The 105,721-nt window shown below is 58.4% G+C and carries 102 protein-coding genes, 10 tRNA genes and 4 pseudogenes; 40 read left to right on the top strand and 76 right to left on the bottom strand.

What is annotated here, in order from left to right; all coding sequences use genetic code 11:
- Positions 1 to 818, bottom strand: a pseudogene (locus AK821_RS08005) (copper oxidase); the annotation flags it as partial.
- 366 nt (positions 819 to 1,184) lie between these two features.
- A complete protein-coding gene (locus tag AK821_RS08000; protein WP_064389171.1) occupies positions 1,185 to 2,633 on the bottom strand; it encodes a sensor histidine kinase in 1,449 nt (482 codons plus the stop codon).
- A 673-nt stretch (positions 2,634 to 3,306) separates the two neighbouring features.
- Here AK821_RS08000 and AK821_RS07995 point away from each other — a divergent pair.
- The 4 genes from AK821_RS07995 (at position 3,307) to AK821_RS07980 (ending at position 8,934) form a co-directional block, all read left to right on the top strand.
- Positions 3,307 to 4,653: a hypothetical protein gene (locus tag AK821_RS07995; RefSeq protein WP_064389170.1), complete on the top strand. Its 1,347-nt coding sequence runs from the start codon at positions 3,307 to 3,309 to the stop codon at positions 4,651 to 4,653.
- 35 nt (positions 4,654 to 4,688) lie between these two features.
- The gene (locus tag AK821_RS07990) at positions 4,689 to 6,917 is read left to right on the top strand and encodes an Ig-like domain-containing protein (RefSeq protein ID WP_064389169.1); all 2,229 of its coding nucleotides are present in this window, start codon (positions 4,689 to 4,691) and stop codon (positions 6,915 to 6,917) included.
- Positions 6,918 to 6,989: 72 nt separating this feature from the next.
- Positions 6,990 to 7,454, top strand: coding sequence for a curlin (locus AK821_RS07985; protein ID WP_064389168.1), 465 nt, complete (start codon positions 6,990 to 6,992; stop codon positions 7,452 to 7,454).
- Between the two features lie 28 nt (positions 7,455 to 7,482).
- Complete coding sequence (locus tag AK821_RS07980; protein ID WP_064389167.1) at positions 7,483 to 8,934, top strand: curlin; 1,452 nt, start codon at positions 7,483 to 7,485, stop codon at positions 8,932 to 8,934.
- 341 nt (positions 8,935 to 9,275) lie between these two features.
- Here AK821_RS07980 and AK821_RS07975 read toward each other — a convergent pair whose 3' ends face one another.
- Complete coding sequence (locus AK821_RS07975) at positions 9,276 to 10,202, bottom strand: alpha/beta hydrolase (protein WP_064389166.1); 927 nt, start codon at positions 10,200 to 10,202, stop codon at positions 9,276 to 9,278.
- Between the two features lie 312 nt (positions 10,203 to 10,514).
- Between AK821_RS07975 and AK821_RS07970 the strand changes: the two genes are divergently transcribed.
- The gene (locus AK821_RS07970) at positions 10,515 to 10,784 is read left to right on the top strand and encodes a hypothetical protein (RefSeq protein WP_064389165.1); all 270 of its coding nucleotides are present in this window, start codon (positions 10,515 to 10,517) and stop codon (positions 10,782 to 10,784) included.
- Between the two features lie 52 nt (positions 10,785 to 10,836).
- Positions 10,837 to 11,235 (top strand): hypothetical protein, encoded by a 399-nt coding sequence (locus AK821_RS07965; RefSeq protein ID WP_152974148.1) that lies wholly within the window; start codon positions 10,837 to 10,839, stop codon positions 11,233 to 11,235.
- 65 nt (positions 11,236 to 11,300) lie between these two features.
- Here the strand turns inward: AK821_RS07965 and AK821_RS07960 are convergent, their stop codons facing one another.
- The 5 genes and pseudogenes from AK821_RS07960 to AK821_RS31370 all read right to left on the bottom strand — a co-directional run.
- The gene (locus tag AK821_RS07960; protein WP_064389163.1) at positions 11,301 to 12,095 is read right to left on the bottom strand and encodes a DUF6694 family lipoprotein; all 795 of its coding nucleotides are present in this window, start codon (positions 12,093 to 12,095) and stop codon (positions 11,301 to 11,303) included.
- 266 nt (positions 12,096 to 12,361) lie between these two features.
- Complete coding sequence (locus tag AK821_RS07950; RefSeq protein WP_064389174.1) at positions 12,362 to 12,691, bottom strand: hypothetical protein; 330 nt, start codon at positions 12,689 to 12,691, stop codon at positions 12,362 to 12,364.
- A 29-nt stretch (positions 12,692 to 12,720) separates the two neighbouring features.
- Complete coding sequence (locus AK821_RS07945) at positions 12,721 to 13,326, bottom strand: hypothetical protein (RefSeq protein ID WP_064389161.1); 606 nt, start codon at positions 13,324 to 13,326, stop codon at positions 12,721 to 12,723.
- A gap of 411 nt (positions 13,327 to 13,737) precedes the next feature.
- Positions 13,738 to 13,929 (bottom strand): YceK/YidQ family lipoprotein, encoded by a 192-nt coding sequence (locus AK821_RS07940; RefSeq protein ID WP_236708300.1) that lies wholly within the window; start codon positions 13,927 to 13,929, stop codon positions 13,738 to 13,740.
- Positions 13,930 to 14,003: 74 nt separating this feature from the next.
- Positions 14,004 to 14,216: pseudogene (locus tag AK821_RS31370) on the bottom strand (phage tail tip fiber protein); the annotation flags it as partial.
- Between the two features lie 160 nt (positions 14,217 to 14,376).
- On the opposite strand from AK821_RS31370, the gene AK821_RS07935 reads away from it, so the two are divergent.
- A complete protein-coding gene (locus AK821_RS07935) occupies positions 14,377 to 14,664 on the top strand; it encodes a hypothetical protein (protein WP_064389159.1) in 288 nt (95 codons plus the stop codon).
- Between the two features lie 452 nt (positions 14,665 to 15,116).
- Here AK821_RS07935 and AK821_RS31365 read toward each other — a convergent pair.
- Positions 15,117 to 15,296 (bottom strand): annotated as a pseudogene (locus AK821_RS31365) (hypothetical protein); the annotation flags it as partial.
- A gap of 96 nt (positions 15,297 to 15,392) precedes the next feature.
- Here AK821_RS31365 and AK821_RS07925 point away from each other — a divergent pair.
- Positions 15,393 to 15,794: a hypothetical protein gene (locus AK821_RS07925; RefSeq protein WP_064389158.1), complete on the top strand. Its 402-nt coding sequence runs from the start codon at positions 15,393 to 15,395 to the stop codon at positions 15,792 to 15,794.
- A gap of 28 nt (positions 15,795 to 15,822) precedes the next feature.
- A pseudogene (locus tag AK821_RS29365) lies at positions 15,823 to 16,032 on the top strand (tyrosine-type recombinase/integrase); the annotation flags it as partial.
- 79 nt (positions 16,033 to 16,111) lie between these two features.
- Here the strand turns inward: AK821_RS29365 and AK821_RS07920 are convergent.
- The 9 genes from AK821_RS07920 to thrS all read right to left on the bottom strand — a co-directional run bounded on the left by AK821_RS07920 (position 16,112) and on the right by thrS (position 23,565).
- Positions 16,112 to 16,188: transfer RNA gene (locus tag AK821_RS07920), tRNA-Pro, on the bottom strand.
- Positions 16,189 to 16,277: 89 nt separating this feature from the next.
- Positions 16,278 to 16,634 (bottom strand): MerR family transcriptional regulator, encoded by a 357-nt coding sequence (locus AK821_RS07915; protein ID WP_003179985.1) that lies wholly within the window; start codon positions 16,632 to 16,634, stop codon positions 16,278 to 16,280.
- Positions 16,615 to 16,917 carry an integration host factor subunit alpha gene (gene ihfA / locus AK821_RS07910; protein ID WP_002553164.1) on the bottom strand — a complete coding sequence of 101 codons (303 nt, stop codon included), beginning with the start codon at positions 16,915 to 16,917 and terminating at the stop codon, positions 16,615 to 16,617. Before ihfA ends, AK821_RS07915 begins: the two co-directional genes overlap by 20 nt.
- A 3-nt stretch (positions 16,918 to 16,920) precedes the next feature.
- Entirely contained in the window at positions 16,921 to 19,299 is a 2,379-nt protein-coding gene (gene pheT, locus AK821_RS07905; protein WP_064389157.1) for a phenylalanine--tRNA ligase subunit beta, read from the bottom strand.
- Positions 19,300 to 19,325: 26 nt separating this feature from the next.
- On the bottom strand, positions 19,326 to 20,342 hold the full coding sequence (pheS, locus tag AK821_RS07900; protein WP_064389156.1) for a phenylalanine--tRNA ligase subunit alpha: 1,017 nt from the start codon (positions 20,340 to 20,342) through the stop codon (positions 19,326 to 19,328).
- 109 nt (positions 20,343 to 20,451) lie between these two features.
- The gene (gene rplT, locus AK821_RS07895; protein WP_007913489.1) at positions 20,452 to 20,808 is read right to left on the bottom strand and encodes a 50S ribosomal protein L20; all 357 of its coding nucleotides are present in this window, start codon (positions 20,806 to 20,808) and stop codon (positions 20,452 to 20,454) included.
- Positions 20,809 to 20,836: 28 nt separating this feature from the next.
- Positions 20,837 to 21,031, bottom strand: coding sequence for a 50S ribosomal protein L35 (rpmI, locus tag AK821_RS07890; protein ID WP_002553160.1), 195 nt, complete (start codon positions 21,029 to 21,031; stop codon positions 20,837 to 20,839).
- A 60-nt stretch (positions 21,032 to 21,091) separates the two neighbouring features.
- Positions 21,092 to 21,643 (bottom strand): translation initiation factor IF-3, encoded by a 552-nt coding sequence (gene infC / locus AK821_RS07885; RefSeq protein ID WP_171057393.1) that lies wholly within the window; start codon positions 21,641 to 21,643, stop codon positions 21,092 to 21,094.
- Positions 21,643 to 23,565 (bottom strand): threonine--tRNA ligase, encoded by a 1,923-nt coding sequence (gene thrS / locus AK821_RS07880; protein ID WP_007913488.1) that lies wholly within the window; start codon positions 23,563 to 23,565, stop codon positions 21,643 to 21,645. Before thrS ends, infC begins: the two co-directional genes overlap by 1 nt.
- Positions 23,566 to 23,936: 371 nt before the next feature.
- On the opposite strand from thrS, the gene AK821_RS07875 reads away from it, so the two are divergent.
- Positions 23,937 to 24,239, top strand: a complete 303-nt coding sequence (locus AK821_RS07875) for a hypothetical protein (protein ID WP_064389155.1) — start codon at positions 23,937 to 23,939, stop codon at positions 24,237 to 24,239.
- A 288-nt stretch (positions 24,240 to 24,527) separates the two neighbouring features.
- A complete protein-coding gene (locus AK821_RS07870; RefSeq protein ID WP_003179963.1) occupies positions 24,528 to 24,740 on the top strand; it encodes a cold-shock protein in 213 nt (70 codons plus the stop codon).
- 72 nt (positions 24,741 to 24,812) lie between these two features.
- Here AK821_RS07870 and AK821_RS07865 read toward each other — a convergent pair whose 3' ends face one another.
- Together AK821_RS07865 and AK821_RS07860 are read right to left on the bottom strand one after the other, a co-directional pair.
- Positions 24,813 to 25,130: an I78 family peptidase inhibitor gene (locus tag AK821_RS07865; protein ID WP_064389154.1), complete on the bottom strand. Its 318-nt coding sequence runs from the start codon at positions 25,128 to 25,130 to the stop codon at positions 24,813 to 24,815.
- 169 nt (positions 25,131 to 25,299) lie between these two features.
- Positions 25,300 to 25,605, bottom strand: a complete 306-nt coding sequence (locus AK821_RS07860) for a hypothetical protein (RefSeq protein WP_064389153.1) — start codon at positions 25,603 to 25,605, stop codon at positions 25,300 to 25,302.
- Between the two features lie 132 nt (positions 25,606 to 25,737).
- Between AK821_RS07860 and AK821_RS07855 the strand changes: the two genes are divergently transcribed.
- A complete protein-coding gene (locus AK821_RS07855; RefSeq protein ID WP_064389152.1) occupies positions 25,738 to 25,950 on the top strand; it encodes a hypothetical protein in 213 nt (70 codons plus the stop codon).
- Positions 25,951 to 25,983: 33 nt separating this feature from the next.
- Here the strand turns inward: AK821_RS07855 and AK821_RS07850 are convergent, their stop codons facing one another.
- The 8 genes from AK821_RS07850 to AK821_RS07815 form a co-directional block, all read right to left on the bottom strand.
- Entirely contained in the window at positions 25,984 to 27,012 is a 1,029-nt protein-coding gene (locus tag AK821_RS07850) for a nucleoside hydrolase (RefSeq protein ID WP_064389151.1), read from the bottom strand.
- 32 nt (positions 27,013 to 27,044) lie between these two features.
- Positions 27,045 to 27,449 carry a D-ribose pyranase gene (gene rbsD / locus AK821_RS07845; RefSeq protein WP_064389150.1) on the bottom strand — a complete coding sequence of 135 codons (405 nt, stop codon included), beginning with the start codon at positions 27,447 to 27,449 and terminating at the stop codon, positions 27,045 to 27,047.
- Entirely contained in the window at positions 27,446 to 28,363 is a 918-nt protein-coding gene (rbsK, locus tag AK821_RS07840; RefSeq protein WP_064389149.1) for a ribokinase, read from the bottom strand. The genes rbsD and rbsK overlap by 4 nt, the downstream gene beginning before the upstream one ends.
- Before the next feature lie 24 nt (positions 28,364 to 28,387).
- Complete coding sequence (locus tag AK821_RS07835; protein WP_064389148.1) at positions 28,388 to 29,407, bottom strand: LacI family DNA-binding transcriptional regulator; 1,020 nt, start codon at positions 29,405 to 29,407, stop codon at positions 28,388 to 28,390.
- 9 nt (positions 29,408 to 29,416) lie between these two features.
- Positions 29,417 to 30,394 (bottom strand): ABC transporter permease, encoded by a 978-nt coding sequence (locus tag AK821_RS07830; RefSeq protein WP_064389147.1) that lies wholly within the window; start codon positions 30,392 to 30,394, stop codon positions 29,417 to 29,419.
- On the bottom strand, positions 30,391 to 31,944 hold the full coding sequence (locus AK821_RS07825; protein ID WP_064389146.1) for a sugar ABC transporter ATP-binding protein: 1,554 nt from the start codon (positions 31,942 to 31,944) through the stop codon (positions 30,391 to 30,393). The genes AK821_RS07830 and AK821_RS07825 overlap by 4 nt, the downstream gene beginning before the upstream one ends.
- 57 nt (positions 31,945 to 32,001) lie before the next feature.
- A complete protein-coding gene (locus AK821_RS07820; RefSeq protein WP_064389145.1) occupies positions 32,002 to 32,958 on the bottom strand; it encodes a sugar ABC transporter substrate-binding protein in 957 nt (318 codons plus the stop codon).
- Positions 32,959 to 33,159: 201 nt separating this feature from the next.
- On the bottom strand, positions 33,160 to 33,606 hold the full coding sequence (locus tag AK821_RS07815; RefSeq protein WP_064389144.1) for a hypothetical protein: 447 nt from the start codon (positions 33,604 to 33,606) through the stop codon (positions 33,160 to 33,162).
- A 349-nt stretch (positions 33,607 to 33,955) separates the two neighbouring features.
- Between AK821_RS07815 and AK821_RS07810 the strand changes: the two genes are divergently transcribed.
- From AK821_RS07810 to AK821_RS07800, 3 genes are all read left to right on the top strand, one after another.
- Positions 33,956 to 35,044, top strand: a complete 1,089-nt coding sequence (locus tag AK821_RS07810; protein ID WP_064389143.1) for an asparaginase — start codon at positions 33,956 to 33,958, stop codon at positions 35,042 to 35,044.
- Between the two features lie 198 nt (positions 35,045 to 35,242).
- Positions 35,243 to 35,512, top strand: a complete 270-nt coding sequence (locus tag AK821_RS07805; protein WP_064389142.1) for a DUF1654 domain-containing protein — start codon at positions 35,243 to 35,245, stop codon at positions 35,510 to 35,512.
- Positions 35,513 to 35,516: 4 nt separating this feature from the next.
- Positions 35,517 to 36,206 carry an endonuclease gene (locus tag AK821_RS07800; protein ID WP_064389141.1) on the top strand — a complete coding sequence of 230 codons (690 nt, stop codon included), beginning with the start codon at positions 35,517 to 35,519 and terminating at the stop codon, positions 36,204 to 36,206.
- Positions 36,207 to 36,261: 55 nt separating this feature from the next.
- On the opposite strand, the gene AK821_RS07795 is transcribed toward AK821_RS07800, so the two are convergent.
- Together AK821_RS07795 and AK821_RS07790 are read right to left on the bottom strand one after the other, a co-directional pair.
- Positions 36,262 to 37,173 carry a siderophore-interacting protein gene (locus tag AK821_RS07795; RefSeq protein ID WP_064389140.1) on the bottom strand — a complete coding sequence of 304 codons (912 nt, stop codon included), beginning with the start codon at positions 37,171 to 37,173 and terminating at the stop codon, positions 36,262 to 36,264.
- Positions 37,174 to 37,260: 87 nt separating this feature from the next.
- The gene (locus AK821_RS07790; protein WP_064389139.1) at positions 37,261 to 37,629 is read right to left on the bottom strand and encodes an SPOR domain-containing protein; all 369 of its coding nucleotides are present in this window, start codon (positions 37,627 to 37,629) and stop codon (positions 37,261 to 37,263) included.
- A gap of 250 nt (positions 37,630 to 37,879) precedes the next feature.
- On the opposite strand from AK821_RS07790, the gene csrA reads away from it, so the two are divergent.
- Complete coding sequence (gene csrA, locus AK821_RS07785) at positions 37,880 to 38,074, top strand: carbon storage regulator CsrA (protein WP_003179932.1); 195 nt, start codon at positions 37,880 to 37,882, stop codon at positions 38,072 to 38,074.
- A gap of 219 nt (positions 38,075 to 38,293) precedes the next feature.
- Here the strand turns inward: csrA and AK821_RS07780 are convergent, their stop codons facing one another.
- On the bottom strand, positions 38,294 to 38,749 hold the full coding sequence (locus tag AK821_RS07780) for a DUF2214 family protein (protein WP_064389138.1): 456 nt from the start codon (positions 38,747 to 38,749) through the stop codon (positions 38,294 to 38,296).
- A gap of 957 nt (positions 38,750 to 39,706) precedes the next feature.
- On the opposite strand from AK821_RS07780, the gene AK821_RS30850 reads away from it, so the two are divergent.
- Positions 39,707 to 39,901: a hypothetical protein gene (locus tag AK821_RS30850; RefSeq protein ID WP_082355419.1), complete on the top strand. Its 195-nt coding sequence runs from the start codon at positions 39,707 to 39,709 to the stop codon at positions 39,899 to 39,901.
- A 152-nt stretch (positions 39,902 to 40,053) separates the two neighbouring features.
- Here AK821_RS30850 and AK821_RS07775 read toward each other — a convergent pair.
- Positions 40,054 to 40,130, bottom strand: a tRNA-Val gene (locus tag AK821_RS07775).
- Between the two features lie 183 nt (positions 40,131 to 40,313).
- Between AK821_RS07775 and AK821_RS07770 the strand changes: the two genes are divergently transcribed.
- Positions 40,314 to 41,597, top strand: a complete 1,284-nt coding sequence (locus AK821_RS07770) for an NAD(P)/FAD-dependent oxidoreductase (RefSeq protein ID WP_064389137.1) — start codon at positions 40,314 to 40,316, stop codon at positions 41,595 to 41,597.
- Between the two features lie 47 nt (positions 41,598 to 41,644).
- Here AK821_RS07770 and AK821_RS07765 read toward each other — a convergent pair whose 3' ends face one another.
- From AK821_RS07765 to leuC, 23 genes are all read right to left on the bottom strand, one after another.
- On the bottom strand, positions 41,645 to 42,616 hold the full coding sequence (locus tag AK821_RS07765; RefSeq protein WP_064389136.1) for an XdhC family protein: 972 nt from the start codon (positions 42,614 to 42,616) through the stop codon (positions 41,645 to 41,647).
- A 1-nt stretch (position 42,617) separates the two neighbouring features.
- On the bottom strand, positions 42,618 to 43,853 hold the full coding sequence (locus AK821_RS07760; protein ID WP_064389135.1) for a c-type cytochrome: 1,236 nt from the start codon (positions 43,851 to 43,853) through the stop codon (positions 42,618 to 42,620).
- Between the two features lie 2 nt (positions 43,854 to 43,855).
- Entirely contained in the window at positions 43,856 to 44,395 is a 540-nt protein-coding gene (locus AK821_RS07755) for a (2Fe-2S)-binding protein (protein ID WP_064389134.1), read from the bottom strand.
- Positions 44,388 to 47,219, bottom strand: coding sequence for a xanthine dehydrogenase family protein molybdopterin-binding subunit (locus tag AK821_RS07750; protein WP_064389133.1), 2,832 nt, complete (start codon positions 47,217 to 47,219; stop codon positions 44,388 to 44,390). Before AK821_RS07750 ends, AK821_RS07755 begins: the two co-directional genes overlap by 8 nt.
- A gap of 485 nt (positions 47,220 to 47,704) precedes the next feature.
- Positions 47,705 to 47,781: transfer RNA gene (locus tag AK821_RS07745), tRNA-Asp, on the bottom strand.
- A 93-nt stretch (positions 47,782 to 47,874) separates the two neighbouring features.
- Positions 47,875 to 47,951 (bottom strand) — tRNA-Asp (locus tag AK821_RS07740).
- A gap of 56 nt (positions 47,952 to 48,007) precedes the next feature.
- Positions 48,008 to 48,083: transfer RNA gene (locus AK821_RS07735), tRNA-Val, on the bottom strand.
- A gap of 216 nt (positions 48,084 to 48,299) precedes the next feature.
- On the bottom strand, positions 48,300 to 49,076 hold the full coding sequence (locus AK821_RS07730) for an SDR family oxidoreductase (RefSeq protein ID WP_008083223.1): 777 nt from the start codon (positions 49,074 to 49,076) through the stop codon (positions 48,300 to 48,302).
- A complete protein-coding gene (locus tag AK821_RS07725) occupies positions 49,073 to 50,284 on the bottom strand; it encodes an O-succinylhomoserine sulfhydrylase (RefSeq protein WP_064389132.1) in 1,212 nt (403 codons plus the stop codon). Before AK821_RS07725 ends, AK821_RS07730 begins: the two co-directional genes overlap by 4 nt.
- Before the next feature lie 73 nt (positions 50,285 to 50,357).
- On the bottom strand, positions 50,358 to 51,863 hold the full coding sequence (purF, locus tag AK821_RS07720; protein WP_007913462.1) for an amidophosphoribosyltransferase: 1,506 nt from the start codon (positions 51,861 to 51,863) through the stop codon (positions 50,358 to 50,360).
- Positions 51,864 to 51,904: 41 nt separating this feature from the next.
- Positions 51,905 to 52,465 (bottom strand): CvpA family protein, encoded by a 561-nt coding sequence (locus AK821_RS07715; protein WP_039771589.1) that lies wholly within the window; start codon positions 52,463 to 52,465, stop codon positions 51,905 to 51,907.
- A 98-nt stretch (positions 52,466 to 52,563) separates the two neighbouring features.
- Positions 52,564 to 53,214: an SPOR domain-containing protein gene (locus tag AK821_RS07710; RefSeq protein WP_064389131.1), complete on the bottom strand. Its 651-nt coding sequence runs from the start codon at positions 53,212 to 53,214 to the stop codon at positions 52,564 to 52,566.
- A complete protein-coding gene (gene folC, locus AK821_RS07705; RefSeq protein WP_064389130.1) occupies positions 53,198 to 54,505 on the bottom strand; it encodes a bifunctional tetrahydrofolate synthase/dihydrofolate synthase in 1,308 nt (435 codons plus the stop codon). The genes AK821_RS07710 and folC overlap by 17 nt, the downstream gene beginning before the upstream one ends.
- Positions 54,502 to 55,422: an acetyl-CoA carboxylase, carboxyltransferase subunit beta gene (gene accD / locus AK821_RS07700; protein ID WP_064389129.1), complete on the bottom strand. Its 921-nt coding sequence runs from the start codon at positions 55,420 to 55,422 to the stop codon at positions 54,502 to 54,504. Before accD ends, folC begins: the two co-directional genes overlap by 4 nt.
- A gap of 204 nt (positions 55,423 to 55,626) precedes the next feature.
- Positions 55,627 to 56,253, bottom strand: coding sequence for a phosphoribosylanthranilate isomerase (locus AK821_RS07695; RefSeq protein ID WP_064389128.1), 627 nt, complete (start codon positions 56,251 to 56,253; stop codon positions 55,627 to 55,629).
- A gap of 65 nt (positions 56,254 to 56,318) precedes the next feature.
- A complete protein-coding gene (gene truA / locus AK821_RS07690) occupies positions 56,319 to 57,143 on the bottom strand; it encodes a tRNA pseudouridine(38-40) synthase TruA (RefSeq protein ID WP_034152768.1) in 825 nt (274 codons plus the stop codon).
- A 267-nt stretch (positions 57,144 to 57,410) separates the two neighbouring features.
- Positions 57,411 to 60,065: a FimV/HubP family polar landmark protein gene (locus AK821_RS07685; RefSeq protein WP_064389127.1), complete on the bottom strand. Its 2,655-nt coding sequence runs from the start codon at positions 60,063 to 60,065 to the stop codon at positions 57,411 to 57,413.
- Between the two features lie 208 nt (positions 60,066 to 60,273).
- A complete protein-coding gene (locus tag AK821_RS07680; RefSeq protein ID WP_064389126.1) occupies positions 60,274 to 61,284 on the bottom strand; it encodes an aspartate-semialdehyde dehydrogenase in 1,011 nt (336 codons plus the stop codon).
- 276 nt (positions 61,285 to 61,560) lie between these two features.
- The gene (asd, locus tag AK821_RS07675; protein WP_007913448.1) at positions 61,561 to 62,673 is read right to left on the bottom strand and encodes an aspartate-semialdehyde dehydrogenase; all 1,113 of its coding nucleotides are present in this window, start codon (positions 62,671 to 62,673) and stop codon (positions 61,561 to 61,563) included.
- 66 nt (positions 62,674 to 62,739) lie between these two features.
- Positions 62,740 to 63,822: a 3-isopropylmalate dehydrogenase gene (leuB, locus tag AK821_RS07670; protein WP_038363640.1), complete on the bottom strand. Its 1,083-nt coding sequence runs from the start codon at positions 63,820 to 63,822 to the stop codon at positions 62,740 to 62,742.
- Between the two features lie 54 nt (positions 63,823 to 63,876).
- Positions 63,877 to 64,644: a class I SAM-dependent methyltransferase gene (locus tag AK821_RS07665; protein ID WP_064389125.1), complete on the bottom strand. Its 768-nt coding sequence runs from the start codon at positions 64,642 to 64,644 to the stop codon at positions 63,877 to 63,879.
- A 137-nt stretch (positions 64,645 to 64,781) separates the two neighbouring features.
- The gene (gene leuD / locus AK821_RS07660) at positions 64,782 to 65,426 is read right to left on the bottom strand and encodes a 3-isopropylmalate dehydratase small subunit (protein WP_064389124.1); all 645 of its coding nucleotides are present in this window, start codon (positions 65,424 to 65,426) and stop codon (positions 64,782 to 64,784) included.
- An 11-nt stretch (positions 65,427 to 65,437) separates the two neighbouring features.
- Positions 65,438 to 66,856, bottom strand: coding sequence for a 3-isopropylmalate dehydratase large subunit (gene leuC / locus AK821_RS07655; protein WP_016984527.1), 1,419 nt, complete (start codon positions 66,854 to 66,856; stop codon positions 65,438 to 65,440).
- 140 nt (positions 66,857 to 66,996) lie between these two features.
- On the opposite strand from leuC, the gene AK821_RS07650 reads away from it, so the two are divergent.
- Together AK821_RS07650 and AK821_RS07645 are read left to right on the top strand one after the other, a co-directional pair.
- Positions 66,997 to 67,881 carry a LysR family transcriptional regulator gene (locus tag AK821_RS07650; protein ID WP_064389123.1) on the top strand — a complete coding sequence of 295 codons (885 nt, stop codon included), beginning with the start codon at positions 66,997 to 66,999 and terminating at the stop codon, positions 67,879 to 67,881.
- A gap of 74 nt (positions 67,882 to 67,955) precedes the next feature.
- The gene (locus tag AK821_RS07645; protein ID WP_064389122.1) at positions 67,956 to 71,234 is read left to right on the top strand and encodes a sensor domain-containing protein; all 3,279 of its coding nucleotides are present in this window, start codon (positions 67,956 to 67,958) and stop codon (positions 71,232 to 71,234) included.
- Positions 71,235 to 71,280: 46 nt separating this feature from the next.
- Here AK821_RS07645 and AK821_RS07640 read toward each other — a convergent pair whose 3' ends face one another.
- The 10 genes from AK821_RS07640 to gltX form a co-directional block, all read right to left on the bottom strand.
- Positions 71,281 to 71,724, bottom strand: a complete 444-nt coding sequence (locus tag AK821_RS07640; protein ID WP_064389121.1) for an Hsp20 family protein — start codon at positions 71,722 to 71,724, stop codon at positions 71,281 to 71,283.
- 122 nt (positions 71,725 to 71,846) lie between these two features.
- Positions 71,847 to 72,806, bottom strand: a complete 960-nt coding sequence (locus tag AK821_RS07635; protein ID WP_064389120.1) for a tRNA dihydrouridine synthase — start codon at positions 72,804 to 72,806, stop codon at positions 71,847 to 71,849.
- A gap of 166 nt (positions 72,807 to 72,972) precedes the next feature.
- Entirely contained in the window at positions 72,973 to 73,422 is a 450-nt protein-coding gene (locus AK821_RS07630; RefSeq protein WP_064389119.1) for an acyl-CoA thioesterase, read from the bottom strand.
- A 45-nt stretch (positions 73,423 to 73,467) separates the two neighbouring features.
- A complete protein-coding gene (locus AK821_RS07625) occupies positions 73,468 to 74,301 on the bottom strand; it encodes an alpha/beta fold hydrolase (RefSeq protein WP_064389118.1) in 834 nt (277 codons plus the stop codon).
- 30 nt (positions 74,302 to 74,331) lie between these two features.
- Positions 74,332 to 74,871: a TetR/AcrR family transcriptional regulator gene (locus tag AK821_RS07620; protein WP_064389117.1), complete on the bottom strand. Its 540-nt coding sequence runs from the start codon at positions 74,869 to 74,871 to the stop codon at positions 74,332 to 74,334.
- Positions 74,872 to 75,053: 182 nt separating this feature from the next.
- A tRNA-Glu gene (locus AK821_RS07615) sits at positions 75,054 to 75,129 on the bottom strand.
- Positions 75,130 to 75,209: 80 nt separating this feature from the next.
- Positions 75,210 to 75,285 (bottom strand) — tRNA-Ala (locus AK821_RS07610).
- Positions 75,286 to 75,338: 53 nt separating this feature from the next.
- A tRNA-Glu gene (locus AK821_RS07605) sits at positions 75,339 to 75,414 on the bottom strand.
- 79 nt (positions 75,415 to 75,493) lie between these two features.
- Positions 75,494 to 75,569, bottom strand: a tRNA-Ala gene (locus AK821_RS07600).
- Between the two features lie 256 nt (positions 75,570 to 75,825).
- Positions 75,826 to 77,307 carry a glutamate--tRNA ligase gene (gltX, locus tag AK821_RS07595; RefSeq protein WP_064389116.1) on the bottom strand — a complete coding sequence of 494 codons (1,482 nt, stop codon included), beginning with the start codon at positions 77,305 to 77,307 and terminating at the stop codon, positions 75,826 to 75,828.
- Positions 77,308 to 77,535: 228 nt separating this feature from the next.
- On the opposite strand from gltX, the gene AK821_RS07590 reads away from it, so the two are divergent.
- Together AK821_RS07590 and AK821_RS07585 are read left to right on the top strand one after the other, a co-directional pair.
- Positions 77,536 to 78,585 (top strand): HlyD family secretion protein, encoded by a 1,050-nt coding sequence (locus tag AK821_RS07590; RefSeq protein WP_064389115.1) that lies wholly within the window; start codon positions 77,536 to 77,538, stop codon positions 78,583 to 78,585.
- Positions 78,586 to 78,634: 49 nt separating this feature from the next.
- Positions 78,635 to 80,125 carry an MDR family MFS transporter gene (locus tag AK821_RS07585; protein WP_177330941.1) on the top strand — a complete coding sequence of 497 codons (1,491 nt, stop codon included), beginning with the start codon at positions 78,635 to 78,637 and terminating at the stop codon, positions 80,123 to 80,125.
- Positions 80,126 to 80,264: 139 nt separating this feature from the next.
- Here AK821_RS07585 and uvrB read toward each other — a convergent pair whose 3' ends face one another.
- A complete protein-coding gene (uvrB, locus tag AK821_RS07580; RefSeq protein ID WP_007913411.1) occupies positions 80,265 to 82,280 on the bottom strand; it encodes an excinuclease ABC subunit UvrB in 2,016 nt (671 codons plus the stop codon).
- A gap of 337 nt (positions 82,281 to 82,617) precedes the next feature.
- Between uvrB and AK821_RS07575 the strand changes: the two genes are divergently transcribed.
- Both AK821_RS07575 and AK821_RS07570 read left to right on the top strand, forming a co-directional pair.
- Positions 82,618 to 83,814: an amino acid aminotransferase gene (locus AK821_RS07575; RefSeq protein ID WP_064389113.1), complete on the top strand. Its 1,197-nt coding sequence runs from the start codon at positions 82,618 to 82,620 to the stop codon at positions 83,812 to 83,814.
- A gap of 225 nt (positions 83,815 to 84,039) precedes the next feature.
- Positions 84,040 to 84,240, top strand: coding sequence for a hypothetical protein (locus AK821_RS07570; RefSeq protein WP_016983541.1), 201 nt, complete (start codon positions 84,040 to 84,042; stop codon positions 84,238 to 84,240).
- On the opposite strand, the gene AK821_RS07565 is transcribed toward AK821_RS07570, so the two are convergent.
- The gene (locus AK821_RS07565; protein WP_064389112.1) at positions 84,237 to 84,467 is read right to left on the bottom strand and encodes a hypothetical protein; all 231 of its coding nucleotides are present in this window, start codon (positions 84,465 to 84,467) and stop codon (positions 84,237 to 84,239) included. The two genes, AK821_RS07570 and AK821_RS07565, sit on opposite strands and share 4 nt — an antisense overlap.
- A gap of 220 nt (positions 84,468 to 84,687) precedes the next feature.
- Between AK821_RS07565 and AK821_RS07560 the strand changes: the two genes are divergently transcribed.
- Positions 84,688 to 84,763 (top strand) — tRNA-Asn (locus AK821_RS07560).
- Positions 84,764 to 84,989: 226 nt separating this feature from the next.
- Here AK821_RS07560 and AK821_RS07555 read toward each other — a convergent pair.
- Positions 84,990 to 86,513 carry a nucleobase:cation symporter-2 family protein gene (locus tag AK821_RS07555; protein WP_064389111.1) on the bottom strand — a complete coding sequence of 508 codons (1,524 nt, stop codon included), beginning with the start codon at positions 86,511 to 86,513 and terminating at the stop codon, positions 84,990 to 84,992.
- Between the two features lie 255 nt (positions 86,514 to 86,768).
- Here AK821_RS07555 and AK821_RS07550 point away from each other — a divergent pair, with 255 nt between their 5' ends.
- Together AK821_RS07550 and AK821_RS07545 are read left to right on the top strand one after the other, a co-directional pair.
- On the top strand, positions 86,769 to 87,053 hold the full coding sequence (locus AK821_RS07550; protein WP_064389110.1) for a BrnT family toxin: 285 nt from the start codon (positions 86,769 to 86,771) through the stop codon (positions 87,051 to 87,053).
- A gap of 3 nt (positions 87,054 to 87,056) precedes the next feature.
- Positions 87,057 to 87,386 (top strand): BrnA antitoxin family protein, encoded by a 330-nt coding sequence (locus AK821_RS07545; RefSeq protein WP_064389109.1) that lies wholly within the window; start codon positions 87,057 to 87,059, stop codon positions 87,384 to 87,386.
- A gap of 3 nt (positions 87,387 to 87,389) precedes the next feature.
- Here AK821_RS07545 and AK821_RS07540 read toward each other — a convergent pair whose 3' ends face one another.
- Together AK821_RS07540 and AK821_RS07535 are read right to left on the bottom strand one after the other, a co-directional pair.
- Positions 87,390 to 88,217: an arylamine N-acetyltransferase family protein gene (locus AK821_RS07540; RefSeq protein WP_064389108.1), complete on the bottom strand. Its 828-nt coding sequence runs from the start codon at positions 88,215 to 88,217 to the stop codon at positions 87,390 to 87,392.
- A 101-nt stretch (positions 88,218 to 88,318) separates the two neighbouring features.
- Entirely contained in the window at positions 88,319 to 89,113 is a 795-nt protein-coding gene (locus AK821_RS07535) for an exodeoxyribonuclease III (RefSeq protein WP_064389107.1), read from the bottom strand.
- 122 nt (positions 89,114 to 89,235) lie between these two features.
- Between AK821_RS07535 and AK821_RS07530 the strand changes: the two genes are divergently transcribed.
- Positions 89,236 to 89,817, top strand: coding sequence for a GNAT family N-acetyltransferase (locus AK821_RS07530; RefSeq protein ID WP_064389106.1), 582 nt, complete (start codon positions 89,236 to 89,238; stop codon positions 89,815 to 89,817).
- A gap of 85 nt (positions 89,818 to 89,902) precedes the next feature.
- On the top strand, positions 89,903 to 90,214 hold the full coding sequence (locus tag AK821_RS07525) for a hypothetical protein (protein WP_064389105.1): 312 nt from the start codon (positions 89,903 to 89,905) through the stop codon (positions 90,212 to 90,214).
- Positions 90,215 to 90,267: 53 nt separating this feature from the next.
- Here the strand turns inward: AK821_RS07525 and AK821_RS07520 are convergent, their stop codons facing one another.
- The gene (locus tag AK821_RS07520; RefSeq protein ID WP_064389104.1) at positions 90,268 to 91,836 is read right to left on the bottom strand and encodes a sensor domain-containing diguanylate cyclase; all 1,569 of its coding nucleotides are present in this window, start codon (positions 91,834 to 91,836) and stop codon (positions 90,268 to 90,270) included.
- A 260-nt stretch (positions 91,837 to 92,096) separates the two neighbouring features.
- On the opposite strand from AK821_RS07520, the gene AK821_RS07515 reads away from it, so the two are divergent.
- On the top strand, positions 92,097 to 92,522 hold the full coding sequence (locus AK821_RS07515) for a hypothetical protein (protein WP_064389103.1): 426 nt from the start codon (positions 92,097 to 92,099) through the stop codon (positions 92,520 to 92,522).
- 240 nt (positions 92,523 to 92,762) lie between these two features.
- Complete coding sequence (locus AK821_RS30060; RefSeq protein WP_150648576.1) at positions 92,763 to 93,092, top strand: hypothetical protein; 330 nt, start codon at positions 92,763 to 92,765, stop codon at positions 93,090 to 93,092.
- A 70-nt stretch (positions 93,093 to 93,162) separates the two neighbouring features.
- Here the strand turns inward: AK821_RS30060 and AK821_RS07510 are convergent, their stop codons facing one another.
- A complete protein-coding gene (locus AK821_RS07510) occupies positions 93,163 to 93,828 on the bottom strand; it encodes a ribonuclease T2 (RefSeq protein ID WP_064389102.1) in 666 nt (221 codons plus the stop codon).
- A gap of 165 nt (positions 93,829 to 93,993) precedes the next feature.
- Here AK821_RS07510 and AK821_RS07505 point away from each other — a divergent pair, with 165 nt between their 5' ends.
- From AK821_RS07505 to AK821_RS07480, 6 genes are all read left to right on the top strand, one after another.
- Entirely contained in the window at positions 93,994 to 94,464 is a 471-nt protein-coding gene (locus AK821_RS07505; protein ID WP_016984581.1) for a hypothetical protein, read from the top strand.
- Positions 94,465 to 94,566: 102 nt separating this feature from the next.
- Entirely contained in the window at positions 94,567 to 96,264 is a 1,698-nt protein-coding gene (locus tag AK821_RS07500; RefSeq protein WP_064389101.1) for a copper resistance system multicopper oxidase, read from the top strand.
- 11 nt (positions 96,265 to 96,275) lie between these two features.
- Positions 96,276 to 97,145, top strand: a complete 870-nt coding sequence (locus AK821_RS07495) for a copper resistance protein B (RefSeq protein ID WP_064389173.1) — start codon at positions 96,276 to 96,278, stop codon at positions 97,143 to 97,145.
- Positions 97,146 to 97,176: 31 nt separating this feature from the next.
- The gene (gene copC, locus AK821_RS07490) at positions 97,177 to 97,551 is read left to right on the top strand and encodes a copper homeostasis periplasmic binding protein CopC (RefSeq protein WP_064389100.1); all 375 of its coding nucleotides are present in this window, start codon (positions 97,177 to 97,179) and stop codon (positions 97,549 to 97,551) included.
- 3 nt (positions 97,552 to 97,554) lie between these two features.
- Entirely contained in the window at positions 97,555 to 98,424 is an 870-nt protein-coding gene (copD, locus tag AK821_RS07485) for a copper homeostasis membrane protein CopD (protein ID WP_064389099.1), read from the top strand.
- A 58-nt stretch (positions 98,425 to 98,482) separates the two neighbouring features.
- Positions 98,483 to 99,274, top strand: coding sequence for a transporter substrate-binding domain-containing protein (locus tag AK821_RS07480; RefSeq protein WP_064389098.1), 792 nt, complete (start codon positions 98,483 to 98,485; stop codon positions 99,272 to 99,274).
- Between the two features lie 3 nt (positions 99,275 to 99,277).
- Here AK821_RS07480 and AK821_RS07475 read toward each other — a convergent pair whose 3' ends face one another.
- A complete protein-coding gene (locus AK821_RS07475; protein ID WP_064389097.1) occupies positions 99,278 to 99,490 on the bottom strand; it encodes a hypothetical protein in 213 nt (70 codons plus the stop codon).
- A gap of 135 nt (positions 99,491 to 99,625) precedes the next feature.
- Between AK821_RS07475 and pseH the strand changes: the two genes are divergently transcribed.
- Complete coding sequence (gene pseH / locus AK821_RS07470; RefSeq protein WP_064389096.1) at positions 99,626 to 100,192, top strand: UDP-4-amino-4,6-dideoxy-N-acetyl-beta-L-altrosamine N-acetyltransferase; 567 nt, start codon at positions 99,626 to 99,628, stop codon at positions 100,190 to 100,192.
- Between the two features lie 52 nt (positions 100,193 to 100,244).
- Complete coding sequence (locus tag AK821_RS07465; RefSeq protein WP_064389095.1) at positions 100,245 to 100,649, top strand: DUF7079 family protein; 405 nt, start codon at positions 100,245 to 100,247, stop codon at positions 100,647 to 100,649.
- Positions 100,650 to 100,787: 138 nt separating this feature from the next.
- Here AK821_RS07465 and lepB read toward each other — a convergent pair whose 3' ends face one another.
- The gene (gene lepB, locus AK821_RS07460; protein ID WP_064389094.1) at positions 100,788 to 101,576 is read right to left on the bottom strand and encodes a signal peptidase I; all 789 of its coding nucleotides are present in this window, start codon (positions 101,574 to 101,576) and stop codon (positions 100,788 to 100,790) included.
- A 181-nt stretch (positions 101,577 to 101,757) separates the two neighbouring features.
- Positions 101,758 to 102,120, bottom strand: coding sequence for a DUF6124 family protein (locus AK821_RS07455; RefSeq protein ID WP_064389093.1), 363 nt, complete (start codon positions 102,118 to 102,120; stop codon positions 101,758 to 101,760).
- Positions 102,121 to 102,853: 733 nt separating this feature from the next.
- On the opposite strand from AK821_RS07455, the gene AK821_RS07450 reads away from it, so the two are divergent.
- On the top strand, positions 102,854 to 104,719 hold the full coding sequence (locus AK821_RS07450; RefSeq protein ID WP_236708299.1) for a DUF7380 domain-containing protein: 1,866 nt from the start codon (positions 102,854 to 102,856) through the stop codon (positions 104,717 to 104,719).
- A gap of 112 nt (positions 104,720 to 104,831) precedes the next feature.
- Here the strand turns inward: AK821_RS07450 and AK821_RS07445 are convergent, their stop codons facing one another.
- The gene (locus AK821_RS07445) at positions 104,832 to 105,533 is read right to left on the bottom strand and encodes a hypothetical protein (RefSeq protein WP_224790852.1); all 702 of its coding nucleotides are present in this window, start codon (positions 105,531 to 105,533) and stop codon (positions 104,832 to 104,834) included.
- Positions 105,534 to 105,721: the final 188 nt, after the last annotated feature.

Here is a 105,721-nt window from a genome sequence, read left to right as displayed (position 1 = left end):
GTGGCGCGTGTGGGATGCGGGCGGCGGGCGCGCACCTCCCCGGGGGGATAGGGGGGCATTCCCCCATTGCCGCGCAGGCCACCATTGAGGCGCGCGCCGGTCTGCACGGTTTTGTAGGCGACTTGCGGGTAGAACTCGTTCCAGCGCTGGTGCGCCCAGCCTTTTCCTGGTGGCCGCCCTTCGGCGGACGAGCCGATATGGCGGTTGAGGTACACCTCGATCTGCGCCTGCCACGGATTGCGGTCGACGACGTTGGCGAACTGGCTGGGGAATGGCGTCAGACCGGGTTGCCGCAGGAACGCATCAAGCGCAGTGCCGGGCGGCGCGCTGCGGGCGATGTTGTTCGGATCTTGGGCCGGTGCCGGGCCGATCGCCGCTGGTGGAAACGGCAGCGGCGCGGCCGGGGTGGTCGGGTCGAGTTTTTCCGGGCCGAACTCTTCGAACAGGGTCAACTGCTGGGTGAACGGCTGCGCGCCATAGAGCGGGCTCGGCTTGCCGTTGGTGGGGTAGTTGAAACTGGTCTGCACGGAGGGTGGCAGGACGTTTTCGATACGCGTTTCAGCGCGATCGCCTTTGACCCCGTCAGGTAGATCGAAGGAGTCTTCGTTGGCCTCCGGCATGGTCAGAATGGCGTTTAGCGCGCCAGCGCGGTCGGCCGGTTCGTCGTAGTAAGCCGAGGGATCGGAGACTTCTGGCTGTCGCTCGTCATCAATGGGACTGGCGCGGACGCCGGCCATGGTGCCGAGGGTCAACATCAGAAAGACGCTCAACGGCGTCAGCAGGAAGGTGTTGCTTGGGTCACGCGTTGTTCTATCCATCACCAGCCGCCTCATCAAGGAAGGGGTGATGGTGTTTTGCAACTAGTGCGCCAAGAAATTATTTCCAGTTGTAACAGGGGCTTGGGGATGCTGTGGGTTTCCCCACTTCCCGGTGACCGGGGCTTGACACCCACTGGTGGGGGAAGTTCATAAGTTTTTGCGGCGTTTATAAACTTGTGTACCAACTGACGCAGGCTGCGATCTTTAAGAGTGATCGTTCCCCCGCTCTGCGTGGGAATGCAGCCCGGGACGCTCTGCGTCCCATTGGAACGCGGAGCGTCCCTTGAGGCATTCCCACGCAGAGCGTGGGAACGATCAAGATCAAAAGATCGCAGCCTTCGGCGGCTCCTACAGGGAATGTGGGGTTCAGGGGACGAGTTGAAAGGCCAGGCGCACGGTGGTGCCCTCGCCTTCGCGGCTGTCGAGGGTCACGCCGCCACCGAAGCGTTCCATGATGCGTTTGACCAGCACCAGGCCGACGCCCAGACCACCGGTTTTGGTGGTGAAAAACGGCCGGAAGGCCATGGTCCGTTGCTCTTCGTTCATGCCTTTACCGGTATCGCTGAGCACCACGCACACACCCCGGTCATCGCTTGGTTCAAGGCTGACGGTCAATGTGCCGCCCTTGTCCATCGCTTCGAGTGCATTGGCCAAAAGGCTGTTGAGGATCTGCGTCAGTTGCACCGGTTGGCTGAGCACCATCGGCGTGTGTTGCGGATGAAACACCACCCTCACCCCGGCCCTGGCGATCTGTTGTTCGAACGCCACCAGGCTTTCGTGCAACGCCGCCACCAGGTTCACCGGTTCCGGATCATCGTTGAGTGGTCGCAGCGATTGCAGCAGTTCGCGCACCCATTTCGACATGCGATCGACCTGACCAATGATGTCGTTGATGTTCTTTTCTGCCGGGCCGGCGTCGAATTCCAGCGCCAGTTCAGCGCTGGAACGAATCGTCGCCAACGGATTGCGCAAACTGTGCGCCACCGCTGAAGACATCTCGCCCAGGGCGACAAAGGTTTCATTGGCGATCAGTTGTTTTTGCTGGGCCGCGAGCAGAATCGCCGCACGCCGCACGATCCAGTACAGGCCCAAATAAATCAGCCCGCCGCCGAGCGCGGTGGCCAGCCAGATCAGCACCATCCCGCGCTCCATGCGCGCGATCAGATCCTTGGGTTCCTTGTAAATCTCGACCATTGCTGTGACGTTCTTGCCCTCGGCGTCGAACAGCGGGATGTAGTTCTCGATGAAGATGTAGTCCGGCGGCGTGATGAATTTCTGTTCTTCGCGGGCCTTGTCGACATCGTGGTAACTGGCAGAAACGGGGATTTTTTCGTTAAAGGCGCGATCGAGGTCTTCATCGGCATGAATGTTGGTGCCAATGAGCGCGGGGTTGGTTGACCAGATCACCTGGCGGTCGGGCGCATAAATATTGGCGAGAATCACGTCCGGCAAGTGTTCGATGTGATCGAGAAACTCGCCCCGAGCATCGGCCCGGGCTTGCGGACTGACCTCGGGAAAGTTCGTGTCCTGACGTGGGTCAAGCAATTCCCCCATGGTCCGCACGTTGGGAATCGACACATGGCGCACCTCGGCCGAGGCGATCGCCTGAATGAACTGTGCGGTGAGCAAGGCATCACGCTGCACGCTTTCATCAATGACAAAACGCGTCGACACCGCGCCAAGCGCAATGGCCACGGTACCAATCACCGCCATGCTGATCAGCGAAAACCAGCGCAGCAGGTTGAACGACTGCTTGCGCGAGCTCAAGCGCAGATTGCCCTCCTCGACCGGTAGCGATTTCGACTGCATGTTCATGGCGGCGACTTCTCTATACGTCCCTATAGGGTTATAGCCCACGGGTGGGGGTTTGCCCGGTTGCGGGGATATCGCCCCGATATACACCTCCCAAACCACCACAAGTCCCTGTAGGAGCTGTCGAGTGAAACGAGGCTGCGATCTTTTGATCCTGTCTTATTAAATCAAGATCAAAAGATCGCAGCCTGCGGCAGCTCCTACAGGGATCTCGGTCGCCCACATATTTTGTTTACACCGAAGAAGCTTGCTCGCGAAGGCGGCAGGTCAGTCGACATTTTCGTCACAGGAAGTCCGCATTCGCGAGCAGGCCCGCTCCCAAATTGGCCTGGTTCGCTCACCTGTTTTGTGTTCACCGAAGAACCCTGTAGGAGTGAGCCTGCTCGCGATCGCGGTGGGTCAGCTGAGATTTTTGGTACAGGGTGACCGCTATCGCGAGCAGGCTAACTCCTACAGGGGGGTTGTGTAAGGCGGACAATGATGGTCATCCCCACCGTCCCCGATTCTGGGGAATGACGCCCTTTCCCCGCGGGCCAAAAACCCCAGCTTCATTCCTGCAAACCCTTCTAATCCGGCCTTCTCCCGCCCATTCACCGCACCTTGGCATGGAAGGTGTACAGGCCCCTTCAACTGACCCATCCCCAAGGGGCAGGTACTTTGATAGAGGGATTAACTCATGCACCCTTTACTGTCCAAAACCGCGACCGTCCTGGTCGTGAGCGCCTTGGCCCAGGGCATTGCCCAGGCCGCTTTGTTTGCTGTTGATCCGGGCCCGTACGCGCCGGCCACCGGTGGTTTCGCCAGTTGGTATCAGGACACCCACGGTCGCACGCTGGATCTGTGCCTGTCCAAAGCACTCAGCTCGCGGGTGCCCAGCGCTCCCGGCGCGCCGTCGTACATGTGCTCGCTGCTGCCAACTCCCGGGGTGTTCGATGACGCCCAGCCGATCGTGTTCCCGAGCAACTTCCCCGATGAAGCGTTCTGGTTCACCGGCGAGACCACCCTTGTCGACGCCGCACGCGGCATTGACCTGACCTACGTCAGCGCCATCGAAGCCGCATTCGCTGCCGAGGAACCGGTCGAGGGCGATCAAGTCAGCTTCGCGCGAATCCGTATTCGCGTCGATGTGCCGACCGCCGGCACCTACGTCATCACCCACCCGTACGGCGTCGACGTGTTCAACATCGACACCCCCGGCCGCCGTGCAATCAACATGACCCGCGACATCGGCATCGGCACGCCGAAAACCTACGACGGCGCGCTCAAGGGTGACATCGGCCCGTTCCTGCGCAGCGTCAACGGCCCCTACACCGAGACCAACCCGCTGACCGGTGCCGCCGAACAATTCGTTGGCGACCCGAACCTCAGCGAGGCGGTCACTGGCAGCCCGTTCAACACCAACTACGTGCGCATCGAAGGCCCGAACGGTCTGGATCTGCGCGCCACCACCTTTGCCGTCTCCGGCAAGTTGTCGACCGTGGTTCGACCCACGCCGATGATCGCGCAGCGCAGCACCTACTCACGCAAGGCCGGCGACAGCGCACCGGTGGCGCAGCAAGACGTTTTCGTCCTTGCACCGCCAGCCCCGGGCACAGCGGCCATCACCAGCAGCACGCCCGTGCTGAACATGACCGAGGCCAACAGCACCGGTAGCTGGTACGCGCAAGCGTCGGCCAACCCGACCTTGCCGACCACGCTGCAGGTGACCGCCGACAACCACCTGGCCATCGCCAGCAGCACGCCGACCACCCTGCCCATGGCCCTGACCGACCTAGTGGTGATCCAGAGCGCTCAATACAGCCTGAGCTCCGGACAACTCACCGTCGTAGCCTCGACCAGCGGCGAACCCTCCCCGCCACTACCCACCGCCACCGCCGGCAGCGGCGCCGCAATCGGTGCACTCGGTGGCGCCAGCGCGGTGAAAACGCTGGCCACCGGGATCTCGCCGATTCCGCCGTCCCGGGTTCGCGTGACGTCGTCCAACGGCGGCAGCGACACCGAAGAAGTGGTCATCGTGCAATGAACGCTCACATGCCCAGATCCGCATCAGGAGGCATCATGAACAAGTGGCCACGCTTTGCGCTCAACGCGCTCGGGCTCGCTCTCTCGCTGACCGGCAGTGCCTATGCGCAACTCGCCGCCGTCGACCCCGGCCCCTACACCTTCGCCACCGGGAAATTCCCGATGTGGTATCAGGACGAAAATCAGCTGTCGATGGAGCTCTGTCAGTCGCGCGCGGCCAGCTCGCGCGTGGCGGCTACCACGCCGCCGGCCTACATGTGCATCCTGCTCGCCGAGCCGGGGATCTACGACGACGCCCAGCCGATGATTTTCCCTGACAACTGGCCGCCGGAAGCCTTCTGGTTCCTGGCCGAAACCGCAATTGCCGACAATCCTGCCGGCTATGGCGTGGATGCTTATGTCGCCGGGATAGAAGCAGCGTTCGCCTCGGAAAATCCTGTGGATGGTGATCAGCAAAGCTTCGCGCGGATTCGCATCCGGGTGAACGTGCCCGTTGCCGGCACCTACACCATCACTCACCCCTATGGCGTGGAAACGGTCAACGTCACCGCCCCCGGTCGGCGAGCGATCAACATCACTCGCGACATCGGCATTGGCGCGCCGGGTAATTTCTCCGGCGCTGTCGGTGGTGCCATCGGCCCGTTCCTGCGCAGCGTCAACGGCCCCTACACCGAAGTGAACCCGGACACCGGTGCCACGGAAACGTTTGTCGGCGACCCGAACCTCAACGAAGCGGTGACGGGCAGCCCGTTCAACACCAACTTCCTGCGGATCACCGGGCCTGCCGGAACCATCCAGTCCAACGTGTTCAGCCTGTCCGGCAAAGTGCTCGACAACCGCCAGCAAACCCAAGTGGAAATCGACCGCGCCACCTACCGCCGCACCGCTGCCGGCGTGCGTGCCGAAGTGTTCGCCAAAGCGGCTAACAGCTCAAGTCTGTGCTTCCGCGAAAGCGTGGCGCTGCTGCCCGGCCCACCGCCGACGCCGTGCCAGACCAGCCTGTTGGGTGACAACAACGGCCTGTTCTTCGGCCACCGATTGGGCACTGGCGCGGTACCTCCGGTAGTCGTCGTGACCGCGACCAACCCCACCGGTACCACGCGTCCGACCGCCGTATCGGCCAAGCTCACCGACGTCGTGAAAGTACAAACCGCGCGCTACAGCTGGGCCAACAAAAGCCTGTTGATCGAAGCGACATCGAGCGATGAAGTGGCGATTCCGGACATGGTTGCCCAAGGCTACGGACGTCTGTCGAAGACCGGCACCCTGCAGCGCATTACCGTTGCCGACCTGACTCAGCCACCGGCCACCGTGACGGTGAAATCCGCCGCCGGCGGCAGTGACACCGAGGCTGTCGTCGTGGTCGGCACTGCGCCGGACACTGGTGAAAACCAGGCGCCAATCAGCAACGCGGACACCGGCAGCACCAGCTTCGGCGTGCCGATCACCCTCAGCCTGTTGACCAACGACAGCGATCCCGATGGCGATAATCCGCTGGGCATCACCGCGTTGACCCAACCGGCAGCCGGCCAAGGCACCGTCGCCCTCAGCGGCACCGCTGCCGTGGTCTACACCCCGCCAGCGGTGGTGAACGCGCCACTGACCACGACCTTTACCTACAAGGCGCAGGACGCCAAAGGCCTGGCTTCGGCCAACCCGGCCACCGTGACGATTACCGTCGCACCGAACCAGGCACCGACCGCCGTCGCTGACGCCGTCGCCACGCTCGGTGTGGCGATCCCGATCAACGTGTTGGCCAACGACACCGACCCGGAAGGCAACGTGCCTCTGGCCGTCGCCAGCCTGACCCAACCCGCCGCTGGTCGCGGCACGGTCAGCAGCAACGGCACGGTGATCACCTACACCCCACCGGCCACCGTGACCACGGCGTTCACCACGACCTTCACCTACATCGCCCGGGACAACTTCGGTGCCCTGTCGACGCCGGCCACGGTCACGGTGCAAGTGTCGCCAAGACCAGCGGCGGAAACGTTCGCCGTCACCGCTTCTACGGTGCAGGCACGCTCCGGCGGGCGCTTCAACTGGGACTTCACCGGTACTTCGTCGGTGACCACCGGCAACACCATCACCGTGCAGGTCACCACCCCGACCGGGCTGGTCACCCTTGGCACCACCACGGTGCCGTTGACCGGACGCTGGCGGCTGACGCTGAACAACACGCTGGTAGTGCCATCGGCCAACCCGACCGCGACGATCCGTTCGTCCCAAGGCACGGTGCGCACAGTCTCGGTGACCACGCTGTAGGCCAGATCCCCAGCCGCTCTCGGGTGGCTGGGGCTAATTTGAAACCGGTTAACGCCTGACAGGATGTGAGCCATGAACACGCCGACCGCCGCCCTGCTTTGCCTGCTTCTGCTGTGCGGCAGTGCGGGTGTGCGCGGCGAAGACCTGATGGACAACGACGACCTGGCCCCGACCAGCAGCGACCTCGGCGAACTGCCCCCACCGGTGGGTCAGCAAGCCCTGATCGACCAGCTTGGCCAGGCCAACGTCGCCCTGCTGCAACAGAACGGTCAGTCGCTGCTCGGGCAGATCGTGCAGTCGGGCAGCAATCAGGAGGCGTACATCCTGCAACAGGGCAGCGACCTGATGGCCCTGATCAACCAGAACGGTTCCGGCAATTCCGCCGCGATCACGCAAAACGGCAGCCATAACCGCGCGCAGATTTCGCAAAACGGCAACAACAACGACGCCAGCATCGAGCAGGCCGGCGCGGGGCTGCAAAGCGCCGTGACCCAGTCGGGCAACGGCATGAGCGTTTCGGTCAAGCAATATCGCTAAGCACTGCAAATCATCGGAGAGTTCAATCATGTTCAAACTGACGCCCCTCACCGCCGCCCTGCTGGTCATGATCAGTGCCCAGGCCATGGCCGACGACAGCCTGTCCACTCAGAGCCAGGCCGGTACCGCCAACATTGCGGATGTGAAACAGACCCAGGCACCGTTCAGCAGCGCCACCCAGACCCAACTGGGCCAGGGCAACGACGCCGCCGCCGTGCAAGACCACGCCACCAGCGTGATCACCCAGGACGCCGTCGGCGACTACAACGCCGGTTACGCCGAACAGCTTTACGAAGACAACGCCACCATCACCCAGCAACAAGTCGGCGCCTTCAACACCGCCCATGCCAGCCAGTCGTTGGGCTTCGGCTCACCGAACAACGCGCTGCAACAGCAGCAAGGCACCGGCAACTTCTCGTTCGTCTATCAGGACTCGCAGAACGGCAGCGAAGGCAAAACCTTGCAGTTCGGCGACAGCAACGAAGCCAACATCGAGCAACTCTATGAAGGCAGCGGCAACAGCGCGGTGATCACCCAGTACGGCACCGCCAACTACGGCACCGCCGAACAAGTGCTGCACAACGGCGGCCAGATCGGCATCAACCAGGCCGGCGAAGGCAACTACGCCTACGGCGACCAACGCAACGGCACCGGCGGCAACATCACCATCAACCAGTTCGGCAACCTCAACGGCACTGAAATCTGGCAAGACTCGCAACTGGCAAGCCAGGCCACCGTCAACCAGTACGGTGACAGCAACGAAACCGTGGTCGACCAGAGCTTTGGCGAAAACAACAGCGCCGCCGTCACCCAGGTCGGCAACAGCAACGCGATCTACGCCGACCAGTTCGAGTCGGTCAACTCGACGCTGGCGCTGTACCAGGTGGGTAACGGCAACGTGCACTTCACCTACCAGAACGGCGACAGCCATGTGCTCAACGCCACTTCGGTAGGCAATGACAACAAGGTTTACGCCAGCAACTGGAAAGGCCCGCAGTCGGGTGGGCAGTTCGGCAGCGGCCAGCGTGCGACGGTTACTCAGGCGGGCAATGGCAACATCGCCAGCTTCACTCAGGATGGCGTCGGCCAAGTGATGACCACGCATCAGACTGGCACGGGCAACAAGACCACGGTCAGCCAGGCTGAGTCGTATAACGAGCTGTACTTTGATCAGAATGGCAGTGACAACATTCTGATCTCCGATCAGCGCGGGACCACCAACCTGGTGCAGGGCTCATCGAACGGCACGGGCAACAGCGCAGAGTTCGATCAGTCCGGTTCGGGCAACCAGGCGTATACCGCACAGTTGTATGGCAGCGACAACATGATCACGGTCAAACAGACCGACACCATGAACGTGGCGTACGTGACCCAGGGCGGTACCGGGAACATTGCCAACGTCGATCAGAGTGGCGTGACGCAAACGGCAAATATTCAGCAGTTCGGCTCGGCCAACCAGGCGACGGTTTTGCAGCAGTAGGGGTTGGGTGTTGGTAGGCCGCGATTCTCTGGTGAGGGGGTCGCGGTTTTTTGTGTCCGCAGGACCGATCAACGACACGTGTTCTTTAACGCTTCGGATCAGCCACGTCCTACAGAAAAAGGAATGTTTTCTGGCGGAACGAACGCTTTAGCGAGCGAGCTTTGCTCCTGCACGGATTCCTTTTTGCCAGTTTGAGTGCGGCAGATGACGCGCGCCGGGGGGCGTGGCGCGGGTCGCCGAGCAGTGCGCGGTGGGACGGGGGCCGCCGGCCTCGCTGATGGTGTAACCCGGCGCGATTTCGGCGGAAATGGCCGGGTCGACCGCAACCTGAATCGAGCGTGTCAGATGAGCGCCCGACGCAAATCGGCGGCGGCCTCGGACAGCACTTGCGCGGCGCGCTCGACCACCGGCGCCATGCTGATGAACCCATGAATCATGCCGTCGCAGCGCTGGTCACGGACGCTCACGCCAGCTTCTCGCAGGCGCCGGGCAAACGCCTCGCCCTGATCGCGCAGCGGATCGAATTCGGCAGTGATCAACGTAGTCGGTGGCATCTGCGCCAGACTTGCGGCGCGTAACGGCGAGGCCAGCGGATCATCGCCCTGCCCGGCCTTTGGCAGATATTGCTGCCAGAACCAGTCCATCATGTTCGCCGTGAGGAAAAACCCTTCGGCAAATTCCGCATAGGATGGACTGTCGTTACGTGCGTCGGTCACCGGATAGAACAAGCACTGGTAGCTGATCTTCGGCTTTTGGTGCTGTGCCGCCAATTGACTGACCGCGAGCGCCATGTTGCCGCCCGCGCTGTCCCCGGCCAAGGCGAGACGACTGCCATCGACACCCAACTCGGCCGCGTGCTTAACCAGCCAGCATGTCGCCTGATAGCAGTCCAGCGGTGCTGCCGGGAACGGATGCTCCGGTGCCAGGCGATAAGCCACCGACACCACCACTGCTTCGGTCTGGCGCGCCAGCGAGCGGCAAATATTGTCGTGGGTATCGAGGTTGCCAACGACGAAACCGCCACCGTGGAAATACACCAACAGCGGTAAATCGTGTTCTTCCGAGGGTCGATACAGTCGCGCATCGAGTTCACCGACCGCGCCGGCAACGCGCAGATTGCGCACCTCGCTCATCGGTTCACCGGGAATGACCGGCTGCATGTTGTCGAAAAACTGCCGGTATTGCGCGGCATCGAGCTGGCCGTAATCGGGTGCTGGCAGCTCGCTGAATTGCTGGAGTATCGGGGCGATCTGTTTATCGATTGGCATGGACGTCTTCCTTAACATCTGACATTTGAAACTGTGGGCTGGATTCTTCGAGGATGCTTTGTACACGAAGCTGCAGTGCCGCTTCAAAGCCCTTGTGCAGTAACCCCCAAAAAGCGCTTCGCGGCGATGGCCGCAGACAACTGCGCCGCCGACTCGGCGGGGGTCATGATTGGGTGAGGGCGGCGCCTTCTATTCGTCTGGCGGAGCGCGCCTGCATAGTCCGATAGGGGGATGCCGCCGGTCTGATGATTCGCACGATCAGCTCTTTGGTTCTTCCAATGCAGTACATGCCCTTGCTCGGAAAACAATCTCATGAACAATAAAATGGCTGTAATCGGGCTGGCTGGCCTGATTTCGATCTGCCCGCTGTTTGCACTTGCCGTGGAAAAAACCAGCGGTTCTTCGGTGCCGCCGACGGCAATTCCGGGAGTGAATCAGGGAGGGTCGGAGTCGAAAGAAGAAAAAGCGAACAAGAAAGGAGAAGAGGCTTCGGGCTCCAATTCCGGGGCTGAAGCGCACGAGACGCAGAAGGATGCCGAGGGTTCGAGTGATTCTGGAGATATGAAAAAATCCGGGCAATGAATTCTCTCTGGCCGTTAACTTGAGCAAACTCGGCAGATGGTGGCGCTGAGCCATGAATGGTAAAGTTCAGGCTCTAAATCAGGGATGGCGCGTCATGATCAAACGAATTTTTGTAGCAGCAACGCTAATGTTCACCAGCCTTGCGGCTAACAGCGCCAATCTGCCCAACGAGCTTTTGGAAGAGTGCAAACGAGTAGAAAACTCGGCCAGAGCAATCATGAATGCCAGACAAGAAGGCGTACCCCGTACAACCGTGCTGGAGATGGCCGACGCCGCCGGAAAAGAAAGTGAATACGTAGGCAGTTTGTACAAAAGTTTGATCGGAAAGGCCTATGAATTCCCGCAGCAACCCGACGCCAAGATGCGACAGGGCTTGGTCGATGAATTTCAGCAGACGTATTACTCGCTTTGCATTGATGCCGCGCAAAAGACCTCGGGCAAAACTACCTGAAGGGTTATGTGGATCAACAGACAGAAAAAACCCGCCGAGGCGGGTTTTTTTTGTGAGTCAGGCGATCAAGTCGGGCCATACTGATTTTGCAGGGCATCCAGTCGCGCCTGTTCGCTCTCACTTAGGCCGCCGGCATCAAAAAGCGCTTTGCCGTCCGGGCCATCCAGCCGGTAGACCTCGACGGTAAAAATGGCTCCAGCCGGCGCTTCAATCTTGCCCCACTTACCGAATTTGTTGGGCAAAAGTTGCCAGGTCGCACTTTCACCAGACTCCAGACCACCACTTATTTCATAATTGAAAGCGTCGACAAACCATGGAACCGCTCGTTCAGGGCTGGCAATGGTGCCCTTGAAGTATGCGCGCGAGACTGGATGCGAAGTGCCATTCTGCACAGTCAACTCAATAACCGGCTGAGCGATCTTGGAGTACTTGTCAGCTTGCTGCTCCAGAAGCCTGGACCTCGATACGGCAAACTTCGCCAGCTCGTTTTTCGCGATTTCGGCAGAAGCAGCCTTGGATTTCAGTTCCTTGATTTCCAATAACGCCTGCTGTTTTTTCTTCTGCTCGGTCGCTGCGCGAATGGTCGCTGCCATCGTATTTACGTCGGCAGCGGTCTTTCCATCCAGGCTTAAACTGTTGCTCTGCTGCACGCCGACCAGCGACGTATTGCCGAGACTCAGATTGCTCAAGGCAATCAGCATCAGGTCTGCCGAGAACTGTTTCTTCTCGTCTGGAGAGAGCTTTTCAGCAACCTTTTTAGAGGACTCCTGCAAGGATGCTTCAGTGGTTGCGTCCAGTTTTGGATCGCCACAACCGGTAAGTAATGCTGCGAACAGCCCGATCAACAACATCCGTTTCATTTGTTTTTCTCCTGATGGCAAAGCGAATTCGGGTAAAGAGCAAAGGTGCTAAAAAAGTCGCTGTTTCGATACTCTATCCATGCTGCTGAACAAGGTGATGATCCCGCATATAGCGGGATAAAGCAGATATTGACCGGGATAGACCATCATCCCGACAGCCCAGCCAACGAGCAGCGCAATACCGCCATTGCGTCGGTGGCGAGGCGTGAATCGTTGCTGAATGCGCGCCTGCAGTTGGCACGAGGATCCTGCTAAATTCAGCATGTTCATACCTTTTGAACAGTTGTGCTGAAGCTGAAGAAGTAGAACGAGATTTTTTCTTCTTCAACATCCCTCAGCTCATATCTGACTCTGTCGAGACCATCGTCGATTCGGCTCACGCTCAGATCCATGAATTGAGTTAGTCCACCGCCGAAGCCTTTCAGGTGCAGTGCGCTGACGTCATGGAATTTTACCGTGACAGCGGCTGTTTCTGGATCGTTGGAGGACGACATGGTTAACGACAGGTCGTACTTGAAATCCTGCATCTCGATGTTGATTGAGATGACACAGTTGTGCGAGAACAGGAGATCGTTCAGGTGGGGAATGCTGTTCATGGTTAGCGAACTCGAAGAGGGATTCATATTCACTTGTTTTCAGTCCGCCAATTACCCAAGCGGCTTTCCCCTACCGGGACACAGATGCCAGTTTTGACCACCTCATCGGGCTCCGGAGTTTCACGATCGCTCAACTCTTGAATGACCACTTGGCAGATACCGAGCGCTGCATGCTTTGTCTGAAACGCAAGATAGGCCTCGTAATCTTTTCCGGCTCGAGGAGTAAAGGATCGTGCAGGTGCATTACACATGACCCCTTGGAAGGAGATTATCGAGATTACCGTTGGCACGCCCGCTGGCAGGACAAGCTCCGAGTATTTCTCTCTATAAGACAAATGCGCGGAGTGCCACGAAGGGCGCATTCCGATGACTTCGTTTTCATACTGCCCGGGCGACATGCCTAGCAGATTCACCTGACCTTTTTTTCGGCTGACCTCTGCATCAGCGTTCGCTTTGTACTCTTCACAAGATTTACCTGGCGTGTAGGAAGCCCGGATATTGGGGTTTGAATAAACCCTGATTCGAGCAGTAGAGGCAGGATCATATTTTTGCTGTTCGGCTTCATTAACGACCGGAACAATCTGGGCGCAACCGGATGCAAAGAGGCATGCCGAAATGATCAGAGCGGCTTTCATCGAATCATCCTTAAACTTTCAAAAAAAGCATGAATCATTGCAGCTGATTTCTGCAGCGCATAATCCACCCACCCTGTACGAATCTGCCTGCGGGATCAACTGCAAAAGCCTTCCGCGAAGATTGTCGTTGACTGCGACGAGGACGATTTCAACTACGGCATTTACGACTGAGCAACGAGCGCCACAACAGCCTGTCGTTAACAGCCCGATCCTCTCTGTGAGAGCACATCGGGCTGTGATCTGAATCCCGCCGCCAAGCGGCGAGCTTCCAAGCAGCGAAGCCCGAGCAATAAACTGGGCTGATGTAGGGATTGGCACCTGCCAGGTCACACCCCGACGTGGACAAAACGGCGACCTATAGCGCCCGCCTGCAACGACTCAAGTGTCGAATCGATGTCTAGGGGACTGGCGTCAAAGCGCGCAAAACGGCAGCGAGATGGTGTCAGCTACGAAGGTAAATGGTAAGTCGATGAACACAAGCGGGCCGAGAAACATCCAAAGGTCGTATTCACCATCAACACCGTCATAGCAGTCATATGAGCTGTTCGGATTGGTAACCGCGCCAAGCCAGGCGCAGCCACTCAACTGTGAAATAGCCAACATCAAAATGAGCTTCCGTAGCACGTAACTTCCTTATCACTTTCCCATTGTGTGATCTGTAGACGTCATCGGGGAAAGTTGGTCACCTGCCCCGACACAACCCGCGCGAACTCTGAGTCGATGGTGACGCCGTTGCTATTGTTGGTGAACTGTAAACCGTGACCGCCCTGCACTGCGAACAGCACCGAGATTGCGCCGCCGGCAATGGTGTTGACGATTGCGAATCGATCGGCGCTGACCAGGAACTGGCTTTGCAGCCCGGCACCGGTGTTTTCGATACCGAGGCCGATAGCTCAGACACTACAAGGAGTGACGTGGGAGGCACGGGCCTGTGCATTGGAGTGCGTCCTGTGATCAGGCCACCCGAGCGCTAGAAACTACACGCAGTTGAGTGGCGGGCGTGATGCCAGAGTGCTTCAATCGAGCCTCACTTAAAAAAGGAGATGTGCAATGGAGTTTCTTAAACCCCTTAGTATCTTTTCGCTGGGTTTTTACTCGGCAATCGGCGTCGCTGCGCTGATTGCGCTGTACTTTCTGTTTTACGGAGCAAGATGCGCAGATTCGTGGATGAAACGTCAGTCGATGCCAACTGATCGCGTGTGGGCCTATGTCGTCATTGCGGCACTTTTGGGTCTGTGCATTGGAAGCTTCGCTCAGGGGTTAACCGAGATCCAAGCCGAATGCGCAGCCTATGGTCAACCTGTTGGTCAGTGCCTCTTCAAGCACCTCAGCCCGTAGGCAACTTACAGCGGCCCGACAGAGAGGGAGTCGATGCCTCCTAGTCGGGTTGCTTGGTTGTCATAAATTGTCTCTTGTATGCCCAAACGTACGGCTTGAAAAGATGTCACTTTGCCTCTATCTAACGGAAACCATAAATGAAAAGGCTTTAATTAAATGACTGAATCGACAAAAAAGCCTGCCGCCCCCGTCACAACCGAAGCAAAAAACTTCAGACAGCCTATCCATCAAAGAATGCATTTTTGAGTCTGCGGCTTACTACAAGACGAAGTCGGAAGGCAGAAGAGTCCTAGTTGTTTCTGCAGCTCTTGAGTTGATAGCCAGAAAAGCGGCCGGGCCGACGCCTACGAACCTCGAGGCTGAGCTGAAACTACTGTCAAAATACGCCGATTACATCCAGGCAGCGACGAAACTTAAGTGACTCATCGGTGCCGCACTTACCTGCGGCACACCTACTCTTCCCCGCCACCCAGCAGCACATCAATCAACTTCTGCTCACCAAGGCGCATTGCACCCAGACACTGCAGGTCGTCGCACTTGGGGCCAAGCCCGAACACCATCACTTCGCCCTCCGACCCAATGAGGGTCAGCGCACCTAAAGTGCATTCCGGATGCATACCGTTATAGAGATCATAATGGCCTGCCCATAGTCCCCTTTGGGCTTGAAATAATGGCTTGTTGCCGGTATTAAGTCCGCGTAAACAACGGTGCAGAACTAAAGGTAGGAAATGGAAAACCTGACAAAATTGCGAGTCGCGCTGACAATCGGAGCACTTGTCGGGTTTGTGCCAATCACCCTCCTCTTCGCAGCTGGCATCGTGGCTTTGTTCATTCCACTCTTTTTCGTCATCCCAGAGCCCCCTCTAGTTCTACTGGGAGGTATAGGCGCATTTATCATCTCGCTGCTTGGGATATGGTCAGCCTGGAAAATTTATGCTCTTGCGATGGCAGCCTCACCAAACGTGCGCAACCCTCGATCACTTGCATTGGCTGCTGTGGTAGCCATGATCTGGGGAATGTTTCTCGCCTACTACCTGCGCGGGCTTCCCGAACTCACGTGCATATTCCTAATGCCTGGAATAGTCTCGACAGCCATGCTCGCCGTTACGTTGAAAAGGCAAAGAGCCTGACGCAGGTGGCACACCGGCTAACGTCTTTCATTTGACGCGACACACGTTTGGCCGTCGCCTTCGAGCGGCGGGTGTGGCCGAAGAAGACCGAAAGGCACTTCTGGGCCACAAGAACGGCAGCATCACCAGTCACCATTCGGGCGCTGAGCTCGGGCATCTGATTGAGGCTGCGAACATGGTATCAGCAACCGATTCACGTGGGCCGGTGCTGACAATTTTGAAGAGGAAGCAAGCGTGAGAAATGGAGAAGTCACGCAAATGTCACGCGCATGAAAAAGGCCAATGCTGCGAACATTGGCCTAAGTCATTGAATTATATGGTCGGGACGGAGTGATTCGAACACTCGACCCCTAGCACCCCATGCTAGTGCGCTACCGGACTGCGCTACGCCCCGACTGATCTTGCAACTCGCTCTTCACCTCGAAGAGCGCTCAAGAATATAGCGCAAGCTTTTGAAAACTGGAAGTATTCAAAAGCAGCTTTTTATTTCTTGAGTACCACCAGCACGTCTTCCAACTCGGCAATCATCTGCCGGATCATCTGCTTGTATTGGGTGGTGTCATCTTTGGCTTCATCGCCGGACAGGCGCAAGCGTGCGCCGCCGATGGTAAAACCTTGATCGTAAAGGAGCGCGCGGATCTGCCGGATCATCAGCACGTCCTGGCGCTGATAATACCGGCGGTTTCCGCGGCGTTTGACGGGGTTGAGTTGAGGAAACTCCTGCTCCCAGTAGCGCAGCACGTGTGGCTTTACGGCACACAGCTCGCTGACTTCACCGATGGTGAAGTAGCGTTTGCCCGGGATAACGGGAAGTTCGTCGTTATGACTTGGTTCCAGCATAAGCCTCAACTCGGGCCTTCAACTTCTGCCCTGGACGAAAGGTGACCACACGGCGAGCCGTGATCGGGATTTCTTCCCCCGTTTTCGGGTTGCGGCCAGGCCGCTGGCGTTTGTCCCGAAGGTCGAAATTGCCGAAACCGGACAATTTGACCTGCTCGTTGTCTTCAAGAGCGTGCCTGATTTCCTCGAAAAACAGTTCTACCAATTCCTTGGCTTCCCGCTTGTTCAGGCCCAGCTCTTCATACAGACGTTCCGCCATCTCAGCTTTCGTCAAAGCCCCCATACGTCACTTCCTTAACGTGGCGTTCAACCTTTGTTCGAGCGAGGTGAGGATATTTTGCGTCGTCGAATTCACCTCATCGTCATTAAGAGTGCGCGATGGATGCTGCCAGGTCAAGCCAACTGCAAGGCTTTTTCTATCAGGATCAATGCCTTTACCCTGATATACGTCAAACAGCCTGAGATCTGTGAGCCATTCGCCTGCATTTTCACGGATTACGTCCAGTACAGCCGAGGCTGCAACGTCTTTGTGCGCGATCAGTGCAAGGTCACGACGCACTTCAGGAAAGCGCGACAACTCGTGGAATTTCGGCATTTTACCGAGCGCCACTTCAGCCAGAACCAGCTCGAAAACGAATACGGGACGATCCAGACCCAAAGCTTTCGACAATTCCGGGTGGATAGCACCGATGAAGCCGACTTCACGCCCTTCTCGCTCGATGCGCGCGGTTTGACCCGGATGCAGCGCTGGGTGTTTGCCCGGTGCGAAGGTGAATGAATCCAGTGCACCGGCAAAGCCCAGCACCGCTTCCACGTCAGCTTTGACGTCGAAGAAGTCGACGGTGTCGCGACCTTGCGCCCAGCCTTCCGGCAGACGGCTACCGCAAACCACACCGGACAGCATCGGCTCTTGCTTCAGGCCTTCGAGCTGACCGACGAAGCGCAGACCGCTTTCGAACAGACGCACGCGATCCTGCTGGCGATTGAGGTTGTGCTGCAGCGCTTTGACCAGACCCGGCCACAGCGACGAGCGCATGGCTGCCATGTCATTGGAGATCGGATTGGCCAGCAACAGCGGCTCAACACCCGGATTGAACAGCTCGAACTGACGTGGATCGATGAAGCTGTAAGTGATCGCTTCCTGATAACCACGCGCGACCAGCAGACGACGCAGTTCCGGCAGATCGCTACGCGCTTCAGCCTTGGCTTGCGGCGCCAGGCGCGCTTGCGGGTAACGAACCGGCAGACGGTTGTAGCCGTACAGACGGGCCAGCTCTTCGATCAGATCGACTTCCAGGCTGATGTCGAAGCGATGGCTTGGTACTTCTACGCGCCACTGACCTTCACCGTCGGCAGTGATACCCAGACCCAGTCCGCCGAGCAAACGCTCGACTTGGGCTGAATCCATTTCCATACCGAGCATCTGGGTAATGCGCTGGGAACGCAGGGTGATCGGTGCGATCGACGGCAGGTGCTGCTCGCTCACGGTCTCGATGATCGGGCCGGCGTCACCACCGGTGATTTCCAGCAGCAGGCCAGTGGCGCGCTCCATGGCTTCACGGGCCAGTTGCCAGTCAACACCACGCTCGTAGCGGTGCGAAGCGTCGGTGTGCAGGCCGTACGAACGAGCCTTGCCCGCCACAGCAATCTGGTCGAAGAACGCACTTTCCAGGAATACATCGCGAGTGGTCGCGGAAACACCGCTGTGCTCGCCACCCATCACACCGGCAATCGCCAGGGCGCGAGTGTGGTCGGCAATCACCAGCGTATCGCTACGCAGGCTGACTTCCTGACCGTCGAGCAGCACCAGCTTCTCGCCCTCTTCCGCCATGCGCACGCGGATGCCGCCATTGATTTCGGCGAGATCGAAAGCGTGCAGAGGCTGCCCCAGTTCCAGCATCACGTAGTTGGTGATGTCGACGGCAGCGTCGATGCTGCGCACGTCGGCACGACGCAGACGTTCAACCATCCACAGCGGCGTAGGCTTGGACAGGTCAACGTTGCGGATAACGCGCCCCAGGTAGCGCGGGCATGCCGCTGGCGCCAACACTTCTACCGAGCGCACTTCGTCGTGCACGGCAGGAATGCTCATGACCACCGGACGAGTGACCGGCGCGTCGTACAGCGCACCGACTTCACGGGCCAGACCGGCCAGGGACAGGCAGTCGCCACGGTTCGGAGTCAGGTCGACTTCGATGCTGGCGTCTTCCAGGTCCAGATACACGCGGAAATCTTTGCCCACCGGCGCATCGGCCGGCAGCTCCATCAGACCGTCGTTGCCTTCGCCAACCTGCAGCTCGGCTTGCGAGCACAGCATGCCGTTGGACTCAACGCCACGCAGCTTGGCTTTCTTGATTTTGAAGTCGCCCGGCAGTTCGGCACCGATCATTGCGAACGGGATCTTCAGGCCCGGACGCACGTTTGGCGCACCGCAGACGACCTGAAAGGTTTCCGCGCCATTGCTGACCTGGCACACGCGCAACTTGTCGGCATCAGGATGTTGCTCGGTGCTCAGCACCTCGCCCACCACCACGCCACTGAAAACACCGGCGGCCGGCGTAACGCTATCGACCTCAAGACCGGCCATCGACAGACGAGCAACCAGCTCGTCGCGATTTACCTGCGGGCTAACCCAGCCACGCAGCCATTGTTCACTGAATTTCATCCTGCTCTCCTAAGAATTCGTTACGACTAGCGAAATTGCGCGAGGAACCGCAAGTCGTTGTCGAAGAACAGACGCAAGTCGTTCACGCCGTAACGGAGCATGGCCAGACGCTCGACGCCCATGCCGAAGGCAAAACCGGAGAACTCTTCCGGATCGATGCCGGACATGCGCAACACGTTCGGGTGAACCATGCCGCAGCCCATCACTTCCAGCCAGCCAGTCTGCTTGCAGACGCGGCAGCCTTTGCCGCTGCACATCACGCATTCCATGTCGACTTCAGCGGATGGCTCGGTGAACGGAAAGTACGAAGGACGGAAACGTACGGCCAGTTCTTTTTCGAAGAACACCCGCAGGAACTCTTCGATGGTGCCTTTGAGATCGGCGAAATTGATGTCGCGATCGACCAGCAGGCCTTCGACCTGGTGGAACATCGGCGAGTGGGTGATATCGGAGTCGCTGCGGTACACACGGCCTGGGCAGACAATGCGGATCGGCGGCTGCTTCGATTCCATGGTGCGGACCTGTACCGGCGAGGTATGGGTGCGCAACAGCATGTTGGCGTTGAAATAGAAGGTATCGTGCATCGACCGGGCCGGATGATGGCCTGGGATGTTGAGCGCTTCAAAGTTGTGATAGTCGTCTTCGACCTCTGGGCCTTCAGCGATGCCGTAGCCGATATGGGTGAAGAACTGTTCAACACGTTCCAGAGTCCGGGTTACCGGATGCAGACCACCGCAGGTCTGGCCACGGCCCGGCAACGTCACGTCAATGGATTCGGCAGACAGTTTGGCAGCCAGTTCGGCTTCTTCAAACAGGGCCATGCGCGCATTGAGTACGCCTGTGACACGTTCCTTGGCAACGTTGATCAGGGCGCCGACTTGCGGACGCTCTTCTGCCGGCAAATTTCCCAGGGTCTTCATCACCTGAGTCAATTCACCTTTTTTGCCAAGGTATTGAACCCGGATTTGCTCCAGGGCATTGATATCTTCAGCGCTTTGCACAGCCTCTAGTGCTTGAGAGACCAGCGCATCCAGGTTTTCCATGTACAGACTCCAGATACAAAATAGGGGAAGAGCTTGAAGGCTCTTCCCCTATTTAAGACGTTTACCACCTGGCCCCACGGAAGTGAGGCCGGGTGATTGTCGGGGGTACTTAAGCCAAGGTGGCTTTAGCTTTCTCGACAATCGCAGCAAACACCGCTTTTTCGTTCACTGCCAGATCAGCCAGAACCTTACGGTCGATCTCGATGGACGCTTTTTTCAGGCCAGCGATGAAACGGCTGTAGGACAGACCGTTAACACGAGCACCAGCGTTGATACGAGCGATCCACAGAGCGCGGAACTGACGTTTTTTCTGACGACGGTCACGGTAGGCGTATTGGCCTGCCTTGATTACCGCTTGCTTGGCAACACGGAATACGCGGGAGCGTGCGCCGTAGTAGCCTTTAGCAAGTTTCAGAATTTTTTTGTGACGCTTACGGGCAATGACGCCACGCTTTACACGAGCCATGAGTTACTTCCTCTATTCTTGACTAAAATTAACGAAGGCGCAGCATGCGCTCGACTTTTGCCACGTCAGACGGATGCAGCAAGCTGCTACCGCGCAGTTGACGCTTACGCTTGGTCGACATTTTAGTCAGGATGTGGCTCTTGAAAGCGTGCTTGTGCTTGATACCGTTAGCAGTTTTCAGAAACCGCTTAGCAGCACCACTTTTGGTTTTCATTTTTGGCATGTTCGGATACTCCGCATTCAGTTGATAAACATAATCAGAAGGCCTGCCGTGCCCTGTTGATTACTTCTTCTTTTTCGGGGCGATGACCATGATCAGCTGGCGTCCTTCCATCTTAGGATGCTGTTCGACCGAACCGTACTCGAGCAGGTCAGCTTCAACCCGCTTGAGGAGTTCCATCCCCAGCTCCTGGTGGGCCATCTCACGGCCGCGGAATCGCAAGGATACCTTGGCCCTGTCCCCATCACTCAGGAAACGTACCAGGTTGCGCAGTTTTACCTGGTAATCCCCTTCCTCCGTCCCTGGACGAAACTTGATTTCTTTTACCTGAATCTGCTTCTGGTTCTTCTTCGCCGCGGCAACCTGCTTCTTCTTTTCGAAGATCGATTTGCCGTAATCCATCACACGGCAAACCGGTGGGATTGCGTCTGCGGAGATTTCCACCAGATCAAGCTTTGCTTCTTCAGCAATACGAAGCGCTTCATCAATCGAGACGATGCCAATCTGCTCGCCATCAGCGCCAATTAACCGAACCTCGCGTGCCGAGATATTCTCGTTGATCGGGGCTTTCGGTGCAGCTCGTTTATCTTGTCTCATTTCACGCTTAATAATAATTACTCCGAATCTGGGCGACCACGCCGGGAAACCGCTTGCGCGAGAAACTCAGCGAACTGGGCGACGGGCATCGAGCCCAGGTCAGCACCTTCACGAGTACGCACAGCGACAGTCTGCATCTCGACTTCCTTATCTCCGATAACCAAGAGATAGGGAACCTTGAGCAAAGTATGCTCGCGGATTTTAAAGCCGATCTTTTCATTTCTCAAGTCGGACTTGGCACGAAATCCGCTTTCGTTGAGAGTTTTTTCAACTTCTGCAACAAAATCTGCCTGTTTATCAGTGATATTCATGATCACCGCCTGCGTTGGCGCGAGCCAGGCAGGGAACGCACCTTCGTAGTGCTCGATCAGGATCCCGACGAAACGCTCGAAGGAACCGAGGATCGCACGGTGCAACATCACTGGGTGTTTGCGGCTGTTGTCTTCAGAGACGTATTCAGCGCCCAAACGGACAGGCAGGTTAAAATCGAGCTGCAAGGTACCACATTGCCAGACGCGACCGAGGCAATCTTTCAGCGAGAATTCGATCTTCGGACCGTAGAACGCACCTTCGCCCGGCTGCAGATCGTACGGCAGGCCCGCAGAATCAAGGGCTGCAGCCAATGCAGCTTCAGCGCGATCCCACAGCTCGTCGGAACCGACGCGTTTTTCCGGACGAGTGGACAGTTTCATCTCGACATCGGTGAAACCGAAGTCACGATAAACGTCCATGGTCAGCTTGATAAATGCAGCGGATTCAGCCTGCATCTGCTCTTCGGTGCAGAAGATGTGGGCGTCGTCCTGAGTGAACGCACGCACACGCATGATGCCGTGCAACGCACCCGACGGCTCGTTACGGTGGCAGGCACCGAACTCGGCCAGACGCATCGGCAACTCGCGGTAGCTCTTCAAGCCCTGGTTGAACACCTGCACGTGGCACGGGCAGTTCATCGGCTTGATGGCGTAGTCGCGGTTTTCCGACTGCGTGGTGAACATGTTGTCGGCGTAGTTGGCCCAGTGCCCGGATTTCTCCCACAGGCTGCGGTCAACGACTTGAGGGGTTTTGATCTCAAGATAGCCGTTGTCACGCTGGATCTTGCGCATGTACTGCTCGAGCACCTGGTACAGAGTCCAGCCGTTCGGATGCCAGAACACCATGCCCGGGGATTCTTCCTGGGTGTGGAACAGGCCCAGACGCTTGCCGATCTTGCGGTGATCGCGCTTTTCAGCTTCTTCGATGCGCTGGATGTAAGCCGCCAGCTGCTTCTTGTCGGCCCAAGCGGTGCCGTAAACGCGCTGCAACTGCTCGTTCTTGGCGTCACCACGCCAGTAGGCGCCCGACAGCTTGGTCAGCTTGAAGGATTTCAGGAAGCGGGTGTTCGGCACGTGCGGACCGCGGCACATGTCGACGTATTCTTCGTGATAGTACAGACCCATGGCCTGCTCGTTCGGCATGTCCTCGACCAGGCGCAGCTTGTAATCTTCGCCGCGGGCCTTGAACACTTCGATCACTTCGGCGCGCGGAGTGACTTTCTTGATCACGTCGTAATCTTTTTCGATCAGCTGCTGCATGCGCTGTTCGATCGCAGCCATGTCGTCCGGAGTGAAAGGACGCTCGAAGGCGATGTCGTAATAGAAGCCTTCGTCGATGACCGGCCCGATGACCATTTTCGCAGTCGGGTACAGCTGCTTGACCGCATGGCCAACCAGGTGAGCGCAAGAGTGGCGAATGATCTCCAGCCCCTCTTCATCCTTTGGCGTAATGATTTGCAGGGTCGCGTCGCTGCTGATGATGTCGCTGGCGTCGACCAGTTGGCCATTGACCTTGCCGGCCAAGGTGGCTTTGGCCAGGCCAGCACCAATGGATGCGGCGACCTCGGCTACGGAAACCGGATGATCGAATGAACGTTGACTGCCGTCGGGAAGAGTAATAGTTGGCATGGCGCCTCCTCTCCTAGTGGTGACCCCTACCAAAGGTCACGTGGGTTGGGATGAGCCAGTACAAGATCCGATCCAGGCCATTCAATGACGAACGCCTGCCTTACAGCGGCAGGAGCCTTGCGGCCAACCGGAAAACCGAACCAGAGTGACTGGGATTCAAATCAGAATATTCGCACGCTGACCGCTGCCGGGACTGAGTGTCATCCGGAGCCTGAGAATGCTTGAGCCCGGCATGCTAGCACAGATGAGCGGTCACTTATGCCTCTGTTTGACCAGAAGGCAAATCGTCCGTTTTTATGCCAGAGTGCTGAACTTGATCGGCCCTTCAGCCCTCAGATAACAAGACACTGACCCACAAGGAGCATCCTCGCATGCGTCTGAACACCTTATTCGCCGTAGTCGCCCCCATTGTTCTACTGCTGCCGCTGAGCGCTCACGCCGATTGGCCGAAGGGCGAGCGTGAGAAATACATGGCCCAGTGCACACAGGCTGCCACTCCACAAATTGGCGCCGCTGCAGCGAAATCCCACTGTGCCTGTGGCGCGGACGCAATCAAGTCTTATCCAGCCAGCGACATTCAGGCACTGATGGACAACAAGGCAACGCCTGATCTGCAACAGAAAGCCTTGGGTCAAATCGCCAAATGCAAGGCGAATACCCCGGCTAAAAAGTGATAAAAAAGGCCTTGATGATCGGCTAAAGGCTGGAAAAAAGCGCCAGAAATGAGCCTTTTCAGACGATTTATGCAGGTTTTACAGGTTTTTTTATTGTCTTTACTTTTCGCTCGAAGCCTTTTAAACCGGGGCCTGCAGCCAAAAAAGGCAGTAAAGAAAACACGACTGATTGGCAAACAGCACGTCCGGGGGGCTACCAAAGCGAACATTTCGACTATGATACCCGGGTGTGCCCAGTTGGCCTGAGCAGCACAGTACTGAAAAATATATGTTTCTTGGAGATACACCATGTCTAATCGCCAAACCGGCACCGTTAAGTGGTTCAACGATGAAAAAGGCTTCGGCTTCATCACTCCTCAAGGTGGCGGTGACGACCTGTTCGTACACTTCAAAGCTATCGAATCCGACGGTTTCAAAAGCCTGAAAGAAGGCCAGACTGTCTCCTTCGTGGCTGAGAAAGGCCAAAAGGGTATGCAAGCTGCACAGGTTCGCCCAGAGTAATTTCTCGGCGCACTAAAAAAACCCCGTCCATGTGACGGGGTTTTTTATGCCTGTAACCTAAGCGTTCTGCGATCAGCCGCAGTTGACGCGAGTGATCACCAGATTGTTGTCGGTGTTCAGGTTAAGGCGATCGGAGCGGTACTCCAGCGTGATCATATCGTTAGGCTTGAGGAAACGAGCATTCTGCGCACCGGCCTTGGCGCGAGCCTGCTCCAGCAACTCAGGTGAAGCCTTCTTGCCAATGGCGAACTGCGCCGCCGTTGCTTCACAGCGGCTGTGACCCGATTCGGTTGCCACTGGATCCTTTGCCGACTCGCTGGAACTCGTACTGCAACCGGCCAACAGGGCTGCGGCCATAAGTGCACCCAGTGTCGCGAACTTCAAAGGCATGAAGCCTCCTTGTATTCAATAAAGTTAAGCTGAGATCGTGCGACCGCCATCGCGGCGTTTGGTTTCACGGCCAAGGCCATCACCCTGCCCCACGATCAGAAAAACGCCGAGTGTGCCTGAGCGTAGCTCGACTCTTCATATATCAATCGTGACTGAATATTAACGGCGCTCAGTAGACATCGATGTAGTCAAAGGGCGGATTGGGCCAGTTATCCTTGAGCGCATTGAAAATCTGCATCACCCAGACTTCATCGCTGGCTGCGACATTTCCGACGTAGCCCGAACCCTTGGCCCACGTCTCAAGACGAAACAGCAGACTATCGATGTCCTGCCCACCGGTCACGCCCGAGGAAATGTAAGCAATACCGCCCTTCGTCACGCGCAGCTGGGTGTGCTCATCATCACTGGCCGAGGCCAGCAACTGACGCACCGCGTCGAGCGTAAGGCCATCAGGGGTATTCAAATCGATCTGCACAACACAGTCCTTGGATCAGCCGGAAAAGACCAAGTGTCGCATAGCCGTGTGCTCATGCCTAAGTCGCAGTGCCAAACGCCCGACAAAATGGTTAACTCGGCACTCAGACCTTTCGACTTTTCGAGCGCTCTCATGACCACCATCAGCATCGACGCCGCCATCAACGCCAAATGGGCAGACGGACACAGTTCTTACAGCCCTGGAACCACTGAAGAACTGGCGCTGATTGGTATCGATCTATTGGTTAAAGAGCTGGGCACAGAAGCGGCACAGCAATTCATCAAGCAGATTTTCGAGCGCTACCCGACCGAACAGGTCGAGCACGAACTCGCAACAAAGGGGTAAAAACCCGCAGGCTGGCACCTGCGGGCGGGTTGCTTACTTCAAGCGTTTCAGGCGCTCGGTGAGCAAGTCGAAGAAGCCCTGGGCGTCGCCATTTTCAACCCAGAATGCATTCTTCGGTGCTTTCAGACCGTCGTACCAGTCAACAATGGTTTGCCCGAACGTCGGCCCTTCACGGCTATCCACCACGACATTCACCGAACGACCGGTGAACAGCTCCGGCTTGAGCAAATACGCCACGACGGTCGCATCATGCACCGGGCCGCCCGAAATACCGTAGTGTTCCATATCGCCCTTGATGTACTCGTTGAGGATGTCGCCGACGATTTTGCCCGCATTGTTGTTGAGCGCGGCAATCTGCTTCAGCCGCGCGTCACTGGTGAGGATCTTGTGCGTCACGTCCAGTGGCAGATAGGTCAGTTTTACGCCGCTCTTGAGCACCACTTCAGCGGCTTGCGGGTCGGCAAACAGGTTGAATTCAGCCACGGGGGTGATGTTGCCACCATTGAAGTGCGCACCACCCATGATCACTACTTCCTTGATGCCCTGAACAATCTCGGGCTCCTGGATCAATGCCAGCGCCAGGTTGGTCTGCGGACCGAGCATGGCGATAGTGATGCTGTGTGGCTTGGCTTTTTTCAGGGTATCGATCAGATAGTTGACCGCATTACCTTCCGCCAGGCCCTTTTTCGGCTCATGCACAGTGACACCCGACAGCCCCTCCTTGCCATGGATGTTCTCGGCATAGATTGGCGTACGCATCAGCGGCTTTGGCGCCCCGGCGTAGACCGGAACGTCCTCGCGCCCTGCCCACTCGCGAGCCAGGCGCGCGTTACGCGATGTCTTGTCGAGACGCACGTTGCCGGCCACTGTGGTCAGTGCACGAATATTCAATTCATCGGGTGAGGCCAGGGCGAACAGCAAGGCGACCACGTCGTCCGCGCCCGGATCGGTGTCGATGATCAGGTCGATTTTTTCCGCCGCCTGAGCGCCGGTCGCAGTTATCACGGACAAAAGCAGCAGACTCCGGATTAATTGATGCAGTTTGTGAGCATAGCGTTGCATGGCGCATTCCTTGTGCAGGTGGACATCGAAAGTTAGAACGTAACCCCGGCGACGAGCACGATGTTGCAGTACGGCTGACATTCGCCTGTACGCACAATCGCCCGCGCCTGGCGGCTGAGAACCTTGAATTGCTCATGACTGAGCAGGTCGCGACGACCCAGTTCGCCCTCGTCATTCAGCGCGTCCAGCGTGGTCAGCGCCGTCGGTTGCTTGTCAAAGATCTCCTTGGCCAGTGCATGGCTTTCCACTTGCATCTCGCTGAGCACGACTTTCAGGGTGCTGACGAAATCGGGAACGCCGTGGGTCAGCGCCAGATCGATCAACTCGACACCGGGAGGCACCGGCAATCCGGCATCACCGATGACGAGCATGTCGCCATGGCCCAAGGATGCGATCAGTCGCGACAGCGCGACGTTGAGCAAAGGAGTCTTTTTCATGCGGGTTTAAAGGCCTGTACGTCGGACATGGTTGGAATGGACGGTTGCGCGCCGGCGCGAGTAACCGACAGTGCTGCGGCGATCTGCCCATAGCGAATGGCCTCGGCTTCGGATTTGCCACCAGCCAGCGCAGCCGCAAAACCACCGACGAAGGTGTCCCCGGCGGCAGTGGTATCGACAGCTTTTACCTTCGGCGCGGGGAAATGCTCAAAGCCCTTGCCACTCGCGAACAGCGAACCTTCAGCACCAAGGGTGATGATGACTTTGCCCGCACCCAAGGCGATCAGATGACTGGCAGCATTTTCCGCTGTTTGCAGCGAGTCGACCGTCAGGCCACTCAACGCGGTCGCTTCGCTCTCGTTGGGAATCAGATAATCGATCGCGGCAAACCAGTCTGCTGGAAGCGGTCGACTGGCCGGCGCCGGATTGAGGATCACGGTCTTGCCCAGCGCGCGCGCGCGCTTGAGTGCGTGACCTACAGTTGCATCAGGGATCTCGAGCTGGCAAATCACCACGTCGGCGGCTTGCAACACCGCATCAAACCGGTCGATCACTGCCGGCGTCATTGCACCGTTGGCGCCCGCGACAATCACAATGGCGTTCTGACTGTTGTCATCGACCACGATCAGCGCTACGCCACTGGAATCTTCGACAGCACTCACCGCCTGACAGTCGACCTGCTCGGCCAGCAACGCGTCACGCAATTGCACACCATAGTCGTCGTTGCCGACGCAGCCGACCATGGCGACCTGCGCGCCCAGTCGTGCAGCCGCCACCGCCTGATTGGCGCCCTTGCCACCGGAAACGGTGGTGAAGGAATGACCGATCAGCGTTTCACCGCCCCGCGGCAGCCGTGGCGCGCGGGTGACCAGATCCATGTTCAGGCTGCCTATTACCACTACATTTGCTGGCATACATCACTACTCGTCAATTCGGTTTCAGCGGTATTCGGTGAACACGCCGGACAACGGCGCGGTCGATTCGCGCAAGACAATACTCGGGGTCACGATCCGCTGATCAGTGCCCCGATCCGGTGTGGCAATCCTTCGCAGCAGCACTTCGGCCGCCATCTCGCCCAATTGCAGGATCGACTGGCCGACGGTGGTCAGTGCCGGATACACGTAACGGCTCATCTGGATATCGTCGAAGCCGATCACCGACAGTTCACTTGGCACCCGCACATTGCGCTCGGCCGCCGCGCGCAGCACACCGATACCAATCATGTCGTTACCGGCAAAAATGGCGCTCGGCGGATTGCTTTCCAGCAGAAGCGCTGCCGCGTTGTAACCGCCGGTGCTGGTGAAATCACTTTCCAGCATGCGCGCCTGCCGCACTTCGATGCCCGCCTCTTGCAGCGCCCGGCAATATCCGGCCTGACGCATTTGCGCCACGCTGGTACTGGCCGGACCGCCGATAGTGGCAATATCGCGGTGGCCCAACTCCAGCAAATGCCGAGTGGCGAGATACGCGCCGTACTCGTGATCGATGCGTACCAGATCCGCGTCTACACCTTCCAGGCCTCGGTCGACAATGACCATCGGCGTCTTCACACCGGCCAGCCCTTGCGCCAGACCGCTATCGCCGCCGGCAGAGGCGACAATCAAACCGTCGATGCGTTTTTCCAGCAGGACGCGTAAATAGCTGCGCTGTTTTTCCGGGTTATCGTCGGAGTTGCAGAGGATCACGCAATAGCCGTTTCGCTCGCAATAATCCTCGATGCCCCGGGCCAGTTCGGCGAAGTACGGGTTGAGACTGTTGGGTACCAGCAAACCGATGGTTGCGGTGGTCTTGGCTTTCAGCGAGCGCGCCACCGCACTCGGCACGTAGTCGAGACTCTTGATCGCCGCCTCGACTTTCAGGCGCACTTCCTGACTGACCGGCCGCGTGTTGTTAACCACATGCGACACGGTCGTGTAGGAGATGCCTGCAAGTGCCGCTACATCCTTGATCGTTGCCATATTTGTATATCAGCCCCGTCGACTGGCGCGTTGACTGCGATAAGTATCAAGCACCACGGCGATCACGATGACCGCACCGGTGATGATGCGCTTGGTCGGTTCGGTCGCCCCAATCTGCGCCAGGCCGGCCGCCAGCACGGAAATGATCAACACGCCGAAGAACGTACTGATCACCGAGCCACGCCCGCCCATCAGGCTGGTTCCGCCAATCACCACGGCAGCGATGACTTGCAGTTCGAGGCCTGAGCCGGCATTCGGGTCGGCGGCCTCAAGACGGGAAATCTGAAACAGCGCAGCGATCCCGGCCAGCAAACCCATCAGGCTGAACACCAGAATCTTGTAAGGTTTCGGATTGATCCCGGCCAGACGCACCGCCTCCTCATTGGTGCCGATGCCGATCAGGTAGCGACCGAACACGGTGCGGGTCAAAACCGCCTGGGCAATGAAAATTACCAGCAAGGCAATGATGAACGACGGCGAGATACCAAACGCAATCGGGTTGGACAGCCAGGCAAATGAATCACCGATGTAAGCCGTGCGCGATCCCGTCATCTGGTACGCCAGGCCCCGGGCCATTTCCAGCACGCCGAGGGAAACGATAAATGAAGGAATTCGCCATGCCACGGTGATCGAACCGGTAACGGTACCAGCCAGTGCCGCCACCGCCATGCCGAGCAACGCCGCCGGCAATACGCTCCAGCCCCAGCCAAGCATGGCGACGCTGACCGTCGAGGCCGCCAGTGCCAGAACCGAACCCACAGACAGATCGATGCCACCAATGATCAGCACGAAGGTCATGCCGACCGCCAGCACCATCAGGTCGGGAATCTGGTTGGCCAGGGTACTGAAGGTGTTATAGGACAGAAAGTGGCTGCTCAAGACCGAGAACAGCGCAACCATCGCCAACAAGGCGCCGGCCAGGCCCAGATAAGTGCCCAGGCCGTAGAAGTTGCCACTACGCTTGCCGGCAGGAGATGCAGTTTTCATGGGAGATCCCTAGGCGCCGCTTCGTTGAGCAACGCATCACGTTTTTGGTAGCCGGCGAACGCGGCAGCAAGCAAATCATCCTGGGTCCAGCTGTCGCGCTCGAAGGTGTCGATCAGGCGCCCGGCCGACAACACGCCGATCCGGTCACAGATCAGCATCAGTTCACGCAGGTCACTGGACACCACCACCAGCGCTTTGCCCTGGCGAGTCAATTCGCCGAGCAGTGCATAAATGTCGAACTTGGCGCCCACGTCGATGCCACGGGTAGGCTCGTCGAACAGCAGCACGGAGCAATCACGTTCCAGCCAACGGCCGATCACCACCTTCTGCTGGTTACCACCGGACAACTCTGAAACCAGTTGGGTCGGGCTCGAGCTGCGAATGCGCATGGCGTCGATCTGACGCTGCGCCAAAGCGATTTCGTCGCCGTTGTTGACGACACCGCCACTGGAAATTTCTGGCATGTTGCCCAGTGCGATGTTGGCGCTGATCGATTGACTGAGCAGCAAGCCTTCGCCCTTGCGGTCTTCAGTGATCAGCGCGATGCCATTGCGCACCGCATCGACCGGCGAACGCACACTGACCACTTTCGCCGGCGAACCGAGGGCGATGGTGCCACTGTCGGCGGTGTCTGCACCAAAGATCAAGCGCAACAACTCTGTGCGCCCAGCCCCGATCAGTCCGGAAATCCCGAAGATCTCGCCCGCGCGCACCTCGAAAGAGACATCGCGCACTTTGTCCGAACGGCTCAGGCCTTTGACCGTCAATGCCGGAGCGCCAATCTTGCGCGGCCCCATGTCAATGTGTTCGCCCAGCTCACGACCGACCATCAGCGTCACCAGCTGCTCGCTGTTGTAGTTGGCCATCGGCTCGACGCACACCAGGTTACCGTCACGCAGCACGGCAATGCGCTGGGCCACGCGCGCCAGTTCTTCGAGACGGTGGGAGATGTAAATGATGGAAACACCGCGTGCCTGAAGACGAGTGATCTGCTCGAAGAGCATTTCGACTTCGCGCGCTGTCAACATCGCGGTCGGTTCATCGAGAATCAGTACATGGCAATCACCGATCAGATTGCGGGCGATTTCGACCATCTGCTGATGGCCGATTCCCAACTCGCCGACCAGAGTATCGGGATCGATCGCGTCAAGACCGACTTGCGCCATGGCTTCGACCGCCGCTTTGCGCAATTGCCTGCGACTGATCCAGCCTCCGTTGCTTGGCAGGTTATCGAGAAACAGGTTCTCCGCCACCGACAGCGTCGGTAACAGGTTGAGCTCTTGCATGACCATGCGCACGCCGAGGTCTTCAGCCTGGGTGCGACTGCCGGGGCGATAGTCCTTGCCTTGGAATTGCATCTGGCCGGTGGTCGGCGTGACCAGGCCACCAATGATCTTCGACAGGGTGCTTTTGCCGGCGCCATTCTCGCCGGTCAGCGCCAGCACTTCACCGCGCATCAGCGTCAAATCGATGCCGGTGAGCACCGGTTGCGCATAGGTCTTACCGATACCGCTGACCGAGAGGACAGCGTTCGGGGCGGAAACTGACATAAAAAACTCTCCATACGCTCGCCCGGACGGGCGAGCGTCGTTGTGTCGCCAGAAGTCTTACTTGGTGACCAGTTCAACCGGTGTTTCGATCACGCCGTTGGTTCCGCTGTCGACCTTCTCGCCCTTGATGATTTTCAGCGCAGTTTCGATACCGAAAACAGCCTGTTTGGCGGCGAACTGATCGGCAGTCGCGAGCACGCGACCGTCTTTGAGCATTGGCTTGATGGCGTTGATATTGTCGTAACCGACAACCTGTACCTGACCCGCCTTGCCGGCGGCACGTACAGCGGAGACGGCGCCGACGGCCATGCTGTCGTTACCGGCCAGCAGCGCCTTGACGTCCGGGTATTCGCTGAGGATCGAAGCGGCAACCTTGTTGCCTTTGTCGATTTCCCAATCACCGGACTGCAGGGAAACGACCTTGATCTGCGCCGCGTCCATCGCGTCCTTGAAGCCAGCGGTACGCTGCTGGGCATTGGTCGTCGTCGACACGCCTTCGATGATGCCGACCTGATCACCGGCCTTGAGCTGTTTCGCCAGATACTCACCGACCAGACGTGCGCCTTTACGGTTATCCGGGCCAACGAATGGCACGCTGATGTTCTTGCTTTTGACGATTTGCGGATCGAGCTGGTTGTCGATGTTGATCACGGTAATACCGGCATCCACGGCCTTCTTGATCACCGGCACCATGGCTTTGGAGTCAGATGGCGCAATAACCAGGGCATTGACCTTCGCCAGAATCATTTGCTCGACGATCCGCGTTTGGCCAGCAGTATCCGTCTCGTCCTTGATCCCGTTGGAGATCAGATCGAAATCGGCGGAATGCTCTTTTTGATAAGCCTTGGCCCCATCTTCCATGGTCAGGAAGAATTCGTTGGCCAGGGACTTCATGACCAGCGCGACCTTGGGCTTTTCAGGGGATTCGGCGAACGCCGAAGAGACAGGGAGCGTGGCAGCGGCGGCGGCCAGCATAGCGACAGCGAGAAGACGTCCAGCAAATGGCAGCTTCATGGGTTCACTCCGATCTTATGATTATTGTGAGCAACGCTTGCGCTGGCGTAAGCTACGTCGCTTTCAGCCGAGAGACAGTGCATCGGGAAAGCCGCGCAAACGTTTGCGTAGACCGGACTATGCGAATCTCGCCGACATTTGTCAACAATCAGAAATCGTCATTTATTGTAGGGCGAATCTGCCGAGTCGCCCCTTCGCCGTTTATGCCGTGGTGCTGACCAGATTACCGCTGGTGGAATCCTTGGTCATTTCCTTGAGCAGTGCTCCCGCGACTTCCATCATCTCGCCACTGGTTTGCGCAATCTGCCCCTGAATGGACATCACCGCCTGCGACTTCGCCTCCGGCGTCGGATAACTCTGAGCCTGCGCCGCCGCCAGACGCTGCTGCTGTTCCTGGAGCTGCTTCTGCAATTCCTGCATTCGCTTCAGCAGCATTTTGACGGTAACGCTCAGGTTATCGCTACTTTCAGCCTTGCTGTCTTCTGGCGCGGCGCCACCGGTTCGGACCTGATTGCCTGGTTCCTTCTCAGTGCCCAATGCCTCAGCGGACGCATCTGTCTGCGCCTCGCTCAAGGCATTGATGGTCGCCGCAGTTTTGCCGCCGATGGTGACGGCGCCGGGGTTTGCCAAACCAATCGTCAGTGACATGTGGACTCCCTACATTTTAGTTTCCTTGAACCACCATCGGCCAGCGCGGGGCTTTCTTTAGCAGAACATTCGAATCCGGCAAGCAAATTCGTTCGACAGGATCGGTAGTCCTTTTCGGTGAACCGAACGCGAAAGCTTCCATTGTTCGGAAACCCGGATAGGCGATTTCCTCTGCTCTTTTCCAAATCATAAAAACTTGATTTAAATCATCAGGTTAAACATTTCTCTAAAGCAAAGTACGGCTGGTACAGATCCTGCTCTTCCCATAGCACTCCAGGCATTCAGATCAGCCCGGGGCGCATCTAGATGAACCTGCATCAGCACCGTCTCACTACTAGAGAGAAAAATAATGAAATCTGCTTTTAACACTTTGGTTCCGGGCGCTTTGGCCCTTCTCCTGCTTTTGCCTACCGCCCTTCAGGCGAAAGAAGTCGAAACCCAGACAAAACTCGCTAACGTGGTGGTACTTGCCACTGGCGGCACCATTGCCGGTGCCGGCGCGAGTGCTGCCAACAGCGCCACCTACCAGGCCGCTAAAGTTGGCATCGAACAATTGATTGCCGGCATTCCCGAGCTGAACAAACTGGCCAATGTGCGCGGCGAACAGGTCATGCAGATTGCTTCGGAAAGCATCACCAACGACAACCTGCTGCAATTGGGCCGCCGTGTTGCGGAACTGGCTGACAGCAAAGACGTCGACGGCATCGTCATCACCCACGGTACCGACACCCTGGAAGAAACCGCCTACTTCCTCAATCTGGTCGAGAAGACTGACAAGCCGATCATCGTCGTTGGCTCGATGCGTCCAGGCACTGCCATGTCGGCAGATGGCATGCTCAACCTGTACAACGCCGTCGCTGTCGCCAGCAGTAAAGATGCACGCGGCAAAGGCGTACTGGTGACCATGAACGATGAAATCCAGTCCGGTCGCGACGTCAGCAAAATGATCAACATCAAAACCGAGGCCTTCAAGAGCGCCTGGGGTCCGTTGGGCATGGTGGTCGAAGGCAAATCCTACTGGTTCCGCTTGCCAGCCAAGCGTCACACCATGGATTCGGAATTCGACATCAAAAACATCAAGAGTCTTCCTGACGTAGAAATCGCTTATTCCTACGGCAACGTGAGCGATACCGCCTACAAGGCTCTCGCGCAGTCCGGCGCCAAGGCGATCATCCACGCCGGTACCGGCAACGGCTCCGTATCCTCTCGCGTAGTTCCGACCCTGCAAGCGCTGCGCAAGGATGGCGTGCAAATCATTCGTTCGTCTCACGTCAACGCTGGCGGCTTCGTTCTGCGCAACGCCGAGCAGCCAGACGACAAATACGACTGGGTTGTCGCGCACGACCTGAACCCGCAGAAAGCCCGCATCCTGGCGATGGTCGCATTGACCAAAACCAATGACAGCAAGGAACTGCAACGGATGTTCTGGGAATACTGATTGACCTTCGCCCGGTCGATTCTCGATCGGGCACTTGGTTCACCACTCTCCTGTCTGGCGAGTGGTGGGCTGCTTACAACCCTTCTGAATTTTTCCCACAAAAAAGTCGACACGACCTACACCAAAATCCGAAAACCGCTGTCAGAGGATTTTCTTGAATTTTAAGCAGTTGCGAAATTGCTTACAGTTAAATACTGTATGCACGTACAGCTTAATAAGGATAACCTCGTGGCCACCTCTCCTGATGCTCCGGATGCTTACGAACGCATGGGTCTGCGCGTTCAGAAAATCATCAACTCCCCCACCGCACAAAAAGCCAAAGCCGCGCTGATCTTCCGTTTGCCGGATGAGCCGATGGATGAGTGGGAGCGCCTGCTCGAGGAAATCGACGAGAACGACAACGTCACCCTCGCCTACCGAGACGATGGCGGCGTGCAGATTTTTTGGGTTGTGCCGAAGGAAGATTGATTCAATGAGTGTCCGCTTTTTCGCTGTACTGTTGTTGTTCGTCGCCATGGGGGCTCAGGCCGGCGCACCCCGCACATTCACCGAAGCCAAGAAGGTCGCCTGGAAGCTGTACGCGCCGCAGTCCACCGAGTTTTACTGCGGATGCAAATACACCGGCAACAAAGTTGATTTGAAGGCTTGCGGTTATATACCGCGCAAAAACGCCAAACGCGCTTCGCGCATCGAGTGGGAGCACATCGTGCCGGCGTGGCAGTTTGGCCATCAGCGTCAATGCTGGCAGGAAGGCGGTCGCAAGAACTGCACACGCTATGACCCGTCCTACCAGAAAGCCGAGGCCGACCTGCACAACCTGGTGCCGAGCATCGGCGAGGTCAATGGCGACCGCAGCAACTTCAGTTACGGCTGGCTACCGGTGCAATCCGGTCAGTACGGCTCGTGTCTGACTCAGGTCGACTTCAAGGCAAAGAAGGTCATGCCGCGCCCTTCGATTCGCGGCATGATCGCCCGCACCTATTTCTACATGAGCAAGCAATATGGCCTGCGCCTGTCGAAACAGGATCGTCAATTGTACGAGGCGTGGGACAAGACCTATCCCGTGCAGGACTGGGAACGCCAGCGTAATCAGAGCGTGGCGTGCGTGATGGGGCGCGGCAATGAATTTGTCGGGCCAGTCAATCTGAAAGCCTGCGGTTAATCCCTCACGCAATACAAAAGGGCCTCGAACGTGATGTTCGAGGCCCTTTTCATGCTTAGCTGCCAGATTTGTTGTAGCGCCAGTAACCCATCAGATTGAGCGCTTCGCGCGGGATGCCGCACTCTTTGATCAGGTATTTGCGCAGACTCATGACCGCCGCACTTTCTCCTGCAATCCAGCCGTAGAAACCTCCGGTTGCGGCGTCGGCGACTTCCCAGAGAATGTCTTTATCAATATCGACATCTGCAAGCTTCACGGCCTGCCCCTCTGAAGAGGTATGCACGGGCAAGGTCGCTTGCCGCACCGCATCGACCATCAGCGCACCGGCGACCTCTGCATTGGCCTCATCACGAATCAACCATTGCACCGATAATCCAGGCCAGTCAGGCACGGCGAGCATGTCTTGCGCACTGTCGACTTCGAAGAACGCTTGGGTTTGCGGGGGCTCGGCGAGGACCGCCATTTCGTCGAGAATGCCCATGGCGGCCGGCAACGCCGTGGAATCGGCGACGAGTAGCAATTGCTTTAGCGCTCGCGGAGGCTTCCATTCGAACCCACCGGCCTGCTGCGCTGAAAAATGTTTGTCAGGGGCAAGAATCTGCATTGAGTCCCCCGGCTGCGCGCGCAAGGCCCATCGCGATGCCGGACCGGTTTCACCGTGCAGAACAAAATCGATATCCACTTCGCCCTGTTCAACTCGCAGGTGGCGAATGGTGTAGGTGCGCATCGCGGGCCGTCGATCGACCAGCATCGACTTGAAGCGCGCGTACCACCCCTCGTCCTGGGCAAGCTTTGACTGTGAACCGTCGGCGGCAGGGAAAAACAGCTTTACCCGTTGATCCGGCGCCCACGTGGCCATTTCGCAAACGGGTGCGCCCACCAGAGTGAGGCGCATCATGTGCGGACTCAATCGGGTTTTACGCTGCAAAGTGACATCGAACAACTTGTAGGGATTGGCGGAGGCCATGGGGAGCTCCTTCTGGATATCTTCGGCGATTCAAAAGGAACGAATCGCGCTTGATGACCTTTAGGCAGCTCCGCCGAATGGAGCGTGTTACGGCGTGATCGGATGCTCGATGATGACCGATTCAATATTCTGTTTTTTGGCTTTCACCAACGCCGCATCCACCTGCACTTTCCGGGCTTCAGCTTCGGCCTGGGAATTGAACGGACCAATCAGAATGCGCGTTTTGCCGCTACCATCCCTGACAACTGTCGGCACGAAAGCGTGTTCGATCAACCAGCCACTCAGATCACTGACCGCCTGAGGCGTTTCGCCACGCACTTCAAGATCCCACTGCGCAACAGATGCTGCGACAGGAGCTGTCGCGGCCACCGTTTGCGACTTTTGCTCGTCCACACTCTTGCCTTCACCACATCCTGCCAATACCAGTGCCGCGACTACCCAAACCAATTTGCGCACAACGCTTCCCTCGGAATTCTCAAAGCGGCGATCTTAACATTCATAAATACTTCGCGAGCCCCGCAAAATGGGCACAAAACAACGAGATTGATGATTGCAGCCTCTGTATAGTTACGCCCTGGGAATTAATGCCGCATCTGCGCGTCAGAAAGAGGCACCCAAACCGTGAGACTTCGCACTAATCTATACGTACCACCGACCTCTGCACTGTCTGAATCAGGTGCCCTACAAAGCAATCAAGGAGAAGACCATGCTGATACTCACCCGCAAAGTCGGTGAAAGCATAAACATCGGTGATGACATCACCATCACCATTCTGGGCGTAAGCGGCCAACAGGTTCGCATCGGCATCAACGCGCCGAAAAACGTTGCAGTGCATCGTGAAGAAATCTACCAGCGTATTCAGGCTGGCCTGACCGCCCCGGACAAGCCACAGACTCCCTGAGTCGCACTGCAGTCAGTAGCCAGTTCGTTTGCTTGCGCGCAATGACTGGCTAAAGATTCACGCGCCGTTTTGCCACCCGCTTCCCAAGCTCCTTGGGCACGGCGCCTGACACATGCACCCGCCGCGTTACCCTCCCGTCCCTTCTGCTGATCGATACTACCGAGCATTCTCAAGGCTGGCTGTCGGACATTTCCGATAGAGCAAAGGGAATTCGCCTTCCTATCCGAACACCACACCACGCGCCATGCCAGTGGCTGCAACCATCATTAGCACCAGCAAGAGCGCTTCGACGTGACTGATGCGTGCGAACAGCTTTGCTCGCCCGGTATCGAGCTCCGCACTCCGCGCCTTGGCGATCCGCCATTTGATCAGCGTGATCATCGGCGCCAGCTCTATCAGCAGAATCAGAACGAACAGCGTCATCTTCAGATGAAACAGCGGTTGATGAAGATAATAGTCAGTGCCTTTTTCATATCCGCCGAAGGCACGCATCCCGCCGGTGATCAACAAGATCAGTGCGCAGATCCCCCAGAAATTGTCGGCCAGCAGAACCCCCCCCGCCTCTCCCGTCCCCGCCGCCAAGCGACTGAACGCCGCCCCTCGCGTCAGTACGGCCCAAAAACCCAAGGCAAATGCCAGCAGATGAACAGCTGCAAGAAACCAATGAACCAGCATCGATACACCCTCATCAGAAAGAGTTGAAAATCGGCCAGTCAGTAGTAGTTGAAAAAACAAGGATTTGCCTGTCGGGTGTCATCAGGCATTCAGGAGAGACCGAGACGAGAAATTCAGCCGGTAGAGGCAAATCGCAGGCAAAAAAAATCCCAAGCAGCTGATGGAAGCTTGGGATTTAAAAATGCATAAACCGTGGTGGTGAACGCGGGGCGGATCTTACTGAATCATCCTGCACCTAACAACTTATTTTTGATAACCGGTCGGTTAAAAATCATCGTAAGTCATTAAATCTCCACATTATTTCAAAGGACGATGGCGACAGACGGTTACTCATTGGCCGCCACAAAGCACAACTTCAGGAGTAGCGACAGCCACATCCGGCCTGCCTGATCATTCGCACGCAAATCAGCAAGGATCCAAACCAGTCAGAGCGCGGAGAAAATCCGCGAAAAACTCGCCGCAAATCAGTCAACCAAAAAGATGTAACAACTGTTAACCACTCTTCGAAATAGTAGGATCATCTGCGTACGAAAGTTACATGGACGGTTCAATTCGATGCACTCCAAACCTATGGACAGGCTCCTCCCCACCAGCGCCCGCTCAACTCCACGCCGCCGCCCGCACCGCCCAGACATTTCATAAAGACGCCACGGATAGCTCGCATCGTCGAAATCAGCGACAGCCTGCCAGCACCCGCCTGACCCCTTGAAAAGGATTTTTCCATCAGTGGCAAACCCGCAGCTCGCGTAACAGATTCCTTCGATCGGTAAAGGCAATTGATCCAATCGTAAATGGCGACATCAAAAATGCAATTCACAAGGCATCTGGCCAGTGGGAAGCTTTACCCATGGGTCCAGGCCAAGCCAACCGCCCGCTAAATGGAAAGCCCTCCGGCCAAAAGTACATGCCCTATGACGACGTCGTGTCGACTTACAGGAAATTTGGCGGGACTGCGAAATGAGAACACATCTGTTCGTATCTTTATTGCTTTGCTTCAGCTGCACCTTTGCCAGCGCAACAGAAATCCCGATAAAAGAAGGCATGCCTTTTTTGTCAGCGAGGAAAGAACTCCTTAAAAAAGGCTGGAAACCAAGTATCTCTAAAGAGATGCAGCCTGTTGGAACGGCTGAGAGTCGAGGCTTGGAATATTGAATGCCAATAATCCCTACAGTCACAACAGCACTCCCGGCGCCCAGATGGACAAGCCCGATACCTTTTGAGCACTCCGCACAAATCGCAGACAACAAAAAAGGGCTCACCTTTCGGTGAGCCCTTCCAGACCGCCCAGCAGAGCGGATTTTGTTTGGTAGGCGCGATTGGACTCGAACCAACGACCCCCACCATGTCAAGGTGGTGCTCTAACCAACTGAGCTACGTGCCTGCTGTGAGGCGGCATTCTACGGAATTCCCGAGGGGTGTCAACACCTTTTTTTCACCTAACCCTATGAATATGCAAAATATTTAATTTCGGGCCGCTGACGAAGATTTTCCGGTGGCTGGCAGAGGTTTTTCAACTCAGGTAGGATCGGTGCACTCGTAAAATATATTAAACAGAGGCTGCCGGATGGCGAACACCCCTTACCCAGAGTCCTATTACGCTGCGTCGGCCAATACCGTACCGCCCCGCCCTGCCTTGCAGGATGATGTGGAGACGGACGTCTGTGTGATCGGCGCCGGGTATACCGGATTGTCGTCTGCCCTGTTTCTGCTGGAGAACGGTTTTCGCGTGACGGTACTGGAAGCAGCCAAGGTCGGTTTCGGCGCTTCCGGGCGTAATGGCGGGCAGATCGTTAACAGTTATAGCCGTGACATCGATGTGATCGAACGCACCGTTGGGCCGAAGCAGGCGCAGTTGCTCGGGCAGATGGCTTTCGAGGGTGGCCGGATCATTCGCGAGCGCGTGGCCAAGTACAACATTCAGTGCGACCTGAAGGACGGCGGCGTATTCGCAGCCATTACCGCCAAGCAGATGGGTCACCTGGAATCGCAGAAGCGTCTTTGGGAGCGCTTCGGTCATACGCAACTGGAACTGCTCGATCAACGCCGCATCCGCGAAGTGGTCGCGTGTGATCAGTACGTCGGCGGCATGCTCGATATGAGCGGCGGCCATATTCATCCGCTGAACCTTGCCCTCGGCGAAGCAGCGGCGGTCGAGTCGCTCGGCGGCACGATCTATGAGCAATCGCCTGCCCTGCGCATTGAGCGTGGCGCCAACCCGGTGGTGCATACGCCGCAAGGCAAGGTCAGGGCCAAGTTCATCATTGTCGCCGGCAACGCTTACCTCGGTAATCTGGTGCCGGAACTGGCGGCCAAATCGATGCCGTGCGGCACTCAGGTGATCACTACCGAGCCACTGGGGGACGAGCTGGCGAAAGCATTGCTGCCGCAGGATTACTGCGTCGAAGACTGCAACTACCTGCTCGACTATTACCGCCTGACTGGCGACAAACGTCTGATCTTCGGCGGCGGCGTTGTTTATGGCGCGCGGGATCCGGCGAACATTGAGGCGATCATCCGCCCGAAGATGCTCAAGGCATTTCCGCAGCTCAAGGATGTGAAGATTGATTACGCCTGGACCGGAAATTTCCTGCTGACCCTCTCACGCTTACCTCAGGTCGGGCGCTTGGGTGACAACATCTATTACTCGCAGGGCTGCAGCGGCCATGGCGTGACGTACACACACCTGGCAGGCAAGGTTCTGGCTGAGGCGTTACGCGGTCAGGCTGAGCGCTTTGATGCGTTTGCCGATCTGCCCCACTACCCGTTCCCCGGCGGCCAATTGCTGCGAACACCGTTTGCGGCGCTGGGTGCCTGGTATTACGGGTTGCGCGACAAATTCGGGATGTAAAAAAGGGCCGCTGAACAGCGGCCCTTTTTATTCAACACTGAACGGTTTCAGAGCTGATCCCGAGCAATCCCGCTACGGATCCGCAGGATATCAGCCAGCACCGCCAGAGCAATTTCCGCCGGCGTCTTGCTGCCGAGGTTAAGCCCGATCGGCGCATGGATCCGCGCCAACTCAGACTCGCCCAGCCCACCGATCCGGCGCAGTCGCTCAAAGCGTTTCTGCGAGGTCTGCAGCGATCCCATTACGCCAATGTAGAACGCTTCGGTGCGCACCGCTTCCATCATCGCCAGATCGTCGATGCGCGGATCGTGGGTCAACGCGACGACCGCCGTATCGCGGTGGCAGCCACCATCGGCGATAAACACCGAAGGCAATTGCCGACGAATCTCCACGCCGTTTAGCACCACGCCTTCAAGCACTTCATCACGCGGATCGCAGAGAATCACTTCAAACCCGAGACCCACGGCGAACTCGGCACACGCCTGCGCCACGCTGGAATAACCGGCGAGCAACAAGCGCTGCGCCGCGCCAACACGAATCCGCACCCGATCAATCTCACGCTCGATACGCGCACCCTGCTCGCGATCTGCGAACAGACTGCGCGCACCGCTGGCCAGATCGACCTCGCGAATCAAGCGACGCTGACCGAGCAGCGCCGACTCCAACTCACGCAGATGCGCCTGCACATCACAGTCGGCGTCAAACTTCTCTACCAGCACATCGAGAATGCCGCCACACGGCAGGCTGACCCGCGAACGCGGATCGTCACCCTCGCCGTAACGCACAACGTTGACCGCATCGACAAACGCACCTTCGGCGACGCGCTCGAGAAAGTCTTCCTCGACGCATCCACCCGACAGCGAGCCGATCCACTGCCCGCCTTCGTTCACCGCCAGCAGCGAACCCGGCGCGCGTGGTGCCGAGCCGTAAGTCGTCAGCACGGTGCAGAGCCAGATACGCTGCCCCGCCACCGACCACTCCAGCGCGCGGCGCACCACTTGTAGATCGAGATGCTGCATGTCAGTGGGCCTTGTGCTCGATGGACGGTGCGTCGGCTTGCAGCTTCTGCACCTCGCTCACTGCCAGCTCGGCAGACTGGCCGCCCCACCCTTGACGCAGGTAGTTGAGCAGATCGGTCAGCTGTTCAGGACTGAGCTTGCCGGCAAAACCCGGCATCGGTTGCATGTGCTCGAAACCGGAAAACTTCTGCTCGCCGATACCATCTTCGATCACGCGCAACAGGTTGCGTGGATCTTCCAGGCGCAACGTGGTGTTGCCGCGCATGGCCACCGCGATGTGCGGTTTGCCTTCACCACCGACCGCATGGCAACCGGCGCAGACATTCAGGTATTCCTGCTGGCCGCGCTGGGCGCTCGGACTGAGTTTTTCCACCGGCACTTCGACAAGCGTTTTGGCTGCCGGCGGTTTGTCGCCGAGCAGGAACGTCGCCATTGCCGCCAGATCCGGATCGCTCAGGCCCTGAGTGCTGTTGTGGAACACCGGGAACATCTCGTTGAACATCGTCCCCTGCGCGCTCATGCCGTGCTTGAGGAACGTGCTCAGATCCTGCTCGTTCCAGCCGCGAGCGGCCAGATCAGTAGCCAGCAGACTCGGCGCCAGATAACCATTAAGGATTCCGCCGGTGAGGCGTTTATCCAGCTGCATCGCACCCGGCAGGCCGCGCGGGGTGTGGCATTCGCCGCAGTGACCGAGCACTTCGACCATGTATTGGCCGCGTTTCCACGCTTCACTTTTGCCTTCGGCCGACTCCAGTTTCAGGTCTTTGCCGTACATCATGTTCCAGCCGATCAGACCCGGACGCACGTTGAACGGAAAGCTCAGACTGGTGACCGGCGCTGCGCGCTCAATCGGCTCGATGGTTTTCAGATACGCATGGATCGCATCCGAATCCGCGCGCGGCATCAGGTGATACGAGGTGTACGGCATCGCCGGATACAGGTTCGCACCGTCGCGACGCTTGCCTTCGGTAAGCGCCGCGAAGAACTCGTCATCGTTATACAAACCGATGCCGTGCTCTTTGCTCGGGGTGATGTTGGTGCCGTAGATCGTGCCGAACGGCGAGACGATCGGCAGACCGCCGGCAAACGGCGCACCACCCGCTGCCGTGTGGCAAGCCATGCAGTCAGCAGCGCGTGCGAGATACTCGCCACGCTTGACCTGATCATCGGCGTGAGCAAACAACACCGGCGCAGCGAGGCCGACCGCCAAGGTCAGGCGGGTCAGTAAAAGCTTCATGCTTAACCCTCCTTGACCAGGCCGAGATCGGTCAGCACGTTGCGGGTAGCGTTGTAGTAACGCACGTACCCGGTGCAACGGCAGACGTGATGGCCGAGGCTGTCCTCGATGACTTGTTCCAGCTGGCTTTTGACAATCGGCTGGCGCTGCAGCTTCTCAACCAGCACGGTCGCGGCGTTGACGAAGCCCGGTGCGCAGTAGCTGCACTGGAAAGCGAACTCATCGACGAAGCGCTGCTGGATCGGGTTCAGCTCAGTCACCTGACCGCCTTCGTCACGCTTGGCGTGGCTCTCGATGGTGCGGACTTTCTTGCCTTCGAAGTAATGCGCGCCGGTAATGCAGGTGCGCACCTCTTCACTGGTGCCGTCGGGATTGTCGACGATCACTACGCAGGCGTGGCAGATGCCCTGGCCGCAGCCCAGACGCGAACCGGTGAGGTTTTTGTATTCGTGCAGATAGTCGATCATCGGCAGGTCATCAGGGATGTCCACGGGGCCGACGGATTGACCATTGAGGGTCAGTTGAAGCGGACGGTTAGCCATTGAGGGCCTCCTTGATGCGCGCAGCAGTGATTGGCAGATCGCGAACACGTTTACCGATGGCATGCGCCACGGCGTTACCGATGGCGCCGACAATCGGGATCATCACCACTTCGGCGATGCCTTTGGACGGATCGCTTGGCGACAGCGCCGGGAGAATTTCCGACGTCTGTTTCCACACAGCAACGTGGCGCGCCATCGGCAGACGGTAACGGTTGAAGTTCCAGTCCCCCTCCCCCGGCCCACCTTCATACAGCGGCATTTCTTCCATCAACGCGTGACCGATGCCCATGGCGATACCGCCTTCCATCTGACCCTTGACCAGCTCTTCGACCAGCACACGACCGCACTCGACCCACGAATGATGGTTAAGCACTTCGACTTCTGCCGAACCCTTGTTGACCTTCAACTCGACCAGCGTCGCCACCGGGCTGTAGTAAGTCACCGCAGCGTTGTTCAGTTGCACGACCGGATAATTGATGTTCTGGCGATCCAGCAAGTGGAAACCGGCAGTGTTCATCAGCGCTTTTTTCGCGTTAGGTGCACCGTCGCCGTACTTCACCGCCAGACCATCGAGCGGCAGACGCTCGCGCACGCCGTCGATGCTGTATTCGGCTTCAGCCCAGCTCCAGCGGTTGAACGCATGAACGGTGGCGCCGGTCACCAGGCCACGCTCGTGAGCGTGTTTGGCCAGCTCTTCGAAGCTCAACGGCTGCATGCCGTTGGCGGTAAGTTTGCCGTCAACCCAATGCGCATCTTCGCGACGTACAACGTAAGGGTTGGCTTGACCGCCGTAAGGACCCTGACGCCAGATTTCCATGGCCGCTGGCCACAAACCGTTGTTGAACAGCACGCGCGCCGCTTCACGGGTGGCATGGCTGAAGTAGTACGCCGAGTTGGTCGCCGACGAGGCCGAGGCCAGCTTGCCGACCCAGCGCGGGTTGCGCAGCAGGTTATCCTGCTCAGTCTGACTCATGATGTAAGGGTTGCCGCTGGTGATCAGCTGCATTTCCTTCCATTCGGTTTCACCGGTCTTCACTTCGTGCGCCGGGCTGCCGAGGAAATCGGCCACGACCAGAGCCTGCGAGGTGGACATGCCGGTGCCGATTTCGATACCGATGTGGCGTAGGGTTATGCGACCCTCGGCAGTGAATTCGATGCTGGCCATCGGCGCTTCAGAACCGGTGCCGAAGTCTTTCTGGCAAATGGCGAAACCGACGCCGTACCAGTTGTCCGGGTCGGCGGCTTCGCGCTGGTTCTTGATCGCGTCGCGGTTTTTCCAGACTTCGTGCACCGAAGCCTTGTCGAGAATTTCATGCAGGCGCAAAGCACCGGCGGGGGTCGCGCCCTGGGTGTTTTTCATGCCCGAACGCAAAGCGTTCTTGCGACGCAGGGCGATGGCATCGACACCGAGGCGATTGGCGATTTCGTCGACCATCATTTCGGTCGCCGCCATGCTCTGCAGGGTTCCGTAACCACGCATCGAACCGGCCTCAACGCCACGCGAGTGGTAGGCGGTGACTTGCAGATCGTTCTGCGGCATGTAGTAGATCGACTGCGCGGCCGTGGCGCCAACCGCGGCTACCGATGGGCTGTAGTTGATCCGGCCGCCACCGTCGACGCTCATTTCAGCGCGGAAAATCTTGAAGCTGTAGTCGTTCTTGTCCACGGCCAATTGGTAGCGGATGTCGAACGGGTGACGCTTGATCCCGCTTTGGAACTGCTCGTAGCGGTCGTTGGCCAAGCGTACTGGCACACCGGCGCCGTACAACGCGGCGAGGGCCGCGTAGTAAACGAAGATGTTGTGGTCTTTGGAACCGTAACCGACGGTGTAACCCGGATGCATGTTGAGGTTGTCGAGGCCGAAGCGCGACGGCGAGATCATCTTCGCAGTTTCGGTCGCTGCCTCCAGCGGGCACTGGGTGGCCACTACGAAATGCAGGGTCTTGGTCTTCGGGTCGTACCAGCCGTTGCCGTTGTCCGGCTCCATTGCAGCCGGCTCGATCGACGGGGTCTTGTAGCGCTCGTCGAATACCAGCCAGTTGTCCGGCGGCGTGTCGATCTCGCTCTTCATGCGGTCAGCGTAGAACAGCCCGCGCTCAGTCAGATTGCCGTGCAGGTTCGGCTGGGAATTCCACACCGGACGACGGTTCTTCAGCATCGGGAACAGGATCGAGTCCTTGAGGCTGGCGAATTCATCTTCGTCTGCCGAGGTCGCGCCGCCAACGCGCACATAGCGGAAGCTGCCGTAGGGGTCGCCTTCGTAGAACGGCACTTTGGCACCGTAACGAATCGCTTTGTCATTGAATTTGAGTTTGTTCTTGGCCTGACGGAAGCGCTCGAAGTCGTTCCAGATCAGGATGGCCACCGGGTGACCGATGAACATTGGCACCTTGCCTTCTGGCAGCAGTGGATCCGGCGCATGTTCTTCCGGGAAGACGATGCCGTCCTTATCCAGGTCAGCGGCGGTGACGATGCGGTCCGGCTGCAAATCGGCGCCGAGCCACGACAGGTCGTAACCGTCGTAAATGCGGTCAGCCTTGATGGTTTTCAGCAACATGGCGTGGCCTTGCTGCTCGGGCCAGCCCGGCATGTCCTTGGAGCGAATGTCGCGAGCAAAGACTTTGCTGCCGCAGACCTTGGACAGCGCATCGTTACGCTGACGCGCTTTGCCGTTGTTGCCGAGCCATTTCTCGGACGGCACGGTTACGCTGTTTTCCATCAAGGCAGCCAGCGCCTGGGTGCTGAGTGGCGTGAGCGTGACGCTCACGCCCGCCACCAGCCCGCCCTGGAGGAACGAGCGCCGGGATATATCACGGTTGGACATGGATCATCCTCTGGGCGGTTATGTGTCCGCCCTTCTGGTTATCTACTGGGAATCTCGAGTCTTGCAGAAGCCCTTCTTGGCTAAACGAAAGGCGTGATGACAGTGCAAAGCTGACCGAAAGGTTAACTTTAAAGGTTTCTGGGCTCGCAGCAAACAACCAGATACAAAAATTTGACTAAAGAATCAAAAAATCAATGCGACGTGAGACCGCAGCAGGCGGGTAGACACTTGTAGGAGTGAGCCTGCTCGCGATGGCGGAGTGTCAGTCACCAGCAGCATGGCTGAACTGACGCTATCGCGAGCAGGCTCACTCCTACAGGGATTTGTGTTGGCTTCGGGATTGGGGCGGGAGGAAAAGAAGGTAATAGCCAAATTCCAGACACAAAAAACCCCGGTCTTTCGACCAGGGTCTTTGCTATCGATTCCGAATCAACCAAGGGTTGCTTTCGGTGCTTCAAGGCGTTCAGTGGTCCTTGGAGCAGATATGGCGCAGCGGACGGGACTCGAACCCGCGACCCCCGGCGTGACAGGCCGGTATTCTAACCGACTGAACTACCGCTGCGTATCGCTTTGAGCTTGCGCTCAAGTAACTCGTTTTGACTGCTAGCTTCGGTGCTTGGCAATCGCGAACCAGACAAGCCTGATTCGTAAAATATGGCGCAGCGGACGGGACTCGAACCCGCGACCCCCGGCGTGACAGGCCGGTATTCTAACCGACTGAACTACCGCTGCGCGTCGGTGCAGGCACTTTCAGCCTACGCTCTTGCTTACGCAAGTCTCTCGGGGAGTGGTGGGTGATGACGGGATCGAACCGCCGACATTCTGCTTGTAAGGCAGACGCTCTCCCAGCTGAGCTAATCACCCGTTTGCATCTCCGAGGCCGCGAAATTTACGCAGGTAGAGAACCTAAGTCAATAGCAGGATTGAAGTTTTTCTAAAAAAGACGAAATTGCTTCCATCCTGCAAGACCGCCTTCCCGAGCAAGCTCGCCCCCACAGGGGATTGCATTCCAAATGTGGGAGCGAGCCTGCTCGCGAAGGCGCCAGTCCATTCAACGCAAACTCAGAAAAAGAACGCGATCTATTCGCTGTAAATCATCTTTTTCGTCATGCCGCCATCGACGACGAATTCCTGCCCGGTGACAAACCCGGCATTCCTCGACAGCAACCACGCAACCATGGCCGCCACGTCTTCGACTGTCCCTACCCTGCCCGCTGGATGCTGAGCATGATCGGCATCGGCCAACGGCTCCGCTCGACGTGCAGAGGGATCACGCGCATCGATCCAGCCCGGGCTGACGGCGTTCACGCGAATCTCCGGCCCCAGGCTGATTGCCAGCGCATGCGTGAGCGCCAATAACCCACCCTTGCTCGCCGCATACGCCTCGGAGTCCGCCTCCGACTGCCGCGCACGGGTCGAGGCCAGATTGACGATCGAACCGTTGTGAGCGCGCAGATAAGGCGCACAGTGCTTGGCCAGCAACATCGGCCCACTGAGGTTTACCGCCAGCACGCGATTCCAGTAAGCCAGATCGAGGCTTTCCAGGGTGATGTTGTGCGGATCGGCGACCGCCGCGTTGCATACCAGCGCGTCGAGACGACCAAACTGCCCCAACACCTCAGCAACACCCAGCGCAACCTGGCCCTCATCGGCAACGTCCATGGCAATGAACCAGGCGTTTTCGCCCAGCACCTTCGCCACTTTCGAACCGCGCGCACGATCCAGATCGGTCAGCACCACTTGCCAGCCTTCGCTGATCAGCCACGCCGCAATCCCCAGACCAATACCGCGCGCGGCACCCGTGACCAACGCGACGCGGCCATGGGTACCCGCTGTCGGCGTCGACAACTCGATCACAGCGCTGCCAGACCGCGCGCCAGATCGGCTTGCAGATCCGCCACGTCTTCGAGACCGACCGCGATGCGGATCAGGCTGTCACGGATGCCCGCTGCTTCACGCTCTTGCGGTGCGAGACGGCCGTGAGAAGTAGTGCTCGGGTGAGTGATGGTGGTTTTACTGTCACCAAGGTTTGCGGTGATCGAAATCAAACGGGTGGCATCGATAAAGCGCCAGGCGCCCTCTTTGCCGCCCTTGACCTCAAAGCTCACCACCGCACCGAAGCCCTTCTGCTGACGCTGAGCCAGTTCGTGCTGCGGATGGCTCTTGAGACCGGCGTAATGGACTTTCTCGATACCGTCCTGCTGCTCCAGCCATTCAGCCAGCTCCTGGGCATTGGCACAATGCGCCTTCATCCGCAGGCCCAAGGTTTCCAGCCCCTTGAGGAAGATCCACGCATTGAATGGACTCAGGGTCGGCCCGGCAGTGCGCAGGAAGCCGACGATTTCTTTCATCTGCTCGCTACGCCCGGCTACCACCCCACCCATGCAACGGCCCTGGCCGTCGATGAACTTGGTCGCCGAGTGCACGACGATGTCCGCCCCCAGTTTCAGCGGCTGTTGCAACGCCGGGGTGCAGAAGCAGTTATCGACCACCAGCATCGCGCCTTTGGCATGAGCGATTTCTGCCAGTGCGGCGATATCAACCAGCTCAGCCAGAGGGTTGGACGGCGACTCAACGAAGAGCAATTTGGTATTCGGCTTGATTGCCGCATCCCAACCCGAAAGCTCGGCCAGTGGCACGTAATCGACTTCCACGCCAAAACGCTTGAAGTACTTCTCGAACAGACTGATGGTCGAGCCGAACACGCTGCGCGAGACCAGCACATGATCGCCAGCACTGCACAGGCTCATCACCACTGCCAGGATCGCAGCCATGCCGGTTGCGGTCGCAACAGCCTGCTCGGCGCTTTCCAGTGCAGCAATGCGCTCTTCGAACGCGCGCACGGTCGGGTTGGTGTAACGCGAGTAGACGTTGCCCGGCACTTCGCCGGCAAACCGCGCGGCCGCATCGGCAGCGGTGCGGAACACGTAGCTGGAGGTGAAGAACATCGGATCACCGTGCTCACCTTCCGGCGTACGGTGCTGACCGGCACGTACGGCCAGGGTATCGAACGCTACGCCTTCAAGGTCGCTGTCCAGCCGACCGGCATCCCATTCCTGACTCATGCTGTCACTCCTTGCGCTGTTCTCGAAAATTGAAAGTCAGATACAAAACCGGCCCCTCAGGGCCGGTAGAAACTCAGTTGTTGTACAGATCGATGATCGCACTGACCGCCTGGGTCTTGATCTTCGAGGAGTCGTTACGCGCCTGCTCGATCTTGTTCAGGTACGCCTCGTCGACATCGCCGGTGACGTACTTGCCGTCGAACACCGCACAATCGAAGTTCTCGATCTTGATCTTGCCGCCACCGACCGCTTCGATCAAGTCAGGCAAGTCCTGATAGATCAACCAGTCAGCGCCGATCAGATCCGCCACGTCCTGCGTCGAACGGTTATGCGCGATCAATTCGTGAGCGCTTGGCATGTCGATGCCATAGACGTTCGGGAAGCGTACCGCCGGAGCAGCCGAGCAGAAGTAGACGTTTTTCGCGCCGGCTTCGCGAGCCATCTGGATGATCTGCTTGCAGGTGGTGCCGCGCACGATCGAGTCGTCGACCAGCATCACGTTCTTGCCGCGGAATTCCAGCTCGATGGCGTTGAGCTTCTGGCGTACCGACTTCTTGCGCGCCGCTTGACCCGGCATGATGAAGGTACGACCGATGTAACGGTTCTTGACGAAACCTTCGCGGAATTTCACGCCCAGGTGATTCGCCAGTTCCAGCGCGGCTGTACGGCTGGTGTCCGGAATCGGGATCACCACGTCGATGTCGTGCTCTGGACGCTCGCGCAGGATTTTCTCGGCGAGCTTCTCACCCATGCGCAGACGGGCCTTGTAGACCGATACGCCGTCGATGATCGAGTCCGGACGCGCCAGGTAGACGTGTTCGAAGATGCACGGGGTCAGGGACGGGTTGGTCGCGCACTGACGGGTGTGCAGCTTGCCGTCTTCAGTGATGTAGACCGCTTCGCCCGGTGCCAGGTCGCGAATCAGGGTGAAACCGAGCACGTCCAGCGAAACGCTTTCCGAGGCGATCATGTACTCGACGCCTTCGTCGGTGTGACGCTGGCCGAACACGATCGGGCGGATGCCGTGCGGGTCGCGGAAACCGACGATGCCGTAACCGGTCACCATCGCCACGACGGCGTAGCCACCGACGCAACGGTTGTGCACGTCAGTCACGGCAGCGAACACGTCTTCTTCGGTCGGCTGCAGCTTGCCACGCTGGGCCAGCTCGTGAGCGAACACGTTGAGCAGCACTTCCGAGTCGGAACTGGTGTTGACGTGACGCAGATCGGATTCGTAGATCTCTTTGGCCAACTGTTCAACGTTGGTCAGGTTACCGTTGTGCGCCAGGGTGATGCCGTAAGGCGAGTTGACGTAAAACGGTTGGGCTTCGGCCGAAGTCGAACTGCCTGCGGTCGGGTAACGGACGTGGCCGATACCCATGTGGCCGACCAGACGCTGCATGTGACGCTGTTGAAACACGTCACGCACCAGGCCATTGTCCTTGCGCAGGAACAACCGGCCATCATGGCTGGTCACGATACCGGCAGCGTCCTGGCCGCGGTGCTGGAGCACGGTTAGCGCGTCATACAGCGCCTGATTGACGTTCGACTTACCGACGATACCGACGATGCCACACATGCGACGCAACCCCTACTTAATGGATCTGAACTGAACAACACTCACTGAGGCGTTTTCGCCGACGGCAAGAGTTGCTCCTTGAACGGAATATCAGCGGGTACGCTGATTCCGCTGGCAAGCCACTGACTGCTCCACCCGAGTATCAGGTTTTTGGACCAGTCGGCGACCAATAGAAACTTTGGTACGAGCTGTGATTCTTTCCACCACCCGTCCTGCTGTACCGGCCCCAGACTCAACAGCCCGACCGCCACGACCACCAGCAACACGCCACGCGCAGCGCCGAAGGCCATGCCGAGGAATCGATCGGTCCCGGACAACCCGGTGACGCGTACCAACTCGCCGATAAGATAATTGATCATTGCGCCCACGATCAGTGTGGCGACAAACATGATGGCACAGCCCGCGATCACGCGAGCCGATGGGGTTTCGATGTATCCGGCGAGGTACTCGGACAGTGAGCCACCGAACATCCAGGCGACGGCTCCTGCGATGATCCAGGTCACCAGCGATAATGCTTCCTTGACGAAGCCGCGGCTCAAACTGATCAAAGCGGAGATGGCGATGATTGCAACGATCGCCCAGTCAACCCAGGTAAATGGCACAGTGCAGCCTACAGACGGATAAGGCGGCGCATTTTAGCAGAGCGCATGCCTCTCGGTAAGCTGCGATTGTCAGTGCATTTCAATCGAGGCGATAGTTTTTAGCCGCGCTCAGGCTGGAAGCGCACAACAAAACCCTTGAGGTTCTGCTGACGCCCCAACAGATCACGCAGACGATCAGCCTCGGCACGCTCGATCAGCGGGCCGACAAACACCCGATTCTTGCCGTCGGCGGAGCGGATGTAAGCGTTATAGCCCTGACTGCGCAGGGTCTTCTGCAGGCTTTCGGCGCTGGCACGACTCGACAGACTGGCCAGTTGCACCGACCAGCTCACCGACAGACCGTTGGCATCGACGCGGCTTTGCGTTGTGTCCGGCCTGGACGAGGACGCAGTGATCGGCTGAGCAGGCGCAGGAATCGGCTTGGCCACCGCCGGAGGCGCAACAGGCTTGGTGATCATAATGGGAGCCGTCGGCGCAGGCGCAACAGGTGCAGCAGGCGCAGTATCTTCTGCGACTTCTTCATCCGTTGGCACTGGCTCTTGCGGCAAGGCTTGCGGCTCAGGCACGGCGACCGCTTCCATTTGCACTTGCGGCATGGCAGGCGCTTGCGGAGCGGCGGGCGCCTCGACAGTCACCTGACGCTGCTCATCCTGACGGGAAAACAGCATCGGCAGGAAGATCACCGCCAGCGCGACCAGCACCAAAGCGCCAACCATGCGCTGCTTGTAAGCTTTATCCAGCAAAGCCATTTGCCGCTTCCTCCGTGGAGCGCCGGGCCAGCCATTCAAGGGCCTCGGCGACACAATAAAATGATCCGAACAACAGAATCTCGTCGTCGCTGGTGGCTACGGCGCACTGCCCTTCCAGCGCGGCGGCAACACTGTCGTAAGACGTGACCGACGCACCAAGGTTCTGCAATGCCGCCTGCAATTCAGCTACCGGGCGAGCTCGCGGCGAATCCAGCGGCGCCACTGCCCAGGGCGCGACACTCGCACTCAATTCGCCGACAACACCATCCAGATCCTTGTCAGCCAGCAGACCAAATACCGCCAAGCGCTTGCCGACTAGCGGCCGCGCGGCCAGACGACGGGCCAGATACTCGGCGGCATGCGGATTGTGACCAACATCCAGCAACACATTCAGGCGCTTGCCGCCCCAATCGAACGAGCGGCGATCAAGGCGCCCGACCACGCGCGTCGCCTGCAGGGCGACGACGATCTGCTGCGTATCCCACGGCAAACCAAGCAGCAGGTACGCCTGCAACGCCAGCGCGGCGTTTTCCATCGGCAGATCGAGCAGCGGCAAGTCATGCAGCTCAACAGCCTGACCTTGCGCATCGGTGCCGCGCCACTGCCAGTGCTGATCGGTGATGCCAAGGTCGAAATCGCGTCCACGCAGGAAGAACGGACAGGCCAGTTCAAGCGCCTTGTCGAGCAGCGGTTGCGGAGGATTCAGATCGCCGCACAAGGCAGGTTTGCCCTGACGGAAGATACCGGCCTTTTCGAAAGCCACGGATTCACGGGTATCACCCAGATAATCGGCGTGATCGACGCCAATGCTGGTGACCAGTGCGATATCGGCATCAACCACGTTGACCGTGTCCAGACGCCCGCCCAGACCGACTTCAAGCACCACCGCATCGAGTCCGGCCTGTTGGAACAGCCAGAACGCCGCGAGAGTGCCCATTTCGAAGTAAGTCAGGGAAGTGTCGCCGCGCCCGGCCTCGACTGCAGCAAAGGCTTCGCACAGCTGCGCGTCAGTGGCTTCGACGCCATTGAGCTGCACCCGCTCGTTGTAACGCAGCAGATGCGGGGAATTGTAGACACCAACGCTCAGGCCCTGCGCGCGCAGCAATGAAGCCACGAATGCGCACGTCGAACCCTTGCCGTTGGTGCCGGTGACCGTAATCACCCGAGGCGCCGGCTGGCCCAGCCCCATCCGGGACGCTACCTGTTGCGAACGCTCCAGGCCCATGTCGATGGCCGATGGATGCAACTGCTCAAGGTAGGCGAGCCACTCGCCAAGGGTGCGCTCGGTCATAGGCCAGCAGGTACCGGCGGAACCACGATCGGCTCGATTGGCGCGGCGACGAATTTCGGCGTCGGCTTGCCAGTCATCTGTGCGAGCAGGTTACCCAGACGTGGGCGCAGCTCCTGACGGTGGACGATCATGTCGATGGCACCGTGTTCCAGCAGGAATTCACTGCGCTGGAAGCCTTCCGGCAGTTTTTCACGCACGGTTTGCTCGATAACGCGCGGACCGGCGAAGCCGATCAGGGCTTTCGGCTCACCGACGATCACGTCGCCGAGCATCGCCAGACTCGCGGAAACACCGCCGTAGACCGGGTCGGTCAACACCGAGATGAACGGAATGCCTTCTTCACGCAGACGCGCCAGTACGGCGGAAGTCTTGGCCATTTGCATCAGCGAGATCAGCGCTTCCTGCATGCGCGCACCGCCGGAAGCGGCGAAGCAGATCATCGGGCAACGGTTTTCCAGGGCGTAGTTGGCAGCGCGGACGAAGCGCTCACCAACGATGGCACCCATCGAACCGCCCATGAAGGCAAATTCGAACGCCGAAACCACTACTGGCATGCCCAGCAAGGTGCCGCTGACGGAGATCAGCGCGTCTTTTTCGCCGGTCTGCTTCTGTGCGGCGGTCAGGCGATCCTTGTACTTCTTGCCGTCGCGAAACTTCAGACGGTCAACCGGCTCCAGATCGGCGCCCAGTTCGTTGCGACCTTCGGCATCGAGGAAGATGTCGATGCGCGCACGTGCGCCGATGCGCATGTGGTGGTTGCACTTGGGGCAAACGTCCAGGGTCTTTTCCAGTTCTGGACGATACAGCACCGCCTCGCAAGACGGGCATTTGTGCCACAGACCTTCAGGGACCGAGCTCTTCTTGACCTCGGAACGCATGATCGAAGGGATCAGTTTGTCTACCAACCAGTTGCTCATGCTTTTTTTCTCCAGTACCGGCGGCCCGAACGCTCTGGTTCGCAGCCCCGCGTATGCCCTTCAGCTAAATTCATGTGTGTGGCGATGGTTGACGGACAGCCACGGTCAGCGCGAAACATGACCTGCGTGCTATCCCCAAACCCTCAGCCGCGCCTGCTTTGTGCAAGTGCATTGATGGACGGCGGCAGACTGCCAGCCGTCACATCAATATGGAGCTTTGCGTGCAGCGTTGATGAATGCGCGAATCTTTGCGTGATCCTTGATGCCTTTGCTCGCCTCTACTCCACCGCTGACGTCTACCGCGTAGGGTTTTACCCGCGCCACGGCGTCGGCGATGTTCTCAGGGGTCAAACCACCGGCAAGAATCAACGGCTTGCTCAAACCTTGCGGAATCAATGACCAGTCGAACGCCTCACCGGTTCCGCCGGGCACGCCTTCGACGTAAGTGTCGAGCAGCACGCCACTGGCACTCGGGTAGGCATCGACAGCCGCCGCGATGTCATCGCCAGCCTTGACCCGCAACGCCTTGATATACGGACGGCGCCAGCCTTCACAGTCTTCAGCGACTTCATCACCATGGAACTGCAACAGATCCAGCGGCACGGCATCGAGGATTTCGCCCAATTCGCAGCGACTGGCATTGACGAACAAACCCACGGTGGTCACGAACGGCGGCAACGCCTTGATGATCGCACGCGCCTGCTGCACGCTCACCGCGCGTGGACTCTTGGCGTAAAACACGAAACCGATCGCATCAGCCCCGGCTTCGACGGCGGCCAACGCATCTTCCATGCGGGTAATCCCGCAGATCTTGCTGCGAACGGCTGGCATGTCGAGAAAAACTCCAAGGCAAAATCCGGGAAAGTCCCGGATGGTAACAAAAGCGTTCGAAGGCGTCAGCCGTCAAGTTCGGAGAAACCCGTAAGGAAATGTGGCCCGATAAAACGCTCGGGCAACGGGAATTCGTCGTGGTACTCGACTTGCACCAGGTACAACCCGTACGGATGCGCGGTCACCCCACCAGAGCGGCGCTCGCGGCTTTCCAGCACTTCCTTCATCCATTCGACTGGACGCTCGCCCGCACCGATGGTCATCAGTACGCCAGCGATGTTGCGCACCATGTGATGCAGGAATGCATTGGCGCGGATGTCGAGCACGATCATCTTGCCGTGACGGGTCACGCGCAGGTGATGCATCTTCTTGATCGGCGACTTAGCCTGACACTGGCCGGCGCGAAACGCACTGAAATCATGGGTGCCGATCAGATACTGCGCGGCCTCGGCCATGCGCTCGACGTCCAGCGGACGGTGGTTCCAGGTGATTTCTTCATTGAGATGCGCCGGGCGAATCTGATCGTTGTAGATCACGTAGCGATAGCGCCGGGCAATGGCCTTGAACCGCGCATGGAAATGCGCCGGCATCACCCGCGCCCAACTGACGCTGATGTCGTGGGGCAGATTGATATTGGCGCCCATGACCCAGGCTTTCAGCGAACGATCAACCGTGGTATCAAAGTGCACCACTTGTCCGCAGGCATGCACGCCGGCGTCGGTGCGCCCGGCGCACTGCAAGGAGACCGGCGAGTTGGCAACTTTCGACAGGGCTTTTTCGAGTTCTTCCTGCACCGTCGCCACACCCGTCAACTGACGCTGCCAGCCACTGTAGCGCGAGCCTTTGTACTCAACGCCCAACGCAACGCGGTAAAAGCCGTCGGGGGCCATTTCGGCGACCGGGTTATCTATGTTTGCCAAGGTGGGACAGCCTGCTGTTTTTACAAAGGCGGGCATTATAAGGCTGTGGTTCAGGGATGCCAGAACTCTCTATTGGCAGTTCTGGCCCTATCGCGAGCAGGCTCACTCCTACAGGGGAACGCATTCCAAATGCAGGAGTGAGCCTGCTCGCGATAGTAATCCTTCAGACACCACTGAATCCGGCACAAACAAAAACGGCAGCCTCAATGGGCTGCCGTTTTGTTTACCGCAGATTGACTACAGGCTCGAGAGCATTTCCTTGGCTTCACCACGCTGTTTCTCGTCACCCTCGGTCAGCACTTCGTTGAGGATGTCGCGTGCACCATCGGCATCACCCATATCGATATAGGCCTGAGCCAGATCGAGCTTGGTCGCGGCCTCGTCGGTGCCGGCAAGGAAGTCGAAATCGTCTTCACCCAGATCACCACCGATTGCCGCATCGGCTTCAGTGAAGGTCGGTTCGGCAACGCTTTGCGACAGACGATCCAGCTCGGCGTTGACGTCATCCAGTTCTGCTGCGAATGCGTCAGGCTCAGCCGCCGGATTGCTGTCCATTTCGTCGGCCAGCGACAGATCGAAATCGGCCGGCAGTTCCAGATCATCCTGCGGCACGTCAGCTACCACCGGCGCCTCGACTGGAGGCAGATCCTTCACGCCTTCGTCCAGATCCAGCAGGAAGTCATCGTCCGCCAGATCAGCCGCAGGAGCCGCCGGCTCGGCACCGAGATCCAGATCCAGATCGAAGTCCGACAGGTCATCCAGATTCTCTTTGATGTCGGTCTGCTGTTGCAGCACCGACTCGAAGCTCAGGTCATCGTCGGACGGGAATTCGTCCAGCTCGACCGGCGCTTCGGGCTCAACCACAGGCGCTGGCTCAACTGGCGTGATGTTGTCGAGATCGTCCAGGCTCAGGTCAAACGCACTGTCCAGGTCATCTTCAACAGGCGCTGGCGCAGGCGCTTCAGGCTCATCCAGCAACAGTTCCTTGACGTACTGTGCATCCAGCTCAGCAGCCACGGCAGCAGCGGCCAGCCCCGAAGCAGCGACGACGGCCATCGCCGGGAAGCGACTCTTCAGTTCTTCGACCTTGGCAAAGTTGTCGCCATTGGCCACCAACTGACGTTCCTGGCCGACGAACGCATCGCGATCGCCCTGCTGACCGTAGACTTCCATCAGTTTCAGACGCAGATCGCTGCGTTGCGGCTCGAGGCTGACGCCCTCCTCCAGCAATGCTGCAGCCTGATTCAGGCGACCGGCATTGATGTGCGATTGCGCCTTGTCGAGCACGTCATCGGAACGCTCGGCGGCCGGCGCCACCAGCGGCGCGGCAATCGGCTCAGCCATCACGATCGGCGCCACTACCGGAGCCACGACTGGAGCAGGAGCAGGCGCCGGAGTGTTGAGCTTGACGCTCGCCGCTGGCGTTTCCAGACCTTCGAAGCTGCTTTCCGGCAGATCCTGCTCGGCGGAGAACTCTTGTTCTTCGGCCAGCGCACGAGCCATGCGCACATGCTTTTCAGCTTCCTGCTGAGCTTTGCGGCGACGTGCCAACAGCAACAGCAGGAGCAGCAGAACCACCGCACCACCACCGATCAGACCCAACAGGATCGGATTGGTCAGCAGCTCATTGAAGGTTTTTTCATCATCAGCCGCAGGTTTGGTTTCGACAACCGGCTCGACCACTGGCTCAACCGGCGTTTCGGCAGGTGGAGCAATGGCAGATTCTGGCGTCGGCGCTGCTTCTGCAGGAGTAGCCGGCGGTGTGGCAGCCAGCTCAGCAGTGATCGCCGGAACCGGCGCGACTGCGCCATTCGCGGCCGGGGCAGCGCCCGCGCCTTCGGCCTGCAGTTTCGCCAGTTGATTGTTCTTCAGCTCGATGAGCTTTTGCAGCTTGTCCATCTGACTTTGCAGATCGGACATGCGGCTTTTCAGTTCCTCGTTGTCACGACGGGTCGTGTCGAGGTTTTCCTGAGTGACTGCAAGCTTGTTGCTCAAGGCTTGGGCGTCACCTGCCGGGCCTTTGCCGCGCGCCTTGGCACTCTCGGCGGAGACCAGGCTCAGATTGTCCTGGGCGTTCTGTGCTCCAGCGGTATTGCCGCGACCACGGTTGGTCGCATCGAGCTGCTGCTGACCGGTGCCGGGCTTGGCCACATAGCGACGGCCCGTGCGCCAGGCTTCGTTCTGCGCCGCGACCTCGGCAATCGCTTTCGACTGCGGCAATGCAGTGCTTTGCACCGAATCCGGCAGACGTAGCACCTGACCGGTTTTCAGCCGGTTGATGTTGCCACCGATGAACGCATCCGGGTTCAACGCTTGAATGGCCAGCATGGTCTGCTGCACCGAACCACCGTTGCGCGCCTTCGCGGCAATCTCCCACAGGGTATCGCGCGGCGTGGTGGTGTATTGCGTCGGGTGTGTGGCGCCCGTGGTCGGTGCGGCGATGGTCTGCGACGGCGCCGGTTGTGCGGCGGCGTCAGCGGTCTCTGGCGAGAACTTCGATGGATCCAGCAGCACGCTGTAATCGCGCAGCAGACGACCGTTCGGCCACATCACCTGCACGAGGAATTTCACCATCGGTTCCGACAACGGCTTGCTCGACGTTACGCGCAGCACGCTTTTGCCGCTGGCGTTGAGCACCGGAGTGAAAGTCAGGTCATTGAGGAAGGCCTGGCGATCGACGCCGGCCTTGGCGAAATCTTCGGGTGAAGCCAGGCTCGGCACCACTTCGGCAGCAGTGAGATCCTTGACGTCGAGCAGCTCGATTTCAGCCACCAGCGGCTGGTTCAGGGTCGACTTCAGGGTCAGCTCCCCGAGCCCGAGGGCATGCGCCATACCGGAGGACAGCGCCGAGGCGGCCGCTATTGCTAACACCAGTTTGCGAACTTGAACCATAGCCTCATCCTTTGTTTGAACGTTCCTCGGCCAGCGAGAAGATATTGATTGCCGCTGCCGTAAGGCATTGCGCGCGACGACGACAGATGTCGCGCGCGCTCATTTCTTTGATGCCCCGGAAAGTCCCGGAGGGTGACACTTTATCCAGCGCTCCGGGCAAGCATAGCGCTCACCTAGAATCAGTCGACAAATTGTTGCCAAGTATCTTTTACAGCAGGTCTTTTATCAACAATTCAGCCACCTGCACAGCGTTAAGGGCTGCACCTTTGCGTACGTTATCTGACGTCAGCCACAGATTAAGTTCCGCCGGGTCGTCGACTCCGCTGCGCACGCGCCCGACATAGACCACGTCCTGGCCTACCGCGTCACCCACGGCGGTCGGATAATCACCGGCCTCGACCAGCTCGATCCCGGCCGCATCTTCGAGTGCAGCGTTGACTTTTGCCAGGTCGACAGCCGACGTTGACTGCAAGGTCACGCTAAAGCTATCGCCAAAAAACACCGGGGCTTGAACGCAAGTTGCGGAAATCTTTAAAGAAGGCTGTGCCAGCACCTGACGCAACTCGCGCACCAGACGTTTTTCCAGCAGCGTATGGCCCTGTGCGTCAGGCGTGCCGACCTGCGCCAGCAGGTTGAAAGCCATCTGCCGATCGAAGAAGGTTGGCTCCAGCGGGCGCATGTTGAGCAGCTCGGCGGTCTGCCGCGCCAGCTCGGTCACAGCTTCACGACCCTGTGCGGACACGGCGAGATTGGCGGTGACGTTCACGTATTGCAGGTCGATCAGATCGAGCAGCGGCGCCAGCACCACGGCGAGCGAAGTGGCCGATGGGCTTGGGCTGCTGACTTGAAACGGCGCCTTCAAACCGGCGAGCACAGCGGGGTTGGCCTCCGGAACGATTTGCGGCGCCTGATCGGCTGGCAATGCACCGGACAAGTCGATCAGCGAGCAACCGGCAGCATGGGCGCGCGCGGCGTAGCTCAAGGTAATGGCCGGGCCCGCGGCGAAAAACACCAGTTTGACCTTGCTGAAATCGAACTCGTCGACTTCGCGAACGCGTACGTTCTTGTTGCGGAACAGCACCGAGCTGCCGGCAGATTCGCTGCTCGCCAGCAGGTGCAGGTTGCCGACCGGGAAGTCGCGTTCTTCGAGAATCTGTACGAGGGTTTCGCCGACAGTACCGGTGGCGCCGATCACGGCAATATCTAGGGTCTGGGTCATGGTGCGAGCCTCTGGCGAAACGGGGGGAGCGGCACTTTACCGGGTGACTGGCGCACAGGCAATTTCTGTCCGGGATTTGCGGCGCCCCAACCGGCCTCATCGCTGGCAAGCCAGCTCCCACAGGTTTCTGTGTTGTGCATGAATCTTGTGTACAACACTGAACACTGTGGGAGCTGGCTTGCCAGCGATGAGGCCGGTACAAACACCCGAGAAACCACAGGCATAAAAAAACCCGCACCTCTCAAAAGGCACGGGCTCTTTCATTGCTTCAGGCGATCAACGCTCAAGCAAGATACGCAGCATGCGACGCAGCGGTTCGGCCGCGCCCCACAGCAGTTGGTCGCCAACGGTGAAGGCACCGACGAATTGCGAACCCATGTTCAACTTGCGCAGACGACCCACCGGAACATTCAGGGTGCCAGTGACCTTGGTCGGGCTCAGCTCCTGCATGCTTATTTCGCGCTGGTTCGGGACCAGTTTGACCCAAGGGTTGTGTTGGCTGATCAGCCCTTCGATATCGGCGATCGGTACGTCTTTGTTCAGCTTGATGGTCAGCGCCTGGCTGTGGCACCGCATCGCACCGATGCGCACGCAGATGCCGTCGACCGGGATCGGGCTCTTGAAGCGACCGAGGATCTTGTTGGTCTCGGCCTGAGCTTTCCACTCTTCGCGGCTCTGGCCATTCGGCAGCTCTTTGTCGATCCACGGGATCAGGCTGCCGGCCAGCGGTACGCCGAAGTTTTCGGTCGGGTACGCTTCGCTGCGCATGGCATCGGCCACGCGACGGTCGATGTCGAGGATCGCGCTGGCCGGATCGGCCAGTTGATCAGCGACAGCGGCGTGGGTCGCGCCCATTTGCTTGATCAGTTCACGCATGTTCTGCGCGCCGGCACCGGAAGCCGCCTGATAGGTCATGGCGCTCATCCACTCGACCAGACCCGCCTCGAACAGACCGCCCAGGCCCATCAGCATCAGGCTGACGGTGCAGTTGCCGCCGATGTAGTTCTTGGTGCCCGCATCGAGCTGCTGATCGATAACCTTGCGGTTGACCGGATCGAGAATGATGACCGCGTCATCGTTCATGCGCAGGCTCGAGGCCGCATCAATCCAGTAACCCTGCCAGCCGGCTTCGCGCAGCTTCGGGAACACTTCGCTGGTGTAGTCGCCGCCCTGGCAGGTCAGAATCACGTCGAGGGTCTTCAGCTCATCAATGCTGTAAGCATCCTTGAGCGGAGCAATGTCCTTGCCCACGGACGGGCCTTGGCCACCGACGTTGGACGTGGTGAAAAACACCGGCTCGATTAGATCGAAATCCTGCTCTTCCAGCATCCGCTGCATGAGCACGGAACCGACCATCCCGCGCCAACCGATCAGACCTACACGTTTCATCGCAACTACACCTTCTTGAAAAGTGGGCCGCTGCTTTGTATTGAATTTCGCAGCGGGCCCGAGAGATTACAGATTCCGCAGCGCGGCGACTACTGCGTCGCCCATTTCCTGCGTACCGACTTTGCTGCAACCAGCCGAATAGATGTCGCCAGTGCGCAGGCCTTGATCGAGCACAACGCTGACGGCTTTCTCGATGGCATCGGCCGCGTCGTGCAGATTGAAGCTGTAACGCAGCATCATCGACACCGACAGAATGGTCGCCAACGGGTTGGCAATGCCTTTACCGGCGATGTCCGGAGCGGAACCATGGCAAGGCTCGTACATGCCCTTGTTGTTGGAGTCCAGCGAGGCCGAAGGCAGCATGCCAATGGAACCGGTGAGCATCGACGCTTCGTCGGACAGAATGTCGCCGAACATATTGTCGGTGACGATCACGTCGAACTGCTTCGGCGCGCGCACCAGTTGCATGGCGGCGTTGTCGACGTACATGTGGCTCAGTTCGACTTCCGGGTAATCCTTGGCCACTTGCTCGACCACTTCACGCCACAGTTGGCTGGAGGCCAGCACGTTGGCCTTGTCCACCGAGCAGAGCTTCTTGCCGCGAACCATAGCCATGTCGAAACCGACGCGGGCGATGCGGCGGATTTCGCTTTCGCTGTACGGCAGCGTGTCGTAGGACTGACGCTCGCCGTTCTCCAAAGTGCGGGTGCCACGCGGCGCGCCGAAGTAGATGCCGCCGGTCAGCTCACGGACGATGAGGATGTCCAGACCGGCAACGATTTCCGGCTTCAGGCTCGAAGCGTCAGCCAGTTGCGGGTACAGGATCGCCGGACGCAGGTTGCCGAACAGGCCCAGTTGCGCACGGATTTTCAGCAGACCGCGCTCAGGGCGGATATCACGCTCGATGGTGTCCCATTTCGGCCCGCCAACGGCGCCCAGCAGCACGGCGTCGGCAGCGCGGGCACGGTCGAGGGTTTCGTCGGCCAGCGGCACGCCGTGCTTGTCGATGGCGGCGCCACCGATCACGTCATGGCTCAGCTCGAAGCCCAGGCTGTACTTGTCGTTGGCCAGTTCCAGCACCTTGACCGCTTCGGCCATGATTTCCGGACCAATACCGTCACCTGGGAGAATCAGAATCTGCTTGCTCATGCTTTCCTCGTGTCTTCAGTCGGTACGCCATCTCAGGCGCGCCCGGAAAAATTCTTAGCGCTCGGCCATCAGTACGATCACATCGGTACTGAACGAGCCGTCGGCATCAATCTCAAAATATTCGCGCACTTCGTTGCCCATCGACTGCTGCAACTGGCGGATCGCTGCGCGCATCACTTCAGGTGTGCGCATGCGCTCAACCCAGGTGGTGTACTCCAGACGCAGGCGCTGCCGCGTGGTGCTGCGCACATGCAAACCGGCTTCGCTGACCTGACGCAGCCATTCAGCGGCGGAGTAATCGCGCACATGGCTGGTGTCGCGCAGCACTTCGACGCTTTGCAGGTAAGTGTCGAACAACGGACTGCCCGGTGACAACACATCCACGAACGCCGCCACACCGCCCGGCTTCAGCACCCGACGTACTTCGCGCAGGGCCACACCGAGATCGCTCCAGTGATGCGCCGAATAACGGCTGAACACGAAGTCGAACTCGCCATCGGCAAACGGCAGACGCTCGGCGGCGCCATTGACCGTGGCAATGTTGGTGAAACCGCGATCAACGGCAGCGGCGGCGACCACGTCGAGCATTTGCTGCGACAGGTCGTAGGCGACCACTTCCCTGACCAGCGGTGCGACATGAAAACTGACATGACCGGCGCCACAACCCAAGTCCAGCACCCGCGCTTCGCCCTGCCCGGCCAGCTCAGCTTGTAGCAGTGCGAATTCGGTGCCTTGAGCGTGAACGGCGCTGCTCAGGTAGGCGGCGGCCTGTTCACCGAATTGCTTTTGTACGACCTGGGTGTGTTGGGCGGTGCTGGTCATGGTCACATCCTGATATTTGTGTTGTTCGGGCTGCCGTCTTCGCGAGCAGGCTCGCTCCCACAGGGGAATGCATTTCAAGTGTGGGAGCGAGCCTGCTCGCGAAGGGGCCGGCCCTGACTACATCAACCTCGAATCAATCACGCGTCACGGAACAACCACGGCTGGCTAACCCGATGCCTGGCCTCAAACGTCGCAATCGCATCACCGTCCTGCAAGGTCAAACCGATATCGTCGAGACCATTCAACAAGCAATGCTTACGAAACGCATCAATCTCAAAGCTGTACACCTTGCCATCCGGACGGGTCACGGTCTGCGCTTGCAGATCAACTTGCAATTGATAACCCGGCTCAGCCTCAACCTGCTTGAACAACTCATCGACTTCAGCGTCGCTCAAGATGATCGGCAGCAAGCCATTTTTGAAGCTGTTGTTGAAGAAGATGTCGGCGTAGCTCGGCGCGATGATGCTGCGGAAACCGTATTCTTCCAGCGCCCACGGCGCGTGTTCACGGCTGGAGCCGCAACCGAAGTTCTCGCGAGCGAGCAACACGCTGGCGCCTTGATAACGCTCGGCGTTGAGGACGAAGTCCTTGTTCAGCGGGCGCTTGGAGTTGTCCTGATACGGTTGACCAACATCGAGGTAACGCCACTCGTCGAACAGGTTCGGACCGAAACCGGTGCGCTTGATCGACTTCAAAAATTGTTTCGGAATGATTTGGTCGGTGTCGACGTTGGCACGATCCAAAGGCGCGACAAGACCAGTGTGCTGGGTAAAAGCTTTCATGCTGCGCTCCTTTAGATCAATTCACGAACGTCGATGAAACGACCGTTCACCGCAGCCGCAGCCGCCATGGCCGGGCTGACGAGGTGGGTGCGGCCACCGGCGCCCTGACGGCCTTCGAAGTTACGGTTGGAGGTCGAGGCGCAATGTTCGCCGGACTCCAAACGGTCCGGGTTCATCGCCAGGCACATCGAGCAACCCGGCTCACGCCATTCGAAACCGGCTTCGAGGAAGATCTTGTCGAGACCTTCGGCTTCCGCCTGCGCTTTGACCAGACCCGAACCCGGCACCACGATCGCTTGCTTGATGGTCGATGCGACTTTACGGCCCTTGGCGATCACCGCCGCAGCGCGCAAGTCTTCGATCCGCGAGTTGGTGCAGGAACCGATAAACACGCGATCCAGTTGAATGTCGGTGATCGCCTGATTGGCGGTCAAACCCATGTATTTCAAGGCACGGACGATCGAGTCGCGTTTGACCAGATCCATCTCTTTGGCCGGATCCGGCACGTTCTGATCAACGGCCAAAACCATCTCAGGCGAAGTGCCCCAGCTGACTTGCGGCTTGATCTGCGCGGCGTCGAGTTCAACCACGGTGTCGAATTTGGCATCGGCGTCGGAGACCAGGTCTTTCCAGGCTTCGACAGCCATGTCCCATTCCGCGCCTTTCGGGGCAAATGGACGGCCCTTCACGTAATCGACGGTCTTCTGATCCGCTGCCACCAGACCCACGCGGGCGCCGGCTTCGATGGACATGTTGCAGATGGTCATGCGCCCTTCAACGGACAAGTCGCGGATCGCGCTGCCAGCGAACTCGATGGCGTGGCCATTGCCGCCAGCGGTGCCGATCTTGCCGATCACTGCGAGGACGATGTCCTTGGCGGTCACGCCGAACGGCAATTGCCCTTCAACGCGCACCAGCATGTTTTTCATTTTCTTGGCGACCAGGCACTGAGTGGCGAGCACATGCTCGACCTCGGAAGTGCCAATACCGTGAGCCAGAGCGCCGAACGCGCCGTGGGTCGAGGTGTGCGAGTCGCCGCAGACCACGGTCATGCCCGGCAAGGTTGCACCCTGCTCCGGGCTGATCACATGGACGATGCCTTGGCGCACGTCATTCATCTTGAACTCGACGATGCCGTATTCATCGCAGTTGTCGTCGAGGGTCTGAACCTGCAAACGCGAGACCTGATCGGCAATGGCTTCGATGCCGCCCTTGCGCTCTGGAGTCGTCGGTACGTTGTGGTCAGGGGTCGCGATGTTGGCATCGATGCGCCAAGGCTTGCGCCCGGCCAGACGCAGACCTTCAAAGGCTTGCGGCGAGGTCACTTCGTGAATGATGTGACGATCGATATAGATCAGCGCCGAGCCATCGTCGCGCTGCTTGACCAAATGCGAATCCCAGAGCTTGTCGTAGAGCGTTTTGCCGGCCATCAGACGGTTCCTCATCAGCTTGTTTCTATGCCCTGGGCTTATCAATAACCCTTTGGCTTGTGAGGCCGATCGTATGGGGTTAGATTAAATAACTCAAATTCATATTTTTTATGCTTTGGATAACCAACTGGAATACAACCATGGATCTGGCCAACCTCAACGCTTTTATCGCGATTGCCGAGACCGGCAGCTTCTCCAACGCCGGCGAACGGTTGCACCTGACGCAACCGGCGATCAGCAAGCGCATCGCCGGGCTGGAGCAACAATTGAAGGTGCGCCTGTTTGATCGGCTGGGCCGTGAAGTCGGCCTGACCGAGGCTGGCCGCGCCCTGCTGCCGCGGGCCTATCAGATTCTCAACGTGCTCGACGACACCCGCCGCGCACTGACCAACCTGACCGGCGAAGTCAGCGGCCGCCTGACCCTGGCCACCAGTCATCACATCGGCCTGCACCGTTTACCGCCGCTGTTAAGGGAATTCACCCGCCGTTACCCACAGGTCGCGCTGGATATTCAGTTCCTCGATTCGGAAGTGGCCTACGAGGAAATTCTCCATGGCCGCGCAGAACTGGCGGTCATCACCCTCGCGCCGGAGCCTCACGCACTGGTCAAAGCCACGCCCGTCTGGGACGACCCGCTGGATTTTGTGGTCGCCCCAGAGCATTCGCTGATCAATAACGGTGCCGTCAGTCTGGCGGACATTGCCGGTCATCCGGCGGTTTTCCCCGGAGGCAACACCTTCACGCACCACATTGTCCAACGTTTATTCGAGGCTCAGGGCCTGACGCCGAACATCGCCATGAGCACCAACTACCTGGAAACCATCAAGATGATGGTCTCGATTGGCCTGGCCTGGAGCGTTTTGCCGCGCACCATGCTCGACGATCAAGTGGCGAGCATCGTATTGCCGGGCATACAGCTCAGTCGCCAGCTAGGCTATATCTTGCACACCGAACGGACGCTATCGAATGCAGCAAGAGCGTTTATGGCCTTGCTGGACGCACAAATCGATCTGCCAGGGACTTGAGGCCAACTTGTGCTACTCCTATAGAGCCGCTGTCCCTGTGCCTAATGCCACCATCAGCTCAAGGCCTGTTAACGATGCCGAAATCTGTTGACCGAATTCCGCCGATGCCGCGTATTCAGGCCATTGACCCGCGTCATTCCGAGCAGAGCTGGGAGAGTGCGCCACAATTGCTCGCCGCACTCAACGGCGCGCGGCTCGGCGCCTGGTATTGGGACATCGAGCGCGGGCAGATCAGTTGGTCGCGTGGCACCCAGGCATTGTTCGGCTTCGATCCTCGGCAACCGCTGCCCGAAGATCTGGAATACCTCGATCTGCTGCCGCCGGAAGACCGGGCGAAAACCGTCCGCGCCTTCCACGCGGTGATTGCCGGCGCACCGCTGGAACAGGCGATGCACCACCGCATCCGCTGGCCGGACGGCAGCCTGCACTGGCTGGAGATCAGCGGCAGCCTGCTGCCGGATAAACACGGCCGCCCCCGAATGATCGGGGTGATTCGTGAAATCACCCACCAGCGCCAACGCGAACAGGCCCTGAGCAGTTCGGAGAAACGTTTCGCGACACTTTTCCACCTGTGCCCGAACATGGTCCTGCTGACCCGCCAGGAAGACGGTCTGATCAGCGAGGCCAATCAGTATTTTGAAAGCCTGTTCGGCTGGCCGGTACAGAGTGCCATCGGTCGCACCACACTGGAACTGGGCCTGTGGGTGCACCCGGAGCAGCGCGCCGAACTGGTCAAGAAAACCAAGGCCAAGGGCGAACTGATCAGCATGGAGGTGCAGTTTCGCGCCAGCAACGGGCAGATTCATGACGGCATTCTCAGCGCCCAGAAGGTCGAACTCGAAGGCCAGCCGTATCTGCTCAGCACTTTCCTCGACACCACCGAACGCAAAGCCGCCGAACATGCGCTCAAGGACAGTCAGGAACGCCTCGACCTGGCGCTGGACTCGGCACAGCTCGGCACCTGGGACTGGCACATTCCCAGCGGCATGCTCTACGGCTCAGCGCGGGCCGCGCAATTGCACGGGCTGGAGCCAAAACCATTTCACGAATCGTTCGACGAGTTTTTCGAAGGGGTGCCCGGCGAAGAGCGCGACAGCATGCGCGACGCCTACCGCAGCCTGCGCGAAGGCCCGGCGGGCAATTATCAGCTGACCTATCGCGTGCAACTGCCCGACGGCAGCTCGCGCTATCTGGAAAGCCGCGCCCGCCTTTACCGCGACGACAACGGCGCACCGCTGCGCATGGCCGGCACCCTGCTGGACATCACCGATCAGGTCGAGCGCGAACAGCGGCTGGTGGCCTCGGAAGAAAAATTCGCCACGCTGTTTCAGGTCAGCCCCGATCCGATCTGCGTCACCCGCCAGGACAGTGGCGAGTTCATCGAAATCAATAACAGCTTTACCCAAACCTTCGGCTGGAGCGCTGCCGACGTGATTGGCCACACCGCCGAAGAAATCGGCCTGTGGGACGCATCGGCAAAAAGTCTGCAACGCATTGAACGGGTGATTCGCGAACAGGGCTTGAGCAATGTCGCGATCATCGTGCAGCACAAGGACGGCCAATCGCTGACCTGCGTGATTTCCAGCCGGCAGATCAGCGTCGGCGATCAACCCTGCATCGTCACCACCCTGCGCGACATTACCCAGCAGCAGCGCTCGGAAGCGGCGCTGAAAGCCAGTGAAGAGAAATTCGCCAAGGCGTTTCACTCCAGCCCCGACGCCATCACCATTACCGAGCGCGACACCGGACGCTATCTGGAGGTCAACGATGGCTTCTGCAGGCTCACCGGCTATCGCGCCGACGAAGTGGTGGGTAAAACCGTGTATCAGGTCGGCATCTGGGCTGAGGAAAAGCAACGCTCGGCACTCTTGGCCGAACTGCAGATCAAGGGCCGCGTACACCACCAGGAAATGCTCGGGCGCAACAAACGCGGAGAGATGCTGACGGTGGAAGTTTCCGTCGAACCGATCACCCTTAACGAAACCGCCTGTCTGCTATTGACCGCTCGTGATGTCAGCCTGCTGAAAAACGCCGAAGCGCAAATCCGTCATCTGGCTTATCACGACCCGCTGACCAACCTGCCCAACCGCGCCCTGCTGATGGATCGCCTGAGCCAGCAGATCGCCCTGCTCAAGCGTCACAACCTGCGCGGCGCGTTACTGTTTCTCGACCTCGATCACTTCAAACACATCAACGACTCCCTCGGCCACCCGGTCGGCGACACGGTGCTGAAGATCATTACTGCACGGCTCGAAGCCAGCGTACGCATGGAGGATACGGTTGCGCGCCTGGGCGGCGATGAGTTTGTCGTGCTGCTCAGTGGCCTTGAAGGCTCGCGCAACGAAGTCAGCGCACAAGTGCGCAATCTGGCCGATACCCTGCGCGAATTGCTGTCGGAACCGATGTTCCTCGACGGCCAGCGACTGCAAGTGACCCCAAGTATCGGCGTGGCGCTGATCCCCGATCACGGCTCGACGCCGACCGACCTGCTCAAACGCGCCGATATTGCGCTTTATCGGGCCAAGGATTCCGGGCGCAACACCACGCAGATGTACCACAACACCATGCAGAAGGCCGCCAGCGAACGGCTACGCATGGAGACCGACTTGCGCCTGGCGCTGTCGCGCGGTGAATTCAATGTGCACTTCCAGCCGCAGATCGACGCGCGGGATAACTGCATCATCGGCGCCGAAGCCCTGGTGCGCTGGAATCATCCGGAACTCGGCGCACAATCGCCCACAGAGTTCATCAAAGTGCTGGAAGACAGCGGTCTGATTCTCGAAGTCGGGACGTGGATCCTCGACGAAGCCTGCAATGCGTTCAAACAACTGATCGCGCTGAAACTGGTCGACCCGCTCAATTTCAGTCTGTGCGTCAATATCAGCCCGCGACAGTTTCGCCAGAACGACTTTGTCGAGCGCATCGAACACAGCATGACCAGCCATGGCCTGCCGTGCTCGTTGCTGAAACTGGAAATCACCGAAGGCATCGTCATCCAGAACCTGGAAGACACCATCAGCAAAATGCGTCGTCTGAAAAAGCTCGGCGTGAGTTTTGCCATGGACGATTTCGGCACCGGTTATTCGTCGCTGACTTACCTCAAGCGCCTGCCGGTGGACACGCTGAAAATCGACCAGTCGTTTATCCGTGATGCGACCACTGACCCGAACGATGCCGAGATCATTCGCGCGATTGTCGCCATGGCCCGCAGTCTGGAGCTGGAAGTGATTGCCGAGGGCGTGGAAACACCGGAGCAACTGGCATTCCTGCAAGGGCTGGGCTGCCATTTGTATCAGGGTTATTTGCACAGTCGGCCGGTGGCGCTGGAGGATCTGAAAGTGCTGCTGGAATGACGGGCACAAAAAAGGGCGCCAGTGGCGCCCTTTTCATTGCTCGGTCTTATTGCAGAACCGGCTTCTCCACCCCGTTGATCGGAATGCGTTTGGCTTTTGCCTCTTCCGGGATCACTCGCAACAGGTCGATGCTCAACAGACCGTTTTTCAGATCCGCCGCCTTGATCTCGATGTGATCAGCCAAGCGGAAAGACAGCTTGAATGCACGCTGGGCGATGCCTTGGTGCAGGAAGGTCACGCCTTCGTTGGCGTCACGTTTGCCGCCACTGATGGTCAGCACACCTTTCTCGACTTGCAGCTCCAGGTCTTCTTCCTGGAAACCGGCGGCGGCGACGACAATGCGGTACTGGTCATCACCGTGCTTTTCGACGTTGTAAGGTGGGTAGCTGCTGCCTGGCTCGTTGCGCAGGGCGGTTTCGAACAGGTCGTTGAAACGGTCGAAACCTACCGAGGAACGGAACAGTGGCGCGAGGGAAAATGCGGTACTCATGGTGCAAATCTCCTGAAAAAAAATCAGCAAGTTTTCTTGTCTCCGCGACCCGTATTCGGCATCGCGTAACCCTTAAATAGGGACCGCTGAAATGATTTCAAGAGATTATTTGCAGATTTTTTTCAGGCCGCTTCGGCGACTGGCAGACCGAGCAAACGCGAAACATGATCCGGCTCGGTCTCGCGCCGCAGCACGGTAAACAGCTCCGTAGCCTCAGGATAATTGCGCGTCAGCATCGCCAGCCATTGCTTCAAACGGCCCGGCGATTGGCGTGCGGTCATCTGCGCTTTGGCTTGCAGCCAGAAGTCCTGAATCAACGGCATCAGCTCGGCCCAGGTCATTTCGACGACGTCTTCACCCGCGCGCGCAGCAGCGATCTGTTTGGCCAGATCGGGGCGCGAAACCAGTCCGCGACCGAGCATGATGTCTTCCACGCCGCTGATTTCGCGGCAACGGCGCCAGTCTTCGACGCTCCAGATATCGCCGTTGGCGAACACCGGGACCTTGACCACGTCCTGTACACGCGGAATCCATTCCCAATGCGCCGGCGGCTTGTAGCCGTCCATCTTGGTTCGGGCGTGAACCACAATGTGCTCGGCGCCACCTTCAGCCAACGCCGTAGCGCAGACCAGCGAACCGTCCGGGCTGTCGAAACCGAGGCGCATCTTCGCCGTCACGGGGATGTGCGCAGGTACGGCGCGGCGCACGTGCTCGACGATCTGGTTGAGCAGTTCCGGCTCTTTCAGCAGTACGGCGCCGCCTCGGGACTTGTTGACGGTCTTGGCCGGGCAGCCGAAGTTGAGGTCGATCACTTCGGAGCCGAGTTCGCAGGCCAGCGCAGCGTTCTCCGCCAGGCACACCGGATCGGAACCGAGTAACTGCACACGCAATGGCACACCGGATGCGGTGCGGGCGCCGTTGAGCAGCTCCGGGCCGAACTTGTGGAAGTACGCTGGAGTGAGCAACTGGTCGTTGACCCGAATGAATTCGGTCACGCACCAGTCGATGCCACCAACGCGGGTCAGCACGTCGCGGAGGATGTCGTCGACCAACCCCTCCATGGGCGCCAGAGCAATTTGCATGGGAAAACACTACTTGAAGAAAAACGTGCGGCAGTTTACTGGATATCGCACAAATCCGCAGAACAACACATATTCCTTGTAGGAGTGAGCCTGCTCGCGATAGCGGTGTATCAGTCACATATGTTTCGACTGACACACCGCTATCGCGAGCAGGCTCACTCCTACATTAGATTTGCGCAGACTCTGAGAGCAGGATAGCCGGGCCATAACCTTCGATGAACTCTGCCGGCATGCGCTTCGGCTTGCCGGTGGACAGCTCGATACAGACGAAAGTGGTTTGCGCGCGCAACAGCGTGGTGTTGTCGCTCGGGCGCTTGAGCTGGAAATGCCGGGTCATCTTCAGGCGCTGATCCCAATCGACGATCCAGGTCGCCAATTGCAACTCATCGCCTTCATAGGCGGCGGCCAGATAATCGATCTCGTGACGAACCACGGCCATCGCCCGATCCAGCCGCCGATATTCGACCAGATCCAGGCCCAGACGCTGCGAATGGCGCCAGGCGCAACGCTCGAGCCAAGTCACGTACACCGCGTTGTTCGCGTGGCCGAGCCCGTCGATGTCCTCGGCGCCTACTTGCAGATCAATGGTGAACGGCGTTGCCCGATCCCAGCCCATGCCCCACTCCCGGTCAGTTATTCAACCGGGGCAGTGTAACGGAGCTCACGCCGATTGGCGCGTCTGAAGGCTGCGACCGGCCAGCAGTGATAACACCCCATCAATCACCCGAGGGTCGGCCAATACGCGCTGATGACCACCGCCCTCGAGGCGCAGCAAGCGACTGTCGAACCAGGATTCGTGGATCAATTGCGACTCTTTGACCGAGACGAAGTTGTCGTCCTCGGCGTGCACGATCAGGCCGGGCATATCCAGTTGATAGTGCGCGACGTCCAGCGTGGCAGCGCGCATGCCGACATCCTGCTCGACTTGACGAATGAACGCGGAGCGGGCTCGCGGCGGCATACCGACGTATCGGGCAAAACCACGCAGCACACCAAGAATTCGCGCTGGAGCAGCGATGCTGACGAGGGTTTCGGTGCGCAAGCCCAATTGCACGGCGAGCATCGCGCTGGCGCCGCCCATGGAGTGGCCGATGACTGCTTGCAGCGGCGGTAACTCCGCCGCCGCTTCGAGCATCGCCCGAGCGAACAACACCACATTGGCCTCACGCCCCGGCGAACGACCGTGGGCCGGGCCATCAAGCGCGACAACGGTGTAACCGGCATCGACCAGCGCGGTGATCAACGAGGCGAATTGAGTGGGCCGCCCTTCCCAACCATGCATCAGCAGCACGGTCGGACCTTGACCCCAGCGCAGTGCCGACAGACCGAAGCGCAACGTAATCCGCTCGGCATTGGCCAGCATCGGCAGCTCCCATTCGCGCAGTGGCAGCGCGCGCGGCGTCATGAACGCCAGACGCATTTTGCTCGCCACCCGTTTCGGTGCAATCCAGCCCAAGGTGCCATTAACGCCACGAACCCACTTCAACGTGTTCATCGCTCTCTCCTCAGGCGTGTTGCCTTCAGGTCAACGCACCGCCGACTTGGCAGCGCGCAGCAATCGATCGGATAAATCTCCCGGACCCAGCGCTCTTGCGAGTGCCAGACCACCCACCATCAAGGCCATGTCGGCCAGCGCTTTATCGGTGTCCTCAGGGCTGGACGCCAACTGCGCCACCATCAATTCCAGGTGTTCGTTCAGCGCAAGCCGGAACGAGTCCGGCAAACGACCCAGTTCGCCAATGGAAGCCGGAATAGGGCACGCCGCTTCGCTGGAGTCACGATGCTTGCGTGACAGATAGAACGCAGCGACCAGAGCACGGCGTTCTTCACCGGTCAGTTGCGTGTCCATGTCAGCAATCAGGTCGCGGCGGCGACCGAGCAATTGCTTGAACGCTTCCAGCATCATCGCGTCCTTGCTTTCGAAGTGCGCATAGAAGCCGCCGACGGTCAGGCCGGCTGCACCCATCACTTCGCCCACGCTAGGGTCTGCCGGGCCACGCTGAATCAGTGCGGAGCTGGCAGCCTTGAGGATGCGTTCGCGGGTTTGAGCTTTTTTATCGTTCATCGTTGCCTCCGAATATTACGACTAGAATATTATTCGCATAATAATATTCTGCAAGTCAAGGATATGACCGCTGGTCTGAAGCACAGTGTAAGGAAAAAGGAGAATTGGCCAAACGCCAGACAAACAAAAGGGCCATTCAATAATTGAATGACCCTTATAAAATCCCGCAGAGCGGGTAATCGTGGCGTCCCCTAGGGGACTCGAACCCCTGTTACCGCCGTGAAAGGGCGGTGTCCTAGGCCACTAGACGAAGGGGACACAAACCTTCTATACAACTGATCAGTGCTGAGAGCTGATCGATTCAAGGCCGGTGTGGCCAGACCTTGAACCTGTAAAATTGGTGGAGCTTAGCGGGATCGAACCGCTGACCTCCTGCATGCCATGCAGGCGCTCTCCCAGCTGAGCTAAAGCCCCGGATTTTTCGCCTCGCGGCGGAGTGACATCTTGCAACATCACTTCTGTAAAACTGGCGTCCCCTAGGGGACTCGAACCCCTGTTACCGCCGTGAAAGGGCGGTGTCCTAGGCCACTAGACGAAGGGGACGCAAACCCTTCTATACAACAGATCAACGCTGAGTGTTGATCGCTTCGGAGCCGGTGTGGCCAGGCTTCGAAGTGTAAATTGGTGGAGCTAAACGGGATCGAACCGTTGACCTCCTGCATGCCATGCAGGCGCTCTCCCAGCTGAGCTATAGCCCCTCATCGTTGATGTCATCGCTGAGGACGGGGCGAATCTTAAGGGCGTATCGAAAGCCTGTCAAACTTATTTTTGAAATTTTTCAAAGTTTTTCGTCGGCATAACAATCACTTACCGCCCTCCTCCCGAAAATCCGGGACTTGGGATAAAGCATGCCCCTGTAGGAGCGGCCGCAGGCTGCGATCTTTTGATCTGGTTTTTAAAAGCCAAAATCAAAAGATCGCTGCCTTCGGCAGCTCCTACAGGGGGGTTAAGCTATCAGGCGATAGCGCCCAGCAGCTTTTCCCACTCTTTGTTTTCTTTCTTCGACACGCCGCCCAGCAGGTCGATCGCCTGACGCAGACGGAATCGGGTCAGATCCGGGCCAATGATTTCCATGGCATCGAGCACCGATACCGAACTCGCCTGCCCGGTGATCGCAGCAAACATCAGCGGCATCGCATCGCGCAACTTCAACTCAAGGGATTCGACCACGGCCTGAATCGTTGCGGTGATGTTGTCCTTCTCCCACTGACGCAGGCTTTCCAGCTTCCACAGGATCAACTGCATCAACTGCCGAACCTGATCACCGGAAAGCTTTTTCGATTCGAACAGCTTGGCATCCGGGTTAACACCACCGGCGAAGAAGAACCCGCCCAGCGGTGCAACCTGGCTGAAGGTTTCAACGCGACCCTGAACCAGCGGCGCGATCTTCATCATGTATTGCGGGTTCAACGCCCAGGTCTGCAAGCGGCTGGCGAATTCTTCCACCGGCAGATCACGCAGCCATTGGCCGTTGAGCCACGACAGCTTCTCGATGTCGAAGATCGGCCCGCCAAGGGACACACGCTTGAGGTCGAAGTTGTCGACCATTTCCTGCAGCGAGAACTTCTCGCGCTCGTCCGGCATCGACCAGCCCATGCGGCCGAGGTAATTGAGCATCGCCTCAGGCATGAAACCCATGCGCTCGTAGAACGTCACCGACGTCGGGTTCTTGCGCTTGGACAGCTTGCTCTTGTCCGGGTTACGCAGCAGCGGCATGTAGCACAGCTCTGGTTGCTCCCAGCCGAAATATTCGTAGAGCAGAATCAGTTTCGGCGCCGATGGCAGCCACTCTTCACCACGCAGGACGTGGGTGATGCCCATCAGGTGATCGTCGACGACGTTGGCGAGGAAGTACGTCGGCAGGCCGTCGGTCTTCATCAACACTTGCATGTCCATGCGATCCCACGGGATCTCGACGTCGCCACGGAGCATGTCCGGCACCACGCAAACGCCTTCGCTCGGGACTTTCATGCGGATCACGTGGGGTTCGCCGGCAGCCAGACGAGCCGCGACTTCCTCTTTCGACAGCAGCAGCGCGCGGCCGTCGTAGCGTGGAGTTTCGCCGCGGGCCATTTGCTCGGCGCGCATCTGATCGAGCTCTTCAGCGGTGCAGAAGCAGGGGAACGCGTGGCCCATGTCGACCAGTTGCTGGCAGTACTTCTGGTAGATGTCGCCGCGCTCGCTCTGCCGGTAAGGACCGTGCGGGCCGCCAACGTCCGGGCCTTCGCTCCAGTCGATACCCAGCCAGCGCAGGGCGTCGAAGATCTGCTGTTCGGACTCGCGGGTCGAACGCAACTGGTCGGTGTCTTCGATCCGCAGGATGAACTCACCGCCGTGCTGCTTGGCAAAGCAGTAGTTGAACAATGCGATGTAAGCGGTACCTACGTGGGGGTCCCCGGTAGGCGATGGCGCGATGCGAGTGCGGACGGTGGTCATGGCATGTCTCGAAAAGAATGAAAAGCAAAACAATCAAGCGGCGAATGGTAACAGGCGACACCCGCCCCGCTCCAGCGGGCAGGGCATTTAAGCCAAGTTTGCGTCTGTAAGGCCCGTAAGCCGTGATGAATGGCGGAATATCAGCAGATGGCATTTACCGTTTATCGGCTGTATGCCAGATTCGCCGGCTGATAACTTTCCTTACAATTCCTCGACTACAGTTTGCCCATGCCTGCTCAACTCAAGCGTCGCCTGTTGATTTTCCTGCTGCTCGTCCTGCTGATTGCCGGGGGCTTCTTCGCCCATTGGTTTTTCAAGGGACGCTTTTATGAAAGCACCGACAACGCCTATGTCCAGGGCGAAATCACCCGTGTGTCGAGCCAACTGAGCGCGCGCATCGATGAAGTGCTGGTGCAGGACAATCAGCACGTCGAAAAAGGCCAGTTGCTGGTGCGCCTCGAACCGAATGATTTCCGCCTCGCTATTGATCGTGCCAACGCCGCCCTCGCCACCCGCGAAGCCGAACGCCTGCAAGCGCAAAGCAAACTGACCCAGCAATCGAGCCTGATCGCCGCCAGCGACGCGCAAGTGGCAACCACACAGGCGACGCTCGGGCGTTCGCAGATGGACTTGTCGCGTGCCGAAACCCTGCGCAAACCCGGTTATGTTTCCGAAGAACGGGTGACCACCCTCTCCGCCGACACACACATTGCTCGCTCGCAAGTGGCCAAGGCGCAGGCCGATGCACAGGGCCAGCGCCAGCAGGTCAACGCCTTGAACGCGGAAATCAAACGCCTCGACGCGCAGATCGCCAACGCCCGCGCCGATCTCGCGCAAGCCGAACTCAACCTGACCCGCAGCGAAATCCACGCACCAATCAGCGGTCTGGTCGGCCAGCGCGCCGCCCGTAACGGCCAGGTGGTGCAGGCCGGCGCTTATCTGCTGTCGATCGTTCCGGACGAAGACATCTGGGTGCAGGCCAACTTCAAGGAAACCCAGATCGGCCACATGCAACCCGGCCAGAAAGCCGAGCTGACCTTTGATGCGTATGGCGACACGCCGATCGAAGCGCGGGTCGACAGTCTGTTCGCCGCGTCCGGCGCGCAGTTCAGCCTGCTGCCCCCGGACAACGCCACCGGCAACTTCACCAAAGTCGTGCAACGGATTCCGGTGAAACTGACCTTCAAGGCCGATAACGCGCTACACGGCAAGATCCGCCCGGGCATGTCCGTCACCGCCACCGTGAATATCAAAGACGCCCCAGAAGATGGCCGGTGATTCATTGATCCGCCCGGTCGGCGAACCGACCCGGCGCGACTGGATTGCAGTGATGAGCGTAATGCTCGGCGCCTTTATGGCGGTGCTGGACATCCAGATCACCAACTCGTCGCTGAAAGATATTCAGGGCGCGCTGTCGGCGACCCTGGAAGAAGGTTCGTGGATTTCCACCTCCTATCTGGTCGCGGAAATCATCATGATTCCGCTGACCGCGTGGCTGGTGCAGTTGCTCTCGGCGCGGCGCCTGGCGGTGTGGGTGTCGCTGGGCTTTCTGGTGTCCTCGCTGCTGTGCTCGATGGCCTGGAGCCTGGAGAGCATGATCGTTTTTCGTGCCATGCAGGGTTTCACTGGTGGCGCGCTGATCCCGCTGGCGTTCACCCTGACGCTGATCAAACTCCCCGAACACCACCGTGCCAAAGGCATGGCGATGTTCGCCATGACCGCCACGTTCGCGCCGTCGATCGGCCCGACGCTGGGCGGCTGGCTCACGGAAAACTGGGGCTGGGAATACATCTTCTACATCAACATCCCGCCGGGCCTGATCATGATCGCCGGCCTGATGTACGGACTGGAGAAGAAAGAAGCGCACTGGGAATTGCTGAAAAGCACTGACTACACCGGCATCCTCACGCTGGGCATCGGCCTCGGGTGCTTGCAGGTTTTTCTCGAAGAAGGTCATCGCAAGGACTGGCTGGAATCGAGCCTGATCGTGACGCTGGGCAGCATTGCGCTGGTGAGCTTGATCACTTTTGTGATCGTGCAGATCTCCAAACCGAATCCGCTGATCAACCTTGGCATTCTGCGCAATCGCAATTTTGGGTTGTCGAGTATTTCCAGCCTGGGCATGGGCGTCGGGTTGTACGGTTCGATTTATTTGTTGCCGCTGTATCTGGCGCAGATCCAGAACTACAACGCCCTGCAGATCGGCGAAGTGATCATGTGGATGGGCGTGCCGCAGCTGTTTCTGATTCCGCTGGTGCCGAAGCTGATGAAGATTGTCTCGCCGAAATGGCTGTGCACGCTTGGCTTCGGGTTGTTCGGCTTGGCGAGCTTTTCTTCCGGAGTGCTCAACCCGGACTTTGCCGGAGCGCAATTCAATCAGATCCAGATCATTCGGGCGCTGGGGCAGCCATTGATCATGGTGACGATTTCGCTGATCGCCACCGCGTACATCCTGCCGCAGGACGCGGGGTCGGCGTCGAGTCTGTTCAATATCCTGCGCAACCTTGGCGGTGCGATTGGCATTGCCTTGCTGGCGACATTGCTGGATGCACGCACCAAGACTTACTTCGATTATTTGCGCGAGGCGGTGGTGCCGACAAATCCGCAGGTGGCGGAGCGACTGGCGTCGATGACGGATCGGTTTGGCAGTGACACGGCGGCGTTGGGCAAGCTGAGTGAGATCGTCCATCAACAGGCGGCGATCATGGCTTACAACGATGCGTTTCATTTTGTCGGGATTGCGTTGGGGGTCAGTATGTTGGCGATTCTACTGACCAAAAAGCTCCCGGCGGGGCTAAAGGCCGGCGAATCTCACTGACTTTCGCGGCGTCTGTACCGATCCCATCGCTGGCAAGCCAGCTCCCACAGGTTTCTTTGGTGCTCACAAAATTTGTGTACACCATCAATCCCTGTGGGAGCTGGCTTGCCAGCGATGAGGCCCTGCCAGGCAATGAAGATCAAACAGCCAAAAGCCGCTCACGCAGTTTGGCAATCTCATCACGCATCTGCGCCGCCGCTTCAAACTCCAGATCCCGCGCCAACTGGTACATCTTCTCTTCCAGCGCACGAATACGTTTGGTGATCTCGCTCGGCGAACGCAGTTCGGCTTCGTACTTGGCGTTCTCTTCGGCGGCCTTGGCCATGCCTTTGCGTTTCTTGCTGCGCGAACCCGGCACGGTGGCGCCTTCCATGATATCGGCGACGTCCTTGATCACACCGCGCGGGGTGATGCCGTTTTCCAGGTTGAAGGCAATCTGCTTGTCGCGACGACGCTCGGTCTCGCCAATCGCCCGCTCCATCGAACCGGTCATGCGATCGGCGTAAAGAATCGCCCGGCCATTGAGGTTGCGCGCCGCACGGCCGATGGTCTGGATCAGCGAGCGCTCGGAACGCAGGAAGCCTTCCTTGTCGGCGTCGAGAATCGCCACCAGCGACACTTCCGGCATGTCCAGGCCTTCACGCAGCAAGTTGATCCCGACCAGCACGTCAAAAGTGCCGAGGCGCAGGTCGCGAATAATCTCGACGCGCTCGACCGTATCGATGTCCGAGTGCAGATAACGCACGCGCACGCCGTGATCGGCGAGGTAATCGGTAAGGTCTTCGGCCATGCGTTTGGTCAGCGTGGTGACCAGCACCCGCTCTTCGACCGCCACGCGTTTGCTGATTTCCGAGAGCAGATCGTCGACCTGCGTCAACGCCGGACGCACTTCAACCTGCGGGTCGACCAGACCGGTCGGCCGCACCACTTGCTCGACCACGCGCCCGGCATGTTCGGCTTCGTAGTTGCCCGGTGTCGCCGAGACGAAAATGGTCTGCGGGCTGACCCCTTCCCACTCGTCGAAACGCATTGGCCGGTTATCCAGCGCAGAAGGCAAACGGAAGCCGTATTCGACCAGGGTTTCTTTGCGCGAACGGTCGCCCTTATACATCGCGCCGACCTGCGGCACGCTGACGTGGGATTCGTCGATCACCAGCAAGGCATCGGCCGGCAGGTAATCGTAGAGCGTCGGCGGCGCCGCACCGGCCGGACGTCCGGACAGGTAGCGCGAGTAGTTTTCGATGCCGTTGCAGTAGCCCAGTTCGAGGATCATTTCCAGGTCGAAACGGGTGCGCTGCTCAAGGCGCTGCGCTTCCACCAATTTGTTGTTGCTGCGCAGGTATTCCAGCCGCTCCTGCAATTCGACTTTGATGTGTTCGATGGCGTCGAGCAGGGTTTCCCGTGGCGTCACATAGTGACTCTTCGGATAGAACGTGAAACGCGGCATCTTGCGGATGACTTCGCCGGTCAGCGGATCGAATGCGGAAATGCTTTCGACCTCGTCATCGAACAGCTCGATGCGGATCGCTTCCAGATCGGATTCTGCCGGGTAAATGTCGATCACATCGCCGCGCACGCGGAAGGTCGCGCGGGCAAAATCCATGTCGTTGCGGGTGTATTGCAGGTCGGCCAGACGGCGCAGCAGTGCGCGCTGATCGAGTTTGTCGCCGCGATCGACGTGCAGCACCATCTTCAAATAGGTTTCCGGGCTACCGAGACCGTAGATGCACGACACCGTGGTGACGATGATCGCGTCCTTGCGCTCCAGCAACGCTTTGGTCGCGGACAGACGCATCTGCTCGATGTGGTCGTTGATCGACGCATCCTTCTCGATGAAGGTGTCGGAGGACGGCACGTAGGCTTCGGGTTGGTAGTAGTCGTAGTAGGAAACGAAATATTCAACGGCGTTGTTGGGGAAAAACGCCTTGAACTCGCCATACAACTGCGCAGCCAGGGTTTTGTTCGGCGCCAGCACCAGCGTCGGGCGCTGAATCTGCGAGATGACATTGGCGATGCTGAAGGTCTTGCCCGAGCCGGTCACACCGAGCAGCGTCTGGTGCGCCAGCCCGGCTTCGATGCCCTCCACCAATTGGCGGATGGCTTCCGGCTGATCGCCGGCGGGCTCAAAGCGGGTGACGAGCTGGAATTCGGACATATACACCTCTGGGATCGCGGCGTTCCGCGCAAAGCGGAGCACTACGGGGACAACCGCAAACGACCGGTGTCGCGCAAGAAAAAACCTGGATTGTGCTCAATGTGGTGGCGATTGCCCGCTCTTTCAAGGCAAACGTCCTACATCCGCTAAAGACTCTGACACGCGCAGTCGACTAACGGTCAAGAAATAATCGGAAAAACTTACCCTAAAAGCCGAATCGCCTGTCGCCATTGCTCAGTAATGGCCTCTATACTAGCTCCCCGTTTGTGCACCGCTCTAGTGCATTCGGCTGGAGCGCCACACGTCCCTCCACTATCCATTCAGAGCCGCCGTAATAATGAGCCTGTTCTCCGCTGTCGAAATGGCACCCCGCGATCCAATCCTGGGCCTCAACGAAGCATTCAACGCCGATACCCGGACCACCAAGGTCAACCTGGGCGTTGGCGTGTACTGCAACGAAGAGGGGCGAATTCCACTGCTGCGCGCTGTAATCGAAGCCGAGACGATTCGCGTCGCTCAACACGCTTCGCGCGGTTACCTGCCGATCGATGGCATCGCTGCCTACGACCAGGCCGTGCAAAAGCTGCTGTTCGGCAACGACTCGCCGCTGATCAGCGCCGGTCGCGTCATCACCACTCAGGCCGTCGGCGGGACCGGCGCACTGAAAATCGGTGCCGACTTCCTCAAGCAATTGCTGCCGAACGCCGTTGTGGCGATCAGCGACCCGAGCTGGGAAAACCACCGCGCGCTGTTCGAAACCGCTGGTTTCCCGGTGCAGAACTACCGCTACTACGACGCAGCCACCCACGACGTCAACCGTGCCGGCATGCTCGACGACCTTAACGCCCTGCCGAACGGCTCGATCGTTATCCTCCACGCCTGCTGCCACAACCCGACTGGCGTCGACCTGACCCCGGCGGACTGGAACAACGTCCTGGAAATGGTCAAAGCCAAAGGTCACGTGCCGTTCCTCGACATGGCTTACCAGGGTTTTGGCGACGGTATCGACGAAGACGCCGCAGCCGTGCGTCTGTTCGCTGAGTCCGGTCTGACTTTCTTTGTATCGAGCTCGTTCTCCAAGTCGTTCTCGCTGTACGGCGAGCGCGTTGGCGCCCTGTCGATCATCAGCGAATCGAAAGAAGAAAGCGCGCGCGTGCTGTCGCAAGTCAAACGCGTGATCCGCACCAACTACTCCAACCCGCCAACCCACGGCGCAAGCATCGTTGCTGCGGTGTTGAACAGCCCGGAACTGCGCGCGCAGTGGGAAGCCGAGCTGGCCGAAATGCGTCTGCGCATTCGCGGCATGCGCGAGCAGATGGTTGCCCTGCTGGCGGAAAAAGCGCCGGGCCGCGACTTTAGTTTCGTCGGTCGTCAGCGCGGCATGTTCTCCTACTCGGGCCTGACCACTGAACAAGTGCATCGCCTGCGTAACGAGTTCGGCATCTACGCACTGGACACCGGCCGCATCTGCGTGGCTGCGCTGAACCAGAGCAACATCAAGGCTGTGACAGATGCGATCGTTCAGGTCATCTGATAACGCTGCGTGATGAAAAACGGGAAGCCTTGGGGCTTCCCGTTTTTATTTGTCCGAAGGAATGCCACATTCCCTCTAAACTGCACACAAATCAAAACTGTAGGAGCGAGCCTGCTCGCGATAGCGTCTTGTCGCCCGAAGCATCACTGTCTGACGCACCGCTATCGCGAGCAGGCTCACTCCTACAGGGATTTGAGTACACCTTGGAATTCTGTGAGAAGCCAAATGAAAAACGACAACCTGCGCGCCGACCGTGACGATCTGGATGATTTCATCCCGCGCGCCTCGGCCAAGCGCGAAAAAAGCCTGGTGCTGCAAGTCGCGGCCGGGGTGTTTCTCGGCGGCCTGGCCCTGTGGCTGGTGCAACTCGCAGCTACTGCGGCCTACGCCAAACTGATGCTGGGCACAATTACCTTTGGCAGTTAAGCCAGTTCAGTCGCACGCTGAGTCGCGGCATCGTCATAGGCGACGTACAGCGATTCGGCGATCTGGCTTTTGATCGCTTTGGTGCTTTCCAGACCGAGGACAAAACCTTCAGCCTTGCCCCCGGCACGATTCAGTTCTTCAGCGGTGCTGGCCTGAGTAATCGCGTCGAAGAGTTTTTCGGCATGTGGACCGACACCCTTGGGCAGGCTGATTTGCGCGATGCTCATGCGAACACCTCGCTGTTGCGGGACAAATGGTTCATGACGCGGACCTTTTTCGGCGAATGGCCGGCAGCGCGTGTGACCACTTCCGGGCGGTCATGGTAGACCTCTACTACGGTTCTGGTAACCGCCAATCGCTGACAAACCACCGTCCGTCCCGAGAATTCACTCGTTTTTGCAACCGGCGCTTGACTTCTCTTTTTGAATCAGTAACATACGCACCAATTCCGCAATAGCTCAGTTGGTAGAGCAAATGACTGTTAATCATTGGGTCCCTGGTTCGAGTCCAGGTTGTGGAGCCAAATAGCAAAGCCCCTGAATCGAAAGATTCAGGGGCTTTTTTGTGGGCGCTCGAAAAGATCAAAAGATCGCAGCCTTCGGCAGCTCCTACACAGGTCTCGTATTCCGCCCATTTTGCGGATGAACGCTGAACCTGTAGGAGCTGCCGAAGGCTGCGATCTTTTGATCTTCAAACAAAAAGGGCCGATCTGATTAACAGATCGGCCCTTTTCCATTCAGCTACAGCGGTCAGACATGCTCACTGCTTTTCACCTGCACCTTCGGCGCGCCGTGCCCATGGTCGTGATCATCCGGCTCGATCACTGGCACTTCCTTGCCATCGCAGTCATGCAGTTTGCCGTCGCTGAAGTAGTCGCCTTCGCGCAGCGCATCCAGATCGCGATAACGCAAGGTGCGCTCTTCCGCCGCCGCAAACACCGACTGCTGATCCGAGTTACCGGTGGTGAAGTGGTTGAACGCCAGGTTGAGCAGGATCGCCATGATCGCCGACGAGCTGATGCCCGAGTGGAAAATGGTCGCGAACCAGCTCGGGAAGTGATCGTAGAAGTTCGGCGCAGCAATCGGGATCATGCCGAAACCGATCGAGGTGGCAACGATGATCAGGTTGACGTTGTTGCGATAATCAACCTTCGACAGCGTACGAATGCCACTCGCCGCCACCGTGCCGAACAGCACGATACCCGCGCCGCCGAGAACTGACGTCGGCACTGCGGCAATGACCCGGCCCATGAACGGCAGCAGGCCAAGAACCACCAGGAACACACCGCCAGTGGCGACCACGAAACGGCTCTTGATCCCGGTCACCGCCACCAGCCCGACGTTCTGAGCGAAGGCACTTTGGGTGAACGAACCGAAGATCGGCGCAAACATGCTCGACAGCATGTCCGCCCGCAGGCCATTGCCCAGACGTTTGGAATCGACCTTGGTGCCGATGATTTCACCGACCGCCAGAATGTCCGCCGACGTTTCCACCAAGGTCACCATGACCACGATGCACATCGACAGGATTGCGGCGAAGTGGAAGGTCGGCATACCGAAGTGGAATGGTGTCGGGAAGCCGAACATCGGCCCGGTGGTGACGCTGGAGAAGTCCGCCATACCGAGGAACACCGCCAGCACCGTACCGATCACCATGGCCAACAGGATCGACAGACGCGAGATGGTCGAGCTGCCGACCTTGCTCAGCAGCAGCACCAGCACCAGCGTGACCGCCGCCAGTCCGATGTTCTGCATACTGCCGAAGTCCGGCGCGTGGCTGTTGCCGCCCATGGCCCAGCGTGCAGCCACCGGCATCAGCGTCAGGCCGATGGTGGTGATGACGATACCGGTAACCAATGGCGGGAAGAACTTGGTAATGCGCGAGAACACCGGCGTGATCAGCAGCCCGATCAAGGACGCGGCAATCACCGCGCCCAGCACCGACTGAAAACCGCCCTCCCCGCCGCTGCTGACGATCGCGACCATGGTCGCCACGCCAGAGAACGATACGCCCTGAACCAGCGGCAACTGACAGCCAAAAAACGGCAGGCCCAGGGGTTGCAGCAGCGTCGCCAGCCCCCCCGCAAACAATGAAGCAGCAATCAGCAAACCAATATCCGCCGGCGACAGGCCGGCCGCCTGGCCGATGATCAGTGGCACCGCAACGATACCGCCGTACATGGTCAGAACATGTTGCAGGCCGTAAGCCATATTCGCGCCGACCCCGAGATTTTCGTCCTCGGGCCGTTGGTGTGAAACATGGGGCGTTTTCATGGTGGGGGGTTCCCTGGTTTTTGTTATGCGCACACTGTATTCAATACTCGTGACAAATGTCCATAGAGTTGTATACAACTTATCAGTCACATAATGGATAGGTAGCCATCCAACCTTCTATCCCGCCGCTTGCATCCCCCACAAATCCGGCAACACATCCCTACCGGCGTCTGCGCCAACCCCCACTAAGGCTGAACTGTTCATGGCGACCGACGGTACGGTCGCGTCGTTTTTTATACATATAAAGTATGCATAATGAAGTCATTGGACATTCAGTACGACAAAAGCAAGAACGCGGCCAACAAGCTCGAGCACAAAGGCGTCAGCCTCGCCGAGAACGAACCGGTCTTTCACGACGAACGAGCACTGACGATCGAGGACAACGACCACGACAAACAGCGCTGGATCACTATTGGCCTCAACGGCAAAGGGCGCTTGTTGGTCGTTGCGTACAGTTACCGAGACGCGAATGTCGTACGAATCATTTCTGCCCGTGTCGCCACACCGAGCGAACGTAGCGCCTATTTTCAGGAGGCTTGACCGATGAAAGATGAATATGACTTCTCCCAAGGCAAACGCGGCGCACTGGCGCCCGCCAAGGGCAAAACCCGTATCACCATCATGCTCGACGATGCTGTCATCGAGGCGGCGCGCAACGTCGCGGAAAACGAGGGTTTCGGTTATCAGACGGTGATCAACAACACGCTGCGCCAGGCGTTGCTCGAGGGTGCCACACAGCCGGCCGATGATCCGGCCCTTTCCGGGCAGTTCAAACAGGGCATTACCGCCGCCGACCTCAAGAGTCTCGAGAAAAAGCTGTCGGCAGCCGTCGGGGAAATCCGTCGCGTACTGGAGCCGGATGCAAAACCCTGATTGTCAGACAGGCACGAGCATTCGCGCCAGCGACTGGCGTACATGCGGCTGATCCGGCACGCGCAGACCGAACGCCTGTTGCAGCACGTCGATGAGTTCATCGACGTCGGATATTTCGCGCCGCTCACTGTCAGCGCCCATGCGATGCAGGGCGAAACTGCCGTTGTTCAAGGTTTTACGCCAGCCGTCGCCAGTACGCGCAGCCATCAGGCGCGTGGCGAAAGGAGATTGCGGGTGGGTCGAGACGTACCAGTTGCCGATGGTGTAATCAATGTCTTCCTGGCGCTGCAGATCGAACAGGTACATCGACCGCCACTCGCCGGCGACCTTGGCGCGCAGCATGTAGCCATCGGCCTGTTTTTCGATGCGATAAGGTTCGTGAGGGGTGACCTGCTCAGCTTCGGAATCCAGCAACAGCGGTGCGGTCGGCACCATGCCGCCAAACCCGACGTCGGTGATGTAACGCACATCATCGATGGTCACCAGACTCAATCGGTGGGTGCGCGCAGTCCAGGTGCCTTCAGGCTGGTTCATGACCACTCGACCACTGATCGCACGAGCATCGAAACCCAATTCGAGCAACAGGGCATAAAACAGGTGATTGAGTTCGTAGCAGTAACCGCCACGCCCCTGATGCAGGACCTTCTGTTCAATGGACGGCAAATCAATCAGTACCGGCGCGCCAGTAATGGTCGAGAGGTTTTCGAAGGTAAAGGCGCCGGTATGACGCCATTGCAATTCACGCAGCGTCGCCAGTGTCGGCGCCGGCGGCGCAGCGAAACCCAGGCGTTGCAGATACAGTTTCACATCGTTCAGGCGTGGCTCACTCATTGCTCGATCCTTATGCATGGGGCCGCAGGTCACTGCGTTGATGGTCGCCATGTATACGGGATCGGGCAGCTGTTTCGATAATTGATTTCGCCAATCGTCCGCTAGCGCCTTTTGCGCGAGCCGATACGAATCCACGTCGGCGCATGGTCGCTGGCATGCGGCTCGTTGCGTACCCAGGCGTCTACCCCGGCCTCATGCAAATACGGACTGAGCGCCGGGTTGAGCAGCAGGTGATCAATGCGCAAACCGGAGTTGGTTTGCCAGTGCTGACGAAAATAATCCCAGAAGGTGTATAGACGATCTTCGGGATACAGATGGCGTAGCGAGTCGGTCCAGCCCTGATCCAGCAACCGCTGATAACACGCACGGCTTTCGGGTTGCAGCAACGCATCCTTGAGCCAGGAACGGGTGTTGTAGATGTCCATGTCGGTGGGTACAACATTGTAGTCACCGGCCAGCACCACCGGATGATCGCTGCCTTGCAGGTCTTCCGCGTAGCTGATCAGTCGTTCGAACCAGGCCAGTTTGTAATCGAATTTCGGTCCCGGTTGCGGATTGCCATTGGGCAAATAAAGGCAGCCAACCAATACCCCGTGCACCGCCGCTTCCAGGTACCGGCTGTGCTTGTCATCAGGGTCGCCGGGCAGCCCGCGCCGACTCTCCAGCGGTTGCGCATCGCGGGCGAGAATCGCCACCCCGTTCCACGCCGCCTGCCCTTGCCAGATCGCGCCGTAACCGGCCGCTTCCAGTTCAGCGGCGGGAAACGCACTGTCGAGCGACTTGAGCTCTTGCAGACAAGCAATGTCGGGCTGCTCGCGCTTTAGCCACTCCAGCAGGTTCGGCAATCGAGCGCGCAAGCCGTTGACGTTGTAAGTGGCGATCCGCAGATTTTTCATTGGCTGAGGCTCCTGCCCATGGTCTGTAGAAAATCTGACTCCGCGTCACTCGCGCCGGTTGCATCGGATCGGCACGTTGCGGCGTAATAGGCCATCCACCCGCACCGCCGAGAACCGAATCCATGCAAACTACGCTGCAAGGCCAGCGCATCGTTCTGCGCCCGCTTCAGTATGCCGACGCCGACGCCCTGCTCCACGCCGCCGCTGACGGCGAGTTGTGGAACCTCACCGTCACCGTCGTGCCGTCGCCGGGCACCGTCGACAGCTACCTGAAAAAAGCCCTGGATGGCCGCGACGCCGGCACGGTCATGCCGTTTGTCATTGTCTTGAAGGACAGCGGCGAAGTCATCGGCTCAACGCGGTTCTGGAAGATCGACCCGCTCAATCGCAAGCTGGAAATCGGCAGCAGCTGGATCGCCGAACGCTGGCAGAAATCCTTCGTCAATACCGAAGCCAAATACCTGATGCTGCGTCACGCCTTCGAAGTGCTCGACTGCGTGCGCGTGCAGTTCACCACCGATGAAAACAATCAGAAATCACGTCAGGCGATCCTGCGTCTGGGCGCACAACAGGAAGGCGTCGTCCGCCATGAACGGATCATGCCGGATGGACGCAAGCGCAACTCCGTAAGGTTCAGCATCATCGATGACGAGTGGCTACAGGTTCGCCAGCGCCTTGAGCAGAAGTTGGCGGCGTACGACTGAGGCGACCGCTCGTCACCCGACAGGCACCAAGTGCGACGCGCCTCAGACCAATGTCAGGTAACCGGCCCTATTCTGGAGACCCACCATGACTACCCGCACACTGACGTCACTCGTGCTTGCCGGCCTGCTGGCAAGCACTTCCGCCGCAGTCTTCGCCGCCAACGATGGCGCGGATGCCACCGGCACCAAATCCGGTGCCACCAGCGGCTCGAACATGCCCCCCAACAGCACGCCTGGCGCCCCTTCAAGCAGCACTGGCAATGGCAATGACGGGGCCAGGACTGGCACCGGCACCGGCACCAACGGTGGCGCCAGCGGCTCGGGTTCAGGTGCCGGGGGTGGCACCGGTGCAGCGGGCGGCGGCACCGGCGGCGCAGGGGGTGGTACTGGCAGCTGAACGAACAAGAGCAGGCCATGGTGAGCGCCATGGCTTGTCTGATTGCGCGCCGATCAACGATCCGAGCGCATCAGCTCCCCGATCACGGTTTCCATCGACAACACGGCGGCGCGATTTCGTCCGGCATTTTTCGCTTGGTACAGTGCAGCATCGGCGCGCTGGATAAACACTTCGGGGCTGTCATTGCCCAGAGGGATAAAGGAGTAGCAACCGAGGCTCACCGTGAGATACCCCGAAGGCGAGCCGCTGTGAGTGATGCGTTTGTCCATCACGCTACGCCGGATCTGCCCGGCAATGGCCAGTGCGCCATTGATGTGGGGGCCCGGTAGCAGCGCGGCAAACCCCCCACCGCCATAACGTACGGCCAGATCAGCCTTGCGCTGACAGCAACTCTTCACCACCTGCGCCACCTGGGTCAGGCAATGATCCCCTGCGACGTGGCCATAGGCGTCGTTGTAGCGCTTGAAAAAATCAATATCGAGCATGATCAGGCTGACCGGGCTCGACTGCCGTGCGCCGCGGGCAAATTCGATGTCCAGCGAACGCTCGAACAGCCGCCGGTTGGCCAACCCGGTGAGGCTGTCATGGGTGGCAATCTGTTCCAGCGTACGTTGTGCCTTGCGCAGGTTTTTCTCGATTCGTTCGCCGTCACGCACCTGGTGGATGAACACCCAGCCGAACAGACCGACCCCCAGAATCACCAACGCGATGATCACACTGGACTGGAACGCGCGCGCGTGCCAACCCTTGAGAATCGTGTCGCGCGACGTCGCCGCCGCCACCACCAACGGATACGACGCCAGTTGCCGGTAACCATATAAACGCACGACGCCGTCGACCACCGAGTTGATCATCGCCGTACCGGCCGAAGCCTCGGGCAACAACGACTGATAAATCCTGCCCTGCGCCAGCGAAGAACCGATCAAACCCTCATCGAAAGGTCGACGCGCCAACAGTGTGCCGTCAGTCAGACCGAGAAACATGATGCCGTTGTTATCCAGGCTGAAGCTTTCGAAGAACCGGTCGAAGTAGGACATTTTGATCCCGGCCAGCAACACGCCCTGGAAGTTGCCGGCGCGGTCGTTGATGCGTTTCGAAATCGGGATGATCCATTCGCCGTTCTCGCGACTGCGAATCGCCGGGCCGATGTGCGCCAGCGTCGAGGTATTCTGCTGATGAAATTTGAAGTACTCGCGATCCGCAACACCAGCGTCGCGCGGCAGATCGGTAAACGAGGTGATCGCCCACTGCCCCTCGCGATCGAACAGGAATATGCCATGCAACTGATCCAGTTGCTGCACGCGCCGGGCAAAGGTTTTCTGCAAACGCGCCTTCTGGCCGGAACCGTACCCATCGTCCTCGATCCAGTCGGCCAGGCTGGTCAGCACCAGATCAGCGGCCAGAAAGGTGTCCTCGGCCTGTTGCGCCATGGCCCGGGTCAGATTGCCCGAAACCATTTCAGCCATTTCCAGATCCTGCCGGCGCGACTGCTCGAGCTGCAGGTACAGCAAACCGAACAGGCACAGACATACCGCAACGATAAACAGCGCCGCCGCTTTGCGCAGCGGCAGACGCTTGAGCGTGCCGGAGGCTTGTTGCGGATCGTGAATGGGGATAGGCAAAAACGTGTCCTGGGCAGGTACGACAGGGGCAAACGCCCGAAACCCTTGTGTTGATGAGCGTAGCCCACCGGGACATACCGGGCAAACGCCCTGATCCCGCCCAGTAGTATCGGCGCGCAGCGAGTTTGGATGATCGCTGTTCGCCGATTTATTTTCGATTGTTCTTTACGGTTAGTCCGTTGTGAAGTGCCAGGCGGCGCAGTGCACCGTGCAGTGAAGCGCTGGCTAGCGACCTCGATCTGGAAATCCTGCGCATCGGCATGCCGGAAGACTTCGATGCCCGCCGCATGGCGCTGATCCTTGCCGGCTTCACCCGCAACCACCCGCACGCGTCTGGAAACCATCAGCGGCATGAGCCTGAGCTGCGCCAGCGGCTCGATGCTGGCGACATCGACATCGCCCTGATCAAACGCGAACCGGACAGCGGCCCGGCATGGGCAACCTGGCCGGAACGGCTGGTATGGGTCAAAGGCGTGGATTTCGATTCGTCCAGTGGCGTGCTGCAGCTGGCGCTGTTTCCTCAAGGCTGCCTGTATCGGCAGCGGGCGATTCGTGAGCTCAATGTTGCGCAAGGGCCGTGGCGGGTGGCGTTGATCAGCCGTGAGGGGGTCTTGAACGGGTTACAGCACGGCTTGGTGGAGTTTTTGCGTGGGGAGTTGGGTGTGGATGCAAATGGGCAAGTCTGATGGCGCGTCTGGCTTCACTGCCAACTTTGGAGAAATTGCAGCCTGGTTATTATTCGATATAGCTGTTGGAAATAGTGGACTCATGAGTAAAAAAACTAAATGAACCCGCGAACCTGTTACTTCTTACAGTAGAGGCTTACGAAAAATACGCCGACCCTAGGACGCTCAAGACCCGCTCAGAATTCGCTTAAAGCACAGCAATCTCTGACACGGGTCAGAATCGGTTTCGAGGGAATAACCATGCAAACGACAAGACTTGCCTACTGCGCACTCGCCCTGCTATTTACACTCGATAGCCCACAAATTCTTGCGGCACACGACCAGGAATGCCAAGGGGCTTGGGCCCAGTCAAAAGCCTATAGAAGCTGCACCGGCGATGACTGGACCACTCAAAGTCCTGAAGGTGTTTGCAATTTGAAACAGACCTGCCAAAAGATTAAAAAAACCGACCCACTAACAGGTAACAGCCCGGCGAGTTCCACGTATCAGAAACAGTCTGTCAGCTTTCCACTGAACGATGTATCGAAGTTGAATAACTGCGACGGCATTCTAAAAATCACGCCCTGCTAATGATAAGAACGAGGTGAGCACCAATAGCCCACCGCGTTGAAAAACCATATCGTCTTGAGTTATTAATCGATCAGCGCGACGGCGGCACCCGAATATCTCCCGCCCGGCACTGGGTTTTCACGCCCTTGCCACACGCGCCGAACTGTAGATCCTTACCCATGCACACGCGCACTTCCGACAGTTCCGGGCCGCTGCAAATCACCGCGATCCCATCGGCCGGAATTCCCGGGTTGGCCTTGCGGAACAGATCGGCGATTTCCTGGGCTTCGAAGTAATAGGAACTGCTGAACGGTTGCAGTTCGTCCGGGATTTTCACCGCCGCCACGGCTTTGTCCGCTTCATCCAGATAGCCCATCGCGCCGAGACCGCTGCACGTGCCGTGCTTGGACCATTCGTGGTCGAGCAGTTTCTTGGTCGGGAACAGCGTCAGGCCCTGGCTGGTTTGCGCCGCATTCAACGTCGTCAGCGGTGGGCAGGATTCCGGCCAGCCGCCCTTGGCGTATTGCGGCCACAAACCGTGAAGCACAAAGCCGTAGCCTTTGCCCGTGCACTGCGAGTCATCTTTGTGCGTCAAACAAAAGGTCGGCGACCAGGACAACGCCAGCAGGTAGTAGTCGAACACCCCCGCCACCGATTCCGTCTGCGCCTTGCTCGGCTGTGATTGCCGCGCCGAACTCAAGCCGATGCTACCGGCCGTCAGCGCGATCACCGCGAAAATTGTAAACAGCTTTTTCATCTACCCGCTCCTTGGGACGCCTGCGTCCGTGGTTTTCGATCCTGGCCAGACTGGGCCAGCGCTGATTTCGCCATGTTTGTGTTGCAAGCGCATGACGCAAGGCAAGGCCGTACGCCGTTGAAAGGTCTACGATTAACAGGCAGACATCAAACCAAGGGATCCGAAATGAGTAAAGCAGACGAACTCGCCGCCAAACTCAAGCAAACCCGGCACACCCACGCGGATGCCGCGCTGGAGATCGATTGCTGGCCGGCGCAGGTGTACGACTTGTACCACCGCATTGAAGCCTGGTTACAGCCAGTCACCGAGGTCGGGTTGAAGATTCGACGCAATCCTACCCACGTTTGCGAAACGTCTCCCGATGGTGAATCCCACGATTACGCCATCGACCAACTGGTGATCGAAGCCAATCATCAAAGCCTGACATTCGATCCCATTGCGCGGTTTACCGAGGATGGCGCCGGGCGAGTGCAGATCATCCCGTCAGCCACGGACACCTACCTGCTGCGTACCGTGGATGAACACGGTGAAAGCCATTGGTGGGTGCAGTCGATTGAAACAGGCCAACAGTTGGACGCCATCGCCCTGACCGAAAACAATCTGTTGCTGGCGGTGCAGGAAGGCCTCGGCCTGTAGAGCAAATGATCAAACTGTCAAAACTGTAATCCCCGCCTCAGCCAACTGAAAGCTGGCGCTGGTTAGCCTCCCCGTCATGAGTCAAACGGGGATTTCCAGCGCATGCCTTCCAACCCATCACGACGCACCTTCGTCAAAGGTCTCGCCGCCGGTAGCTTGCTCGGCGGCCTCGGTCTTTGGCGCACGCCGGTCTGGGCGCTCGACGCGCCAGGCCAGGTGAATGAACTGAGCGGCAGCGACTTCGAACTGTTCATCGGCGAAACCCCGGTCAACTTCACCGGCCGCCCTCGCACGGCGATGACCATCAACGGCAGCCTGCCCGGCCCATTGCTGCGCTGGCGCGAAGGCGACACCGTGACGCTGCGGGTGCGCAACCGGCTCAGCGCCAGCACCTCGATCCACTGGCACGGCATTCTGCTGCCGGCGAACATGGACGGCGTGCCGGGCTTGAGCTTTCACGGCATCGAACCGGGCGGCGTGTACGTCTACCAATTCAAGCTTCGGCAGAACGGCACCTACTGGTATCACAGCCATTCCGGCTTGCAGGAACAGGCCGGCGTCTACGGCCCGCTGGTGATCGACGCCCGGGGGCCTGAGCCGTTCCAGTACGACCGCGAGTTCGTGGTGATGCTCAGCGACTGGAGCGACGAAGACCCGACCAGCCTGATGAAGACCCTGAAAAAGCAGTCCGACTACTACAACTTCGACAAACGCACCGTCGACGACTTCATCAGTGACGTCAGCGAGAAAGGCTGGGGCGCCACCATTGCCGATCGCAAGATGTGGGCAGAAATGAACATGAACCCCACCGACATTGCCGACATCAGTGGCGCCACCTACACCTTCCTCATGAATGGCCACGCACCGGACAACAACTGGACCGGCCTGTTTCGCCCCGGTGAAAAGCTGCGCCTGCGCCTGATCAACGGCTCGGCGATGACCTACTTCGACGTGCGCATTCCCGGGCTGAAAATGACCGTGGTTGCGGCTGACGGCCTGCACGTCAAACCGCTCAGCGTCGATGAACTGCGCATCGCCGTGGCCGAGACTTACGACGTGATCGTCGAGCCTGACGCCGAGGTCTACACCCTGTTCGCGCAAGCCATGGATCGCAGCGGTTATGCCCGCGGCACCCTCGCCACTCGCGCCGGGTTATCTGCGTCCGTACCGGTACTCGACCCGCGCCCACTGGTGACCATGGACGACATGGGCATGGGTGGCATGGATCACGGTTCGATGGACATGAGCGCCATGGATCACTCGGCGATGGGCCCGATGCAAGCCCATCCCGACAGCGAAAAAGACAATCCGCTGGTGGACATGCAAGCCATGAGCACCGCGCCAAAACTCGACGACCCGGGCCTCGGTCTGCGCAACAACGGCCGTCGCGTGCTGAGCTACGCCGACCTGCGCAGCACTTTCGAAGACCCGGATGGCCGCGACCCGAGCCGCACCATCGAACTGCACCTGACCGGTCACATGGAGAAATTCGCCTGGTCGTTCAACGGCATCAAATTCTCCGACGCCGAACCTTTGCGCCTGAAGTACGGCGAGCGCATCCGCCTGGTGCTGGTCAACGACACGATGATGACCCACCCGATTCACCTGCACGGCATGTGGAGCGATCTGGAAGACGAAAACGGCAATTTCCAGGTGCGCAAACACACCATCGACATGCCGCCCGGCACGCGCCGCAGTTACCGCGTGACCGCCGACGCACTCGGCCGCTGGGCTTATCACTGCCATCTGCTTTATCACATGGAAATGGGCATGTTCCGTGAAGTGCGGGTGGAAGCATGAAGGGGCCGTTGATGACTCGATTCACTGCGTTTTCCTTGCTGCTGATCGGCAGTTCGGCGATGGCTGTCGGCGACATGCCGGGCATGGATCACAGCCAGATGTCCGGCATGGATCACCCGGCCATGCAAAGCATCGACGACGGCATGATGCAGCCCGCCGCGCCGACCGAAAGCCGCACGCCGATCCCGAAGTTGACCGACGCCGATCGCGCCGCCGTATTCACCAGCCCCGGCGGTCATCAAGTCCACGACAGCACGATCCACACGTACTTCCTCGCCGACAAACTCGAATGGCAGGACGCCGATGACGGCAGCGCTTTGGCCTGGGATCTGTCCGGCTGGATCGGGGGCGACATTGATCGGCTGTGGCTGCGCTCAGAGGGCGAACGCAGCAATGGCAAAACCGAAGATGCCGAGCTTCAGGCGCTGTGGGGCCATGCGATTTCGCCGTGGTGGGACGTGGTCAGCGGCGTGCGTCAGGACTTCAAACCCGGCGCGCCGCAGACTTGGGCCGCGTTCGGTTTGCAGGGCATGGCGCTGTACAACTTCGAAGCCGAGGCCACCGCTTTTATCGGTGAAGGGGGTCAGAGCGCCGTCCGGTTGGAGGGTGACTACGACATCCTGCTGACCAATCGGCTGATCCTGCAGCCCACCGCCGAGCTCAATGTCTACGGTAAAAACGATCCACAACGCCGCATCGGTTCCGGCCTTGCCAACTCTGAAGCCGGCCTGCGTTTGCGCTATGAAATGCGCCGCGAATTTGCGCCGTACATCGGCGTGACGTGGAACCGCACCTACGGCAACAGCGCCGATTACGCCCGTGAAGAAGGCGAGGATCGCAGCGAAGCGCGAGTCGTGCTCGGCGTGCGGCTGTGGTTCTGAATTCCCTTAGAAAACACCCCAGAGGTCTTGCATGCGCACCTTGAAAATCACCCTCGTACTCACCAGCGCCTTGCTCCTGAGCAACCTCGCCCAGGCCCACCCGAAACTGCTCTCGTCGACCCCGGCCGAAGGGGCCGACGGCGCCGCACCCGGCAAGATCGAACTGCATTTTTCCGAGAGCCTGCTGACGCAATTCTCCGGCGCCAAACTGGTGATGACCGAAATGCCCGGCATGGCCCATTCGCCGATGCCGATGAAAGCCAAAGTCAGCGCCGGCAGCGACCCGAAAAGCATGCTGATCACCCCGCTCTCGCCGTTGCCCGCCGGCACTTATCAAGTCCAATGGCGCGCGGTGTCTAGCGACACGCACCCGATCACCGGCAACGTCACGTTCAAAGTGAAGTGAGCGATGGGCGAACTGATCAACATCATCCTGCGGTTTGCGTTGTATGTGGATTTGCTGCTGGTGTTCGGGCTGGCGTTGTTTGCGCTGTACAGCGCTGAGACGCTGCTGCGGTTGCGGCCAATGCTGCGCGGGATGGCATTGATCGGGGCGTTGTTGTCAGTGGCAGGATTGGTGCTGATGACCAGTACCATGAGCGGCGAAACCGCGCTCGCGGCGCTGTGGCCGCCTGTGCAAATGATGGTGTTGGAAACGGATGTCGGGCTGGCGTGGGCCGTGCGGATGACTGCATTGATCGTCGTGGTGATTCGGCCGGGTTTGTGGCTTGCATCGTTTGCCGGCGCAATCGCCCTCGCCTCTCTGGCCTGGAGCGGGCATGGGGCGATGGACGAGGGCGCGCTGCGCTTCTGGCATTTTCTCAGCGACATTCTGCACCTGCTGGCGGCGGGTGCGTGGCTGGGGGCGATGCTGGCGCTGGTGTTGATAGCGCAGGGGCTGGTTGATGAAGCGCGCATTCGTTCGCTGGCGTTTGCGGTTCGGCGCTTTGAGTGGGTCGGCGCAGCGATTGTGCTGACGCTGTCGATCACCGGCGTGGTGAATTACTTGTTCATCATCGGCCCGAGGCTGGATGAAGTGTTACTCGGCACGTACGGGATGCTGCTGGCGATCAAGGTTTTACTGTTTGCCGCAATGTTGGTGTTGGCGGCGTTGAACCGCTTTCATCTCGGGCCGGCATTGGCGCAAGCGTTACGCGATGGGCAGCATGTCGTCGCGGTCAATGCGCTTAGACGAAGCGTTGTCGTTGAACTGGCAATCGCATTGCTGATCGTGGCACTGGTGGCGTGGCTAGGCACATTAAGTCCGGACGCGGGATGACACCCGGGAAAGCCTTTCACTACACTGGGCCACCTTCCTTTTCAGAAGCCCATTTGCAATGACAATTCTAAAAAGCACGATGATCTTCTGCGGCCTGCTGACCCTGGCCGCCGGCGCTCACGCAGAGCAAAACCCTGCACACCTCGACAGCATCCAGCAACAGGGTGAACTGCGCGTCTGCACCACGGGCGACTACAAGCCCTACACCTTCAAACGCCCCGACGGCGACTTCGAAGGCATCGACATCGCCATGGCGCGCTCGCTGGCCGACAGCCTCGGCGTCAAAGTGCAATGGGTGCAAACCACCTGGAAAACCCTGATGCCGGACATGCAGGCCGGCAAGTGCGACATCGGCATGGGCGGCATTTCGGTGACGCTGGAGCGGCAGAAAAAAGCCTACTTCAGCAACACCCTCGACACCGACGGCAAGATCCCGCTGGTACGCTGCGCCGATGTCAGCAAGTACCAGACTGTCGAGCAAATCAACCAGCCGAACGTGCGCCTGGTCGAACCCGCCGGCGGCACCAACGAAGCCTTCGTCCACGCTTTCCTGCCGAAAGCGCAACTGGCCCTGCACGACAACGTGACGATCTTCCAGCAACTGCTCGACAACAAAGCCGACGTGATGATCACCGACGCCTCGGAAGCGCTGTACCAGCAGAAACTCAAACCGGGTTTGTGCGCGGTCAATCCGCATCAGTACATGCAATATGGCGAGAAGGCTTATCTGCTGCCGCGCGATGACATCAGTTGGAAACTGTACGTCGATCAGTGGCTGCACTTGAGCAAAGTCACCGGCAAGTATCAGCAAACGCTAAGCGAATGGATTGCCGTGCCTGCCGCGCAGTAATCCTCAATCGTCATGCAACATGCCGGAGCTATATTGATTGAGACTGCTGCCGATACTGTTGCCACCAAACTTCAACGTATTGGCGTTGCGCCCCTCCGGCGACTGACAATCGCCGGAGAAACAACGGGTGGTGGTCAAACCACCCGCGCCCGAACAGGCACTCAACACCGATACCGTTGCAGCGATCAACAGCACTTTGACGACATTAAGGCGCATGGCACGATTCCCCTCGGGATGAACAGCGACGGTCTTGTGCCAACATCCTAGGCCCGCGCCGCAATCGGCAAGATGAAACTTTGCTGATCGACAGCGCCGGTTCAGAATCGCTTACCCGCCGAAAAGGACATCCCCATGCAATTCTTGCCCCTCACCGACGCCAGCCCTGCTGTCCAGGCCCACGTCCGCACCCTGCGCAATCAGCCGGACGTGCGCAAATTCATGTACACGTCGCACGAAATCTCCGAGCAGGAACATGCGAACTGGCTGAACTCGTTAAAGGGCAATCCACGCCAGCAAGTGTTTGTGGTGATCAAGGATGAGCAGGCGGTGGGGGTTGTGTCGTTGAATGCGATCAATGTTTTGCACAAGAGCGCGGATTGGGCGTTTTATCTGGACGTGGGGTTGCAGGGTAAGGGCCTGGGCAGTGTCATTGAATTCTGGATGCTTGATTACGCGTTTGGCGTGGCGGGGCTGGAGAAGCTGAATTGTGAAGTGCTGGCGATGAATTCGGCGGTGGTGAAGATGCATCAGAAGTTCGGGTTTGAGGTTGAGGGGGTTAGGCGGCAGAACGTGGTGAAGGATGGGGTTCGGATCGACGTTGTTCTGCTGGGCATCACCAAAGACGAATGGCAGAACAAGCGTCCTGCCTTACAAAGCGTGATTGCCCGACTAGAGAGCAGCGCTGTCGGCAGCCCTTAAACACCAGGAGGATATCTTCTCACTCACACAGCACCTGAATGAAAGTCAGAAAATGGTAGAACCGGCGCCGCGAATAATCGACCCAGCCAAACGTGAATGGGCATCAGCAACTGAACAGCAGCGATTCGACGTCCATTGGGCGCTGTCAGATGCGTTTGTCGACAATGAGGTCAACTACGCATTTATCGCGCGCGAAACCGAAGACTACGACCCACAAGAGATAAAGCGAATCCTCTACGAAGAGGTCGCACCTGTTTGCCATACGAATCTTGAAACCGTGATTCCAATGATCTGGTCTGCCTTCAACTCGGAGCAGTTGAAGGCAGACATAGCAGAGACTTTGAAAGCCCGGGAAAACAGCCGCTTTCGACGGCAGATAGACAAACTGCTGATACGTTGGCTGACGTTTCGATACAAATACATCTGGAAAGAGATCTCCAGGCATTACCGAAAGTGACCGACCCCATCGCTAGCCAATAGTTGACGACCGCCGCAGCCTCAAGGCCATACCAAAAACCGTTTTTGATGGACGCTTGGACTTGCGCTCAAGGACAGGTCACCAGCCACCGCAACTCGCCCTTCAGGATGGGACTCATCAATGAAAGACTGTGCCAATCCTCGATCGATCTTCTGAAAACCAGATTCCGGTGACCTTACCGACAATGTCCTCAACGGCGACCTGCCCCATGAAGCGGCTGTCGTTGCTGCTATCGCGGTTATCGCCGAGCAAATACACGTGGTCTTTCTCGATCACCGTCTGCGGCGTTTGCTGATAACGAGGATCCTTCACGCGCTCTGGCGGCGCAAAGAACAACCCCATGTTTTCACCATTGCGAATGACCTTACCGTCAACGATCGACAAGGTATCGCCACCCACTGCGGCGACACGTTTGACCGCCTCCGTGCCGTTGTAGCGATAAACCACAATGTCTCCAACCTGCGGCGCGTCGATACGCATTTTGGTGACGATATAGTCCCCGATCGAGAGGGTCGGAACCATCGAGCCAGACGGAATGAAGTAAGTCTTGAACCCCAGAATCGGCCCTCTCAACGGCCCCAGCAGAACAAGCGAAACGATGATCAGCGTCACTACGTAAAACACATGGAAACGGGTGCTGGGACTGTCCACCGAACTGCCTTCTTTACGCGCCAACATCGCCGCCGCCGTGGCCGATCCCAGTTTGACCAGCACGACAAAAATGCCGAAGACATACAAACCGATTGGCGTCGTCGTTACTCCGCACACGCCAAGCAAAACCACACCGACATAGAGCAGCGCGGCAACCCGCACCGCCCATTTAACGCGACCGACATAAACCAGACCCCAGCCGGCCACCAGGCACGACATCACGAACGCTAGCAGCGGATTTTTACGAGTATTCATAAACTCTCATCGACGAGGTTGAAAGCAATCAGTGCTTCCGTGGGATTGCGGCGTTTTTAAACGCGGAGTGCGCGAAATGCTACTGAATGGCCATCATTCTGTCCATTTGGGTAAATGGGGTAACTCCCGCGCCTGACCCTCATGGCGACGGACTGACCGCCGTCGCCACAAAGGTCAGGATTTACGCCTTCAACTCGACGTTATCCAACGCCTGATTCACCGCCAACTCACCTAGCATCACCACCTGTGCAATGCCCAGCGCGGTTTTGCGGTGCGCAGGGTCGAGTGCTGCGGCGAAGTTGTTGAGCATTTCGGAGGCTGAACTCAGCGTCTCACTGGCATTGGCCAGCAGGGATTCCGAGTCGTACTTGGGATTGGCGAGGTACATGCGCTCGGGCTCGTTGACGCTGGCCATGATGTGGTCGGCGGGAAGGAGGTAGTGATCGAGGGCGCGTTCGGCGGCTTCGTGGAGTTTTTTGGAGTTGAGGGATTCGTAGGGGGATGCGGGATCGGTTTCTGGTGGATTGGGTGTTGGTTTGAACATGGTGTAACTCCTGACGGATAAACGAAAAGGAGCCATCACTCTCGCTACCAAACGAAGGGTGGAGGCCATACGCAGGTTGGTAGACCGGTCGTCAGGAACCCCGGCGCATCCGAAGACGCCCCGCGCATGACCACCATAAAACGAAGACGAGAAACGCCCTCGCAAGACAGTAGTCTTGTGCTTCTGACGGAGACGGGCTACCAAACCCGATCACTGATTTTCAGTGACGTAGGGACGATAGAACCTGCGGGCTAGAGGCACAAGCCGGGGGATTCTGTCTTAGGTGTAGGGGGAGGCGCAAGGGAGTGTAGGCTTAGGACTGCAGCAACAGGCTTCATTTAAACAGACACGTTTTTTCTGTTTGGAAAGGCTTTACGGGAAGGTTGATCGATCCAAATACAGTCAACAGCACAGAGAGCACTGCGTTCCTTTTTTACGCGGTGTCCGTCGCTCCGATGATGGACTGGACTGCATAAGCAAGTTTTCCGTGGCTTGCAGATCATGTCGTGTGTAATAGCTGTGCAATCGCACGCACACCATCGCTACATCTCTTCTCCACCTCCCATCCGGCTGGACTGATGCTGACTGGACAGACCGATCACTAGACTCCAGCAATCCTGGCACTACCGACTGGCACTACCCATTCATATACGGGCCGAGCATGCCCATGAGCCTGGCCATCATCGTGATATGAGATAAGCTGAGTACACCAAAATGCCGGAGGGCCAAGGACGTGTTAGAGAGAGAAAGGGAAGAGAAACAGCCACTGATGGATGTGGCGACTCTGGATGACTTCGAGCATATCGATCCGTCCTCGATCTTGGCGCTCAGTAACTCCGTACACTTTCATACCCTGGAGCGTACTTTTCTGAAGGCTTCTCAGGAGGCGGAGGCTCGTGAGGATGGGGCAGCAGTTAGGGCCTACAAAGTTCTGGCGGTAATTTGCAGCTATCACTTTAATCCTGATAGACCGGATACGTTCACATCCCAGCTTATAATGGATGGGCAGCGAACCCTGATCCCTAGTGATTTTGTAGGTGAGCAGCAAGATGTTCTGGTGGATATAGTTGAAAAGTTTGACCACCCCTTGCTACGAGCCAGAATTGCGGACAGCTGCTGGTATATGAACAGAAAACTGCACGAGGTGGCGATGCTGGCCGCTGAGTCCTATCTAGTGGCAGTACAAGATTTTTTCGACAAGAAACTCCTCCATGAATATGAGTCCGACTTCAAAGTACCAGCAAAAATCACCAACCTGATTGAGAGAGCATTTTCAATATACGCCTCAACAGGCAAGAAAAATGAGGTACCGCAGATAGCCAAGGACACATTATCTCTAGCTCACGAAACAGCAAAAGAGAACAGCAATTTAATAGCATTTTACGAATTATCGCTAATCCTACAAAGCTATCGCCTGACTGACTGGAGTGTAATAGCAAGCGAAGCTGAATCCTTAGCATTAGCGAACAGCACTACACAATATGCCGAAGCAGTAAAAAAAATCTGGGGACTTGCAGCCCAGGCTTATACCAATCTTGGTGATAAAGAGTCCGCAAAGCAATGCAAAGTTTCTGCAATTGATCAAACCTTGCGAATGAGAGACAGCGTTAGTCAATCGTCAGCAAAAGCGTATTGGACTAAATTAGCAATCGGCGAATACCGCTCCATCAAAGGAATGGCTGAAGAAATTGTAAAGCTGAAAGCTGAGCTACAGATTCTCGAAGAAGAGTCCTTAGATGACCTAGCCGAATTCAGCATGCCACTTGATCTCTCAGACATACGGAAGCTCACTCAGGAAAAGTTTGAGAGCCTCGAAGTTCACGAAATGCTATTCCGACTCGCGCTAATAGATAAACCGCCCCAAAAGATAGCGCTACATAAAAGCTGCCTATCCAGAAGAGACCGTTACTTCTTTTCTTCAATGGCAGGTAAAACTTTCGCTGATTCGCAAGGAAAGATCATTGCCAACTCTCCGTCAGCACCGTTGGGAGCTCCTCCACCGGAGACCTGGTTCGATCATGAAAGCCTCGTAGATATCAGCTTTAACTGTCATGTTGCCTCAGAAGGAAACATCAGGGCCGCATGCCAGGCCATGTGTCGCCATCAGCAAATAGACGAACGACATTTGATACCTGTAGTTTCACAAAGTGCTTTTGTCCCATATGGCCACGAGCTCGTATTTGCGCTAGGGTTTGCTCGCCTTATTCAAGGGGATATGGTCTCAGCTGCTCACTTACTCATTCCACAACTTGAGAACTCACTGCGTTTCATTTTAGCGAATGACGGATCTAACACAGCAAAGCTCAACATTGATCTGACACAGGAAGATCAATCTCTCAGCCAGCTATATTCCAACCAAAGAAAGGCTTTGGAGGCCAGGCTGGGCGTCGACATCACATACATGCTCCACCTTCTTTTCAACCTAAAAGGAGGCCCCATGCTAAGGCATGAAATGGCACATGGCAAACTGTCTGCAAGCGATTGCTACAACCCTTCATGTGTCTATGCATGTTGGTTGATGTATCACATTACTTGCCTACCACTGCTGAGTCGTTGGAGTTCGCATGTTGCCCCGGCAATCCTAGAACTCGCACATTGACAATGTATGAGCGATTTGAACAATGGGGACAGATTTATTTATCGTCTAAAAAACAAACAAATCTATCCCTTTCTACTGTTAGCGAGGCGTGTTAAACGCCAAAGTATCAAACTCAGAAAGATTCGACCGGTTTTTTGGTCTGCTCAACAAGCTTGTTCTCGTCAAGCTTCGGGAAAGAAAACTTGATCATGATGACCGATTCCTCACCCTCGCCCGTGACAATCAGGTCAGCCCCCCTGACATTCGCAGGCGCGGCTGCCATCAAACCAGAAACGCTAGGTGTCCCTTTGATCGAGGCGGCGCCCTCGATAAACGAATAGGTCAGATTATTGGCGTTTAGAGCGACACTTTCGTAGTTGGTGAGTTTAGCGGTGTACTCATCCTTGCTTTTAGCTTTAGCCGCCAGATCGACAAGATCCAGCATCGACTTGCCGTCAGCCAGTGCGACCAGACCGAACGACTTGGCCAGCGCACCGATAGCACGCCCGAACAGCTCGCGCTCATAGGGCGCGAACAGTGAAACCATAATCAGCTTGTCACTGCTGAAAACCAGGCCAGCAGTGAATTTCTGATCAATGAAATCGACGTCATCAATACACCGAGCGGGCGCGCCCACCTCTTCCGAGCAATCATAGTAACCGCCAGCCTCGGTGTATTTCGTGATCGGCGTGTCGTAGCCGTAGCTCTTGAACAGATTTTCAGCTGCAACGGCACTCTGTATAGCGCCAACGAGGCCGCCCAGGCAAAGCACTAACGCATGGATTTTTTTCGACATGGATTCCGTTCCTGCAAGGATGTGGATATTGATAGCCACATGCTATCAATCCTCGATTGGATTTGTCTCGCTCAATCCAATGCAGGTTGAGCAAGCTCAGCAGGTCCAGAAGTAGGACGCTGTAAACCCACTCTGCCATTCCTGCCCCCAAGCCCCGTCCTCCCATTCCTGATAAACTCCCCAACCTCCCAGCCACACCGATTCCGTACCCCTAATGTCCCCTATTC

The sequence above is a fragment of the Pseudomonas sp. RIT-PI-r genome, from assembly GCF_001297015.1.
GTDB lineage: Bacteria > Pseudomonadota > Gammaproteobacteria > Pseudomonadales > Pseudomonadaceae > Aquipseudomonas.
This window is presented reverse-complemented; position numbering and strand designations above follow the sequence as displayed.

Excerpts from the sequence above, each read along its gene's own strand:
- AK821_RS07940 (WP_236708300.1), bottom strand. The coding sequence starts at position 13,929 with ATGTTGGCTATTTCACAGTTGAGTGGCTGCGCCTGGCTTGGCGCGGTT.
- AK821_RS07475 (WP_064389097.1), bottom strand. The coding sequence starts at position 99,490 with ATGCGCCTTAATGTCGTCAAAGTGCTGTTGATCGCTGCAACGGTATCG.
- AK821_RS07915 (WP_003179985.1), bottom strand. The coding sequence starts at position 16,634 with ATGCTGGAACCAAGTCATAACGACGAACTTCCCGTTATCCCGGGCAAA.
- AK821_RS07505 (WP_016984581.1), top strand. The coding sequence starts at position 93,994 with ATGAGTAAAGCAGACGAACTCGCCGCCAAACTCAAGCAAACCCGGCAC.
- AK821_RS07950 (WP_064389174.1), bottom strand. The coding sequence starts at position 12,691 with ATGAACAGCATTCCCCACCTGAACGATCTCCTGTTCTCGCACAACTGT.
- thrS (WP_007913488.1), bottom strand. The coding sequence starts at position 23,565 with ATGCCAACTATTACTCTTCCCGACGGCAGTCAACGTTCATTCGATCAT.
- AK821_RS07495 (WP_064389173.1), top strand. The coding sequence starts at position 96,276 with ATGACTCGATTCACTGCGTTTTCCTTGCTGCTGATCGGCAGTTCGGCG.
- AK821_RS07765 (WP_064389136.1), bottom strand. The coding sequence starts at position 42,616 with ATGCAGCATCTCGATCTACAAGTGGTGCGCCGCGCGCTGGAGTGGTCG.
- csrA (WP_003179932.1), top strand. The coding sequence starts at position 37,880 with ATGCTGATACTCACCCGCAAAGTCGGTGAAAGCATAAACATCGGTGAT.
- AK821_RS07480 (WP_064389098.1), top strand. The coding sequence starts at position 98,483 with ATGACAATTCTAAAAAGCACGATGATCTTCTGCGGCCTGCTGACCCTG.
- AK821_RS07640 (WP_064389121.1), bottom strand. The coding sequence starts at position 71,724 with ATGAGTACCGCATTTTCCCTCGCGCCACTGTTCCGTTCCTCGGTAGGT.
- AK821_RS07995 (WP_064389170.1), top strand. The coding sequence starts at position 3,307 with ATGCACCCTTTACTGTCCAAAACCGCGACCGTCCTGGTCGTGAGCGCC.
- AK821_RS07570 (WP_016983541.1), top strand. The coding sequence starts at position 84,040 with ATGAAAAACGACAACCTGCGCGCCGACCGTGACGATCTGGATGATTTC.
- AK821_RS07725 (WP_064389132.1), bottom strand. The coding sequence starts at position 50,284 with ATGAGTCAGGAATGGGATGCCGGTCGGCTGGACAGCGACCTTGAAGGC.
- AK821_RS07685 (WP_064389127.1), bottom strand. The coding sequence starts at position 60,065 with ATGGTTCAAGTTCGCAAACTGGTGTTAGCAATAGCGGCCGCCTCGGCG.
- lepB (WP_064389094.1), bottom strand. The coding sequence starts at position 101,576 with ATGAATACTCGTAAAAATCCGCTGCTAGCGTTCGTGATGTCGTGCCTG.
- AK821_RS07620 (WP_064389117.1), bottom strand. The coding sequence starts at position 74,871 with ATGAACGATAAAAAAGCTCAAACCCGCGAACGCATCCTCAAGGCTGCC.
- AK821_RS07760 (WP_064389135.1), bottom strand. The coding sequence starts at position 43,853 with ATGAAGCTTTTACTGACCCGCCTGACCTTGGCGGTCGGCCTCGCTGCG.
- AK821_RS07795 (WP_064389140.1), bottom strand. The coding sequence starts at position 37,173 with ATGGCCTCCGCCAATCCCTACAAGTTGTTCGATGTCACTTTGCAGCGT.
- AK821_RS07540 (WP_064389108.1), bottom strand. The coding sequence starts at position 88,217 with ATGAGTGAGCCACGCCTGAACGATGTGAAACTGTATCTGCAACGCCTG.
- leuB (WP_038363640.1), bottom strand. The coding sequence starts at position 63,822 with ATGAGCAAGCAGATTCTGATTCTCCCAGGTGACGGTATTGGTCCGGAA.
- AK821_RS07665 (WP_064389125.1), bottom strand. The coding sequence starts at position 64,644 with ATGACCAGCACCGCCCAACACACCCAGGTCGTACAAAAGCAATTCGGT.
- leuD (WP_064389124.1), bottom strand. The coding sequence starts at position 65,426 with ATGAAAGCTTTTACCCAGCACACTGGTCTTGTCGCGCCTTTGGATCGT.
- AK821_RS07865 (WP_064389154.1), bottom strand. The coding sequence starts at position 25,130 with ATGCCTTTGAAGTTCGCGACACTGGGTGCACTTATGGCCGCAGCCCTG.
- accD (WP_064389129.1), bottom strand. The coding sequence starts at position 55,422 with ATGAGCAACTGGTTGGTAGACAAACTGATCCCTTCGATCATGCGTTCC.
- AK821_RS07875 (WP_064389155.1), top strand. The coding sequence starts at position 23,937 with ATGCGTCTGAACACCTTATTCGCCGTAGTCGCCCCCATTGTTCTACTG.
- AK821_RS07530 (WP_064389106.1), top strand. The coding sequence starts at position 89,236 with ATGCAAACTACGCTGCAAGGCCAGCGCATCGTTCTGCGCCCGCTTCAG.
- AK821_RS08000 (WP_064389171.1), bottom strand. The coding sequence starts at position 2,633 with ATGAACATGCAGTCGAAATCGCTACCGGTCGAGGAGGGCAATCTGCGC.
- AK821_RS07455 (WP_064389093.1), bottom strand. The coding sequence starts at position 102,120 with ATGTTCAAACCAACACCCAATCCACCAGAAACCGATCCCGCATCCCCC.
- AK821_RS07575 (WP_064389113.1), top strand. The coding sequence starts at position 82,618 with ATGAGCCTGTTCTCCGCTGTCGAAATGGCACCCCGCGATCCAATCCTG.
- AK821_RS07975 (WP_064389166.1), bottom strand. The coding sequence starts at position 10,202 with ATGCCAATCGATAAACAGATCGCCCCGATACTCCAGCAATTCAGCGAG.
- AK821_RS07980 (WP_064389167.1), top strand. The coding sequence starts at position 7,483 with ATGTTCAAACTGACGCCCCTCACCGCCGCCCTGCTGGTCATGATCAGT.
- AK821_RS07535 (WP_064389107.1), bottom strand. The coding sequence starts at position 89,113 with ATGAAAAATCTGCGGATCGCCACTTACAACGTCAACGGCTTGCGCGCT.
- purF (WP_007913462.1), bottom strand. The coding sequence starts at position 51,863 with ATGTGTGGCATCGTCGGTATCGTCGGTAAGTCGAACGTCAATCAGGCG.
- folC (WP_064389130.1), bottom strand. The coding sequence starts at position 54,505 with ATGACCGAGCGCACCCTTGGCGAGTGGCTCGCCTACCTTGAGCAGTTG.
- rplT (WP_007913489.1), bottom strand. The coding sequence starts at position 20,808 with ATGGCTCGTGTAAAGCGTGGCGTCATTGCCCGTAAGCGTCACAAAAAA.
- AK821_RS30060 (WP_150648576.1), top strand. The coding sequence starts at position 92,763 with ATGCAAACGACAAGACTTGCCTACTGCGCACTCGCCCTGCTATTTACA.
- AK821_RS07800 (WP_064389141.1), top strand. The coding sequence starts at position 35,517 with ATGAGTGTCCGCTTTTTCGCTGTACTGTTGTTGTTCGTCGCCATGGGG.
- copD (WP_064389099.1), top strand. The coding sequence starts at position 97,555 with ATGGGCGAACTGATCAACATCATCCTGCGGTTTGCGTTGTATGTGGAT.
- leuC (WP_016984527.1), bottom strand. The coding sequence starts at position 66,856 with ATGGCCGGCAAAACGCTCTACGACAAGCTCTGGGATTCGCATTTGGTC.
- AK821_RS07835 (WP_064389148.1), bottom strand. The coding sequence starts at position 29,407 with ATGGCAACGATCAAGGATGTAGCGGCACTTGCAGGCATCTCCTACACG.
- AK821_RS07805 (WP_064389142.1), top strand. The coding sequence starts at position 35,243 with ATGCACGTACAGCTTAATAAGGATAACCTCGTGGCCACCTCTCCTGAT.
- pseH (WP_064389096.1), top strand. The coding sequence starts at position 99,626 with ATGCAATTCTTGCCCCTCACCGACGCCAGCCCTGCTGTCCAGGCCCAC.
- AK821_RS07550 (WP_064389110.1), top strand. The coding sequence starts at position 86,769 with ATGAAGTCATTGGACATTCAGTACGACAAAAGCAAGAACGCGGCCAAC.
- AK821_RS07935 (WP_064389159.1), top strand. The coding sequence starts at position 14,377 with ATGGAGTTTCTTAAACCCCTTAGTATCTTTTCGCTGGGTTTTTACTCG.
- AK821_RS07770 (WP_064389137.1), top strand. The coding sequence starts at position 40,314 with ATGGCGAACACCCCTTACCCAGAGTCCTATTACGCTGCGTCGGCCAAT.
- AK821_RS07645 (WP_064389122.1), top strand. The coding sequence starts at position 67,956 with ATGCCGAAATCTGTTGACCGAATTCCGCCGATGCCGCGTATTCAGGCC.
- AK821_RS07815 (WP_064389144.1), bottom strand. The coding sequence starts at position 33,606 with ATGTCACTGACGATTGGTTTGGCAAACCCCGGCGCCGTCACCATCGGC.
- AK821_RS07650 (WP_064389123.1), top strand. The coding sequence starts at position 66,997 with ATGGATCTGGCCAACCTCAACGCTTTTATCGCGATTGCCGAGACCGGC.
- AK821_RS07825 (WP_064389146.1), bottom strand. The coding sequence starts at position 31,944 with ATGTCAGTTTCCGCCCCGAACGCTGTCCTCTCGGTCAGCGGTATCGGT.
- ihfA (WP_002553164.1), bottom strand. The coding sequence starts at position 16,917 with ATGGGGGCTTTGACGAAAGCTGAGATGGCGGAACGTCTGTATGAAGAG.
- AK821_RS07565 (WP_064389112.1), bottom strand. The coding sequence starts at position 84,467 with ATGAGCATCGCGCAAATCAGCCTGCCCAAGGGTGTCGGTCCACATGCC.
- AK821_RS07855 (WP_064389152.1), top strand. The coding sequence starts at position 25,738 with ATGACCACCATCAGCATCGACGCCGCCATCAACGCCAAATGGGCAGAC.
- AK821_RS07820 (WP_064389145.1), bottom strand. The coding sequence starts at position 32,958 with ATGAAGCTGCCATTTGCTGGACGTCTTCTCGCTGTCGCTATGCTGGCC.
- AK821_RS07625 (WP_064389118.1), bottom strand. The coding sequence starts at position 74,301 with ATGAACACGTTGAAGTGGGTTCGTGGCGTTAATGGCACCTTGGGCTGG.
- AK821_RS07965 (WP_152974148.1), top strand. The coding sequence starts at position 10,837 with ATGAATGGTAAAGTTCAGGCTCTAAATCAGGGATGGCGCGTCATGATC.
- rbsD (WP_064389150.1), bottom strand. The coding sequence starts at position 27,449 with ATGAAAAAGACTCCTTTGCTCAACGTCGCGCTGTCGCGACTGATCGCA.
- AK821_RS07830 (WP_064389147.1), bottom strand. The coding sequence starts at position 30,394 with ATGAAAACTGCATCTCCTGCCGGCAAGCGTAGTGGCAACTTCTACGGC.
- AK821_RS07555 (WP_064389111.1), bottom strand. The coding sequence starts at position 86,513 with ATGAAAACGCCCCATGTTTCACACCAACGGCCCGAGGACGAAAATCTC.
- AK821_RS07850 (WP_064389151.1), bottom strand. The coding sequence starts at position 27,012 with ATGCAACGCTATGCTCACAAACTGCATCAATTAATCCGGAGTCTGCTG.
- asd (WP_007913448.1), bottom strand. The coding sequence starts at position 62,673 with ATGAAACGTGTAGGTCTGATCGGTTGGCGCGGGATGGTCGGTTCCGTG.
- AK821_RS07925 (WP_064389158.1), top strand. The coding sequence starts at position 15,393 with ATGGAAAACCTGACAAAATTGCGAGTCGCGCTGACAATCGGAGCACTT.
- pheS (WP_064389156.1), bottom strand. The coding sequence starts at position 20,342 with ATGGAAAACCTGGATGCGCTGGTCTCTCAAGCACTAGAGGCTGTGCAA.
- AK821_RS07510 (WP_064389102.1), bottom strand. The coding sequence starts at position 93,828 with ATGAAAAAGCTGTTTACAATTTTCGCGGTGATCGCGCTGACGGCCGGT.
- AK821_RS07780 (WP_064389138.1), bottom strand. The coding sequence starts at position 38,749 with ATGCTGGTTCATTGGTTTCTTGCAGCTGTTCATCTGCTGGCATTTGCC.
- pheT (WP_064389157.1), bottom strand. The coding sequence starts at position 19,299 with ATGAAATTCAGTGAACAATGGCTGCGTGGCTGGGTTAGCCCGCAGGTA.
- AK821_RS07970 (WP_064389165.1), top strand. The coding sequence starts at position 10,515 with ATGAACAATAAAATGGCTGTAATCGGGCTGGCTGGCCTGATTTCGATC.
- AK821_RS07465 (WP_064389095.1), top strand. The coding sequence starts at position 100,245 with ATGGTAGAACCGGCGCCGCGAATAATCGACCCAGCCAAACGTGAATGG.
- AK821_RS30850 (WP_082355419.1), top strand. The coding sequence starts at position 39,707 with ATGAGAACACATCTGTTCGTATCTTTATTGCTTTGCTTCAGCTGCACC.
- AK821_RS07945 (WP_064389161.1), bottom strand. The coding sequence starts at position 13,326 with ATGAAAGCCGCTCTGATCATTTCGGCATGCCTCTTTGCATCCGGTTGC.
- AK821_RS07525 (WP_064389105.1), top strand. The coding sequence starts at position 89,903 with ATGACTACCCGCACACTGACGTCACTCGTGCTTGCCGGCCTGCTGGCA.
- AK821_RS07515 (WP_064389103.1), top strand. The coding sequence starts at position 92,097 with ATGCCGGAAGACTTCGATGCCCGCCGCATGGCGCTGATCCTTGCCGGC.
- copC (WP_064389100.1), top strand. The coding sequence starts at position 97,177 with ATGCGCACCTTGAAAATCACCCTCGTACTCACCAGCGCCTTGCTCCTG.
- AK821_RS07810 (WP_064389143.1), top strand. The coding sequence starts at position 33,956 with ATGAAATCTGCTTTTAACACTTTGGTTCCGGGCGCTTTGGCCCTTCTC.
- truA (WP_034152768.1), bottom strand. The coding sequence starts at position 57,143 with ATGGCCCCCGACGGCTTTTACCGCGTTGCGTTGGGCGTTGAGTACAAA.
- AK821_RS07630 (WP_064389119.1), bottom strand. The coding sequence starts at position 73,422 with ATGGGCTGGGATCGGGCAACGCCGTTCACCATTGATCTGCAAGTAGGC.
- AK821_RS07545 (WP_064389109.1), top strand. The coding sequence starts at position 87,057 with ATGAAAGATGAATATGACTTCTCCCAAGGCAAACGCGGCGCACTGGCG.
- AK821_RS07680 (WP_064389126.1), bottom strand. The coding sequence starts at position 61,284 with ATGACCCAGACCCTAGATATTGCCGTGATCGGCGCCACCGGTACTGTC.
- AK821_RS07695 (WP_064389128.1), bottom strand. The coding sequence starts at position 56,253 with ATGCCAGCCGTTCGCAGCAAGATCTGCGGGATTACCCGCATGGAAGAT.
- rpmI (WP_002553160.1), bottom strand. The coding sequence starts at position 21,031 with ATGCCAAAAATGAAAACCAAAAGTGGTGCTGCTAAGCGGTTTCTGAAA.
- AK821_RS07755 (WP_064389134.1), bottom strand. The coding sequence starts at position 44,395 with ATGGCTAACCGTCCGCTTCAACTGACCCTCAATGGTCAATCCGTCGGC.
- AK821_RS07985 (WP_064389168.1), top strand. The coding sequence starts at position 6,990 with ATGAACACGCCGACCGCCGCCCTGCTTTGCCTGCTTCTGCTGTGCGGC.
- AK821_RS07590 (WP_064389115.1), top strand. The coding sequence starts at position 77,536 with ATGCCTGCTCAACTCAAGCGTCGCCTGTTGATTTTCCTGCTGCTCGTC.
- AK821_RS07750 (WP_064389133.1), bottom strand. The coding sequence starts at position 47,219 with ATGTCCAACCGTGATATATCCCGGCGCTCGTTCCTCCAGGGCGGGCTG.
- AK821_RS07710 (WP_064389131.1), bottom strand. The coding sequence starts at position 53,214 with ATGGCTTTGCTGGATAAAGCTTACAAGCAGCGCATGGTTGGCGCTTTG.
- gltX (WP_064389116.1), bottom strand. The coding sequence starts at position 77,307 with ATGACCACCGTCCGCACTCGCATCGCGCCATCGCCTACCGGGGACCCC.
- AK821_RS07960 (WP_064389163.1), bottom strand. The coding sequence starts at position 12,095 with ATGAAACGGATGTTGTTGATCGGGCTGTTCGCAGCATTACTTACCGGT.
- AK821_RS07990 (WP_064389169.1), top strand. The coding sequence starts at position 4,689 with ATGAACAAGTGGCCACGCTTTGCGCTCAACGCGCTCGGGCTCGCTCTC.
- AK821_RS07870 (WP_003179963.1), top strand. The coding sequence starts at position 24,528 with ATGTCTAATCGCCAAACCGGCACCGTTAAGTGGTTCAACGATGAAAAA.
- AK821_RS07635 (WP_064389120.1), bottom strand. The coding sequence starts at position 72,806 with ATGCAAATTGCTCTGGCGCCCATGGAGGGGTTGGTCGACGACATCCTC.
- rbsK (WP_064389149.1), bottom strand. The coding sequence starts at position 28,363 with ATGCCAGCAAATGTAGTGGTAATAGGCAGCCTGAACATGGATCTGGTC.
- uvrB (WP_007913411.1), bottom strand. The coding sequence starts at position 82,280 with ATGTCCGAATTCCAGCTCGTCACCCGCTTTGAGCCCGCCGGCGATCAG.
- AK821_RS07500 (WP_064389101.1), top strand. The coding sequence starts at position 94,567 with ATGCCTTCCAACCCATCACGACGCACCTTCGTCAAAGGTCTCGCCGCC.